Annotated in this window: 101 protein-coding genes, 4 tRNA genes and 1 riboswitch (1 of these 106 cut by a window edge); of the genes, 66 read left to right on the forward strand and 39 right to left on the reverse strand. The window is 62.5% G+C overall.

All coding sequences use genetic code 11. The features are described from left to right. Together ACN50D_RS08245 and ACN50D_RS08250 are read left to right on the forward strand one after the other, a co-directional pair. On the forward strand, positions 1-484 hold the 3' portion of the coding sequence (locus tag ACN50D_RS08245) for an alpha/beta fold hydrolase (RefSeq protein ID WP_083197583.1). The gene continues 440 nt to the left of window position 1, outside the view; the window shows 484 of its 924 coding nt (coding positions 441-924); its start codon lies off the left edge, out of view; it ends in the stop codon at positions 482-484. Further along, positions 481-912 carry a nuclear transport factor 2 family protein gene (locus ACN50D_RS08250; RefSeq protein WP_065351351.1) on the forward strand — a complete coding sequence of 144 codons (432 nt, stop codon included), beginning with the start codon at positions 481-483 and terminating at the stop codon, positions 910-912. Before ACN50D_RS08245 ends, ACN50D_RS08250 begins: the two co-directional genes overlap by 4 nt. An 18-nt stretch (positions 913-930) precedes the next feature. Here ACN50D_RS08250 and ACN50D_RS08255 read toward each other — a convergent pair whose 3' ends face one another. Continuing rightward, positions 931-1,704, reverse strand: a complete 774-nt coding sequence (locus ACN50D_RS08255; RefSeq protein WP_003940420.1) for an SDR family oxidoreductase — start codon at positions 1,702-1,704, stop codon at positions 931-933. A 209-nt stretch (positions 1,705-1,913) separates the two neighbouring features. Here ACN50D_RS08255 and ACN50D_RS08260 point away from each other — a divergent pair, with 209 nt between their 5' ends. Further along, positions 1,914-2,840: a hypothetical protein gene (locus ACN50D_RS08260; RefSeq protein ID WP_211920839.1), complete on the forward strand. Its 927-nt coding sequence runs from the start codon at positions 1,914-1,916 to the stop codon at positions 2,838-2,840. Here ACN50D_RS08260 and ACN50D_RS08265 read toward each other — a convergent pair. After that, complete coding sequence (locus tag ACN50D_RS08265; RefSeq protein WP_042451422.1) at positions 2,828-3,439, reverse strand: phosphoribosylanthranilate isomerase; 612 nt, start codon at positions 3,437-3,439, stop codon at positions 2,828-2,830. The genes ACN50D_RS08260 and ACN50D_RS08265 overlap by 13 nt on opposite strands. Before the next feature lie 69 nt (positions 3,440-3,508). On the opposite strand from ACN50D_RS08265, the gene ACN50D_RS08270 reads away from it, so the two are divergent. The 5 genes from ACN50D_RS08270 (at position 3,509) to ACN50D_RS08290 (ending at position 8,901) form a co-directional block, all read left to right on the forward strand. Further along, entirely contained in the window at positions 3,509-4,810 is a 1,302-nt protein-coding gene (locus tag ACN50D_RS08270) for an alpha/beta hydrolase (RefSeq protein WP_047271090.1), read from the forward strand. A 91-nt stretch (positions 4,811-4,901) separates the two neighbouring features. After that, positions 4,902-6,131, forward strand: coding sequence for an acyl-CoA dehydrogenase family protein (locus ACN50D_RS08275; RefSeq protein WP_007733810.1), 1,230 nt, complete (start codon positions 4,902-4,904; stop codon positions 6,129-6,131). Positions 6,132-6,257: 126 nt separating this feature from the next. Then, entirely contained in the window at positions 6,258-6,854 is a 597-nt protein-coding gene (locus tag ACN50D_RS08280; protein WP_037125853.1) for a CatB-related O-acetyltransferase, read from the forward strand. A gap of 300 nt (positions 6,855-7,154) precedes the next feature. Next, a complete protein-coding gene (locus tag ACN50D_RS08285) occupies positions 7,155-7,508 on the forward strand; it encodes a VOC family protein (protein ID WP_020970627.1) in 354 nt (117 codons plus the stop codon). Between the two features lie 73 nt (positions 7,509-7,581). Continuing rightward, positions 7,582-8,901 carry a M18 family aminopeptidase gene (locus tag ACN50D_RS08290; protein WP_064443778.1) on the forward strand — a complete coding sequence of 440 codons (1,320 nt, stop codon included), beginning with the start codon at positions 7,582-7,584 and terminating at the stop codon, positions 8,899-8,901. 10 nt (positions 8,902-8,911) lie between these two features. Here ACN50D_RS08290 and ACN50D_RS08295 read toward each other — a convergent pair whose 3' ends face one another. Then, the gene (locus ACN50D_RS08295; protein ID WP_054781588.1) at positions 8,912-9,898 is read right to left on the reverse strand and encodes a Dyp-type peroxidase; all 987 of its coding nucleotides are present in this window, start codon (positions 9,896-9,898) and stop codon (positions 8,912-8,914) included. A gap of 250 nt (positions 9,899-10,148) precedes the next feature. Between ACN50D_RS08295 and purL the strand changes: the two genes are divergently transcribed. The 9 genes from purL to purM all read left to right on the forward strand — a co-directional run bounded on the left by purL (position 10,149) and on the right by purM (position 20,496). Beyond that, positions 10,149-12,437, forward strand: coding sequence for a phosphoribosylformylglycinamidine synthase subunit PurL (purL, locus tag ACN50D_RS08300; protein ID WP_003940379.1), 2,289 nt, complete (start codon positions 10,149-10,151; stop codon positions 12,435-12,437). A gap of 3 nt (positions 12,438-12,440) precedes the next feature. After that, the gene (locus ACN50D_RS08305; protein ID WP_211920837.1) at positions 12,441-14,225 is read left to right on the forward strand and encodes an alpha/beta hydrolase; all 1,785 of its coding nucleotides are present in this window, start codon (positions 12,441-12,443) and stop codon (positions 14,223-14,225) included. Continuing rightward, entirely contained in the window at positions 14,222-14,878 is a 657-nt protein-coding gene (locus ACN50D_RS08310; protein ID WP_211920836.1) for a CPBP family intramembrane glutamic endopeptidase, read from the forward strand. Before ACN50D_RS08305 ends, ACN50D_RS08310 begins: the two co-directional genes overlap by 4 nt. Next, positions 14,878-15,267 carry a sterol carrier family protein gene (locus ACN50D_RS08315; protein WP_211920834.1) on the forward strand — a complete coding sequence of 130 codons (390 nt, stop codon included), beginning with the start codon at positions 14,878-14,880 and terminating at the stop codon, positions 15,265-15,267. The genes ACN50D_RS08310 and ACN50D_RS08315 overlap by 1 nt, the downstream gene beginning before the upstream one ends. 170 nt (positions 15,268-15,437) lie before the next feature. Next, positions 15,438-17,015, forward strand: a complete 1,578-nt coding sequence (gene purF / locus ACN50D_RS08320; RefSeq protein WP_003940541.1) for an amidophosphoribosyltransferase — start codon at positions 15,438-15,440, stop codon at positions 17,013-17,015. A 144-nt stretch (positions 17,016-17,159) separates the two neighbouring features. Next, on the forward strand, positions 17,160-17,768 hold the full coding sequence (locus ACN50D_RS08325) for an AIM24 family protein (RefSeq protein ID WP_003940441.1): 609 nt from the start codon (positions 17,160-17,162) through the stop codon (positions 17,766-17,768). 3 nt (positions 17,769-17,771) lie between these two features. Next, complete coding sequence (locus ACN50D_RS08330) at positions 17,772-18,449, forward strand: AIM24 family protein (RefSeq protein WP_211920833.1); 678 nt, start codon at positions 17,772-17,774, stop codon at positions 18,447-18,449. Between the two features lie 13 nt (positions 18,450-18,462). Next, complete coding sequence (locus ACN50D_RS08335) at positions 18,463-19,209, forward strand: AIM24 family protein (protein WP_003939813.1); 747 nt, start codon at positions 18,463-18,465, stop codon at positions 19,207-19,209. 207 nt (positions 19,210-19,416) lie between these two features. Further along, positions 19,417-20,496 (forward strand): phosphoribosylformylglycinamidine cyclo-ligase, encoded by a 1,080-nt coding sequence (gene purM / locus ACN50D_RS08340; protein ID WP_003940225.1) that lies wholly within the window; start codon positions 19,417-19,419, stop codon positions 20,494-20,496. 150 nt (positions 20,497-20,646) lie between these two features. Here the strand turns inward: purM and ACN50D_RS08345 are convergent, their stop codons facing one another. The 4 genes from ACN50D_RS08345 to ACN50D_RS08360 all read right to left on the reverse strand — a co-directional run bounded on the left by ACN50D_RS08345 (position 20,647) and on the right by ACN50D_RS08360 (position 23,789). Further along, positions 20,647-20,850, reverse strand: coding sequence for a DUF3073 domain-containing protein (locus tag ACN50D_RS08345; RefSeq protein WP_003940337.1), 204 nt, complete (start codon positions 20,848-20,850; stop codon positions 20,647-20,649). 202 nt (positions 20,851-21,052) lie between these two features. Next, complete coding sequence (locus ACN50D_RS08350; protein WP_211920831.1) at positions 21,053-22,006, reverse strand: asparaginase; 954 nt, start codon at positions 22,004-22,006, stop codon at positions 21,053-21,055. After that, positions 22,003-22,671: an MOSC domain-containing protein gene (locus ACN50D_RS08355; RefSeq protein WP_030535239.1), complete on the reverse strand. Its 669-nt coding sequence runs from the start codon at positions 22,669-22,671 to the stop codon at positions 22,003-22,005. The genes ACN50D_RS08350 and ACN50D_RS08355 overlap by 4 nt, the downstream gene beginning before the upstream one ends. Next, positions 22,668-23,789 carry a YgfZ/GcvT domain-containing protein gene (locus ACN50D_RS08360; protein WP_211920829.1) on the reverse strand — a complete coding sequence of 374 codons (1,122 nt, stop codon included), beginning with the start codon at positions 23,787-23,789 and terminating at the stop codon, positions 22,668-22,670. The genes ACN50D_RS08355 and ACN50D_RS08360 overlap by 4 nt, the downstream gene beginning before the upstream one ends. A gap of 79 nt (positions 23,790-23,868) precedes the next feature. On the opposite strand from ACN50D_RS08360, the gene ACN50D_RS08365 reads away from it, so the two are divergent. From ACN50D_RS08365 to cydC, 5 genes are all read left to right on the forward strand, one after another. Next, a complete protein-coding gene (locus ACN50D_RS08365; protein ID WP_007733829.1) occupies positions 23,869-24,732 on the forward strand; it encodes an aminodeoxychorismate lyase in 864 nt (287 codons plus the stop codon). Between the two features lie 154 nt (positions 24,733-24,886). After that, the gene (locus ACN50D_RS08370) at positions 24,887-26,386 is read left to right on the forward strand and encodes a cytochrome ubiquinol oxidase subunit I (protein WP_116057927.1); all 1,500 of its coding nucleotides are present in this window, start codon (positions 24,887-24,889) and stop codon (positions 26,384-26,386) included. A gap of 9 nt (positions 26,387-26,395) precedes the next feature. Further along, positions 26,396-27,439 carry a cytochrome d ubiquinol oxidase subunit II gene (gene cydB, locus ACN50D_RS08375; RefSeq protein ID WP_003939727.1) on the forward strand — a complete coding sequence of 348 codons (1,044 nt, stop codon included), beginning with the start codon at positions 26,396-26,398 and terminating at the stop codon, positions 27,437-27,439. 58 nt (positions 27,440-27,497) lie between these two features. Then, entirely contained in the window at positions 27,498-29,186 is a 1,689-nt protein-coding gene (cydD, locus tag ACN50D_RS08380) for a thiol reductant ABC exporter subunit CydD (protein ID WP_211920828.1), read from the forward strand. After that, positions 29,176-30,864, forward strand: coding sequence for a thiol reductant ABC exporter subunit CydC (gene cydC / locus ACN50D_RS08385; RefSeq protein ID WP_211920827.1), 1,689 nt, complete (start codon positions 29,176-29,178; stop codon positions 30,862-30,864). Before cydD ends, cydC begins: the two co-directional genes overlap by 11 nt. Before the next feature lie 233 nt (positions 30,865-31,097). Here the strand turns inward: cydC and ACN50D_RS08390 are convergent, their stop codons facing one another. The 8 genes from ACN50D_RS08390 to ACN50D_RS08425 all read right to left on the reverse strand — a co-directional run bounded on the left by ACN50D_RS08390 (position 31,098) and on the right by ACN50D_RS08425 (position 36,347). Further along, complete coding sequence (locus ACN50D_RS08390) at positions 31,098-32,138, reverse strand: type IV toxin-antitoxin system AbiEi family antitoxin domain-containing protein (protein WP_063315846.1); 1,041 nt, start codon at positions 32,136-32,138, stop codon at positions 31,098-31,100. 144 nt (positions 32,139-32,282) lie between these two features. Then, positions 32,283-32,921, reverse strand: coding sequence for an FABP family protein (locus tag ACN50D_RS08395; RefSeq protein ID WP_039973378.1), 639 nt, complete (start codon positions 32,919-32,921; stop codon positions 32,283-32,285). 258 nt (positions 32,922-33,179) lie between these two features. Beyond that, the gene (locus ACN50D_RS08400) at positions 33,180-33,485 is read right to left on the reverse strand and encodes a DUF1416 domain-containing protein (protein WP_003939797.1); all 306 of its coding nucleotides are present in this window, start codon (positions 33,483-33,485) and stop codon (positions 33,180-33,182) included. Between the two features lie 2 nt (positions 33,486-33,487). Then, positions 33,488-34,321, reverse strand: coding sequence for a sulfurtransferase (locus ACN50D_RS08405; protein WP_003939859.1), 834 nt, complete (start codon positions 34,319-34,321; stop codon positions 33,488-33,490). Between the two features lie 74 nt (positions 34,322-34,395). Beyond that, positions 34,396-34,866 (reverse strand): DUF4395 domain-containing protein, encoded by a 471-nt coding sequence (locus tag ACN50D_RS08410; RefSeq protein WP_073512792.1) that lies wholly within the window; start codon positions 34,864-34,866, stop codon positions 34,396-34,398. A 131-nt stretch (positions 34,867-34,997) separates the two neighbouring features. After that, entirely contained in the window at positions 34,998-35,084 is an 87-nt protein-coding gene (locus ACN50D_RS08415) for a putative leader peptide (protein WP_350318872.1), read from the reverse strand. Positions 35,085-35,094: 10 nt separating this feature from the next. Next, the gene (locus ACN50D_RS08420) at positions 35,095-35,571 is read right to left on the reverse strand and encodes a thioredoxin family protein (RefSeq protein WP_073512761.1); all 477 of its coding nucleotides are present in this window, start codon (positions 35,569-35,571) and stop codon (positions 35,095-35,097) included. Next, positions 35,568-36,347, reverse strand: coding sequence for an LmeA family phospholipid-binding protein (locus ACN50D_RS08425; RefSeq protein WP_003939847.1), 780 nt, complete (start codon positions 36,345-36,347; stop codon positions 35,568-35,570). Before ACN50D_RS08425 ends, ACN50D_RS08420 begins: the two co-directional genes overlap by 4 nt. Positions 36,348-36,488: 141 nt before the next feature. On the opposite strand from ACN50D_RS08425, the gene ACN50D_RS08430 reads away from it, so the two are divergent. The 13 genes from ACN50D_RS08430 to ACN50D_RS08490 all read left to right on the forward strand — a co-directional run bounded on the left by ACN50D_RS08430 (position 36,489) and on the right by ACN50D_RS08490 (position 48,115). Further along, positions 36,489-37,241 (forward strand): winged helix-turn-helix transcriptional regulator, encoded by a 753-nt coding sequence (locus ACN50D_RS08430; protein ID WP_003939728.1) that lies wholly within the window; start codon positions 36,489-36,491, stop codon positions 37,239-37,241. Position 37,242: 1 nt separating this feature from the next. After that, positions 37,243-38,142: a mycothiol synthase gene (gene mshD, locus ACN50D_RS08435; protein ID WP_007733842.1), complete on the forward strand. Its 900-nt coding sequence runs from the start codon at positions 37,243-37,245 to the stop codon at positions 38,140-38,142. Between the two features lie 193 nt (positions 38,143-38,335). Further along, complete coding sequence (gene pstS / locus ACN50D_RS08440) at positions 38,336-39,454, forward strand: phosphate ABC transporter substrate-binding protein PstS (RefSeq protein WP_211921068.1); 1,119 nt, start codon at positions 38,336-38,338, stop codon at positions 39,452-39,454. A gap of 62 nt (positions 39,455-39,516) precedes the next feature. Then, positions 39,517-40,608, forward strand: coding sequence for a phosphate ABC transporter permease subunit PstC (gene pstC, locus ACN50D_RS08445; protein WP_007733846.1), 1,092 nt, complete (start codon positions 39,517-39,519; stop codon positions 40,606-40,608). A gap of 3 nt (positions 40,609-40,611) precedes the next feature. Continuing rightward, positions 40,612-41,520 (forward strand): phosphate ABC transporter permease PstA, encoded by a 909-nt coding sequence (pstA, locus tag ACN50D_RS08450; RefSeq protein WP_003940100.1) that lies wholly within the window; start codon positions 40,612-40,614, stop codon positions 41,518-41,520. A 58-nt stretch (positions 41,521-41,578) separates the two neighbouring features. After that, positions 41,579-42,355 (forward strand): phosphate ABC transporter ATP-binding protein PstB, encoded by a 777-nt coding sequence (gene pstB, locus ACN50D_RS08455; RefSeq protein WP_211920825.1) that lies wholly within the window; start codon positions 41,579-41,581, stop codon positions 42,353-42,355. 280 nt (positions 42,356-42,635) lie between these two features. Further along, positions 42,636-42,938, forward strand: coding sequence for an urease subunit gamma (ureA, locus tag ACN50D_RS08460; protein ID WP_003939800.1), 303 nt, complete (start codon positions 42,636-42,638; stop codon positions 42,936-42,938). After that, complete coding sequence (gene ureB, locus ACN50D_RS08465; protein ID WP_007733849.1) at positions 42,935-43,405, forward strand: urease subunit beta; 471 nt, start codon at positions 42,935-42,937, stop codon at positions 43,403-43,405. Before ureA ends, ureB begins: the two co-directional genes overlap by 4 nt. Continuing rightward, entirely contained in the window at positions 43,402-45,111 is a 1,710-nt protein-coding gene (locus tag ACN50D_RS08470) for an urease subunit alpha (protein WP_030535249.1), read from the forward strand. Before ureB ends, ACN50D_RS08470 begins: the two co-directional genes overlap by 4 nt. 4 nt (positions 45,112-45,115) lie before the next feature. Then, entirely contained in the window at positions 45,116-45,805 is a 690-nt protein-coding gene (locus ACN50D_RS08475) for an urease accessory protein UreF (protein ID WP_211920823.1), read from the forward strand. After that, the gene (gene ureG / locus ACN50D_RS08480; RefSeq protein ID WP_058037757.1) at positions 45,798-46,541 is read left to right on the forward strand and encodes an urease accessory protein UreG; all 744 of its coding nucleotides are present in this window, start codon (positions 45,798-45,800) and stop codon (positions 46,539-46,541) included. Before ACN50D_RS08475 ends, ureG begins: the two co-directional genes overlap by 8 nt. Then, positions 46,541-47,278: an urease accessory protein UreD gene (locus ACN50D_RS08485; RefSeq protein WP_232329909.1), complete on the forward strand. Its 738-nt coding sequence runs from the start codon at positions 46,541-46,543 to the stop codon at positions 47,276-47,278. The genes ureG and ACN50D_RS08485 overlap by 1 nt, the downstream gene beginning before the upstream one ends. Positions 47,279-47,368: 90 nt before the next feature. Continuing rightward, a complete protein-coding gene (locus ACN50D_RS08490; protein ID WP_149357936.1) occupies positions 47,369-48,115 on the forward strand; it encodes an SDR family oxidoreductase in 747 nt (248 codons plus the stop codon). Between the two features lie 75 nt (positions 48,116-48,190). Here the strand turns inward: ACN50D_RS08490 and phoU are convergent, their stop codons facing one another. The 5 genes from phoU to ACN50D_RS08515 form a co-directional block, all read right to left on the reverse strand. Next, complete coding sequence (phoU, locus tag ACN50D_RS08495) at positions 48,191-48,886, reverse strand: phosphate signaling complex protein PhoU (protein WP_003940130.1); 696 nt, start codon at positions 48,884-48,886, stop codon at positions 48,191-48,193. Positions 48,887-48,958: 72 nt separating this feature from the next. Further along, the gene (locus tag ACN50D_RS08500; protein WP_058037760.1) at positions 48,959-50,989 is read right to left on the reverse strand and encodes an LCP family protein; all 2,031 of its coding nucleotides are present in this window, start codon (positions 50,987-50,989) and stop codon (positions 48,959-48,961) included. 150 nt (positions 50,990-51,139) lie between these two features. Then, the gene (gene dusB / locus ACN50D_RS08505) at positions 51,140-52,282 is read right to left on the reverse strand and encodes a tRNA dihydrouridine synthase DusB (protein ID WP_003939756.1); all 1,143 of its coding nucleotides are present in this window, start codon (positions 52,280-52,282) and stop codon (positions 51,140-51,142) included. An 81-nt stretch (positions 52,283-52,363) separates the two neighbouring features. Then, positions 52,364-53,323 (reverse strand): acyl-ACP desaturase, encoded by a 960-nt coding sequence (locus ACN50D_RS08510; protein ID WP_003940492.1) that lies wholly within the window; start codon positions 53,321-53,323, stop codon positions 52,364-52,366. A 131-nt stretch (positions 53,324-53,454) separates the two neighbouring features. Continuing rightward, positions 53,455-54,330: a LysR family transcriptional regulator gene (locus ACN50D_RS08515; protein ID WP_030535254.1), complete on the reverse strand. Its 876-nt coding sequence runs from the start codon at positions 54,328-54,330 to the stop codon at positions 53,455-53,457. Positions 54,331-54,477: 147 nt separating this feature from the next. On the opposite strand from ACN50D_RS08515, the gene ACN50D_RS08520 reads away from it, so the two are divergent. Further along, positions 54,478-55,662, forward strand: a complete 1,185-nt coding sequence (locus ACN50D_RS08520) for an MFS transporter (RefSeq protein WP_167349871.1) — start codon at positions 54,478-54,480, stop codon at positions 55,660-55,662. Between the two features lie 56 nt (positions 55,663-55,718). Here ACN50D_RS08520 and ACN50D_RS08525 read toward each other — a convergent pair whose 3' ends face one another. After that, a complete protein-coding gene (locus tag ACN50D_RS08525) occupies positions 55,719-56,309 on the reverse strand; it encodes a DUF937 domain-containing protein (RefSeq protein WP_003940105.1) in 591 nt (196 codons plus the stop codon). 99 nt (positions 56,310-56,408) lie between these two features. After that, a complete protein-coding gene (locus ACN50D_RS08530; RefSeq protein WP_003939955.1) occupies positions 56,409-56,855 on the reverse strand; it encodes a hypothetical protein in 447 nt (148 codons plus the stop codon). Between the two features lie 99 nt (positions 56,856-56,954). On the opposite strand from ACN50D_RS08530, the gene ACN50D_RS08535 reads away from it, so the two are divergent. Further along, the gene (locus ACN50D_RS08535; RefSeq protein ID WP_007733864.1) at positions 56,955-57,332 is read left to right on the forward strand and encodes an MmcQ/YjbR family DNA-binding protein; all 378 of its coding nucleotides are present in this window, start codon (positions 56,955-56,957) and stop codon (positions 57,330-57,332) included. A 45-nt stretch (positions 57,333-57,377) separates the two neighbouring features. Next, complete coding sequence (locus ACN50D_RS08540; RefSeq protein WP_003940111.1) at positions 57,378-57,962, forward strand: hypothetical protein; 585 nt, start codon at positions 57,378-57,380, stop codon at positions 57,960-57,962. A gap of 1 nt (position 57,963) precedes the next feature. Here the strand turns inward: ACN50D_RS08540 and ACN50D_RS08545 are convergent, their stop codons facing one another. From ACN50D_RS08545 to ACN50D_RS08555, 3 genes are all read right to left on the reverse strand, one after another. Then, the gene (locus ACN50D_RS08545) at positions 57,964-59,163 is read right to left on the reverse strand and encodes a low temperature requirement protein A (RefSeq protein WP_007733865.1); all 1,200 of its coding nucleotides are present in this window, start codon (positions 59,161-59,163) and stop codon (positions 57,964-57,966) included. An 84-nt stretch (positions 59,164-59,247) separates the two neighbouring features. Beyond that, positions 59,248-60,336, reverse strand: a complete 1,089-nt coding sequence (locus ACN50D_RS08550; RefSeq protein WP_030535257.1) for an NAD(P)-dependent alcohol dehydrogenase — start codon at positions 60,334-60,336, stop codon at positions 59,248-59,250. 29 nt (positions 60,337-60,365) lie between these two features. Continuing rightward, positions 60,366-60,839: a DUF4334 domain-containing protein gene (locus ACN50D_RS08555; protein WP_211920821.1), complete on the reverse strand. Its 474-nt coding sequence runs from the start codon at positions 60,837-60,839 to the stop codon at positions 60,366-60,368. 121 nt (positions 60,840-60,960) lie between these two features. Between ACN50D_RS08555 and ACN50D_RS08560 the strand changes: the two genes are divergently transcribed. The 3 genes from ACN50D_RS08560 to ACN50D_RS08570 all read left to right on the forward strand — a co-directional run bounded on the left by ACN50D_RS08560 (position 60,961) and on the right by ACN50D_RS08570 (position 62,945). Next, positions 60,961-61,503 carry a TetR/AcrR family transcriptional regulator gene (locus ACN50D_RS08560; protein WP_042451377.1) on the forward strand — a complete coding sequence of 181 codons (543 nt, stop codon included), beginning with the start codon at positions 60,961-60,963 and terminating at the stop codon, positions 61,501-61,503. Positions 61,504-61,722: 219 nt separating this feature from the next. After that, the gene (locus tag ACN50D_RS08565) at positions 61,723-62,031 is read left to right on the forward strand and encodes a hypothetical protein (protein ID WP_136470805.1); all 309 of its coding nucleotides are present in this window, start codon (positions 61,723-61,725) and stop codon (positions 62,029-62,031) included. 62 nt (positions 62,032-62,093) lie between these two features. Next, complete coding sequence (locus tag ACN50D_RS08570; protein ID WP_042451375.1) at positions 62,094-62,945, forward strand: alpha/beta fold hydrolase; 852 nt, start codon at positions 62,094-62,096, stop codon at positions 62,943-62,945. A gap of 88 nt (positions 62,946-63,033) precedes the next feature. Here ACN50D_RS08570 and ACN50D_RS08575 read toward each other — a convergent pair. From ACN50D_RS08575 to ACN50D_RS08585, 3 genes are all read right to left on the reverse strand, one after another. Then, positions 63,034-63,106, reverse strand: a tRNA-Lys gene (locus ACN50D_RS08575). Positions 63,107-63,118: 12 nt separating this feature from the next. Next, complete coding sequence (locus tag ACN50D_RS08580) at positions 63,119-64,510, reverse strand: MFS transporter (RefSeq protein ID WP_042451373.1); 1,392 nt, start codon at positions 64,508-64,510, stop codon at positions 63,119-63,121. Then, the gene (locus ACN50D_RS08585; protein ID WP_042451369.1) at positions 64,507-64,998 is read right to left on the reverse strand and encodes a MarR family winged helix-turn-helix transcriptional regulator; all 492 of its coding nucleotides are present in this window, start codon (positions 64,996-64,998) and stop codon (positions 64,507-64,509) included. The genes ACN50D_RS08580 and ACN50D_RS08585 overlap by 4 nt, the downstream gene beginning before the upstream one ends. A gap of 405 nt (positions 64,999-65,403) precedes the next feature. Between ACN50D_RS08585 and ACN50D_RS08590 the strand changes: the two genes are divergently transcribed. The 10 genes from ACN50D_RS08590 to ACN50D_RS08635 all read left to right on the forward strand — a co-directional run bounded on the left by ACN50D_RS08590 (position 65,404) and on the right by ACN50D_RS08635 (position 75,030). Continuing rightward, positions 65,404-66,057 carry a TetR/AcrR family transcriptional regulator gene (locus ACN50D_RS08590; protein WP_003940323.1) on the forward strand — a complete coding sequence of 218 codons (654 nt, stop codon included), beginning with the start codon at positions 65,404-65,406 and terminating at the stop codon, positions 66,055-66,057. 112 nt (positions 66,058-66,169) lie between these two features. Then, positions 66,170-66,242, forward strand: a tRNA-Glu gene (locus ACN50D_RS08595). Between the two features lie 135 nt (positions 66,243-66,377). Next, a tRNA-Asp gene (locus ACN50D_RS08600) sits at positions 66,378-66,451 on the forward strand. Between the two features lie 70 nt (positions 66,452-66,521). After that, a tRNA-Phe gene (locus ACN50D_RS08605) sits at positions 66,522-66,598 on the forward strand. Between the two features lie 241 nt (positions 66,599-66,839). After that, positions 66,840-68,468: an ABC transporter substrate-binding protein gene (locus ACN50D_RS08610; protein WP_050654777.1), complete on the forward strand. Its 1,629-nt coding sequence runs from the start codon at positions 66,840-66,842 to the stop codon at positions 68,466-68,468. 179 nt (positions 68,469-68,647) lie between these two features. Beyond that, a riboswitch (SAM riboswitch) is annotated at positions 68,648-68,743 on the forward strand. A 4-nt stretch (positions 68,744-68,747) separates the two neighbouring features. Continuing rightward, positions 68,748-69,827 carry an LLM class flavin-dependent oxidoreductase gene (locus tag ACN50D_RS08615; protein WP_050654776.1) on the forward strand — a complete coding sequence of 360 codons (1,080 nt, stop codon included), beginning with the start codon at positions 68,748-68,750 and terminating at the stop codon, positions 69,825-69,827. A 29-nt stretch (positions 69,828-69,856) separates the two neighbouring features. Further along, positions 69,857-71,251 carry an NtaA/DmoA family FMN-dependent monooxygenase gene (locus ACN50D_RS08620; RefSeq protein ID WP_007733887.1) on the forward strand — a complete coding sequence of 465 codons (1,395 nt, stop codon included), beginning with the start codon at positions 69,857-69,859 and terminating at the stop codon, positions 71,249-71,251. A 69-nt stretch (positions 71,252-71,320) separates the two neighbouring features. Further along, positions 71,321-72,682 carry an MFS transporter gene (locus ACN50D_RS08625; RefSeq protein ID WP_211921066.1) on the forward strand — a complete coding sequence of 454 codons (1,362 nt, stop codon included), beginning with the start codon at positions 71,321-71,323 and terminating at the stop codon, positions 72,680-72,682. Positions 72,683-72,906: 224 nt separating this feature from the next. Next, positions 72,907-74,283: a putative lipid II flippase FtsW gene (gene ftsW / locus ACN50D_RS08630; protein WP_064687643.1), complete on the forward strand. Its 1,377-nt coding sequence runs from the start codon at positions 72,907-72,909 to the stop codon at positions 74,281-74,283. Positions 74,284-74,397: 114 nt separating this feature from the next. Continuing rightward, entirely contained in the window at positions 74,398-75,030 is a 633-nt protein-coding gene (locus ACN50D_RS08635) for a TetR family transcriptional regulator (RefSeq protein ID WP_007733896.1), read from the forward strand. 3 nt (positions 75,031-75,033) lie between these two features. Here ACN50D_RS08635 and ACN50D_RS08640 read toward each other — a convergent pair whose 3' ends face one another. Beyond that, positions 75,034-75,792 carry an SDR family NAD(P)-dependent oxidoreductase gene (locus ACN50D_RS08640; RefSeq protein ID WP_030535265.1) on the reverse strand — a complete coding sequence of 253 codons (759 nt, stop codon included), beginning with the start codon at positions 75,790-75,792 and terminating at the stop codon, positions 75,034-75,036. 131 nt (positions 75,793-75,923) lie between these two features. On the opposite strand from ACN50D_RS08640, the gene ACN50D_RS08645 reads away from it, so the two are divergent. Beyond that, complete coding sequence (locus ACN50D_RS08645) at positions 75,924-76,664, forward strand: VIT1/CCC1 transporter family protein (RefSeq protein WP_007733901.1); 741 nt, start codon at positions 75,924-75,926, stop codon at positions 76,662-76,664. 54 nt (positions 76,665-76,718) lie between these two features. On the opposite strand, the gene ACN50D_RS08650 is transcribed toward ACN50D_RS08645, so the two are convergent. From ACN50D_RS08650 to ACN50D_RS08660, 3 genes are all read right to left on the reverse strand, one after another. Beyond that, entirely contained in the window at positions 76,719-77,609 is an 891-nt protein-coding gene (locus tag ACN50D_RS08650; protein ID WP_047271050.1) for a universal stress protein, read from the reverse strand. A gap of 49 nt (positions 77,610-77,658) precedes the next feature. Continuing rightward, positions 77,659-79,194 carry a CYTH and CHAD domain-containing protein gene (locus tag ACN50D_RS08655; protein ID WP_211920819.1) on the reverse strand — a complete coding sequence of 512 codons (1,536 nt, stop codon included), beginning with the start codon at positions 79,192-79,194 and terminating at the stop codon, positions 77,659-77,661. Positions 79,195-79,269: 75 nt separating this feature from the next. After that, the gene (locus ACN50D_RS08660) at positions 79,270-80,193 is read right to left on the reverse strand and encodes a pseudouridine synthase (RefSeq protein WP_082920604.1); all 924 of its coding nucleotides are present in this window, start codon (positions 80,191-80,193) and stop codon (positions 79,270-79,272) included. 140 nt (positions 80,194-80,333) lie between these two features. Between ACN50D_RS08660 and ACN50D_RS08665 the strand changes: the two genes are divergently transcribed. The 8 genes from ACN50D_RS08665 to ACN50D_RS08700 all read left to right on the forward strand — a co-directional run bounded on the left by ACN50D_RS08665 (position 80,334) and on the right by ACN50D_RS08700 (position 89,919). Next, positions 80,334-82,361, forward strand: coding sequence for a CocE/NonD family hydrolase (locus ACN50D_RS08665; protein ID WP_064443811.1), 2,028 nt, complete (start codon positions 80,334-80,336; stop codon positions 82,359-82,361). A 62-nt stretch (positions 82,362-82,423) separates the two neighbouring features. Further along, complete coding sequence (locus ACN50D_RS08670) at positions 82,424-83,668, forward strand: DUF6986 family protein (RefSeq protein WP_209447917.1); 1,245 nt, start codon at positions 82,424-82,426, stop codon at positions 83,666-83,668. A gap of 3 nt (positions 83,669-83,671) precedes the next feature. Beyond that, a complete protein-coding gene (gene alc, locus ACN50D_RS08675) occupies positions 83,672-84,658 on the forward strand; it encodes an allantoicase (protein WP_064443813.1) in 987 nt (328 codons plus the stop codon). Positions 84,659-84,674: 16 nt separating this feature from the next. Further along, a complete protein-coding gene (gene puuE / locus ACN50D_RS08680) occupies positions 84,675-85,604 on the forward strand; it encodes an allantoinase PuuE (protein WP_003940421.1) in 930 nt (309 codons plus the stop codon). 169 nt (positions 85,605-85,773) lie between these two features. Continuing rightward, on the forward strand, positions 85,774-86,685 hold the full coding sequence (locus tag ACN50D_RS08685; protein WP_030535273.1) for an SDR family NAD(P)-dependent oxidoreductase: 912 nt from the start codon (positions 85,774-85,776) through the stop codon (positions 86,683-86,685). Between the two features lies 1 nt (position 86,686). Next, entirely contained in the window at positions 86,687-87,607 is a 921-nt protein-coding gene (locus ACN50D_RS08690) for a hypothetical protein (RefSeq protein ID WP_030535274.1), read from the forward strand. Beyond that, positions 87,604-89,091 (forward strand): flavin-containing monooxygenase, encoded by a 1,488-nt coding sequence (locus ACN50D_RS08695; protein WP_211920817.1) that lies wholly within the window; start codon positions 87,604-87,606, stop codon positions 89,089-89,091. Before ACN50D_RS08690 ends, ACN50D_RS08695 begins: the two co-directional genes overlap by 4 nt. 75 nt (positions 89,092-89,166) lie before the next feature. Beyond that, positions 89,167-89,919 carry a MerR family transcriptional regulator gene (locus ACN50D_RS08700; RefSeq protein WP_007733922.1) on the forward strand — a complete coding sequence of 251 codons (753 nt, stop codon included), beginning with the start codon at positions 89,167-89,169 and terminating at the stop codon, positions 89,917-89,919. Positions 89,920-89,962: 43 nt separating this feature from the next. Here the strand turns inward: ACN50D_RS08700 and ACN50D_RS08705 are convergent, their stop codons facing one another. After that, positions 89,963-90,718 carry a class I SAM-dependent methyltransferase gene (locus ACN50D_RS08705; protein ID WP_007733927.1) on the reverse strand — a complete coding sequence of 252 codons (756 nt, stop codon included), beginning with the start codon at positions 90,716-90,718 and terminating at the stop codon, positions 89,963-89,965. Between the two features lie 82 nt (positions 90,719-90,800). Beyond that, positions 90,801-92,051 carry an MCE family protein gene (locus tag ACN50D_RS08710; protein WP_202425829.1) on the reverse strand — a complete coding sequence of 417 codons (1,251 nt, stop codon included), beginning with the start codon at positions 92,049-92,051 and terminating at the stop codon, positions 90,801-90,803. A 338-nt stretch (positions 92,052-92,389) separates the two neighbouring features. Between ACN50D_RS08710 and ACN50D_RS08715 the strand changes: the two genes are divergently transcribed. Further along, positions 92,390-92,701 carry an ArsR/SmtB family transcription factor gene (locus ACN50D_RS08715; protein ID WP_007733929.1) on the forward strand — a complete coding sequence of 104 codons (312 nt, stop codon included), beginning with the start codon at positions 92,390-92,392 and terminating at the stop codon, positions 92,699-92,701. A gap of 98 nt (positions 92,702-92,799) precedes the next feature. Further along, on the forward strand, positions 92,800-93,975 hold the full coding sequence (locus ACN50D_RS08720; protein ID WP_003939751.1) for an MFS transporter: 1,176 nt from the start codon (positions 92,800-92,802) through the stop codon (positions 93,973-93,975). On the opposite strand, the gene ACN50D_RS08725 is transcribed toward ACN50D_RS08720, so the two are convergent. The 3 genes from ACN50D_RS08725 to ACN50D_RS08735 all read right to left on the reverse strand — a co-directional run bounded on the left by ACN50D_RS08725 (position 93,942) and on the right by ACN50D_RS08735 (position 97,084). Then, positions 93,942-94,670, reverse strand: coding sequence for an aspartate/glutamate racemase family protein (locus ACN50D_RS08725; RefSeq protein WP_007733934.1), 729 nt, complete (start codon positions 94,668-94,670; stop codon positions 93,942-93,944). The genes ACN50D_RS08720 and ACN50D_RS08725 overlap by 34 nt on opposite strands. Positions 94,671-94,675: 5 nt before the next feature. Then, positions 94,676-96,250, reverse strand: a complete 1,575-nt coding sequence (locus tag ACN50D_RS08730; RefSeq protein ID WP_050654766.1) for an NCS1 family nucleobase:cation symporter-1 — start codon at positions 96,248-96,250, stop codon at positions 94,676-94,678. A gap of 108 nt (positions 96,251-96,358) precedes the next feature. Beyond that, entirely contained in the window at positions 96,359-97,084 is a 726-nt protein-coding gene (locus ACN50D_RS08735) for a GntR family transcriptional regulator (RefSeq protein ID WP_042451513.1), read from the reverse strand. 196 nt (positions 97,085-97,280) lie between these two features. Between ACN50D_RS08735 and ACN50D_RS08740 the strand changes: the two genes are divergently transcribed. Beyond that, positions 97,281-99,638, forward strand: a complete 2,358-nt coding sequence (locus ACN50D_RS08740) for an ATP-binding protein (RefSeq protein ID WP_058226164.1) — start codon at positions 97,281-97,283, stop codon at positions 99,636-99,638. Here the strand turns inward: ACN50D_RS08740 and ACN50D_RS08745 are convergent. Together ACN50D_RS08745 and ACN50D_RS08750 are read right to left on the reverse strand one after the other, a co-directional pair. After that, the gene (locus ACN50D_RS08745; protein WP_007733940.1) at positions 99,613-99,849 is read right to left on the reverse strand and encodes a hypothetical protein; all 237 of its coding nucleotides are present in this window, start codon (positions 99,847-99,849) and stop codon (positions 99,613-99,615) included. The genes ACN50D_RS08740 and ACN50D_RS08745 overlap by 26 nt on opposite strands. Before the next feature lie 190 nt (positions 99,850-100,039). Further along, positions 100,040-100,579 carry a C40 family peptidase gene (locus ACN50D_RS08750; RefSeq protein WP_030535282.1) on the reverse strand — a complete coding sequence of 180 codons (540 nt, stop codon included), beginning with the start codon at positions 100,577-100,579 and terminating at the stop codon, positions 100,040-100,042. A 390-nt stretch (positions 100,580-100,969) separates the two neighbouring features. Here ACN50D_RS08750 and ACN50D_RS08755 point away from each other — a divergent pair, with 390 nt between their 5' ends. The 3 genes from ACN50D_RS08755 (at position 100,970) to ACN50D_RS08765 (ending at position 103,267) form a co-directional block, all read left to right on the forward strand. After that, the gene (locus tag ACN50D_RS08755; protein WP_065455270.1) at positions 100,970-101,275 is read left to right on the forward strand and encodes a DUF6412 domain-containing protein; all 306 of its coding nucleotides are present in this window, start codon (positions 100,970-100,972) and stop codon (positions 101,273-101,275) included. A 112-nt stretch (positions 101,276-101,387) separates the two neighbouring features. Next, a complete protein-coding gene (gene yidC / locus ACN50D_RS08760; RefSeq protein WP_003939695.1) occupies positions 101,388-102,341 on the forward strand; it encodes a membrane protein insertase YidC in 954 nt (317 codons plus the stop codon). A gap of 50 nt (positions 102,342-102,391) precedes the next feature. After that, on the forward strand, positions 102,392-103,267 hold the full coding sequence (locus ACN50D_RS08765; RefSeq protein WP_161120110.1) for an oxidoreductase: 876 nt from the start codon (positions 102,392-102,394) through the stop codon (positions 103,265-103,267). Positions 103,268-103,324 lie beyond the last annotated feature (57 nt).

Raw genomic sequence — 103,324 nt, forward strand, 5'->3', positions numbered from 1 at the left:
CGAAGAGGAGGCGGCTCGACGCCAGAATGCGTTCGGCCCCAAGAAGGTTTATCCCACCAGGGAAGACGCGATGGGCCGGTTCCGCTTCGTTCCGCCGCAGGATTCGGGTCTGCCTGCGGTGCGTGACCATGTGGCGGCCACGTCGATGGAGGAAGTCGAGGGCGGTTGGTCGTGGAAGTTCGATCCGAATTTCTTTCTCCGAGTAGGCGCCGAAGATGTTCTCGACAGCGAACCACGTTGCCGCGTAGCCTATTTCCGAGCCGAGAACGGCATCGTGTCCGATCGACTCATGGAGCACATGCGCGGATTGTTCGGAACGGAGGCCATCGTGGCGGAGATTCCCGAAGCCGGACATCACGTCATGATCGATCAGCCGTTGCAACTCGTGACCGGGGTGCGAACTGTGTTGAGTGCGTGGTCCGTCGCAAGTCAAGTGCCGGTAGAACAAGCGGCAGGTAACGTCGAGGGAAGGGTAGAAGCATGAGCACGGAATTGACACTCGAACCGAAAGTCGAAGCTGCACTGAAGTTGTGGCACACCATGATCGAAACCGGCGATCTGTCGGCGCTACCGACGATCGTCGCGGCCGACGCGCAGTTCCGATCGCCCACGGGATTCAAGCCGTACCAGTCCGCGGATGCCGTTGTGCTCATCCTCAATACGGTGATCCAGGTGTTCGAGAACTTCGAGTACCACCGTCAGTTCGCCGGAGCCAACGGTCGGCAGGTCGTGCTCGAATTCAGTGCGAACATCGGCGACAAGAGTCTCAAGGGAATCGACATGGTCGAATTCGACGAGGACGGCAAGATCGTCGATTTCGAGGTCATGGTGCGTCCGGCCAGCGGGCTCGCGGCTTTGGCTGCCGAAATGGGTAAGAGGCTCGGCCAGACGCTACCGACCTACAAAGCCTGAATTGAGTCCGGCCAAGGCTCAGTTCGTACTGAATCCGCCGTTGGAGTGAAGGAGTTGTCCCGTAATCCAGCCTCCGGCGTCGGACATCAGAAACCGAACGAGGTTTGCAGTGTCGCCGGGAGTACCCAGCCGGCCGGCAGGAGTCTGGAGGGTTGTGGCCTGTCTGATCTCGGGTGTCATCCATCCTGTGTCGATAGGTCCTGGGTTGACGACGTTGGCTCGTATGCCGCGTGATCCAAGTTCGACTGCGGCGGCGATGACGATGCGGTCGAGAGCGCCCTTGCTGGCCCCGTACGGAAGATTGTGGGCCGCATGGTCGCTGGTGAGTGCGATGATCCGCCCGGCCACCTGACTGACGTCGCGCTGTTCCGGAAGCCGTTCAGCGAACGCTTTGATCAGCAGCCAGGAGGCGCGAGCGTTGACGGCGAAATGTCGTTCCCAGCTCTCGACGGTGGTGTCGAGGATCGAGCTGTCGACGCTTTCGCAATGTGAGAGCACCAGCCCACGGAGGTCGTTCCGCGCTGCGGCAGCGTCAACGAGCTGATCGGCCACGTCGGGCGAGGCCAGATCTCCGGGAACCAGGTCGACACGGCTTCCGAGTGCGCGACACTTCTCGGCAATGTCTTGCGGATCGTGCGCTCCGCGCCCGAACCCGACGCGTTCGTCGTAAGGCTCCCAGTAGCCGATAGCCAGATCCCAACCATCCTCGGCAAGGCCCAATGCGAGGCTCGCTCCGATCGACTTGCTCCGACCGACACCGGTGATCAATACGGTCCCGCGCTTGTCAGACACTGCTCGCCTCCAGAGATGTCCTGCAATTCAAATGGGGTGAGGTCACTTCAGATGGAAGCATCACTGTAGCGGGCGAGCTGTCGCCTGTATCGAGCGAGCTGTCGCCGTGCCTCGACCTGACCTGTGTCTTGACACGGCGCTGGTCACAGCGTTTGACTGAGATGCAAGCTCGAGTTGATTCGCCGGACTGTGTCCCGGGAGGTTGACCTATGCGCGGCAACGGAATTGCAGGCAAGGCTTTCTCAGGCGAGGGCTGTAGACGTGGACAAGAATCTCACCGAGCAAGGTCTCATCGCGGGACCGTCTCGGTTCTGGCTTTGGTTGGGGTGTGCGTACTTTCGTTTGCCACCACTCAGATGGCCGGCGCGCAACCCGTTGCAGACACAGTCGATACCGGGTTCGTGATCCCTTTTGCCGGGGCACCGGTCTACGAGAGCGTCGCGCCCACGCAGATGACTACTCCGGATCAACTCAACCAGCCACTCGGTCAGCAGACTGCGGAAGAGATTGCCGCGCAGATCGGACTCGAACCAGCCGACGCTTTGACCGAGGAGCAGTATCGCGATCTCATCTCCGGCGGAGGGGTCGGCGGAAATCGCGAGGACGCCGCGGTGATCGACGAATGCGCTCGGATTCTCACCAATACGAACGGGCGGCCCCTCTATTCCGGCACGACGCCGTCGGTTCTGGCCAGTTACGGGTTGTACGTGAATCCAGACGGATTGCTGGAGAGTCCGGCCAACGCGGATGCGCCGACGCGACAGGTGAATACGCTGATCGCCCCTGGCGGTTTCGTGGGCACCTGGTTGCGCAACAACGGTGCGACGCACACTCTGATTGCGCTCTATCAGTCGGCATACACGGTGCAGGCAGTCTACGGATTTGCAGCGCAACAGATTTCGGGAGCAGCGCAGCTGGTGACCAACACCAAAGGCAATGTGAGTTCGGAAGTCGGCATGTCGATGGCGCCGCCGCTCTGGATAGTGAACTTCGCACTGCTCTACATCTTGAAGCCGTCACTGGCGGCGGCCATGCCTGCGAACTGGGCTCCCATTCCGCCGGCCGTTGCCGACGCCGTGAAAGCGAGTCCCACCGGTCAAGTCGCTTTCAGTGACTACGCGTCCTATTTCGAGTGATCGGTCTGCCGGACAGCGCTGACGAACTTCTCGATCAACGTGTGGTCCTTGACGCCGCGGGAGGATTCGACGCCGCTGGAGACGTCGACGCCCCAGGCGCCGGTGGCATCGAGTGCGTCGCGAACGTTGTCCGGGGACAGTCCGCCCGCCAGGATCCACTGGCCTTGCGGGCGCGATTGCTGTTGGGCCCAGTTCCACGGCACCCCTGATCCGGCGTCTGCGCCGTCGATCAGGAGTTCGTCCTCGCCGAGGTCGAGATTGTAACCGTCGCGGACGTTGCTGGAGACGACCGCGCGGATGACGGTGAGGCCGGCATCGTGCAGCCGCTGCACTTGCTCGGCGTCGACAAGATCGTGAACCTGTACGGTGCGAAGCCCGGTGATCTTCGCGATCTCGAGGATCTGTCCGATCGGGTTGCCGAGAAAGACTCCGATTGCACGGATGTGATCGGGAACTCGCGCGAGCAGAGCGACTGCGAGTGTGGGGTCGACTTTGCGGACGCTCTCGGCGAAGACGAAACCGATGGCGTCGACGCCCAGGCCCACCGTGAGGTCGACCGTGTCAACGTCGCGTAGGCCACAGACCTTGATGAATGTCACCTGATACAGAGTACTAGCGTCGTCGTCTAGCCTCGTGCGTGCGACATTTCTACGCGCGAGAGGCTTGACGTGGACTGGCTCTACCGAATCAGTTTGATCTCGGGACCGCTGCCGGTGATCCTGACTGTCCTTGGGGTCCTGGGTGGCGTGTGGCTGCTCGGTTCGAACGTGCGCTGGTACTACCGCAGAGCGGTGCCGATCGCGGGGCTGATTGCGCTGGTGATCATGATCGCCGTGTGGATCACCGTCGAAAAGGTGATCGTGCCGTTCCCCGATCCCATCGAGATGTCGATCTACGTGTGGATCGGAATCGGTATCTACGCGTTGCTACTTCTCGGGCCGCGAATCAAGGCGGGCGGAACCGTCGCGAAAGCGCTCCTGTCCGTGATCGCGACGGTTCTGGTCGTCATCACTGCCGCGACGCAGATCAATCTGGTTTTCGCCGCGTATCCGACTGTGGGAATTGCGTTCGGACACGACGATTTCGACCGCATCTCACTCAGTGAAGTTCCCGGTCCGACCGATCCTGTTGTCACCGGCGATCCCACCGACACTGTGTGGAAAGCGCCGGAGGGCATGCCGATTCGCGGACGGGTCACGACTTTGCCTGTCCCCGGGACGATTTCAGGATTCTCCGCGCGCGACGCGCAGGTATATCTGCCGCCGTCGTACTTCACCAATCCGCGTCCGCTTCTTCCCGTGCTCGTGCTCATGGCAGGTCAGCCTGGCAAGCCCGAGGACTGGCTCCAGGGCGGAAAGCTGACCGCGACAATGGATGCCTTTGCACGAGATCACGAGGGGTTGGCTCCAGTCGTCGTGATAGCCGATGGAACAGGGTCGCAGATGGCCAATCCGCTGTGCACCGACTCGTCACAGGGCAAGGTCGGCACGTATCTGGCAAAGGACTTGCCCGCTGCGGTGGCGAATGCGTTCCAGATCGACACGAATCCGCGAGCGTGGGCAATCGGCGGGCTCTCCTACGGTGGCACCTGCTCACTGCAGATGGCGACCAATTACCCCGAGGTGTACCCGACATTCCTCGATCTGTCCGGTCAGTTGGAGCCTTCGCTCGGTGACCGACAGCGAACCGTCGACGAGATATTCGGCGGCGACGAAGCGGCGTTCGTGAAGGTGAATCCGATGGACCTGCTGGCGACTCGGAAGTTCCCGAACTCGGGCGGAGTGTTCGTCGTCGGAACAGATGACAATGAGTTCAAGCCCGGTCAGCAAAAGGTGTACGAAGCGGCCAAAGCGGCCGGAATGGACGCCAGGTATCTCGAGCTTCCCGGTGGTCACAGCTTTTCGGTGTGGTCGGCCGGCGTCGAGCAGGAGCTGACGTGGATCTCGCAGCGAATGGGACTGATCAGCTGAATCCTGTTCCGGTTTTGGAACGTGTTCTATATTCGGTGTGTGGCTGTCGTTCGGCAGTCTCTCGATCGTTCACCGACTGGAGTTCAGGCACATGTACGAGTGGTCCGACACCGACCTGATGTTCCGCGACGCCTTGCGGGGCTTTATCGACAAAGAGGTGCGACCTCACGTCGACGAGCTCGAAAGCGGTGCGCTGCCGCCGTTCGACATCATTCGCAAGCTGTACTCGACCTTTGGTCTGGCCGACATGGCACGCGAGGGCCTCGAGAAGTCGCTGGCACGCGAGCGCGGCGATGCGCCCTCCGGTGACGGTGAGAAGTCGAGCGCCTTCAGCGGCGCCGGCAGCATGGGCGTCGTGCTCAACAGCGAATTGGCCGGAGTCAGCCTCGGCCTGGTCGCATCGTTGGGTGTCAGCCTCGGATTGGCCGCCGGAACTATCCGCAGCCGCGGCACACTCGCGCAGAAGGAACGCTGGCTCCCCGGCCTGGTGACATTCGAGACCGTCGGCGCCTGGGCGATCACCGAACCGGACTCCGGCTCGGATGCCTTCGGCGGCATGAAGTCCTACGTACGCCGCGACGGCGACGACTACATTCTCAACGGCAACAAGACCTTCATCACCAACGGTCCGTACGCCGACGTGATGATCGTGTACGCAAAGCTCGACGAGGGCGATGCGTCGGTTGATCGTCGCGATCGCAAGGTGCTCGCCTTCATCCTCGACAAGGGCATGGAGGGTCTCACCCAGAGCCCGCCGTTCAAGAAGATGGGCATGAACTCCTCACCCACAGGTGAGCTGTTCTTCGACAACGTCCGCATCACCAAGGACCGTCTGCTCGGCGAGACCGAGGACAGCGGAAAGTCGGACGGCAAATCCAGCGCCAAGGAGAGCTTCGCCGCCGAACGCATCGGCATCGCGTCGCTCTCACTGGGCATCATCAACGAATGCCACCGTCTGAGCATCGAATACGCGAAGTCCCGCAAACTGTGGGGACGTGAGATCGGGCAGTTCCAGCTCATCCAGCTCAAGCTCGCCGAGATGGAGGTCGCTCGAATCAACGTGCAGAACATGGTCTTCAATGCGATCGAGCGCACCGCAGCCGGAGACAAAGTGAGCCTGGCGGAGGCGTCGGCGATGAAGCTGTACTCCTCGCGCGCAGCGACCGAGGTCGCGATGGAAGCCGTGCAGCTGTTCGGTGGAAACGGCTACATGGCCGAGTACCGAGTCGAGCAGTTGGCGCGTGATGCCAAGTCGCTCATGATCTATGCGGGCAGCAACGAAATTCAGGTCACCCATATCGCCAAGGGCCTCCTGGGCTGACACCGGTACGTTTTCGCTTGTCGGTCGATCGCAGCAGGAACCAGATAGTCTTGCTGCGGTCGGCGACACCGCGCCGACGGATCGGAGTAAGCAGTGAACGCGCCGGATCCCACAAATGTTCATCCGATGGCCGGGCAACCGCGAGTGGTGTTGCTGAGGCCGTTGATCGACAACCCGTTGATCGAGGTAGGGGAGTACACCTACTACGATGATCCGGAGTTCGCCGAAGAGTTCGAGACTCGAAACGTGTTGCATCACTACGGTCCCGACAAACTGGTGATCGGAAAGTTCTGCGCCCTGGCCACCGGTGTCACCTTCATCATGAACGGCGCGAACCATCGTATGAACGGTGTCTCCACCTACCCGTTTCCGATCATGGGCGGTGATTGGGCCAGGCACATGGATTTGGTGCAGGATCTGCCGTCACGCGGTGACACCGTCGTCGGGAACGACGTGTGGTTCGGCGGGAACGTGACAGTCATGCCCGGTGTCCGGATCGGTCACGGGTCGATCGTGTCCACTGGCGCCGTCGTAACGCGCGACGTCCCGGACTACGCAATTGTCGGCGGCAACCCGGCAACGGAGATCAAGCGCCGCTTCAGTGCCGAAGACATCGAGAAGTTGGTGCGAATTGCGTGGTGGGACTGGCCGATCGAGAAGATCACCCGCCACGTCCGGGTGATCTCGGACGGGAGTGTCGCGGAACTCGAAGCGGTCGAGTGATCTACCGATCTGCTAGTTCGATCGAGTGAGCGAGTAGTTCCGGACATAAAGCAGGGCGGCCGCGAGAAGGCCGACGGCAAGACCTGTTGCGGTGAAGGTGATCAGGTTCGGCTCGAGGTCGAAGTGGATGATGGCCAGGCGAGCACTCCGAGGATGCTCAGGAGCAAGCCGGTCGCGATGAAAACTGCGAAGAGTAGTTCTGTAACACGGTCGCGCAGCGTTGTGAGTCGCATTCGACGATCGTCTCATCTCAGCCCGAGATCGAGAGTCTTTGTCGGTGGCTTCCATTAGCGTGTGCGCATGACTCTCACACTCGGCATGATCACCTTCGACAGTCTCGATCCCGGTCCGCTCGCAACGTGGTGGGCGGCGCAGTTGGGCGGAAACATCGTCGAGGAGAACGACGGTTGGTTCTACATCGTCGCGGTCCCTGACAGCGCCACCAACTTCGCATTCCAGAAGGTCCCGGACCCCACCGCCGGCAAGAATCGCATCCATCTCGATTTGGGGAGTCCGGATCTCGACGCCGAGGTGGCGCGGCTCGTCGAGGCCGGAGCAACCGAGCACCACCGCGAGAACATGGACGGTTTCCGCTGGGTGACGCTCCTCGATCCTGATGGGAATCAGTTCTGCGTATCCGGTCCTCACGCCTGAGCTAACCGATTCTGTGCTCACCTGATTCGTGGCCACTGATATCCCGGACACCTGTTCGGGCATGATGAGAGGCATGACTTCTCAGACTTCTCGGGCGGCTCGGGCCGGGGCGGCTTCTCTGACCGGGGCCGACGCAGACGGCTTGTGCAGCTTCGTCGATTCGTCACCGTCGCCGTTCCATGTGTGCGCGACGGTGGCGACCGAGCTGACGGCCGGCGGGTTCGTCGAAGTCCACGAAACGCAGTCGTGGCCAGCCGAGCCCGGACGGTACTTCCTCGTGCGAGGCGGTTCGCTGATCGCCTGGAGCACCGAGGGCGTGGGAAACGCCACTCCGTTCCGGATTGTCGGAGGTCATACCGACAGCCCCAACCTGCGGGTCAAACAGCATCCCGACCTCACTTCGGCCGGGTGGCAGATGGTGGGCCTCGAACCGTATGGCGGTGCGTGGCTGAACTCCTGGCTCGACCGCGATCTCGGTATCTCCGGACGATTGAGTGTCCGGGTGGGAAACACTGTGGAGCAGAAGCTGGTTCGCATCGACGACCCGATTCTTCGTGTTCCGCAGCTGGCTATCCACCTGTCCGAAGATCGCAAGGGTGTGACGCTGGATCCGCAGAGGCACGTCAACGGAATCTGGGGCGTGGGTTCGAAGCCCAAGTCTTTCATCGGCTTTGTCGCCGAGCGTGCGGGTGTAGCCGCGTCGTCGGTTCTCGGCTGGGAATTGATGACACACGACCTTGCGCCCAGCGCAGTCGTGGGGGTGGACAAGGAATTGGTCAGCGCCCCCAGGCTCGACAATCAGGGCACGTGTTATGCAGGGACACAAGCACTTCTGGCCGCAGTCGAGTCGCCCGGTCAGCAGGTCCCAGTGCTTGCACTCTTCGATCATGAAGAGGTCGGCAGCATGTCCGATCGCGGAGCTTTCTCGGACCTGCTGAACACCGTGCTCGAGCGGATCGTGTTGGGACGCGGTGGTGGCCGCGAAGAATTCCTGCAGGCGATGGCCGGCTCGGTATGCGCGTCGGGCGACATGGCACACGCGACGCACCCCAATTACCCGGACCGCCACGAGCCCGCTCATCGGATCGAGATCAACGGTGGGCCGGTACTCAAGGTGAACCAGAACCTGCGCTACGCCACCGATGCGGCCGGTGCCGGCGAATTCGCGCTCGCGTGCGATCAGGCGGGAGTGCCGATGCAGCGCTACGTCCACCGCGCCGATTTGCCGTGCGGCTCCACCATCGGACCGATCACGGCATCACGCACCGGACTGTCCACCGTCGACGTCGGCGCGCCTCAGCTCGCGATGCACTCTGCCCGCGAGCTGATGGGCGCGGCAGATGTCCGCATGTATGCCGACGCGCTCGGTGCCTTCCTCACGCCGCGTAGTTAGAGGCGCGTAGTCAAAGTGCAGGGAGCCCAGTGGGCGTAGAGGGCGCAGTCGGTAGATCCTCGAAGAAGTCGGCGCTCGGAGTGAAGAACATCGAGCCCGTCACGGCCGTCGAGAAATCGAGCAGACGGTCGTAATTGCCGCGAGGGTTGCCGAGAAACATGTTCTCGAGCATCCGTTCGGTAATCGCCGGCGTGCGGCAGTAGCCGATGAAAAAGGTGCCGATCTCGTCGTCGCCGAGGCGCCCGTACGGCATGTTGGCACGCAGGATCTCGAGAGCCTTGCCGTTCTCGTCCTTGATTGCGTTGAGGGCTACGTGCGAGTTGGCCGGCTTCACTTCGGACGTCATCTCGATGTCCTCGAGCTTGCTGCGTCCGATCACACGTTCCTGCTCGTCGACGGTGATTGCTTCCCAGTCCCGCATCTTGTGGACGTAGCGCTGGATATGGACGTAGCTCCCTCCGGTGAACGCAGGATCTTCGTCTCCGACAGTCACGGCGGCGACGGCGTCGCGGCCCACCGGATTTTCGGTGCCGTCGACGAAGCCGATGAGGTCTCGGTTCTCGAAGTACTGGAAGCCGTGAACCTCGTCGACCACCGTGGCTGCGCCGTGCAGTCGCTTCGTGATCTGCCGAGCCACCTCGAAACACGCATCCATGCTCATCGCGCGGATGTGGAAGAGCAGATCGCCGGGAGTCGACGGCGCCCAGTGAACGTCGCCCTGCAAAGCGGTGAACGGGTGCAGTAGCGCGGGGCGCGGACCGGCGAACAGTCGATCCCAAACCGACGAACCGATGCTTGTCACCACATCCAAACCTGATCCGGGGACGCGCAGCCCCACGGCGCGCTGTAGGCCGGCGACGTCGGCGAGTAGTTCTCGTGTGGTGTTCTCGCCACCCGGATTCACGGTCGCGACCAGGAAAATCGCAGCCGGAGTGAGGGGAGTGGTCACCGACTGGGACTGTGCTGTGAGGTCGGACTGACGAACATCCTGGGGCATGCGAGACCTTTCGAGGGAGAGAGTGGACCGGCCCTGACTTTAGGAAAACCGACCGGATCACCCAACCAGGGCGGGTGTGACCGGCGATACTTCGCAGGCCCGGAGGTGTTGCGGGTGCTGCCGTCTGCGGAAGTCGTCGGCCCACACCGATAGACTGTCCCCCGGCACGTTCTTTCGTTGGGCACATTCGTGGTGTCCCGCTCCGCGCCGGCTTGCCTCTTGACTCCCGTAGGGAAGGGACCACTCTCCAGTGTCTGCTCACCAGGTCGATACCGTCACGCACGCATCGGCTGATCCCGATGCCGCTCAGCCGTTCAAGGAGCTCGGTCTCAAGGACGACGAATACGCACGCATCAAGGAGATCCTGGGCCGCCGTCCCACGGACGCCGAACTGGCGATGTACTCGGTGATGTGGAGCGAGCACTGCTCGTACAAGTCCTCCAAGGTCCACCTCGGATACTTCGGCAAGACCACCACCGACGAGATGCGCGCCAACATGCTGGCCGGTATCGGTGAGAACGCCGGCGTCGTCGACATCGGTGACGGCTGGGCAGTCACGTTCAAGGTCGAGAGCCACAACCACCCGTCGTACGTCGAGCCCTACCAGGGTGCGGCGACCGGTGTCGGCGGCATCGTCCGCGACATCATGGCCATGGGTGCTCGTCCGATCGCCGTCATGGATCAGCTTCGGTTCGGTGCTGCTGACGCCCCCGATACCCGTCGCGTCGTCGACGGTGTCGTGCGCGGTGTCGGTGGATACGGAAACTCCCTCGGCCTGCCGAACATCGGCGGCGAGACGGTCTTCGACGAGTCCTATGCAGGTAACCCGCTGGTCAACGCCCTCGCTGCCGGCGTCATGCGCGTCGAGGATCTGCATCTGGCCTTCGCTTCGGGCGCGGGCAACAAGATCATCCTGTTCGGCGCACGCACCGGTCTCGACGGAATCGGCGGCGTCTCGGTCCTCGCGTCGGCGACGTTCGACGACGAGGGTGGAGACACCGGCGGACGTAAGAAGCTGCCCGCGGTTCAGGTCGGCGACCCGTTCACCGAGAAGGTGCTCATCGAGTGCTGTCTCGACCTTTACAAGGCCGGCCTCGTCGTCGGCATCCAGGACCTCGGCGGCGCCGGGCTGTCCTGCGCCACCTCCGAGCTGGCCGCGGCCGGCGACGGCGGCATGCACATCAACCTCGAGAAGGTTCCGATGCGCGCCACCGGCATGACCCCGGCCGAGGTGCTCTCGAGCGAATCGCAGGAGCGCATGTGCGCCGTGGTCACGCCCGAGAACGTCGATGCGTTCATGGAGGTCTGCAAGAAGTGGGACGTCCTGGCCACCGACATCGGCGAGGTCACCGACGGTGAGCACCTCACCATCTCCTGGCACGGCGAGACCGTCGTCGACGTTCCCCCGCGCACCGTCGCGCACGAGGGCCCGGTTTACCACCGCCCCGTCGAGCGTCCGGCAACGCAGGATGCCTTGATCGCGAATACGACTGCCGGACTGAAGCGTCCCGAAACCGACGCCGAGCTCGAAGCGACCCTGCTGAAGATGATCGCCTCGCCTGCCCTGTGCAGCCGCAAGTGGATCACCGAGCAGTACGACCGCTACGTCCGCGGAAACACCGTCCTGGCCGAGAACGCCGACGGCGGTGTCATCCGCATCGACGAGAAGACCGGACGCGGAATCGCACTGTCCACCGACGCTTCGGGCCGCTACACCGCGCTCGACCCGTACACCGGTGCGCAGCTCGCGTTGGCCGAGGCTTTCCGCAACGTGGCAGTCACGGGCGCAACGCCCAAGGCCGTCTCCAACTGCCTGAACTTCGGTTCTCCCGAGGACCCGGGTGTCATGTGGCAGTTCCAGCAGGCCGTTCGCGGCCTTGCCGACGGCTGCGCCACCCTCGGCATCCCCGTCACCGGCGGCAACGTCAGCTTCTACAACCAGACCGGATCCACGGCAATCCTGCCGACGCCGGTGGTTGCCGTCCTCGGTGTGATCGACGACGTTCACCGCCGCATCCCGACGGGCCTCGGACTCGAGCCCGGCGAGACGCTGATCCTGCTCGGCGACACCCACGACGAGTTCGACGGCTCCATCTGGTCGCAGGTCGAGCACGGTCACCTCGGTGGCGTGCCGCCGAAGGTCGACCTCGCCCGTGAGCAACTGCTCGCCGACATTCTGCTCGCCTCCTCGCGTGACGGTCTCGTCACCGCAGCCCACGACCTCTCCGAGGGTGGACTGGCCCAGGCTGTCGTCGAAGCCGCGCTGGCCGGCGAAACCGGTTGCCGCATCCTGATTCCCGAGGGCGCCGATCCGTTCGTGACCCTGTTCTCGGAATCGTCGGGACGCGTCCTCGTTGCAGTTCCGCGTACCGAGGAGACTCGCTTCACCGGTATGTGCACCGCCCGCGGCTTGCCGTGGACGCGTATCGGGGTCGTCGACGAGGGCAGCGACTCCGTCGAGGTCCAGGGACACTTCTCCGTCACGATGGCCAAGCTCCGTGAGGCCTTCGAGGGAACGCTGCCCGCACTGTTCGGGTGATAGATGGTCGATTCCGGAGAACTGACTTCTTCTGACAGCCAGCCGCAGGAACACCACCTGCGGCTGGCTGTTCCCGCACACCTCGAGAAGCTCGACAACCGCTTCACCGAGTGGGCGTGGGGGCTCCTCAAACTCGACTTCACCGGCATCGCGTTTGCCGCGTTCTTCTTCTGCTGGTCGTTGACCCCTTCGCTGTTGCCGCGCGATTGGCTTTTCCAAGGTCTGATCGGCGGTATCAACTCGGCCATCGGCTACGGCGTCGGTACTGCGATCGGTTGGGCTGTCGAGCGATACCTGCTCAGCGGGCGACGGTGGTGGCCACTGCCCGAGCCGGTGCCTTCCGCGATCAAGGTCTTCGTTCCGGTCGCGTCCATCGTCGCGGCGATCATCATGCTGGTCTACGCGGCCGGGTGGCAACGTGAAATCGCGGCACTGACCGATGCCGAAGGCACGACCACTTCCGGCTACATCCGAACCCTCGGACTGAGCCTGCTCGTCGGTGGCCTGCTCATCTCGATCTGGCGGGTCCTCCACGATCTGGTGAAACTGATTGCCCGACAGCTGATGCGGCGGTTCCACTGGTCACGGTCGGTGGCAAATGGCGTCGGTGTCCTGGTTGTCACCGTCCTGTTCTTCATGCTGGTCGACGGCGTCCTGGTCCGCGGAATCTACGCCGCGACCAACTCGATCTTCAGTCTGCAGAACTCGACCACTCGCGACGGCGTCGTCGAACCGCAGGATCCGATGAAATCGGGTAGCCCCGAATCAGCCGCTCCCTGGGACACATTGGGATTCGAGGGACGAAACTTCGTCTCGCGCGGACTCGACGCGCAGGAACTCGAAGCGGCAACCGGTAAGCCTGCGATGGATCCGATTCGCGTATATGCCGGACTTGAAAGCGCCGAAGATCCCGAAGAGCGTATGGATCTGGTCATCAAGGAGCTGGAGCGAACCGGCGCCTTCCAACGCAAGGTCCTCGTGGTCATTCCGACGACGGGTACGGGGTGGGTCAATCCCACTGCGGCACAGGCAATCGAACTTGTGCATGACGGCGACACTGCTCTTGTCGCCAGCCAGTACTCGTACCTGCCGAGTTGGATCTCGTTCCTCGCCGACCAGGAGAAGGCGCAAGCTGCCGGACGCCTGTTGATCGAGCGGGTACACGAAAGATGGCTCCAGGAACCGGAAGCCACCAGGCCGAAGTTCATGGTCTACGGCGAGAGCCTCGGCGTCATGGCCGGCGCCGGAGCCTTCGACACACTGCAGGCGGCGCGCGATACCGCCGACGGAATTCTGTGGGTGGGCCCGCCGAACGCGACGCAGTTGTGGCGTTCGATCGAGAAGAGGCGCGATCCAGGCACTCCCGAAGTAGCTCCCGTCTACGCGGACGGCTTGGCCGGCGTGCGGTTCGCGGATCGCTCCGAAGACATTCCGACCGACGGGATGACGTGGCCGCAGCCGCGGGTTCTGTTTGTCCAGCACCCTTCCGATCCAGTGGTGTGGTGGTCACCCGACCTCATGTTCAATCGGCCCGAGTGGCTCAAGGAAGTGCCCGGTTTCGACCGCTCGCCGTCGATGAAATGGTTCCCGGTCGTGACGTTCTGGCAGGTGTCTGCAGACCTCGGTAACGCCGCGGGAGTTCCCGACGGTCACGGTCACAATTACGGAACCTCCGTTCTGGACGCCTGGATCAGCGTCGCCCAGCCCGAGGGGTGGACGGCCGCAGAAACCGAGCGAGTGCGGTCGGCATTGGTTGTCGCCGTGAAATCAGAGGGCCCCGAGAAGTGAGGGGAGTCGCCTCGATCGCGCTCTCCGCTACCGCGATCACCTGGAGCAACGTCGTACTTCCGGCATTCGGTCTTTCGCCCCGAGCCCGCGCCGTGGTCAACACCGCGGCCGGTCTGTCGGCCATCGGAGTCCTACTCGCACGTGGTTACACCCGCGCGGAACTCGGCTTGGCGCACACCGGCATTCGTGGTGGTTCTCAGTTCGGCGGAGCCGCGGCGGGGGCGGTCCTCACCGGCTACAGCGTCGCTTTGGCCGTTCCGTCCTTGCGCGCGACTCTCGCTGCCGACGAGCGAGCAGACGGCCGCGAAGACTTCCTCGAATGGATCATCCTGCACATCCCGTTCGGGACGGTGCTCTCCGAGGAACTGTTGTTCCGTAGCGCGATGTCGGCCGTCTGGAGCCGCGAACTGAACAGGCCGACCGCGCAGGCTGTTCACGCACTGACCTTCGGGCTGTGGCACGTCGCTCCCGCTCGCGGTGCCGGCGACAACGTTCCCGCAGCAGTGGCGTTCACCGGCGCTTCGGCATTGCTGTTCGAGTGGCTGCACCGCCGGGGCGGCAGCGTACTTGCCCCCGCCCTGCTGCACCTGGCCACGAATGCCGGTGGCGCACTTGCCGTTCGTATCGCTACTCGCAGACAGGGAGTGAACTGATGCCGCCCCGCCGCGCCGTCGACCCCGCCGAATTTCGTGCCGCCGTCCTGGCCGTCGGCCCGTGGCTTCGAGATCCGGAACTGCCGAAGCCTTCGCGCAGTGAACTCGGTGCGGCAGTGAAGATGAGTGCGCGCACTCTCGAACAGATCGCCCCCGGATCGAGCGTCGAGGTGCGGGTCCCACCGTTTGTTGCGGTGCAATGCATCGAAGGTCCGCGTCACACGCGCGGAACCCCGCCCAACGTCGTCGAGACGGACGCTCGGACGTGGTTGCAGATGGTCACCGGACTGCTCGAGTTCTCCGAGGCCTCAGATGACGGAAGAGTCGACGCCTCAGGTAGCCGCGCTCCCGAAATTGCGCACTGGCTCCCACTGCTGCGGTTGACCTAGCAACAGAGGGGTTGGCGCAGCAACAGAGTGGTTGACGCAGTAACAGTGAGAGACCATCCGGTTCGCTTCGGCGTGATCTGAGAGCCAAGGCAGCCCTCAGGGGAAGTGAGTCCCAAAATGGCCGTAGACTGTGGATGCCCCCCAACCCCTGCCCACAAAGGGAGCGCCCGGTGACTCGTGCCGATCTGTCGGTCAACAGTCCAAATCTCCTCGCTTCGAACCCGTCCGACGAGGACGAGAACGAGCCCCGCGAAGAATGCGGTGTATTCGGCGTCTGGGCGCCGGGAGAGGATGTGGCGAAGCTCACTTATTACGGCCTGTACGCACTTCAGCACCGTGGTCAAGAAGCTGCCGGCATTGCGGTAGCCGACGGCTCCCAGGTGCTGGTGTTCAAGGATCTCGGCCTGGTCAGTCAGGTATTCGACGAGCAGACCCTCGCAGCGATGCCAGGTCACGTCGCCGTCGGACATTGCCGTTACTCCACCACCGGTTCCACGACGTGGGAGAACGCGCAGCCCATCTTCCGTACGACCACTGCCGGAACCGGCATCGCGCTCGGCCACAACGGCAACCTGGTCAACACCGCTGAACTCGCGAGCCGCACCCGTGCAGCCGGCCTGGTCAACGACAAGCGCCCCAATGCCGCGACTTCCGACTCCGACCTCATCGGTGGTCTCCTGGCACACGCTGCCGGCGACAGCACCATCGAACAGGCCGCGATGGAATTGCTTCCCACGTTGGAGGGCGCGTTCTGCCTCACCTTCATGGACGAGCACACGCTGTACGCAGCGCGCGATCCGCACGGCATCCGCCCGCTCTGCCTCGGTCGACTCGACCGCGGTTGGGTAGTCGCCAGCGAGACCGCAGCCCTCGACATCGTCGGTGCGTCGTTCGTTCGCGACATCGAACCCGGTGAGCTACTTGCGATCGACGCCGACGGAGTCCGCTCCTCACGTTTCGCGAATCCGACGCCCAAGGGATGTGTCTTCGAGTACGTCTACCTCGCGCGTCCCGACAGCGTCATCGGTGGCCGTTCGGTCCACTCGACCCGCGTCGAGATCGGCCGTCTGCTCGCCAGCGAGCATCCCGCCGAAGGTGATCTGGTCATCCCTGTTCCCGAGTCCGGCACCCCCGCAGCCGTCGGGTACGCACAGGGCTCAGGCATTCCTTACGGCCAGGGTTTGATGAAGAACGCCTATGTCGGCCGCACCTTCATCCAGCCGTCGCAGACGATCCGTCAGCTCGGTATCAGGCTCAAGCTCAACCCGCTCAAGGAAGTCATCCGCGGCAAGCGCCTTGTGGTGGTGGACGATTCGATCGTCCGCGGTAACACTCAGCGTGCGCTCATCCGGATGCTCCGCGAAGCCGGCGCCCTCGAAATTCACGTCCGTATCGCCTCGCCGCCGGTCAAGTGGCCCTGCTTCTACGGTATCGACTTCGCCTCACCCGCCGAGTTGATCGCCAACGGCGCAGGCGGACAAGACGCGACGTTCGAGGAAATGCTCGACGGTGTGCGTCGTTCCATCGGAGCGGACACGCTCGGATACATCTCCACCGAAGGCATGATCGCCGCCACCGAGCAGCCGGCCAGCCGTCTGTGCGCCGCGTGCTTCGACGGGACCTACCCGATCGCGCTTCCCAAGGAAACGTCGATCGGCAAGAACGTCCTCGAGGGGATGCTCGAGAGCACCGCAGGTTCGACGGCCACTCGCGACAACGACAATGCGAGCGCGCTCAGCCGCCCCTGAACATCAGAATCGTTGAAATTCGACAGCCGAGAATCTGCCGTCCACAGCATGTGGGCGGCAGATTTTCTGTTCACGACTTTCTGTTCCACGACACGGCATACGTCGTGAGCATCTGGCATAGTGCCCTCCGTGGCGCAACTGAGAATGGATGGGCACCGGGTCCTGGTCGCAGACCTGGTGGGGGACACCATCAAAGCGATCAACGGCTCGATGGTGGCGTACGAGGGTGCGATCACCTTCAAGAACGCCGGAATGGGCGGTGGCGGTGGGTTACGTGCCGCGCTGAAACAGAAGGCGGCAGGTGAATCACTGTCCCTGATGGAAGTCAGCGGTCAAGGCACCGTCTACTTCGCGGTCGACGCCCAGGACATCACGATCATCGAGCTCAACAACGACGCTTTGCACGTCGAAGCCTCGCAATTGCTCGCATTGGTCGGCCAACTGCGAACCGACGTGAAATTTGCCGGTCTCCGCGGCGCAGGTTCCGGACAGGGCTTGTTCACGACGGTCGTCAGCGGCACCGGTCTGGTGGCGGTGCTGTCGAAGGGCGGACCGATCATCGCGCTCGAAGTCAGCCCGCAGTATCCGCTGGTTGCCGATCCCGACGCATTCGTCGCTCACCGTGGCCAGCTGAACCAGAGCTTCGTCACCGACGTCACCTGGCGCTCTGCGATCGGCGGTGGCAGCGGTGAAGCGTTCTCGCTGCGATTCGACGGATCCGGAGTCGTCTACATCCAGCCCGAGGAGCGCTGAACCATGCCGTTGGAATTGGTGAACAGCAAGGTCGTCAAGTCGACCCTCGCGCCGGGCCAGAACGTGCTCGCCCGCACCGGGTCGATGCTCTACTACACCGGTGACGTCCGCTTCATCCCGCACAGCATGGGCGGTGGGCCCGGCGCCATGCCGAACATGGGCGGTATCGCCGGGATGGCCGGCCGCATGATGTCCGGCGAGCATGCACGCATGATGGCGGCCGAGGGAAACGGTGAGGTCTTCTACGGGCATGCCGGCTTGTACGTCGAGGTCATCCACCTCGACGGGTCGTCAATGCTCACCGTCGAAGCCGACCGACTCCTCGCACACGACGGTTACCTCCAGAGTTCGATAGTCGCTCTCACGTCGCAGGGCGGTGTGCGCGGAGCAGTACGCGGCGCCATGACCGGTCAAGGGGTGTTCACGACGCAGTTGCACGGACAGGGAAGCGTCGCGGTCCTCTCGCACGGGGGCGCGATTCCGTTGCAGGTCGGTCCGAACAATCCTCAGGTCGTCGTCGACCCGCAGGCATACGTGTGCCACATCGGTCAGATCAACGTCGACATCTCCGCGAACGTCGGCTGGCGCGAGGCCGTCGGCAAGGGCTCGGGGGAGTCCATCCAGCTGAAGATGACCGGCGCCGGCACCGTTTGGGTCCAGGCGTCCGAGCAGAAGTTCTGAGAGGGCACAGAGCATGGGTATCGAAATTCACAATCCGGCAACTCTGCCCGCCAACGACAACGTCCCGGGCAACGACTACGCCTTCTGCGTCGAGATGGCCGGACAACCGTGGTTCACGTCCAAGGGCGCGATGATCGCGTACTACGGAAACATCAACTTCGAGCCGCTCGGGCGCACGAGCATGACGGCGATCGTCGCGGCCAGGTTTTCTTCACCGCTCTACGCGGACGACTGGGTGCTCGCTCAGGGACAGGGCAAGTTGATCCTCGGGGACCGCGGATTCAACATCAATTCCTACGACCTCGACGACGGCAACCTCACGATTCGCGCGGCCAATCTCCTCGCCTTCGAGACCAGCCTGGACCTCAAACAGTCCATCGTCCCAGGCTTTTTGACGCTACTGGGGACAGGCAAGTTCCTGGCGTCGTCCAATGGCCCGGTCATGTTCGCGGAGCCGCCGCTGCGCATCGACCCGCAGGCGTTGGTGGGTTGGGCCGACTGCCCGTCGCCGTCCCACCACTTCGATGCCGACTGGATGCAGAGCTTCCTGGGCGCGGTTCGCGGAAGCATGTTCGGCGCGAACACCGGCGAAGAACGCCAGTTCGATTTCACCGGAGCCGGGACGGTACTGATCCAGTCGAGCGAGAAGGTCGTCCACGACGGACACCTCCTCAAACACATCGAATCCGAGACGGTCGCACTCGGGCAGAACAGTCTGCGCGCACTGCACGCCTCGATCGGTGCGCGGCTGCAGAACTGACGTCTCGGGGTACGCGAGGTCTCACCGAGGGGGCCGGTCCGGTAGCGTATGGGCGTAATCGTCGGTATTTGTGTGCGCGCTCTGGGTCTCGAGTCGAACGATCCATCTCGCGTCACGAGGATTGCAAACACTTCACATTGCAAGACCACTTACCTGTGCACGAGCAATACGTGCTCGCGAGAAATACAAGGCTGGAGTAGTAACCCGATGACCGAGGACAGTCACCGCACCGCAGGCGCCTCCTACGCGGCAGCAGGAGTCGATATCGCCGCAGGCGACCGGGCGGTGGAACTCTTCGCCCCTCTGGCCAAGAAGGCCAGCCGCCCCGAGGTCATGGGTGGCCTCGGTGGTTTCGCCGGCTTGTTCTCCCTCAAGGGTGACTACAAGGAGCCGTTGCTCGCCGCATCGACCGACGGCGTCGGAACCAAGCTCGCTGTCGCGCAGGCGATGGACAAGCACGACACGGTCGGACTCGACCTCGTCGCCATGGTTGTCGACGACCTCGTCGTCTGTGGCGCCGAGCCGCTGTTCCTCCAGGACTACATCGCCGTCGGCCGGGTCATCCCCGAGCGCGTCGCGGAATTGGTCAGCGGAATCGCCGAGGGCTGCATCCAGGCCGGCTGCGCTCTCCTCGGCGGCGAGACCGCCGAGCACCCCGGCATCATGGCCGACGGTGACTACGACCTTTCCGCCACCGGTGTCGGCGTCGTGGAGGCAGAGAAGCTGCTCGGACCGGATCGCGTTCGCCCCGGCGACGTCGTCATCGCGATGGGTTCTTCGGGACTGCACTCCAACGGTTACTCACTGGCCCGCAAGGTCCTGCTCGAGATCGACCGCATGAACCTGAGCGCACACGTCGACGAGTTCGGCCGCACGCTCGGTGAGGAGCTGCTCGAGCCCACCAAGATCTACGCCAAGGACTGCCTGGCACTCGCTGCCGAGACCGACGTGCGCACGTTCTGCCACGTCACCGGTGGCGGCCTCGCCAACAACCTCGCGCGCGTCATGCCCAAGGGCTTGGTCGCCGAACTCGATCGCGGAACCTGGAGCCCCGCTCCGGTCTTCGCCATGATCGCGCAGCGCGGACGCGTCGAGCGCGCCGAGATGGAGCAGACGTTCAACATGGGCGTCGGCATGGTCGCCGTCGTCGCACCCGAGGACGTCGACCGCGCACTTGCCGTCCTCACCGCACGCCACATCGACTGCTGGACGCTCGGTAGCGTCAAGAAGGCGTCGGACGCCGCTGCAGAGCGTGCGTTCCTGGCCGGAGACCACCCGCGCTTCTAGACCACAACGTCAGCTGCCCCATCGGAGAGATCCGGTGGGGCAGTTTTGTGTGTCCGTACAAGCAGGCGCGAGGCGGAAAATGGAACTCAAAAATGAGGAAGAGCGATCAGCTCTTCCTCATTTCACAGTCTGCGCGGTGGCAGTGCGCGGTCAACGCCGCCAGTCGTCGTAGTCGTCCTCTCGCGCATGCCCTTCCCTATCGGAAGTCTGGTCCGATCGGACACTGCTCCGATGCGAGTTGGTCGATCCACCTGCGAGCTCTCTTTGCAGGCTGTCGAAATCCGTGGTCGGTACGCTGTATTTCAATTCGCGTGCAACCTTGGTCTGCTTTGCCTTAGCCCGGCCGCGGCCCATGGCTGACCCCCTCGCGCTTTCGCGGGGCGGCCTGGGGAATTTGGCGGCCCCGTTTGAGTGTGTAAGTTTCCTGACACACACTCTAGCGTGGAAAAGTCGCTTCCGCTTCCACGAAGGCCTCACCGCCGTGTCTGATTGCTCTCACTATGGCCGCGAGCTGCCAGGATGCTGAAAGAACTCGTCAGAACTTTGTGAGAACTGCTCAGAAGTTTCCGGGAATTGCGCGAATCGTCCCCACTCGGGCGTCGCCGCCGAAGACCGGAGCGGATGCGAGAGCCGCCAACTCCTCGGTCCACTCGGTGTTCATCCGCTTGAGCAGAGCTGCCGCCAAGGGCAGGAGCGCCCGCTCGTGACCGTCGTCGATCTTGAGGGCGAAAGCGGAACCGTCGGGAAGCGCTCCGGCGTAGATGCCGTCGTATCCGGTCTTGGAGAACAGACCCGGCACGGCGGACATCAGGCGCTGATCGTTGCGGCCGATGCCCGAGACGAGGAAGGGGTTCTCGCGGACCGCGTCGGCCACAGCTCGTTCGGGTGAGTCGGGCTCAGCCGAGGGCAGGCGTCCGAATGCCCGAGCCAGGTTCGTGAGCGAGAGCGGCACGATCGGGAGACCACAACCGTCGATGCCGAGTTCCTGCTCTTCCTCGCCGCTGAGATCGAAGATCGTCTCCTGGATCGCGAGTTGGAGGGGATGAGTCGGCTCCATGTACGTCTCGAGCGGCCAGTCGTTCACGACGCACGTGGCGAGCATCGCGGAGTGCTTGCCCGAGCAGGTCATGTAGATCGGGCTGGGAAGCTCGCCCGCTGCGATCAGTTCGGCTCGGGCCAGTTCGTTGCCCGGCAGATCGGAGGGGCACTGCAACTGGTCGACACCGAGTTGGTAGCGAGCGAGAAGCGCTGCGACCAGTTCGATGTGATCGGCCTCGCCCGCATGTGAGGACGACGCGACGGCCAGCTCTTCCGGGCTGGTGGGTGCAAAGCCGTTACGAAGCGCAGCGACGGCTTGCAGCGGCTTGTTCGCCGAGCGCGGGTAGATGGGTGTGTGAATTTCCCCGAGTCCGACAACGACCTCGCCGTCGGCGCCGAGAATGACGGCCGATCCGCGATGCACGCATTCGCGGAATCCGGAGCGGACCACTTCCACCAATTCGATACTCACGAGTGCACCTGCGCTTCTGCTTGTTCGATGAACCTCTGGACACGCGCGGTGACGTTCGGTGCAAGGTCGGTGTGTTCTGCGAGGAGCCGTCGAAGCCGCTCAGGATCCGTTCCGGCGAAGACCTCTCGAACAGTCACTCCGTGATCCGGTACGTGGACTCGGGTGACCGAATCGCCCGCGGCGATCGTGCCGGTCCGGTTGACGCGAAGGTAGGCGCCGACGTCGGTCCGCTCGGTGAATCTTTTGACCCAGCCCTTTTCCGCGGCCCAGATGCCGAAGGTGCCGCACGGGACGCGGGGCGCGGTCACCTCGAGTTCGAGAACGTCCGACGCCTCGGCTCCGGTGATGTGCCAACGCTCGCCGATCACGGCGTCCGTGACGAGCATCCCGCTGATGTGAAGATTCTCGCCGAACCATCCGGGGCCGAGAGGTCGGCCCAATTCGTCCGACCAGCGCTGCGCTTCGTCGCGCTGATACGCGTAGACAGCTTGGAAGGCGCCGCCGTGGAACTCGGTGTCGCAGACGTAGTCGCCACCCAGACCGAGTCGGCCGACCGCGACGCGGCCGTCGACGGGACGCTTGTCGATCGCGGTACGGGGGACTCGCCTGACGCCACTGTCACGTTCGGTGTGGACGACGCAGACCGCGTCGACCGTGCCCGTCACTTTCCGCGCAATCGGTTGACAGCCTCACGTCCGGCCTGGGGTGCGTCGTCCGCGACGATCGAATCCGGATCGATGGACGCAGCGCTGGGGCCGGCCATCAGTTCGGTGTCGACCGGGATGTTCCGCTTGATCAGAGCGAGTGCGATGGGGCCGAGCTCGTGATGATTGACGACGGTCCCGACGCGTCCGACGGCCCGTCCGCCCGCCGTGATCGGGTCACCCGGTTCCGGGACGGCTTCGGCGCTGCCGTCGAGGTGCAACATGACGAGATGGCGCGGGGGCTTGCCGAGATTGTGAACCCGGGCAACGGTTTCCTGACCGCGGTAGCACCCCTTGTCGAGGTGGACGGCGCCGTGCTCGGCCGGCCCACCGATCCAGCGGACCTCGTGCGGGATGGTCCGTTCGTCGGTGTCCAGTCCGAGGCGAGGCCTCGTCGCTTCGACGCGCAGTGCCTCGAAGGCCCAACTGCCGGCGGGCTTGGCGCCGGCATCGGTCAGCCTGGTCCACCACGCTGCCAGTTGCTCACGTGGGACGAGAAGATCGAAAGAGTTCTCGGTAGGCCACGGCATGCGGCGGACAAATCCGCCGTCGGCCAAGGCGTGAGCGTCGTAGGCCTCGGTGGGTGTCTGAACCTCGAGTGCGGCGAGGACAGTTGACGCTTCGGGTCCGATCAGGCTCAGGACCGCGAGTTCGTTGCCGTCTCGAGGTTCGGCCTTGGACCAGAACACCATCTTCTTCAAGAAGGAGAGAAGGTCGGGTCCGCGGTTCGCCTCGGTGTCGATCCAGGTGACACCTGCCAGGTCCGTCTGCACGAAGTGGTGCTCGACGCGTCCGTTGACGTCCAGGCTCAAGTTCTCGGCACTCTTGCCGTCGGGGAGCGCGGCGATGTGCTGGCTCGAAATCGTGTGCAGCCACGTGAGGCGTTCGTCGCCGGGAATGGCGATCACGAATCTGTGACTGCGGTCGACCACCACTGCTGCGCGCTGCGCGGTTCGCTGTTCGCCGAGAGGATCGCCGTAGTGCCACGCGACACCGATGTCGGCCGAACCGTCCGGTGCGGTGACCGCGCCGGGGGAAGTCAGAAGTGGGCTGTTGGGCACAAGAGCGTTGTCGACCACGAGACCAGTCTAGGAGTGTGGGCGGGATCGCGGTTACAGGGCGGCCCCGGCGGCTTGGCGGATCGTTAGGGTTGATGGCATGCCTGATCGCGTATTGGTGACTCTCGACCATGAGGTGCTCGATGCTGACGCACCGTTTCTGCACGCCGACGACCTGGCGGTGGTGCGCGGCGACGGAGTCTTCGAGACGCTGTTGGTACGCGACGGCCGCGCCCGGGTGGTCGAGGGACACCTGAGTCGACTGGTTCTGAGCGCGCGGGCACTCGGTCTGCCCGCTCCCGTTCTCGATGATTGGCGTCTGGCGATCGAGATGGCTGCCGAGGAGTGGGGGACCGAGAAGGAAGGCGCTCTTCGTCTTGTTCTGACCCGCGGCCGTGAGAGCGGTGACAAGCCGACAGCCTTCGTGATGGTCGGTCCGGTGGCCGATCGGGTCAGACAGGTCCGCGAATCGGGGTTGTCGGTGATGACTCTCGAGCGAGGTTTCTCTGTCGATCTCTCTGCCCGGGCACCCTGGCAGCTACTGGGCGCGAAGACGTTGTCGTACGCAACCAACATGGCAGCGCTTCGATATGCGGCGAATTTGGGTGCTGACGATGTGATCTTCGTCAGTTCCGAGGGCAATGTGTTGGAGGGGCCACGCTCGACGGTGGTGATCGTTCGGGACAGGACTTTGATCACACCGCCTCCCGCACAGGGCATTTTGATGGGCACTACGCAGCGCGCCCTGTTCGACGTTGCCGGCAGTGCTCGCTTCGATTGCCGATACGAAACCCTCCGACCTGCGGATTTGATTGCGGCCGACGGAGTGTGGATGGTTTCGAGCGTCACGCTGGCCGCACGCGTCCATACACTCGACGGGCTCACATTGCCAGAGCCGAAGGTCTCCGGGGAATTCGCGGAATTGGTTGAACGTGCAATTGATTCGGATTCAGCAGGGCGATAGGCGAATAGGAATCGCGCCAGGTCTCTACTACATTTGGTAGTAGCAAAGTCCTGCGGTCCAAACCGGACAGCAGTACCGTGTCCGCAGGGGCCGAGCGACTGCCCGCGTCTCGAACCCCGAAGCCTGTCCCAGGGCCCTACTCTCGGAGTAGCCAATGGATACTTTGGACGTCTCCAGGTGGCAGTTCGGTATCACTACCGTCTACCACTTCATCCTTGTTCCGCTGACCATCGGACTTGCGCCGATGATCGCGATCATGCAGACGATGTGGGTGGTCACCAAAAAGGACCACTGGTATCGGCTCACCAAGTTCTTCGGCAAGCTTTTCCTCATCAACTTCGCACTCGGTGTAGCCACCGGCATCGTGCAGGAGTTCCAGTTCGGCATGAACTGGAGCGAGTACTCGCGATTCGTCGGTGACGTCTTCGGAGCTCCGCTCGCATTGGAAGGCCTTGTCGCCTTCTTCATGGAGTCCGTCTTCATCGGACTCTGGATCTTCGGTTGGGGCAGGCTGCCCAAACTTGTACACCTGGCGTGCATTTGGCTCGTGGCGATCGGCGTCAACGCGTCGGCGTTCTTCATCATCGCGGCCAACTCGTTCATGCAGCATCCGGTCGGTGCGACGTACAACCCTGAAACGGGTCGTGCCGAGCTCACCAGTATCTGGGAGCTGCTGACCAACAACACCGCTCTCGCTGCCTTCCCGCACGCGGTTGCCGGCGCCTTCCTGACGGCGGCGACGTTTGTTGCCGGCATCAGTGGTTGGTGGATGGTGCGGAACATGCGCCGCGCCAAGCAGGCTGAGGCCGCCGAAGCCGAACGCCTCGAGTCCGACGCGCGCACGATGTACCGTCCGGCAACACGATTCGCGTTGCTCGTCATGATCGTGGCCGGAATCGGAATCATCTACACCGGTGACGTCCAAGGCAAGCTCATGTTCCAGCAGCAACCCATGAAGATGGCGTCGGCGGAATCGCTGTGTGAGACAGAGATGGATCCGGACTTCTCGATCCTCACTATCGGCACTCACAACAACTGTGACAGCGTGACGCACGTTCTGAAGGTGCCGTTCGTTCTGCCATGGTTGGCCGAGGGCAAGTTCACCGGCGTCGAACTGCAAGGCGTGAACCAACTGCAGGAGCAGGCGGAGCAGGACTTCGGACCGGGTAACTACCGACCGAATCTCTTTGTCACGTACTGGTCTTTCCGCGCCATGATCGGCCTCGCCGCCGGTTCGGCAGCACTGGCTCTCGCGGGGCTGTGGGTCACACGTAAGGGGCGAGTCCCGGACCAGAAGTGGTTCGGAGTCCTCAGCCTCGTCGCGATTCCCACTCCGTTCATGGCGAACAGTGCCGGTTGGATTTTCACCGAGATGGGCCGTCAGCCCTGGGTGGTGCATCCCAACCCGACCGGCGTCGACATGATCAGACTTACTGTCGACCAAGGTGTTTCGGACCACGCGTCGGCCACCGTCTGGGCTTCGCTGATCACCTTCACCCTGCTGTACGGAGCGCTGGGAGTCGTCTGGTTCAAGCTGATCGTGCGGTACGCGAAGGAAGGCCCGTTGGAGCACGACATGCATCCGCCGGGCGATACAGATCATGATGAGCCGGAAGATCCGGACAAGCCCAAACAACTGTCGTTCGCGTACTAGGAGGCGATCATGGGACTTCAAGAAGTATGGTTCGTGCTCGTCGCAGTACTGTTCATCGGTTACTTCGTCCTCGAAGGGTTCGACTTCGGTGTCGGGATGCTCATGCCGATCGTCGGCAGAGGCAGTGACCTCCCGGCCGATACGCGTCGACGGGTGGCGCTCAACACGATCGGCCCGGTGTGGGACGGCAACGAAGTGTGGCTGATCACCGCCGGTGGCGCGATGTTCGCGGCATTCCCGGAGTGGTACGCGACGTTGTTCTCCGGGTTCTATCTACCGCTGCTGATCATCCTGGTGGCCTTGATCGTTCGTATCTGTGCCATCGAATGGCGAAGCAAGATCGACGACGACAAATGGCGTCAGCGTTGCGACTGGGGCATCATCTTCGGCTCCTGGGTCCCGGCAGTTCTCTGGGGCGTGGCTTTCGCGAACATCGTTCGGGGCGTGGCGATCAACGCCGACAAGCAGGTCGAGTCGGGATTCTTCGATCTGCTCAATCCGTACGCGCTGCTCGGCGGTCTGACCACCGCGCTGGTGTTCGCTCTCCACGGTGCAGTGTTCCTGGCACTCAAGAGTGCCGACGAGGTTCGTGAAGATGCCGTGAAGATTGCTGCACGACTGGCAATTCCGGCTATTCCGGTCGCCGGCGGATTCGTTCTGTGGACGCAACTCGCCTACGGCAAGGGATGGACGTGGATTCTGGTAGCTGCCGCTGCTGCGGCACTGATCGGCGTCGTCTTCCTGACGCGGGCCGAGCGCGAAGGCTGGGCTTTCGTTCTCACCTGTGTGGCCGTCATCGCCACTGTCGTGCTGCTGTTCGCCTCGCTGTTCCCGAACGTCATGCCGTCGACGCTTGATCCGGCGTACAGCCTGACCATCGAGAACGCGTCGTCGAGTCCGTACACGCTCAAGGTGATGACGTGGGCCGCGGCATTCATGACGCCGGTGGTGATCATCTACCAGGGCTGGACGTACTGGGTGTTCCGACAGCGCATCTCCTCCAAGCAGATTCCGGCGTCGATCGGTCTGCGATTCAAGGAGAAGACGTGGTAGTCGCGAACCCTGAATCACGACACATTCGAAACACGAAAGAACTGACGGTCGAATTCACGTGACAATCGAAGTAGGTGACGCTCCCACCACTCGGGAGCGTCGCCGGGGGCCGATCGACCCGCGGCTGTGGCGACATTCCGCTTCTGCGCGCGGCTATCTGATCCTCACTGTTGCTCTGTCGATGGTGAACGTCGTGATGGTCATCGTCGCGGCGCTCATGATCGGCCGGGTGCTGGCCGGAGTGATCACCACTCGAACTGTGGATGTTTCCTCGTGGACAACCGAATTGGTTGTTCTCGCCGCAGCTGTGGCGGTCCGAGTTCTGGGGACCTGGTTGCAGACCAGGTATGCGCACCGGGCGTCGACTCGCGTCGTTGCCGAGATCAAGAACGGCGTGCTGACGTCGGCGACGGCGATGAGTCCTCGCGATCTGGATCCGCGGCGTGACGAGATCGCGACCGTGGTCACCCGAGGTGTCGACGGCCTTGGTCCGTACCTGACGGGATACCTTCCGGCCCTGGTCTTGTCGGTGACGCTGACACCCATCACCCTGATAGTCATTGCGGTGCAGGACATGACGTCTGCGGTCATCATCTTCGTGACGCTGCCGCTGATCCCCATCTTCATGATTCTGATCGGCTTGCTGACAAAGGGTAAGTCGGAGAAGACGCTGGCAGCGATGACCACGTTGTCTTCGCAACTGCTCGATCTTCTTGCCGGTTTGCCGACGCTGCGGGCGCTCGGTCGTCAGCAAGGTCCTGCCGAGCGCGTCCGTGAACTCGGTGACGCTCATCGGCGAACGACGATGTCAGCTCTCCGCGTCGCGTTCCTGTCCTCGATGGTGCTGGAACTGCTCGCAACGCTCTGCGTCGCGTTGGTGGCCGTGAGTATCGGCTTGCGACTGGTGTACGGCGACATGTCACTCGAGCCGGGGATAGTCGCGTTGATCCTCGCCCCCGAGGTGTACCTGCCACTTCGGATGGTGGGAACCCAGTTCCACGCCGCCGAGGACGGAATGGCGGCAGCCGACAAGGCATTCGAGGTTATCGAGGCGGATTCTGCCGCGCCGGAGGGTGGTAGCACGACGGTGGTCGCTCGAGGCGCCGACATCGTCTTCGACGGACTCGGTGTGGCCTCTCGTGGCGGAGTCGCACCGTCTCGACTTTCCGCCGTGGCGTCCCCAGGGGCGATCACCGTGCTCACCGGTCCCAACGGCTGCGGCAAGTCGACGGCAGTGCACGCGCTGCTCGGGTTGATCGAACCGAGCAGTGGGCGTGTGACGGTCGCCGGCGTCGATGTCCGAGACCTGGACGAGCACGCGTGGTGGAGTCAGTTGGCCTGGCTTCCCCAGCATCCGGTCCTCCTACCCGGCACCGTTCGTGAAAATCTCGATCTCACCGGGGTCGTCGATGCGCAAGCACTGACCCGCGCCGCTGCTGCGACGGGATTCGACGCGGTACTGGCCGAGCTGCCTGCGGACGTCGAGACCGTGATCGGCGTCGGCGGCACAGGTCTGTCTTTGGGGCAGCGGCAACGGCTGGCACTGACACGCGTGCTTGCCTCGGACCGCGCAGTTCTTGTCCTGGACGAACCCACCGCTCACCTCGACTCGGATTCGGAAGGGACAGTGTTGGCTTCTCTGAGAGCACGGGCGGAGCGTGGCGACACCGTTGTCGTGATCGGCCACCGTCCGAGTGTGCTTGCCGCAGCTGATCGGATCGTCGAGGTGCGCGCTCATGAGAAGTGACGCTCACGATCCGCTCCTGCGTGCTCTGCGGCTACTGGAACTTCGGCCACGACGCGTACTGACGGCGGTAGCGGCGGGTGTGGCAACACTCGGTAGCGCACTCGCCTTGGCCGCGCTGTCCGCATGGTTGATCACGCGGGCTTGGGAGATGCCTCCCGTTCTCGATCTCAGCGTCGCTGTGGTTGCCGTACGCGCGTTGGGAATCTCGCGTGGTGTCTTCCGCTACCTCGAGCGATTGACGACGCACGACGTCGCGTTGCGCGGAACCACCGCGGCGCGATCGAGGATCTACCAGCAGTTGGCCGCAGGAGATCCCGCGGCAGCAGCCGGACTACGACGCGGTGACCTGCTCTCACGTACGGGCGCCGACGTGGATGCACTGGGCGACGTCGTCGTCAAAGCACTGATCCCGATTGCGGTCTCGATTGTCCTCGCGTTTGCTGCGGTGGGAATCCTGTTGTTCATCTCGGTTCCGGCCGCGCTCATCCTGGCTGTTGCGCTGGCGGTGTCCGGGATCGCGGCACCCTGGCTTTCGGCTCGTGCTGCTCGTCTCGCCGAGGCCGACAGTTCTGCTGCCGCAGCGCGATTCAGTGAGTCCGCGGTGACCGCCCTCGACCATTCCGCCGAGCTCCGGGTATCGGGTCGCTTGGATCAGGCGGTGAGCGAGGCGGTCTCTGCCGAGAACGATGTGGTCGACGCAACCGATCGCGCGGCGGTCCCGAGTGCCTTTGCCGCCGCTGCCACGCCCCTGGCAATCGGAGTGAGCGTCCTCGGTGCCCTGCTGATCGGAATCTCGCTGTACGGAACCACCGACATGTCGCCGATGTCCATGGGAATCCTTGTACTGCTTCCGCTGTCGGCTTTCGAGGGAACCGCGATACTGCCCAGCGCGGCGGTGGCATTGACCAAGGCGCGGCTGGCGTCGGCACGCATCATGGCGGTACTCGATCGAGCCGACGCCGAACACGTTGAAGGAAATCGTGCGTGGCCGGAGGACGGGATTCTCAGCGTGCATGCATTGCAGGCGGGTTGGCCCGGGGGAAAGGTGACCGAACCGCTCTCCGTGGATCTTCCTCGCGGTGCCCGCGTTGCCGTCGTCGGCGAGAGCGGATCCGGAAAGACCACCGCGCTGATGACGATGGCGGGACTGCTGCCGCCTATCGCGGGAACAGTGCGCGTTGGCGGAGTGGATGTTTCGGAAGTCGATCCGGCCGAACTGCGCAGGCACGTCGGGTACTTCGCCGAAGACGCACACCTCTTCGAGACGTCGGTACTCGAGAACCTGCGCGTCGCGCGGGGTGACCTCACCGCCGAGGACGCGGAGAAGGCACTTGCCGCAGTCGGTCTCGGCGACTGGCTGTCGGAACTGCCTGAAGGGCTCGACACCTACCTGGTCGGCGGCATGCGAGCGGTTTCGGGCGGTGAGCGTCGTCGGTTGCTGTTGGCGCGCGCGATCGTCTCGCCTGCGGAGGTGCTGCTGCTCGACGAGCCGACCGAGCACATGGACGCGGAGGCGGGCGATCAGTTGCTCCGCGAGTTGCTCAGTCGCGACGCAACGCTGGTCGATTCTTCGCGAACGGTTGTTGTCGTTACCCATCAACTTCCGGCCGGTACTGGAGCTGACCAGGTGATATGCGTCGGAAAAGTTTCTGTGGAAAATACGTTGCCGTCATCGTGAAGTGGGCGTACTTTCTCCTGTACACAAGGAAGGAGGTGGTCTGAAATTGAAGTACAGACGGACGCGTGAGGTGGCTGCCAGCTAGCCGCAATCGCTGATGGAATTCACTTACCGCGTGAGCGGCCGGCGAATCCCAGGCAGCCACCCGACCCCCGAGCCCCCGATCAGTCCGACCGGGATCCGCGCGAAAGCGTGGGTGTGGCTCGGGGGTCGCTTCGTGCCGTGCGCCTTTATCAACCCCCGGCGGTTAATAAAGGCGCACAGCGTGGACAAGGATTAGGCCCCCACCATCCACCGCGCTCGAGGATCGCTCTGACCTCGGCTGCAGTTCGGCACGAGGCCCCCTCCACCTCCTCCCAACCGAAGACCAGTGTGGCGTTGCCTGACAGTTCGGATGCGTTTCCTCGCCGACGATCCCGCAGCGCAGTCGCCCGAGAAGAGTGGAAGGCAAATCCGTCGAGTCGAACGATCAGTGCGACACCGCAATTGCGGTAGTCGACGTCCTCGTAGAAAGTTCTCCCATCGACGAGGACCGGCGATTGCCGTCGTGCTTCCGGCAAACCGTGTGCTCGCTCGACCTCGATTGCGTAGCGATGCTCGAGTACCGACTGGACACCGCGATCCAACAGGTCCAATGTCGAGGACAGCGCTTTGACATATCGCCTCGGCCGGCGGCATTCCATTCGGGTGCGCAATTCCATCCGTGACACTTTGCACGCCGTGGCCGAGCGAACCAGAGAACGAGCGGCGTCGCGAGCCGACGGCTCTGCAACCGCCAGGTCAATTGCGGTGTCGGCCAGCGAAGTACGAGCAGGCTGAGTGGCAACGCCGATGTGGGCCTGAGCGCGTGAACGATGAACGATCACTCCGGGATGGGCAGTGGACCACCCCAACGGAACGGGGCGCGCCGGGGAGCGTTCGGGTCTGACCGTCGGACTCTGACAGCGCGAGGATCTGCCGTATCGGACCGTGATGTGGACCGGCAGTTCGGACTCGATGTGCGTGAGTCCCCACTCTTCAGCTGCCGTCCGGTGACTCAGGTAGGTCTCTCCGCCGCCGAACAGAAGGGCGGCCTCGAGAATCATTGCTCGGTTGAGCGGGCCGTTGGTGCTGGATTGAACGCCGTGGAGGACGGAAGTCCATTGACCCGATTCGACCAGATGTTGGATGCGCCGCGGTGAATAGCCGAAAGGGCGTAGTTGTTTGTTGGTCGCGAGTCCGTGTTGGAAGTCGAAGAGTCTTCGGAGATCAGGATCGATGTAGTCGCAGCTCATGCGAATACCGTCAGATCGCGGACCGACAAGAATCGGTCGAAGATGCCGCTCCGAAGCCCGCCTGTGGAATTTGTCGGTGCCTGTGGATAAATCTGCTGTGCGCCTTTATTAACCGCCGGGGGTTAATAAAGGCGCACAGCAGAGCTAGCCGATGTAGCGCGTCAGGCGGGCCGAGAGACGCGGTTCCAGGCCACCGTCAGACATGATCCGCTCTTCGACGTACGCGAGGTCGCCGCCTTCGACGATGCCGTACAGACGCTTCGCGCCGCCGTACAGTGCACCGGACTGGCTGCGGATCACCACGTCGGTGGCAAGTTCCCACGACGCCTGGGTGAGTGCGCGCCCGTAGTACATTTCGACGACACCGGAGCTGTGGCTGAGCAGGAGTTCGACCACTTCCTGGTTGACGCTGCCCGGGATGCCGTCGCCGCCCATGCGCCAGTAACCGCTCTCGCGCAGATCGGGGCTCACGTACTTGCCCTCGGCGTCGAGGCGCCAGGACCGGGACTCCCAATTGAGGTACGGGCCGCCGTCGTGCGAGATGACGATCTGCTGACCGAAGGCGTAGTCGCCGTTCTCGTCGTGTCCTTCACCTTCGCCGCGCCAGACACCGACGAGGGGGAGAAGCGCGAGGAGTTCGGGATTGATGTCCGGGCCGAGGCGCAGGTTTGCGGTGTCCTCCGGCAACGGAAGGTCCGGCAGGGTCGGAATGTTGAGCGACGCCGTCGACTTGGAGCGCTCGACGGCGATGGCGACAGCTTCGTCCCCGCTGCCGCGCCTCACGGCACCTGCAGCGGCGGAATCGTCAGCGGTCGCGTCGGACCCTGAATCCGGAGCCTGACTCACGACTCGTCGGTGACCAAGCGGTACACGACGTACACGGAGAACCAAGCGATCATGACGGATGCGAGTGCGAGGAGTACCTCGAAGAAAATGACCACGGGTACATCTTAGACCGCGGCGACCGACCGGAAAAATCGGGAGCCGGAATGCAGAAGGCCCCGCACCGGAGGGGTGCGGGGCCGCCTGACAAAGCAGGAATTACTTGCTGACGGTCACGTCCACGTTGTGCACGCCCGAGCCCTCGGGAGCGACGGTGGAGGTGCCGTTGCCCGAGCTGGACAGTGCACGCACGGTCCACTCGCCCGGAGCGGCGAAGAAGCGGAAATCGCCGGTTCCCGATGCCACGACCTCGGCCGTGAACTCTCCGGAGCCGTCGAGCAGACGCACGAATGCGCCGCCGATGGGCTGGCCGTCAGCTGCGAGAACGCGGCCGGTGATGACCGTTTCCTTCTCGACGTCGACGCCGGCAGGCAGGGTCTGGCCCTGGGTAGGTGCTCCACACATGATCAGGCTCCCAATTCGATCGGTGCGCCGACGAGTGAGCCGTATTCGACCCAGCTGCCGTCGTAGTTCTTGACGTTGTTCTTGCCGAGGATCTCCTGCAGGACGAACCAGGTGTGGCTCGAACGCTCGCCGATGCGGCAGTAGGCGATCGTTTCCTTGGTGTCGTCGAAGCCCTTTTCCGCGTACAGCTTGGCGAGGTCGTCGTCCGACTTGAAGGTGCCGTCCTCGTTGGCGGTGGTGCTCCACGGGATGTTGATGGCTCCGGGGACGTGGCCACGCTGCTGCGCCTGCTCCTGCGGAAGGTGGGCGGGAGCGAGGATCTTGCCCGAGAACTCGTCAGGGCTACGAACGTCGACGAGGTTCTTGCTGCCGATGGCGTCGATGACCTCGTCGCGGAAAGCGCGGATCGAGAAGTCGGGGGTCTCGGCCTTGTACTGCGTGGCTTCGCGGTTGACTGCGTCCTTGGAGAGCGGGCGTCCGTCGAGTTCCCACTTCTTGCGGCCGCCGTCGATCAGCTTGATGTCCTGGTGGCCGTACAGCTTGAAGTACCAGTAAGCGTAAGCGGCGAACCAGTTGTTGTTGCCACCGTAGAGAACGACGGTGTCGTCGTTCGCAATGCCTTTGGCGGAGAGCAGATCCGAGAACTGCTCCTGGTTCAGGAAGTCGCGTCGGACGCCGTCCTGGAGGTCCTTGCGCCAGTCGAGCTTGACTGCACCCTCGATGTGGCCGCCGTCGTATGCGCTGGTGTCCTCGTCCACCTCGACAAAAACGGTCTTGGGGGTGTTGAGGTTCTGCTCAGCCCAGTCAGCGGAGACTAGGACGTCGGAGCGAGCCATGGTGTTCCTTTCGATATGGTCTTGCATCGGTCGTTATCTAGCAGGGGTTCAGCAGGGTTGTGGGGCAAGCGTTTTCACGCGGTGGTAGCGCGGCCGGTATTTCGCAGCCTTGCGACGAGTGGATAGATCTGGCAGCCGAGGCAGATACCGAACGCGGCGTTGAGCAGGGCCGCGAACAAGGCGAAGCCGGTGGCAACGGTGCCGACGATCGTCGACCCGGCCAGGAAACCGACCGTGCCTGCCAATGCGAAGACGAGGCCGACGAACTGCGCGAAGCGCAGCGGTGCCACGGGTTCGCGTTCGCTGACCGGCGAGAGTCGCGGGGCGACGAGCTTGCCGAAGATCTGGCCGTACGGGCTGCGCTTGGGGCCGAGTACCGCTCCGACCGCGAAGACTATGGCCTGCAGTGCGAGAACGACGGTGGCGGCGGGCAGTGAGAAGGTCGAGAGGATGAGCGTGAGTACGAGAACGCCGGTGGTGACCCACGCGGCGAATCGAGGTCCGCGGACGTCGACCTGCTCGAGCTGGGGTGTGGTTGTGGACATCGGGAGTGCTCCTGCGCTGGATTGCATGATGCTGTGCCTGGACCGAGAAAACGGGACGTCAAAGTCCCACTCGGTGGATTGATCACGTGAGCGAAAGCTCGAAGGTCAGAGAGATCTGACGGATGTGGTGATCAGCAACAGGTACAGCAACAGCCCCCGAGGCGGCACAGGTCTACTGCGCGGCGTCGGGTGAGCATCAGCTCGTGGCGGGTTTGCACGTCGGCGAGTTTACCCCGAATTCTCGGATTTTGGCTCGTGGGGTCCGGATAGTGGTACGAGTGCAGCTTTCAGATCGGCTGCGGATGGCACTCCGGACACCCGGAACTGTTCCTCCAGGCCACCGTCGAGGATGAAGGTGGTGGGCAGCGAGAGGACACTCATCTCGCGTGCCAGAGCCGGTTCCTGGTCGATGTCGAGCTCGATCTCCACCGGCGGACGGGGAGCGTCGGCCATCGAGATCACGACCTGACCGACGACGCGGCGTACTGCCGCGCACGGTCCGCACCAGTCGGCAGAGAAATGCAGTACGACGGGTCCGCCGTTCGGCGAAGAGACTCCAGCGGCGCGGAGCAGTTCGAGGCGACTGTCCGCCGCGCCGGTCGCGGCCGGCGTGGTGACTCGGACCTTTCCGTTGCGCGACTTGAGAAAGAGCCCGACCGCGACGACGGCGACCAGCGCGACCAGCAGAATTGTGATCCCGGTCATCGGTTCTGCAGCTCTGCGAGATCGATCGTCGTGTTTTCGGCGCTGCCTTCGATCACGATTCTTCCGCCTTCCGCGTAGACCAGGCTCGGCTGAATTCCGTAGGGGAGTGCCTGCGGATCGATCGTGTAGCTGAACAGTCCGAGGACGACGGGTTCGAGTGCTGCGGGGATCGAGAAATCGGCTTTGCCCTCCGGACCGAAATACAGATTGCTGGCGACGATCTTGACCTGCCCACCTTCCAGAACCAGGTTGGCCTGCACGCTCACTGCAGTCTCGACCGGGCCGACGGCAACCGTTCCCGTCAGCACGACGGCGCCCGCGGTGCTCGCTCCGGTTCCGCCGCTGCCCCCGGTGCCATCCGACTTGTTGGCAGGCGGCGAAGATACCTGCAGGTCAGGGATATTGAGCAGCTTTCCGAGGTCGGTGGCGTTGATTCCCATCCGGCCGTCGAGTTTGTCGACGGGGAGTTGGGTGACATTGCCGTTCACGATGTCGGAGAAGGGAACGGTGACCCCGCGCAGATCGGCCTCGACGGTCACTTCGCCCACCACGTCGCTCTGGACGCCGGTAGCTCTGACGTAGACGTCCTTGTATTTCCCGCCGAGTGCCTGGGTGAGGAAGGGGAACCCGTTGAAGGTGACCTCCGGATCCGACTCGAGTGATGCGCCGGTTCGGAGCTCGCGGGAAACCCGGTACTCGGCGTACGCGGCCGCGCCGAAATCGGCCACCAGTCCGAGGCCGAGGAGAAAGACGATGCCGATGATCAGTTTGCGCACCGCACCATTGTGACGGACTCCGGTCGGGGTTCGATGCGACGGCCCCGGTACCAGGCACGCTAATGTAGGGACCGACCAAAAGCGTCGAACTACTCGAGCGTTGCCCTCACGGGTTGCGCGGGCTACTAGATAGGAGGCCGTGTGGAACTGCTCCTCCTCACCTCCGACCCCAACCCGGAAGCTGTACTACCGGCGTTGGCGTTGCTGGCGCACTCGGTTCGGCCTGCCCCCACAGAGGTTTCCTCGCTACTCGAGGCAAGTTCCGCGGACGTGGCATTGGTGGATGCGCGCACCGATCTGGCTGCCGCACGCGGGTTGTGTCGATTGCTCGGAAGCACAGGATCCGCAGTACCTGTGGTCGCCGTCCTCACCGAAGGCGGACTCGTTGCCGTCAACGCCGACTGGGGGTTGGACGACATCCTGCTTCCCGGTACCGGTCCGGCTGAGGTGGACGCCCGATTGCGGTTGTTGGTCGCCCGCAGCGGCGGTGTGGCCAGTCCGGAAGCGTCGGGAAAGATCACGCTGGGCGAACTGGTTATCGACGAGGGGACGTACACGGCACGACTGCGTGGACGGCCCCTTGATTTGACTTACAAGGAATTCGAGCTGCTCAAGTACCTCGCGCAGCACGCCGGACGGGTATTCACCCGGGCGCAGCTGCTGCAGGAAGTGTGGGGCTACGACTTCTTCGGCGGCACCAGGACGGTCGACGTCCACGTGCGTCGTCTGCGGGCGAAACTCGGCACCGAATACGAGTCCTTGATCGGTACAGTCCGAAATGTCGGATATAAGGCAGTGCGTCCGACCAGGGCCAAGGGTGGCGCAGCTGCTCCCGTTCAGTTCGAGGACGACGAGGACGTCGACTACGACGCGGCCGACGGATCGGTGGTCTGACGTGGGTTGGACAGATTCACTGCCGGCTGGATTCGCCGAGCAGGTTTCCGCGCTTCTCGATCGCGCAACCGAGTTCGACGGCAAGGCGCCCGTGTCGGAACAGGGGCGCCATGCCGTTGCCGGGCGCGGCGGCGCGCGACACTTCCTCGAACTCGACGGCGATGCGGTCGTCGGTTATGCGCAGCTGCAAGCCGGTTCGGACGAGCATCCCGACATGGCGGAGTTGGTGGTCGACCCGCAGGCGCGGCGCCGCGGCATCGGAACCAGGCTTGCCGCAGCGGTATTCGACGAGGGCCGGCCGGGCACGCGTGTCTGGGCGCACGGAAACGTCGACGCCGCAGTCGAATTCGCCAAGAGCCTCGATCTGGTCAGCGTTCGTGAACTCCTGCAGCTGCGTCGACCACTCGATGCTCCGCAGCTTCCGGAAATCGTTGTGCCCGAAGGTGTGACGATTCGGACGTATGGTGGACCCGAAGACGATTCCGAGATCCTTCGCGTCAACAATGCGGCCTTCTCCTGGCATCCCGAGCAGGGTGGCTGGACCCAGGCGGAGATCGACGAGAGAACGGCCGAAGGTTGGTTCGACCCTGCTGGTCTGTTCATGGCGTTCGCGGACACCGATCCCGATACTCTTCTCGGCTTTCACTGGACCAAGGTGCACGCACCCGAAGGTGACGATCCGGAGCTGGGGGAGGTGTACGTCGTGGGGATCGATCCCGCGGCGCAGGGACGAGGTCTCGGCCGAGTGCTGACTCTCGCGGGCATGCATTACCTGCGTGATCGCGGCCTCGGAACCGTCCTTCTGTACGTCGAAGGCGACAACACGGCCGCCCTCCACACGTACGAACGACTCGGCTTCGATCGGTTCCACGTGGACATGGCTTACGCCCGCGCGCTCTGACGTCACAGTCGGACACGCAGAAATGTCCAGTCTGTTCATTCTCCGTTAACCATGTGTGGTCCAGCCGGACACCGCGCCCGCCTACTTTTCTCTGTGGGCAGCGCCGTGTTGCCTGATGCAGATTTCAATCATTCTGCGTCTCATGTCGCCGCCCGATCGTGGGCGTGGCGGTAGCGATTTCCGGAGGATCTTGGTGAATCTCAAGCGCAGTGGTGCCCTGCTCGGTGTAGTGGCCGTGGGCGCCATGACCTTGGCCGCATGTGGCAGCGACAACAACTCGTCGTCGACGGGTGTGGACGCGTCCGCATCGAACGCAACGTGCGAAGGCAAGAGCAACCTCTCTGCCGCTGGTTCCTCGGCACAGAAGAACGCCATGGACCAGTTCGTCGCCACTTACATCTCCGTGTGCCAGGAAAAGGGCAAGACGGTCAACGTCGCGTACAACCCCAGCGGTTCGGGCGACGGTCGTACACAGTTCATCGCCGGCCAGATCGACTTCGCCGGCTCCGACTCGGCCATCAAGGACGAGCAGGCCGACAAGGCCAAGGAGCGTTGCGTCGGCGGCGAAGCCTGGAACCTTCCCCTCGTCTTCGGCCCGATCGCAGTTGCATACAACCTCGACGGCGTCGACAAGCTCGTTCTCAACGCAGAGGTTCTCGCGAAGATCTTCAACGGCGGCATCACCAAGTGGAACGATCCGGCAATCGCCGCGCTCAACTCCGGTGCATCGCTTCCCGACGAGAAGATCACCACCGTGATCCGCTCCGATTCCTCGGGTACCACCGACAACTTCCAGAAGTACCTCGACGCGGCATCGAACGGTGCTTGGACGTCGGGCGCAGGGTCCGACTTCACCGGTGGCGTCGGTGAGGGCGCCAAGGGTTCGGCGGGCGTTGCACAGGCAGTTGCCACGGCACCGGGTTCGATCACCTACGTCGAGAAGTCGTTCGCCGATCAGAACAAGCTCTCGGTTGCCGAAATCAACATCGGCTCCGAGGCAGTCGCACTGACCAACGACACGGCCGCGAAGTCGATCGCAGGCGCGAAGTTCAAGTCCGACGCAACCGGCGACCTGACGCTCGACCTCGCGTCGATCTTCAAGACCAACGAAGCCGGCGCCTACCCGCTGGTTCTCGCCACGTACTCGATCGTCTGCTCCAAGGGCTACGACGCGGACACCTCCGCAGCAGTGAAGTCGTTCCTGACGAGCGCGGCCAACGAGGGTCAGGCCAACCTGGCCGAGCAGGGTTACGTCCCGCTGCCGTCCAACGTCCAGGATCGCCTCAACGCGTCCATCACGGCAATCAGCTGACCTAGAGACTCGTGCGGACAAGCTCATGGATCTACATTCAGACGTGAAGGAAGTGAGCGCGCATGAGTGACGCGCCCATCACCTCGACATCTCGTTCTCCCGGCCCCGCAACCAGCGGGGCCGGGGTGGGCGGTCCGAACGGCACCACGGAGGACACGATTACTTCCACCAAGGCTCCAGAAACCGAGCATCCTCCGAAGGGTGACGGTCCGGGTAGCGGCAACAGCAAGACGGTGACCCGTCCGGGTGACCGCATCTTCAGCTCGCTCGCCTCCGGTTCGGCAATCTTCATCACGGTTGTCATCGCGGCGATCGGCGCGTTCCTGATCTGGCGTGCTGTTCCTGCTTTGAGCCGGAACCAGGTCAACTTCCTGACCAGCCGTGAATGGGTCACGCAGAACATCAACGCGATGGCGTTCGGTGTCCTCGATCTTTTCCAGGTCACGGTGTTGGTCTCGCTGTTCGCACTGGTGCTCGCGATGCCGATCGCACTGGGCATTGCGATCTTCCTGACTTCGTACTCACCCAAGTGGCTCACGCGGCCACTGTCGTACACGATCGACCTTCTGGCAGCTGTGCCGTCCATCGTCTACGGCCTGTGGGGACTTCTCGTCTTCGCTCCGGCGATCACCCCGGTCGCGGTGTGGCTCAACGACACTCTCGGCTGGTTCCCGCTCTTCGCCGACGGCAGCGGATCGATCACCGGCGGCGGCACCATCTTCACCGCAGGCATCGTCCTCGCCGTGATGATCCTTCCGGTCATCACCGCAGTGACCCGCGAGGTGTTCATCCAGACCCCGCGATCACAGATCGAAGCCGCACTCGCCCTCGGCGCCACGCGCTGGGAAGTTGTGCGCACCACGGTCATCCCGTTCGGTAAGTCCGGCTACATCAGCGGCTCGATGCTCGGTCTCGGACGCGCACTCGGTGAGACGATGGCGCTCTACCTGATCCTGCGCACCACCTCTCAGGCCTTCGGCTGGTCGCTGTTCGACGGCGGCTCGACCATCGCCTCCAAGATCGCCCTCGGCTACGCGGAGTTCAACAACGACATCCAGGCAGGCGCGTACATCGCGGCCGGACTGGTGCTGTTCGTACTGACCTTCGTCGTCAACGCGGCTGCCCGCGCAGTGATCGCCGGAAAGAAGGACTGACCCATGACCTCCACTCTGGACCGGCCGGTCAAGGCCCCCACTTTCCAAGGCGTCGGCGCTCGTCGTCGTGCCAAGGACGTCATCGCGACCATCCTGGTGAGCCTGGCAGTCGTCATCGCGCTCATCCCGTTGGTCTGGGTGCTCTTCACGGTCATCGCCAAGGGCCTGCCCGCTCTGACGTCGCCTACCTGGTTCACCAACTCGCTGAGCGGATTGACGGCGTCGGCCGACGGCGGCGGTATCTATCACGCATTGATCGGCACCCTGCTGCAAGGCATCGTGTGCGCGGTCTTCTCCATCCCGCTCGGTATCTTCGTCGCGATCTACCTGGTGGAGTACGCCGACCGGAAGTCGAAGCTGGGCAAGCTGACCACGTTCATGGTCGACATCCTCAGCGGTGTTCCGTCGATCGTGGCTGCGCTGTTCATCTACGCCCTGTGGATCGCGACCTTCGGCTTCCCCAAGTCCGCGTTTGCGGTGTCACTGGCTCTGGTCCTTCTGATGGTCCCGGTCGTCATCCGCTCCACCGAGGAAATGCTGCGCATCGTCCCGATGGATCTGCGAGAGGCGTCGTACGCGCTCGGTGTGCCGAAGTGGAAGACCATCTCGAAAATCGTTCTGCCGACGGCACTTCCCGGCATCATCACCGGCGTCATGCTGGCCCTGGCCCGCGTGCTCGGTGAGACCGCACCGCTGCTGATCCTCGTCGGCTACGCACCGTTCATCAACTTCGACCTGTTCAACGGCGAAATGGGCACACTGCCTTCCGTCATGGTCGCCGAGATGAACAACCCCACCGACGCCGGCACCAACCGCATCTGGGGCGCAGCACTGACCCTGATCCTGCTGATCGCGATCCTCAACATCGTCGCGAAGCTGATCGGTCACTTCTCCCAGGTCAGAAGTAAGTGATGCGGCCTCGGAACATGTTCGTACTCAACAGCGTCAACAACTCAGTAGGGAGCCGGTAATGGCCAAGCGTCTGGATCTCAAGGACGTCAACATCTACTACGGCAAGTTCCACGCCGTCGCCGATGTGGGCCTGTCCGTCCCGCCCCGGAGCGTCACCGCCTTCATCGGCCCGTCCGGTTGCGGCAAGTCCACCGTTCTCCGTTCACTCAATCGCATGCACGAAGTGATTCCCGGTGCGCGCGTCGAGGGTTCGGTGCTGCTCGACGGCGAGGACATCTACGGCTCGAACGTCGATCCGGTCGGTGTTCGCAAGACCATCGGCATGGTGTTCCAGCGACCCAACCCCTTCCCGACCATGTCCATCAAGGACAACGTCGTCGCGGGCTTGAAGTTGCAGGGCGAGCGCAACAAGAAGAAGCTCGACGAGGTGGCCGAGCGTTCGCTGCGCGGTGCCAACCTGTGGAACGAGGTCAAGGATCGCCTCGACAAGCCCGGTGGCGGCCTCTCAGGCGGTCAGCAGCAGCGTCTGTGCATCGCGCGTGCCATCGCGGTCTCGCCCGACGTCCTGCTCATGGACGAGCCGTGCTCCGCGCTCGACCCGATCTCGACTCTCGCGATCGAAGACCTGATCACCGAGCTGAAGAAGGACTTCACGATCGTCATCGTCACGCACAACATGCAGCAGGCTGCGCGTGTGAGTGACCAGACGGCATTCTTCAACCTCGAGGCAACCGGCAAGCCCGGTCAGCTCGTCGAGATCGACGACACCGAGAAGATCTTCTCGAACCCGACGCAGAAGGCCACCGAGGACTACATCTCCGGCCGCTTCGGATAGGTCCCGGGATCAACCCTGCACGATCATGTTTCACCCCCGTTTCCAACAGGAGACGGGGGTGAAACTTTTTGGTTGTGGTGATAGTTCCCACTCCGGTGCGCAGAGCTGAGCGTCGTTGGGCGCCCGAATAATTCGATGAGCAGCGCAAGTGCGCCGAGTTGGCGCTGAAGTAGCCGACGACGTGAATCTCGTGGATACTGACGACGCTTCGGACAATGCTAATCTCGGCCCGACAGCACGCTGTCGATCGATGTCGTTTCACAACCGGAAGGGCTTGTCAGTGCACCTCACCCCTTCAGATACCGAAAAGCTGCTCCTGAGCGTCGCGGGCATGGTCGCCCGTGACCGCCGCGAGCGCGGGGTACTGCTGAACTACCCCGAAGCGATGGCACTGATCTCGTGCTGGATTCTCGAGCGCGCGCGTGACGGAATGACGGTTGCGGAACTGATGAACGCCGGTCGGCAAGTGCTCACCCGCGACGACGTGATGGAAGGGGTACCCGAGATGATTGCAAACGTCCAGGTGGAGGCCACTTTCCCGGACGGTCGCAAACTGGTCACCGTGACGGAGCCCATTCGATGATTCCCGGCGAAGTACGTGTGTCCACCGAACCGCTCGAGTTCGGCACGGACGCGGAGAAGATCACGATGGTCGTCGTCAACGACGGCGATCGCCCCATTCAGATCGGTTCACATCTCCACCTTCCCGCGGCCAACCCGGCGTTGACCTTCGATCGCGAAGCGGCAGACGGCTTCCGGCTCGACATCCCCTCGGGAACGTCGGTTCGGTTCGAACCCGGGGTCAGCAGAACGGTGACACTGATCGCGCTCGGCGGACTCAAAAGGGTTCCGGGCCTGCAGATCGTGCCGGACGAAGACCTACCGACACATGCGCGCGAGCCCAAGACCGTCATGCCGTTCGGCACGCCCGGCGTCGAGGTCGAAGAACCTTTGCGAGCGTCCTCGGTGAACGTGCGTGTGAGTGATGTTCCAGTCGAGGCGGATTCACCGGACGACGCCGCGACGACAGTTGAGAGGACAGCCGAATGAGCAGGATCGATCGACGCGGCTACGCCTCCCTGTACGGCCCGACCGCAGGTGACCAGATCCGTTTGGCCGACACCGATCTGTGGATCGAGATCGAGCACGACTACACCGCGACCGGCGACGAGATGGTCTTCGGCGGCGGTAAGAGCATCCGAGAGTCGATGGGCCAGGGCCTGACCACTCGCGACCAGGGTGCTCTCGACGTCGTCATCACCAACACGGTGATTCTCGATCACTGGGGAATCGTCCGGGCAGACGTCGGAATTCGCGACGGACGCATCGTTGCGATCGGCAAGTCCGGTAACCCCGACATCATGGATGGCGTGCACCCCAAGTTGCTCATCGGGCCGAGCACCGACGTGATCGCCGGTGAGGGAAAGATCCTCACCGCGGGTGCGATCGACACTCACGTGCACTTCCTCAGTGAAATCGAGATGATGGAGGCGCTCGCGACCGGTACGACGACGGTGGCGGGCGGCGGAACGGGCCCCACCGAGGGAAGCAAGGCAACCACCGTCACACCCGGCGCCTGGTCCTTGACGATGATGCACCGCGCCCTCGACCACATCCCGCTCAACGTTCTTCTCCTCGGCAAGGGCAGCACCGTCAGTCATGAGGCCATGCGTCAGGAAGCTCTCGCCGGCGCAGGCGGATTCAAGGTCCACGAGGACTGGGGTTCCACTCCGGCTGCGATCGACGCAGCTCTGCGCGCAGCCGACGAGTTCGGCCTCCAGGTAGCGCTGCACGCCGACAGCCTCAACGAAACCGGTTACGTACAGCACACTTTGGATGCGATCGCCGGACGCGGGATCCACGTGTTCCATGCGGAAGGCGCCGGCGGCGGGCACGCACCGGACATCATCGTGACGGCAGGTGAGCCGAACGTTCTTCCGGCATCGACCAATCCGACGTTGCCGCATACCGTCAACACGGTTGCCGAGCACCTCGACATGCTCATCGTGTGTCATGCGCTCAATCCCCGGGTTCCGGAGGATCTTGCCTTTGCCGAGTCCCGGATCCGGCCGACAACGATTGCAGCAGAAGACTTTCTGCACGACATCGGAGCCATCTCGATCACCTCGTCCGATGCCCAGGCGATGGGCCGTATCGGTGAGGTGACCCTGCGGACATGGCAGGTGGCTCACGTCATGAAGGCCCAGTACGGCAAGCTGGGCACCAGCATGCCGGCCGACAACGAGCGTGCGCGGCGTTACGTCGCCAAGTACACGATCTGCCCCGCGGTGGCGCACGGTATCGATCACGAGATCGGCTCGGTCGAGGCCGGGAAGATGGCGGACCTGGTGCTGTGGGATCCCGCGTTCTTCGGAGTCCGTCCTTCTGCCGTGATCAAGGGCGGGGCGATAGTTGCTGCGCCGCTTGGTGATCCGAATGCTGCTATCCCGACCCCGCAGCCGGTGTTCGTTCGCCCGGCCATCGCGGCGACTCCGGGATCGGCCCCACACCTGTCCACGACGTTCGTCTCTCCGATGGCCATCGAGGACGGTCTGGCCGACCGTCTCGGTCTCACGCGCACCCTTACCGGTGTTCGTCCGACGAGGCACCTCACCAAGGCGGATATGCCGAACAACACGGCGCTGCCGTCCATCGACGTCGATCCGGAGACGTTTGCCATCAAGGTCAACGGCGACCTGATCGCGCCCAACCCCGTTGACGTGGTGCCGATGGCTCAGCGCTACATGCTGTTCTGAAACCATGTCGATCGAGACGGCGTCTGCCGAGATAGCATCGATGCTCTTGGCAGACGGGCGTCTGCCTACCGGCGGTCACGCGCACTCGTCGGGGTTGGAACCGGCACTGGCGGGCGGACTCCTGCAGAGTCAGGTCCCTGACTTCATTCGCGGTCGACTCGAAACAGTCGGACTTGTCGAGGCCGCTTCAACGGTGGTCACGCGCCGCTGGGCCGTAAGTGAGGGTAGTGCAGGCGAACTCGAGGACATCTCGAGGGAACTGCTCGCTCGGACTCCCAGCGCACCGCTGCGTGAGGCGTCGATTCAGCTCGGCCGTGGGCTGGCGAGACTGGCGTCGCGATTGTGGCCGCAGCACCCCGGGGTGCAGATGCTCATGGCGCTGCCTGGGCATCCGATGCGTCCGCTCGCGTTGGGCGTCTTCACGGCGGCCTCCGGGATGGACGACCTACAGGCAGCCAGATCTTGTTTGTACGACGACGCCCAAACGGTGGCGTCGGCGGCATTGAAGCTACTGCCGGTGGATCCGGCAGAACCGGTCGAATGGTTGCTCCGAGCAGCCCCGACCATCGAAACCGTCGCCGCGGCTGCCGTAGCAGTCGAGGGCGTCACAGATATACCCGCAACAACAGGACCGTTGGTCGAACAATGGTCACTCGAACACCACGCTCGATCCAGGAGGATTTTCCGTGCTTGACAACCTGAACAACACCACCACTGCTGCAAGAGGTTTGAGGCTCGGCGTTGCCGGCCCCGTCGGCACAGGCAAAAGTACCCTCATCGCCACCATCTGCCGCGAGCTCGCGTCGGAGTACGAGATCGCGGTGGTCACCAACGACATCTACACCGACGAGGACGCGCGACTGTTGCGCGCGGCCAACGTTCTGCCGATCGAGCGCATCGTCGCAGTCGAGACCGGTGCGTGCCCGCACACGGCTATTCGTGACGACGTCACGCCGAACCTCATTGCGGTCGAAGACCTCGAGCGTCAGTTCCATCCCCTCGACATGGTGATCGTGGAAAGCGGCGGTGACAACCTGACCGCCACGTTCAGTCCGGCACTGGTCGACGCCCAGATCTTCTGCATCGACGTCGCGGGCGGCGGAGACGTCGCACGCAAGGGCGGTCCCGGAATCGAGCGGGCAGATCTGTTGGTGGTCAACAAGATCGACCTGGCCCCGTACGTCGACGTCGACGCGGTCCAGATGGTTGCCGATGCCACGGCCGCGCGTGACGGACTTCCCGTTCTCGCGCTCAGCCAGAAGGATCACTCAACGATCGACCAGCTCAGTGCGTGGCTCCGCCAGGTCATCGCATCTCATCGCGCGGGTAGTCACACCCCGCAGGATCCGGGGCCGATGGCGCCGCACTTCCATGCCGATGAAGAAGACCACGGTCACGGTCACGGGCACAGCCACTCTCACGCTCACTGATGCGCACTGGAGCTACGCGGGTCGTCGTCGAGAGAGTGGGTGACACCGCTGTTGCGCGAGAGCTGATCTCGGGCGACTTCCTGGCCCCGCGGTTCGTCGACGCTCGCGGGCTCACCGTGCGAATTGCCCTGGTAGGGCACAGCGCAACGCTGTTGGCCGGCGACGACCTGCGTATCGAGTTCGTGGTCGCACCCGGTACGTGTCTCGAGGTGATCGAGCCGTCCGGGACCGTCGCGTACAACGCACGCGGTGGCCGGGCGTCGTGGTCGGCTTCGGCGAGCGTCGGTGCCGGTGCGGCGCTGATCTGGCGTGCGGCACCGTTTGTCGTCGCCGGCGGCGCGGATGTGACCAGGCGCGTGGATATTTCACTGGAATCCGATGCCGTTGCGCTGCTCGACGAGATGATCGTATTCGGCCGGACCGGCGAAACCGGCGGTGCGCTTCGCTCGGATCAGCGCATTACCGTCGACGGTGACGCGCTGCTCGTGGAAACTCTCGACCTGCGTAGCGTTCCTGGCCGTTCGCTGCCGGGAATTCTCGGTGGCCATCGCGTGCTCGGTACGACCATGCTGTTGGGGATGAAGACTACCGACGACGTCGAAGGGCACGTGACGCCGCTGGCGGGAGCAGGGATGCTGGCACGGGCCGTTGCCGATCACGCACATGAGGCGAGCGCAGCGTTGGATCCGATCTGGTCGCAGTGGCGTGGGCGAGTTTCGCAGGAGTACACCGACTGATTCGCCCTACCGTCACACTTCGGGAGGCTGCGTCGTCCAGTATGTGACCAGGCCGAAGAGAGCCGGGCGCACAGGTTTGACGGAGGCATCATGCGAATTGTTGTTCTGGGCGGAACCGGCCAGATGGGAAAGCTGGTCGTCGAGCAGGCAAAGGCAGGGGGCCACGACGTGGTCGCTGCCGCTCGATCGACGGGAGTCGACATCTCCACGGGTGCGGGGTTGGACGAAGCATTTGTCGGTGCCGACGTGGTCGTCGACGTGAGTGATCACGTCACCAACAGTGCCAAGAAGGCAATCGAGTTCTTCGAGACGGCAGCGAAGAACATCGCCGCGGCCGAAGCCAGGGCCGGCGTGAAGCACCACGTGTTGCTCTCGATCGTGAACTGCGACGATCCGCAATTGAAGTCCTTCGGTTACTACCAGGGGAAGGCTGCGCAGGAACGCGCGGTGGAAGCGTCGAGTATTCCCTTCACGATCCTGCGATCCACTCAGTGGTTCGAGTTCGGCGAGAAGACGATCGCGCTGTTCGGACTGGGGCCGATCGCTATGGTTCCTCGGATGCGGTCACAACCGGTGGCAGCGAAGACCGTTGCCGAGGCGCTCGTGACCTGCGCTCAGAACGGTCCGACCGGGAGGGCTCCGGACCTGGCCGGGCCCGAGCTCCTCGAGATCCCGGCCATGACGCGCGAGATCTTGAAATACCGTGGCCGACGTAAGTGGCTGATCCCGATCTCGATGCCGGGAGCGGGTAAGGCGATGAAGGGTGGGGCGCTGCTGCCCGGGCCGGGATCCACAACTGCAGGACCCACGTTGGAAACCTGGTTGCACGAGAACTGAATAGGAAAGGCGGCCGCGCAAGTGCGCGGCCGCCTTTTACTCACGTGGACGGTTGGGTTCAGAGATCCGGGTAGTTCAGAGATCCGGGTACGAGGTGAGGTTGTCGACCTTCTCGGTGGTTTCGGGCTCTTCGGGCAGCTTGCCGGTCACCAGGAAGATGACACGTCGGCCGACCTCGACGGCGTGGTCGGCGAATCGCTCGTAGAAGCGGCCGAGCAGCGTGACGTCGACTGCGGCGGCAACGCCGTGCTTCCACTCACGGTCCATGAGGACGGTGAAGAGGTGGCGGTGGAGGTCGTCCATCGCTTCGTCTTCTTCGCGCAGACGGGCAGCGCGCTCGGGGTCGCGGGTCTCGAGGACGACCTTGGCGGCCGCACCGATGGAGACAGCGATGCGTCCCATCTCGGCGAAGTAGCCGTTGACCTCTTCGGGAAGCACGTGGTTGGGATGTCGGCGGCGCGCGATCTTGGCGACGTGCAGGGCGAGTGCGCCCATGCGGTCGATGTCGGCGACGATCTGGATTCCGCTGACCACCGAGCGCAGATCTCCGGCAACGGGAGCCTGCAGGGCGAGCAACGCAAACGCGCGCTCCTCGCAGATGGTGCTGAGTTCGGTGATCTTGTCGTGTTCGCCGATTACTTGTTCTGCCAGGGACAGGTCTGCCTGGAGCAGGGACTGGGTGGCGCGCTCCATAGCGGCACCTGCCAGTCCTGCCATCTCGCCGAGCGTGTCTGCAAGCTCGGTCATCTGTTCGTTGTAAGCCACGCGCATGAGGTCAGAGCCTACGTGCCGTGAAAGACCAAGTCACAAGCACCAGGTGAACGCAAGGTGAATGAACGCGTGTCAGTCGCAGGTGGTGTCGCCGGCGTTGACGCTGGCGATGTCGGCGGGCAGAGCCGTCGAGGTGCTGGTGTCGACCGACGTCGGATTTGCCGCCAGGATGGTTCCCGGGTCCGCGGGGGCGACGACGGTGCCGGCGAAATTGCTTCCGACGACGACCTCGATCATGTCTCCCATGCTCGGAGCGAGAACCAGAACCGCGCCGGGAATCGAGGACGCGACGGTCACCGCTTCAGCCTCGTAACCTGCGGCGTAGCGCACGACGGTGGTCGACGCTTGAGCATTCGCCAGGCCGGTGGCTGCGCTGAAGTTACCGACCGTGGAGATCTGGAAACCGTAAGCCGCGAGGCTGTCGGCGATCGTCGCGGCCTGCCCGGCGATTCCCGACGCGTTGGAGACGTCGACCGAGATGTTGTAGGCGCTCATTGCCTCGACGGAAGTGGCGGCCGGCGGCGTGCTGGACGTAGGAGCGGTTGTCGTGGAACTGGTCGACGACGGTGTGGTGTCCTCGCGCTCTTCGCCCGGAAGCGGATCGTCGTCGATGATCGCCTGGAAGAGGGACTTGATCTCGTCCGTGCGAGGAATCTCGTTGCCCCAGTCGTTGGTGCCGTCCGTGGGGACCGTCAAGAACGTGACCGCGCCTGCGTCGACGTTCTGGAGCGAGCGACCGAGGGTGACCAGTGACTTGGTGTCGATGTTTTCGACGAACGTGTCGCTGGTGAAGGCGTTGATGAATCCGTTGAGCTTGCTCGGATTCAGGAGGACCTGGTTGGACAGGGCCGAGCGGAGCAGCGCCGACAGGAACTTCTGCTGACGGGTGATGCGCCCGTAGTCGCCGTTGCCCTCGGCTTCGACGTGGCGAGCACGCACGTAGTTGAGGGCGGTACGGCCGTCGAGCATCTGCGTGCCGCCGGAGGCGAGGACGGTTCCGAGGATGCCGTCTTCGATCGGTCCGGGGGAGCAGACGTTCACACCGCCGACGGTGTCGACCATGCGCTCGAAACCGGCGAAGTCCATTCCGACGAAGTGCCCGATTTTCAGGCCGGACATCTTCTGGATGACCTTGACCAGGCATTTGGGGCCACCGAGTGCGTATGTCGCATTGAGTTTGTCGCCGCTCGCTGCCGGGAAGGTTTCGCTGGTGTACTTGCCGGCGTCGTTGTCCCATCCCTGACAGATCGGACGTTCGACGTCGAGGTCACGCGGGAAGGAGACGGCGACGACGCGGCTTCGGTCGGCGGGAATGTTCACCAGCATGACCGTGTCGGCTCGGGCGCCTTCGGCGTCTTCGACGGTTCCGGCGCCGATCTCACCGCTCGCACCGGCGCGGGTATCGGTGCCGATGATCAGGTACGTCTCGTCGCCGAGTTGACCACCGGCGTCGATGATGTCGTCGGACTCGGTGTCGAGTGCCGCAATCTGATCGAATCCGCCTTCTACCGAGCGCAGATAGCCCCACACGACGCCGGTCAATGCGAGAGACATGACGGCCAGGAACGCTACTGCCGATCGGCCGATCACTTTTGCGCGATGGCGGCGGCGAATCTTGCTTTGCGCCAGACGAGTGGCGCCGGTGTCACCGACTACCCGCGGCACTGCGGAGGTGACGGGATGTTCTTCGGTGATCCAGTCCGCAGCGGCGGGCGGAACGGACGGACGGGCGGGAATCGGCCGGGCGGGGGGCGGCGACGACGCTGCTGAAGATTGAGTCTTGGGTGGTACGGATTTGTTCGGCGCCGGCTTGGGCGGCGTAGCCGGGGCTGGTGGCGGCTTCTTGTCGCCTACCCGACGGACCAACTCGGCGACCGAAACAGAGTCGTCGGTCGGAGGCGAGTCCCGTCGCCCGGTACGTCCACTGCTGCGACGCTCCGGGGGACTGGGTGGTTGCGGTGTTGGTCGCTGGGGTGTGGCAGGGCGCTGGGGCGTTGCCGGTTGGTCCGGTCGGGCGTTGCGGAAGCGCTTGTCTGCGAGCGGACGTTCCCAGGGGGCGCGGCTCTCGGGCGGAGGTGGGCCCGAATCGTGATCATCACCCACCGATGCAACCTGTCCCGTCGTCGACTGTCAGTAACTCGTCATTCAGATGCCGGCGTCAACCGGTTGTCGACGAAGCTGGAGCCATATTACTGGTGAATCCTGAGTGCTTCACTCAGAAAGTGATGTGAGTAATCCGACGGCGTGTTTTCGCTAGCCACCCGAGTGCATCATGTCAGCTCCCACCGGCACAAGGTCGTCTTCGGGATCGTCGAGCCAACCTTCCGGGAGTGCTACCTGACCGGGTGAGCCTTGGCGTCCGCGCGGGCCTTCGGCGTCCTTGGGGAACGGGACGTCGTGGTCGAGCTGTCCGAGCAGATCGTCCAGTTCGGACAACGTGCTGACCAGAGCCATCGAGACCCGCAGATCCGATCCGACCGGGAACCCACGCATGTACCAGGAGACGTGCTTGCGAAGTTCGCGCAGACCCTTCATTTCACCGTGATGTGCGGCGAGCAGTTGGGCGTGACGGGCGATGATCTTGGTGACTTCGCCGAGCGTCGGCGGCGTGGCGATCTGTTGTCCGTTGAGAGCTGCGCTGAGTTCCGCGAACAGCCATGGCCGTCCGAGGCAGCCGCGTCCGACGACGACGCCGTCGCAGCCGGTCTCGTTCATCATGCGGGCAGCATCCGAGGCGTCGAAGATGTCGCCGTTGCCGAGGATCGGCACGTCGGTGACGTGTTCCTTGAGGCGCGTGATCTCGTTCCAGTCAGCAGTGCCGGAGTAGCGCTGCGACGCGGTACGTGCGTGAAGTGCGACGGCAGCGGCGCCTTCAGCTGCGGCGATCCGGCCTGCGTCGAGGTGCGTGTGATGTTCGGGGTCGATGCCGACGCGCATCTTGACGGTGACCGGAATGTCGGTGCCTTCGGTGGCGCGCACGGCTGCCGCGACGATCTGACCGAACAGTCGACGCTTGTACGGTAGCGCCGATCCGCCGCCCTTGCGGGTCACCTTGGGTACCGGGCAGCCGAAGTTCATGTCGATGTGATCGGCCATGTTCTCGTCGACGATCATCTTGGCCGCGGCGTAAGTCGTATCCGGGTCGACGGTGTACAGCTGCAGCGACCTGGGCGTTTCGGTCGGACCGAACGTGGTCATGTGCATCGTGGCGGGTTGGCGTTCGACGAGCGCGCGGGCGGTGACCATCTCGCAGACGTAGAGCCCGGACGTGCTGCCTGCACGTTCGAGTTCGAGTTCACGGCACAGCGTGCGGAAGGCGACGTTGGTGACGCCCGCCATGGGTGCGAGGACCACGGGGCTGTGCAGCTCGAGTGAACCGATACGAAGGGATGACATGTCTACCTCTGAACAAATACTTGTGACAATTGGAAGTGCCCGGTACCGAATCCGGTACCGGGCACAGAATAGCTGGTGAAACTAAGAAGCCTGCTGTTCGCGCTTGGCGGCTTCGCGTGCGAGCATGCGATCGCGCTGTTCCTCGAACTTCGTCGCGTTGGCGGCGAGTGTCTCGAGGAAGGCCGCCAACTCTTCGCGCGTGTTCTCGCCTTCGGCGCTGAAATCGTTGCGCTCGAAGATGTTCCACTTACGCAGGACAGGCCAGACGACCTCGTCGAGGTGCTGGCGAAGGTCGTAGATGCCGTGCTTGGCCATGAGGGCGCCGTTGCGGCGGAAGTTCGGCATGCCGGCACCGGGCATCTGGAAGTTCTGGACGATGTTCGCCACAGCCTTGAGCGCCTGATCGGGAGCAAGATCGAGCGCGGCGGCGCAGATGTTGCGGTAGAAAATCATGTGCAGGTTCTCGTCGGCGGCGATGCGCTGAAGCATCTTGTCGGCAATCGGCTCGTCGCAGGCCTTGCCGGTGTTGCGGTGGCTGACGCGCGTCGCGAGTTCCTGGAAGGTCACGTAGGCGACCGAGTGCAGCAGGCCGGCGTCGCCCTCGTCGATGGGTGCGCTGTAACCGTTTGTCATGTGTTCCATGCGGAAGCGCTCGAGCTCGACGGGGTCGACTGCGCGCGTGACGACGAGGTAGTCACGCATCACGATGCCGTGGCGGTTCTCCTCGGCGGTCCACCGGCCGACCCACGTTCCCCAGGCACCGTCCTGCGAAAAGTTCTCGGCGATCTCACGGTGGTACGACGGCAGGTTGTCCTCGGTGAGCAGGTTGGTGATCATCGCGGCGCGAGCTACCTCGCCGAGTTGTGACTGTTCGAGACTCCAGTCTTCGCCACCCATGGCTGCGAAGTTACGGCCCTCGTCCCACGGAACGTAGTCGTGTGGATGCCATTCCTTGGCCATGGAGATGTGGCGGTTGACGTTCTCCTCGGCAACCGGCTGCAGCTCTTGTAGCAGCTCCAGCTGCGTCAGAATCCTCGTCATTTCTTGCCTCCATGTTGAGTGAATGCGCGACTTCGCCCCAGCCTACGGCACCGTAGGTTTGAAAAGAATGGCATGAAAATTGCTCCCCTCGAGGGATGTTACCGATCCGTAGTTATCCGGGGGCACTTTCACTACCAAGTCGTTCTTTCGACGTAGTCGCGGAAAGTCCGGGCGGGATCGGACAGCTCGCGGCTCTTCGACCAGATCAGCCCTATTTTTCGCTGTGCTCCTTCGATCGGTACGTAGACGACTCCTTCGGCCCAGATCGGTGGATCCTGAACCGGCATGATGGAGACACCGAAGGACGCGGAGACCAGTCCGCCGACCGTTGCCAGCTCGCTGCTCTCGAAGACGAAATTCGGAGTGAATCCTGCGGCCGCGCACAGTTCATCGAGAATTCTTCGCATCCCGAAGTTCGGATGCATACCGATGAACGGTTCGTCGGCCGCGTCCGCAAGCTCGACCGAATGCAACTTCGCAAAGCGATGATCAGCCGGAACAGCCAATGCCAGTGACTGCTGGGCGATCTGCATCCACGCCACCTGCGGATCGCGCGGCTGAGGCGAGACGACGGCCAGGTCGGACGTGCCGGCGGCGATTCTGTCGACCAGGAACTGCGCGCTGTCCTGATGCAGTTCGAATCGCACTCCGGGATGCTCGACGCGGTATCCGCGCAGCATGTGCGGCACCAACCAGGTGCCGAACGAGTGGAGGAAGTCGAGCCGGACCGTGCCGCTCTCGGGGCTCGCCAGCGACTGGATTTCGGTCTGCGCGGCGTCGAGGGCACGCAGTGCGATGCGAGCATGTCGATAGAGGATCTCGCCGTACCGGTTCAGTTCGAGTCGGCGTCCCTGACGGTCGAAGAGTGTCACGCCGATCTGTCGTTCGAGGCGTGCGAGTTTGCGCGAAAGGGTCGGTTGCGACAGGTGAGTCAGATCCGCGGTAGCGGTCACCTGTTGGGTTTCGGCGAGCACGACAAACCATTCGAGGTCTTCGGTCAGCATCACGAACCCAATCTATATACCTCTGGAGCATATAGAACACCAAGTTTATGCATTTTCTTTTGCCGAGTCTGGGCGGGAGGATTCTTACCGGAGGTAAGTGATGCCTGGAGGTACGTGGTGACTGTCGAGAATGTGATCGAATCCGAAGTGATGCCGCTTCGCCGCGGAACATCGGGATATCGAACCGTGACCGTTGCGTTGTTCGCGGCCGGGCTGTCGACGTTCATCTCGATGTACGCGGCACAGGCGTTGCTGCCTGCGTTCGCCGAAGACTTCCACGTCTCGCCTGCGGTGTCTGCGCTGTCCGTCTCGGCGACGACGGGCATGTTGGCGTTGGCAATCATTCCGGCCAGTGCGCTCTCCGAGCGGTTCGGTCGCACACGGGTGATGATCGCGTCGGCGTCGGCGTCCTGTGTGATCGGTTTACTTCTACCGCTGAGTCCGACGATCGAGGTTCTGCTGGTCGGACGCGCAGCACAAGGATTGGCTCTGGCCGGTGTCCCGGCGGTGGCGATGGCCTATCTGGCCGAGGAGGTCGATCGGAAGGACCTCGGTGCAGCGATGGGAAGGTACGTCGCCGGCACGACGATCGGTGGGCTGATCGGACGGCTCGTGCCGTCGGCCGTCGTCGATTTCAGTACGTGGCGTTGGGCGCTGTTGACTGCGTCCGCGCTGTCGGCATTGTTCGCGCTCAACATGATCCGGCGGCTTCCCGCGTCGAAGTTCTTTCGCCCGCAACCGATATCGGCGCGCACGATCGCGTCGAATCTACGACGCCACCTTGCGAACCCGTCGCTGCGAACACTCTTCGCTTTGGGATTCATCCTGATGGGCGGCTTCGTGTCGATTTACAACTTCCTCGGGTTTCGGCTCACGGCAGCACCTTTCGGCCTTCCTGAAGCGCTTGTGGGCCTGGTGTTCCTTTTCTACCTTGCCGGAACTTTCACCTCGGCGGTAGCCGGCGGGGCCTCTGACCGACTGGGTAGGCGCAGCGTGCTGCTCGGGTCGGTTGTCGTCATCGGTATCGGCCTGGCACTGACCGTTCCGGACAATCTGGCGTTGACGCTCGTGGGGATGCTGCTCTTCACCGGAGGATTCTTCGCCGCACATTCGGTGGCCAGCGGTTGGGTGGGGCTGATCGCTACCGATCACCGGGCCGAGGCGTCGGCGTTGTATCTGTTTGCCTACTACGCGGGTTCGTCCGTGGCGGGCGCCCTCGCGGGTCTTGCATACGCGGGTGGCGGTTGGGTCGGGGTCAGTACTTTTGTGGGCGCGCTGCTGTTGGTTGCGTTTGCCTTGTCACTGAGGATGTTTCGATCTTCGACGATTGACTGAACAGAGCACTGCGGCGACCCCGAACGGGATCGCCGCAGTGCGTTCTGTCGAGCGTCTTACTTCTTGCCTCCGCCGAGGAGGCCGCCGAGCAGGTCTCCGAGGCCGCCGCCACCGGATCCACCCAGGATGCCGCCGAGTGCGCCGCCGATGCCGCCGCCGGAATTGCCGCCGCCGCCGAGAATTCCGCCGAGGAGATCCCCGAGCCCGCCGCCACCGGAGGCCTGAGTCTGCGCGCCGGCACCGCCACCGGTGAACTGCTTGGCGAGGTAGGCCAGGACGATGGGAGCGAGGATCGGCAGCAACTGCTTCACCAGATCGTTTCCACCGCCGCCACCGACACCGCCCAGTGCGCTGGCGACCTGATCGGTGTTGCCGCCGAAGATGTTCGAGACGATCTTCTGACCGTCAGCGGTGTCGACTTTGCTGATGTCGACGCCGTCGTCGAGAAGGCTGGTGTCGGCGTGAGACTGCAACGCGCTTTCCAGCGAGGCTGCACCGGCGGGATCCTGCGCGTTGGCGCCGAGGCCACCGACGAGGGTCGGAAGTGCAGTCTTGACCGCCGATTCGGCAGTTGCCTGGTCGACGCCGAGTTGCTGCGCGATCTGGTCGATGGGGATCTGGGATAGAAGGTCGTCAAGCGATGCCATTGATGCCCTACCTCTTCTGGGGTACTACTCGTCAGTACCCGGCTGTTGCAGACACTAGTGAATGTCGGCGTCGACGGTAACCCTCCGGTTGCCGAGCGGTCAGGCTCGGGTCTTCTCGCGGGGGACCAGGCACGCTAGGAGAGCGAGAATCAGTCCGCCGGCCGTCAGAATGAATCCTGTCTGATTTGTCAGGATCGTGGAGTAGTTTTCCCTGATGACATTGTCGAACTGATCGTTGACGCGGTAGTAGAACGTGCCAAGAGTCCCCAATCCCACGATAATTCCGATCCATGCTGCGATGCGAGAACCGAACAATGCGGCGATCAGAATCAATACGGCGGCGGCGAGCAGAAGTATCGCCATCGACCGGTAGAAGGTCACGGACTGATCGCCGAGTTGCTCGATTGCCCACCCTGCCGGAAAGCCGTCCCGCAGGTCCTCGAGGCGAACATTGTCGGGTTTGACCCCGGCCAGTACGTACATGAACGAGCCGACGGCAACGGCGATTCCACAAATGAGCAGAACGAGATGAACTAACGTGCGCATGCCAGTCTCCCTGTGTTCGGAGTTCGGTGACGCGGTCGTCGCCGAGCCTAGCTGTGTCGCGGGTGTCAAGCTCGGTATCGAGCGTGCAGAATCGTCTCCATGCCCGACAACATGCGTCGACTCGAAGAGATCTCGCTGTCGCTGCCGGAAGCGGAGCGCGTCGACATCGAAGCGTGGGACGGCCACCCGACGTTCCGGGTCCGCGGCAAGAACTTCGTGTTCTGCAACGTCGAAGCCACCTCCTTGACCGTCAAGCTGAGCAAGGAGGAAGCCGAAGCGGTGGTGGCCACCGAACCAGGCGCAAGTGCTGCGGGCTATGGACTCGGTCGACACGGGTGGGTTGCACTCGACATCGGCACCGACGTTTCCGAGGAGAAATGGTCGCAACTGGAGGAGTGGATCTACACCTCGTTCACCCTCGTTGCGCCGAAGCGGCTTGCCCGGATCGTTCTCGATGCGGATGAGGAACGCCCGTAACGGATAGATTCGTCAGTACAGACGCCGACTAGACGAGGAATTGTCATGACGACACCGGAAACTTCACCGGCCACCGCAAAACCGGGCATGCCGCCGTGGGCGAAGAAGGCCATCGGGATCGCAGTGATGGCGGTGGTCCTGGTCATCGCTTACTTCATCCTTGCCGCCTTCCTTCCGCGTTGGTGGGCGCAGCGCATTGCGTCGTTGGCGAACGGCAGTTTCAGCGCCGGAATCGCGTGGGGGCTGCTGTTCGGTCTCGTGTGCACCCTGGTCCCGCTCATCTTCTTCCGGGCGGTCTGGCAGGTGCGCAAGCGCAAGCATGCTCGAATCATGCAGATCACGGCTCTCGCGTTGGGTGTGATCTTCGCGCTGCCGAATCTGCTCTCTCTGACAGTTGTTCTCGGCAACAACAACGCTGCGCATGCGGGCGAGCGGATCCTCGACGTCGACGGCCCCGGATTCCGCGGAGCATCCGTTGTCGGTGCCGTCCTGGGCGTTGCGTTGTTCCTTGGACTTGTCGCGCTCGGCTACATGTACAAAAAGCGTGGAAAGGATCTCGACAAGATGCGCGGTGAGCTCAAGCAGCACGAGCCGCAGAGCAAGGGCGAGGCTCCGGCTCCGGAAATCTGAGTCAGCTCTTCGACCGAGTACTCAGGCCGACACCGACTCCGACGGTTCCCGCCGCCACCAGTCCGGCGAGCGGGACCGCCCAGTGTCCGGCAAATGTGCAGGCGAGAACCAGGATTGCGCTCACCGGTAGAACAGCCTGCTCGATCCTGTCACGCTTGAAGTGTCGTGAGTGCATGAGCCACACGAAGATCAGGAACATCGCGGCGGGGATCGTGACCGCGGCAGATGCTGCGAACGTCGAAATGTGCGCTTCGCCAACTGCTTCCTCGACGGCTACTTCGATGCCGGCGCCGATGGCCGCAGCGGATCCGAATACGAAGTAGTGCCCGTATCCCCACAACAGGACGGCGCGATTGCCTTGGTCTGCGAGGTACTCGTGGATCGGGACGGCGAAGTAGATCCACAACGCGGAGAACACGATCAGAACTCCGCCGACGGCAATCGGAATCAGTAGATCGGCGGCGTCGAAATCCCGGATGCCGGATTGGACCGCGATGGTCGCGGCAGCGATGGTTTCGCCGAGCATGATGATGGTGAAGAGGCCGTAGCGTTCGGCGATGTGATGCGGGTGCCACGGCGTCTGGTGGTTGCGTTCGGCGATCGCCGGCACCGCGAGTTCGGCGATCATGAGAACGAAGAAGCCCGGAATCCACGCCGACGCCGGCATCAGGAGCAGCACGATCCAGCCGGCCTGGACGATCACGAGCCCGGCGGCATATTGCAGAGCAGTCGTTCGCGCTGCACCGGATTCACCGCTGGCGGCTCGAAGCCATTGGCAGGTGAGCGCAATTCGCATGATGAGGTAGCCGACGATGGCCGTCGTACGGTCGGTTCCGTCGAATGCGTCGGGGATTCCGGCGGCGAAGACGAGCACGCCACAAATCTGTACGAAGGTCGCGACCCGGTAGGGGACGTCGTCCGTGTCGTAGGCAGACGCGAACCAGGTGAAGTTCACCCACGCCCACCACAGCGCGAAGAAGACGAACATATAGCCGGCGATGCCGTCGGCGTAGTGGCCCTCGGCAACAGCATGCACCAGTTGAACTCCGGCCTGTGCGGCTGCAACCACGAAACACAGGTCGAAGAACAGTTCGAGTGGTGTCGATGCGCGATGGTTCTCGTCGCGGCTGCGTGCGCGCATCCGGATGATCGGCATAACGGCCCGGCCGTGGCCCGCGCCCGTACTGGTGTGTTCTGTCATCGTCCCCACCTTGCTCCGACGTCTAGTGCAGGAGCGCAGTCTAGGGCGAATTCCGTCGGGTCGACGAATGAGACATTTCGCCCCTCACCACACGAGAACGGGTTTGATGACGCGCCCCGACGCTTGATCTTCGACGGCTTTGTTGATGTCGGAGAAGGCGTAGCGCGTCACCAAGCGGTCGATCGGAAACCGGCCACCAGTGAAGAGCTCGACGAGTTCGGGGATGAACGTCGAGACTTCCGACTCTCCTTCGATGCATCCTCGAATTGTCTTTCCGCTCAGCATGATGTCGGCCATGTTCATCTCGACCGTGGACGCTCCGAGTCCGACTACCGCCAGTGTTCCCCGTGCTCGAAGTGATGTGACGGCTTGATTGATCACGGAGCCGATTCCGGTCGTGTCGAGGGAATGTGTCGAACCTCCGTCGGTGGCGGCGCGTACTGCTTCGACCGCGTCCTCGGTGGTCGGATCGACAGTGACGGCGCCGAATTCCTCGGCGAGTTCGCGCCGCTGCGCAACGGGGTCCACGGCGACCAGGGTGGAAACGCCGGCAGCCCTCGCCGCCAGCAGCGCTGCGAGTCCGACGCTGCCTGCCCCGAAAACGGCAAACGTCGAGTCGGGCTCGGGGCGAAGTAGATTCAGCACTGCACCCGCGCCGGTTTGAAATCCGCAGCCGAGGGGAGCCGCGACGGTCAGGTCCACCGCAGGATCGACGACGACGGTGTTGTCGGCAGAGGCGATGACGTATTCCGCGAAGCTGGACTGGCCGAAGAAGGCGGACCGTAGCGGGGTTCCGTCTCGCCGGATCGGCGTCGAGCCGTCGGTGCGTGCGCCAGAGCTGTTGAGCGCGTGTGAGCTTTCGCAGTACGCCCGATGACCGCTGAGACATTGCCTGCACGCACCGCAACTGCGATAGCTCAACAACACGTGATCGCCGGGCACGACCTTGTCGATCGCCGAGCCGACGGCCTCGACCACCCCCGCCCCTTCGTGCCCGAACACGCAGGGGCCGAGTCTTTCCGGTAGCACCGACTTCGTGAACAGATCTGTGTGGCACAGGCCGGTCGCGACGATGCGAACCAGGATCTCGTCTGCGCGGGGTTCGTCGATCTCGACGGTGTCGAGTGTGAAGGGGGAGTGCGGGCCGTGTGAGAGCGCCGCTGTCATCTGCATGGCGGACGTCGAATTCTGTTCGGCGCGAATCACGCTCGCTCGAGCAGGAAGTAGTAGTGCTGTCCGCCGTCGAGAACCAACGCCGATTTTCCGTTCATGATGCCCATGAGCGTCGAATCGTCGACTTTCTTGAAATGGTCGAAGATCGGCGCGCCGTCGTAGACCATCGTCGCCGTGACTTCGCCACGAAACTCGATGTTCCACAGACTTGCCTCGCCATTGCCGCTCTTGACGTCGGAGTAGAGGTTGCCGTCTTCGTCTCGGCAGATCAACGGCTTGGCGTCCTCGACCGAGTTGAAGGTCTTGCCGTACCAACGGCTCGCGAACAGCTTTTCGTGAAGACGGTGACCGGTGGCGAAGTCGTCACCCTTCCACTCGCCGAGGATTTCTTCAGCGGCGACGGTTTCCAGCGCGGCCCACACTTCGTCGAGTTCTGCTGGTGATAAACCATTTTCCGCTGCACGGAGCCGGGCGAAAGCAGTTCGGGCTTCGTTGAGATTCATGTCTCTCCTCGAGTTGACGGTAAGTGGCACGACTTGTTCGCGAACCAAATTGTTCGTCAACTCTGCACGCTACGCCGAACCGGATGGTTCGGCAACGGTCGATTCGTTCTAGGCTGTGAACATGCGCTCAGCAGGGGAAGCTACGAGGGACCGCATTCTGGCGGCCGCAAAGGACGAATTTGCCACGTACGGGCTGGCCGGCGCGCGGATCAATCGGATCGCCGCGCAAGCGCGTGCCAGCAAAGACCGTCTCTATGCGTACTTCGCAAGCAAGGAAGAGTTGTTCGCTGCCGTGACCGAACAGTGGACGTCCGAAACAACAGCGGAGACAGCACTTCGAGGTGACGACTTGCCGGGCTATGCAGGTCGCCTCTTCGACAACTACGTTGCCCATCCCGAGAACGCCCGATTGCAGCAATGGGCGGATCTCGAAGCGCCGGACGTCATGAGCGAGGACGACATACGAAGCAAGACCTTCCGGCCTAAAGTTGCGGAAATCCGCAAGGGGCAGCTCGAGGGACACATCGACCCCGCGTGGAATCCCACGGAGTTGATCCTGCTGATCACGGATATCGCCCGGATGCTCGCGCTCAAGTCGACTCGTTCCATCCCTCGACGTCGGGAGGCGGCAGTCGAGGCGGTTCGGCGTTTGATTGTGGCGTAGCGAGTCCAAACGCGAACGTCCACGCCCGTCGCTGTGTGGTTGCCCGGATTTACGGATTTCTCAGTAACGGTGCGTACGTTGGGCGTCGGCTCGTTGACGCCCTCGGGATGTTGACGTGCCGCCAAAACTTTTGTCGTCGACTGTTCAGATGCTGGTGAGCAAAAGGATCGCGGCCGGCCACCCTGACTGAATATCGTCGACGCCGAGCGTGTTCCTTCGGTGCGCGCACCTGTTCAGCATCTGGAGTGGACCCGTGTCGAAGTGGCCGTGCATATGAAGATCTCGAAGAAGGTAGCGCTGGTCGTTGTGGCTGCTTGCGCCCTGACGTTGGGATCGGCGCAAGTCGGAACCGCCCGCGCGGATGCGCCGGTCAAGGTCAGCGTGGCCGGTCATGTGGTGAGCGCCGGGCACTTCGAGCAGGTGCGGCGCCCCAACCGGTGTGTGAAGGCCGGGACGGGGAAGTCGAAACCGAGCGAGCAGAAGTCCACGAATCGCAGTGGGCGTCGAGGCAGCGGGGGATGCTTCTGACAGTGATTGCGAAGTTCCGCAATCAGCCGTCGCAAATCTGTAACACGTTCTAATCTTGCAGTATGGACGTGACTTACGAAGGGACCAAACGCGAAGTCGCTACCGACAGGGGGACTTTGCGCTATCACGAGGCGGGCGATGGTCCGCCGTTGATCCTGTTGCACGGCTCCGGGATCGGCGTGAGTGGATGGCGGAATTACCGGGGGAACCTCGAGGTGTTCGCAAAGCACTTCCACTGCTACCTCCTCGAGTTCCCGGGGTTCGGCGTGAGCGATCCCGTCGACGGTCATCCAGTTCTCACGGCAACCTCGGCGGTGGTTCGATTCATGGATGCGCTGGGAATCGAATCCGCTGCGATGATCGGCAATTCGATGGGCGGAGTTGTCGGGGTCAACGTCGCGATGAGGTTCCCTGACCGCGTCCGCAGATTGGTCACCATCGGAGGCGTGGGCCCGAACATCTTCAGTCAGAACCCGAGCGAAGGTACGCGTCTCCTCCAGGAATTCGCCGACGCTCCCAGCCGTGAGAAGTTGGTTCGCTGGCTCGAGTGCATGGTTTACGACAGATCCGTGATCACCGAGGAGCGGATCGAGGAACGATGGCAAACGGCCAACGATCCGGCCTCGCACCAGGCATTGACCGCGATGTACGGATCCAAAGCCTTTGCCGCTCAGCAGCAGATGATGTCCAACTCGGATGTGCCGCCGTACTGGTCGATGATGCACAAGGTGCAATGCCCGACCTTGCTGACATGGGGGCTCGATGATCGGCAGTGTCCACCGGACATGCCGATGATTCCGATGCGACTGATTCCGAACGCCGAACTGCACGTATTCCCGAACTGCGGGCACTGGGTGATGATCGAAGCCAAGGAGGCATTCGAGCGCGTGACCCTCGAGTTCCTGCTTCGATGACCTGCTGATGCATTGATGTGGCACGAATTGATGTGGCATGAACGCACAAGACCCGGCGCCTCTGAATGAGGCGCCGGGTCTGTGTTTGTGCCCCCAGTAGGACTCGAACCTACGACCTGCGGATTAAAAGTCCGTAGCTCTACCAACTGAGCTATAGGGGCGCGGCGCAGAGTCTAACGGGACCGCAGAGTCCGTGAAAACACCACCCCCACCAGAAGGGCGATTCCGATGACGGCGATGGTCCCGCCCGTGCGATGCAGACCCGCGTCGTCGATGGTTCCGCGCATGGTCAACTCGATGACGACGGCAGCAAGGTTGGCGCCGATGTACTGGATTGTTCGGTACAGACCGATCGCAGTTCCGACGTCGGCGGAGGTGGTCACCGAGTTGATCAGGTTCTGGTTTCCCATGTTGTTGAAGCCGTTGGGAATGCCCAGGATCGCCGCAATCAGCAGGAGTGCCACAAGGGGAGTCGAACTCGATTCGACAAAGGCGATCAGAATCCCGCCGACAGCCAACGCGGCGGTGCCGATCAGGAGGGTGATCCGTGCGCCGAATTTCCCGTACACCCTGGACGCGGACATGGTCGCGAAGATCCCGACCGCAGCGACGGGCAGCATGAAGAGCCCGGCGCTGATCGGTGACATTCCGCGGGCTACCTGTAGCCACTGGGGGAGTCCGAAGAAGATGCAGTAGAACGCTGTGTAAGTCAGCAGGGTCCGGCCGAGAGTCATGCTCAGTGCGCGGTTTCGGACGACGGCGCGGACGTCGATGAACGCCGAGGCCGTTCGACGTTCCCACCAGACGAACAGGAACGCGAAGAGGGCCGTCGACGGGACGAGGTACCACTTCGCGTGCTCGGCGAGAGAGAGGAGAAAGAGCATCGTCGATGTCGTCAGAGCCAGAAACAGGGTGATACCGAGTGGGTCGAGAGACTTGAACAACGCAGCGGCGCCGGCCCGGTCGGGCAGGGCGGAGTCGCTCGGGGCGGCGAAGAAGACCCATACGGCAGTGACGACGACAAGTGGGAGGTTCACCCACATGATCGATTGCCAACCGAGTGTGCCGACCAACAACCCGCCGAGAGTGGGCCCCAGCGCGACGACCGATTGAGCGCAAATGGTGAGTGTTGCTATAGCTGAACGGGTTTGAGTCCGGTGGCGGTCAGCGTATTCGCGGATGACGGTCATCGCGTTCGGATACTGTGTCGCCGTGCCGATTCCGAGCAGGATTCGTGCGGCGATCAGCCAGCCCAGCGACGGGGCGAGCGAGCCGAGGATCGATCCGGCAGCGATCAGGCCCAATCCGGCGAGGTAGACGCGTTTGGCGCCGAGGATCGATCCGAGTCGACCAGCCGCCGGTGCCGTGACCGCAGTCGCGATGTAGAGGGCCGAGATGACCCACGCTGTGCCTGAACTGGAACCGAAGTATGTGGCGATCGGGACGATTGCCACCGCAATCATCGACGAGTTCAGCGCTTGAAGAACGGTTCCGGAGCCGAGAGCAAGACTCAGTTTCAGTGGAACGGGAGTTTGGGGGGTCGGCGTTTCGATGACGGTGGTCACGAGTTCATCAGTGACTCCTCTGATATCGATGTCGATGCTGGGGACTCGCCCTGGCCGAGTCTTCGCAGGATTCGGCCGGCGATCAGAAGCAAGTCACGCTCGGCTTCGGTGCACTCGGCGTCGATGACCTCGGCCAGCCACTCTGTTCGTTTCGTTCGGTCTTCGTGAAGGGTCGATGTGCCGAGTTCGGTCATCGTGACCAAGACCGCGCGGCCGTCCGATGGATCCGCCCTTCGCGTCACCATGCCCTGCTCTTCGAGCGCGGCCACGGTCTTTGCGATTGATTGCGGCGTGACGCGCTCGAATTTTGCCAATTCTTTGGCGGTCGACGGACCTTGTCGGTCGAGGTGGCCGAGGGCCTGGATCTGGCTCGGCGTGAGCTTGTGGTCGTTGCGTTTGGTGCGTAGACGTCGGACGAAGGCACCCAGATCGTCCCAAAGTACGTCGATCTCGTCTCGAGCCTTGCTGCGACCCTCTCCATCGTTCATTTAGACAGTCTAACTGTGTTGTTTCGATGCTGCCAGTACGGTTTCGACGGAAAAGGGGGAATAAACAATTGCACTAGTTGTTTAAAACCTTGGAACTGCTGTCCATCGGTCGGCGAAGCAGTTCCGTCTGCGAGGTCGAATTATCAGAATCTCGGGCACGAAAAAGCTCGGATGCGCACCCCCTGCGGCGCACCCGAGCGGCCAAAACCATACCACTTGGTGTCTTTTGGGCATAAAGTCGGTTCTTGTCCCCTGAACAGCCGATTGCGTCTAGTACTTTTGGCGGGTATGGCTCTAGTCCTTACGTAGGGTGTGTTGGAGGGGATATTGTGAAGTTTCGGGGGATGACAGGCGCCGATCACGGCGGCTCTGCGTACCAACTCTGCGAGAGGCACAACACCGTAAATGGCACGTCAACAAGAGCGTGCGCGGCGTACCCGCGCCGCCCTGGTCGAAGCGGCTGCAGTCGAATTCGCCAAGCGCGGCTATGCAGCTGCGTCGGTGAACACGATCCTCGAGGGCTCCCGCGCCACCAAAGGCGCCATGTATTTCCATTTCCAGTCCAAGGAAGAGTTGGCGCGAGCGGTTCTGACCTCGGCTATCGAAACCTTCACTGGAATTACTGATCGTTGGGCCAAGAGAACAGACCTCGATCCATTCGTCGCTTTGCACGGTCTCGTGCTCGACATTGCCGAGGTCTTCCGTGCCGAGGTGATCGTGCAGGCGGAATTCCGGCTGATCATCGAGCCCGAGTTCTACAAGGATGTGCAGTCCGGTGGTGGGCAGGTCTGGGGAAAGACCGCCTATGAGTTGGCATTGCGTGCCAAGGACGACGGTTTGCTCCGAGAAGACGCCGACCCGGACAAATTCACGCGTGTACTGGCAGCGAGCCTTGCCGGCCAGCGGTACATGGCAGACCTGATTGCCTCCAGTGGAGATCTGGGCGAGTGGTTCGAGGAGTCTCTCGAAGTAGTCCTCGAAGCCATGGCTACGCCGCAGTGGTTGGAGACGTTCCATCGTGACGGGTGGCCCCAAGTCGAGTTCCCTGACACTGAATAGTGCACTTTTCTGCCCGTGAACAGGCGATTTGTGATTTCCGAATGCCGTGCCATAAGCTATCCAAGCTCCCAACGGAACGCCGTTGGGGTACTAGTTCGGAGAGATCCGGCGGGCCCCCTTCGTCTAGCGGCCTAGGACGCCGCCCTTTCAAGGCGGTAGCGCGGGTTCGAATCCCGTAGGGGGTACGTTTTGCGAAAGCGAAACGATGCAGTATGGTTTGACCCGCACGACACGCTTTGAGATGCACAAATGCCAGGCCAGGACAGTGGTTTGGGAGCGGCTCGAAGATGTAGTACGGTTTCACAGCAAGGAAAAAGCAAGGCCCTGTGGCGCAGTTGGTTAGCGCGCCGCCCTGTCACGGCGGAGGTCGCGGGTTCGAGTCCCGTCAGGGTCGCAAAGCTTTGTTCTCAATCAATCGGTTGAGAACAAAGCAATGCGATAGGCATTCGGTTCGGGTGCCGTCCGGCCAGGTAGCTCAGTTGGTACGAGCGTCCGCCTGAAAAGCGGAAGGTCGCCGGTTCGATCCCGGCCCTGGCCACCATAATTCTTATCGAAAAGCTCCAATCTCATGTTCTTCGAACATAAGGTTGGAGCTTTTTCGTGTTCGGATGTCAGTCGCCGTCAACCACTCGGCCCGATCATCTCAGTTATGCGCATCCTTTGTCTCCGTGAATGTTTCCGGTCACCGGGAACGTGCTGGGCGTCACTCCACAGAGGACATCACTATTAGCCGATTGCGGCCGATCCGTGGCTGCGTCTACTGAAAGTGAGGTGGAATCTCCGTGTCGCACTCGAGATCTTGGCGCATCGGGAAAGTCAGCCGGGTCGCCGTCGCATTGTTCGGCACCGGGGTTCTGTTGGTGGGCTGCGCGAGCAACGGTGACGACAGCGGGACCGATACGACGACCGCGTCGGCGGACGTCGTGACCGGCATGGTCAACGAGCAGCCCGATCCGGGAACTGCGGTGGCCGGCGGGACCATGACGTACGGCGTACAGGTGCTCGTTCCCTCACTCGACCCGACGAAGACGGCCGCGCGCGGCGGTTCCGGCGGTGAGGCCTTCGCTGCTGTGTACGACGTCCTGATGAGTTACAACACTGCGAGCGGCGAGTTCGAGCCCAAGTTGGCTCAATCGCTCGAGACAGCTGACGACGGAGCCACCTGGACGCTGAAACTTCGCGACGGTGTGAAGTTCAGTGACGGCACCACCCTCGACGCCAACGCCGTGATCGCGAGCATCGATCGGTACAACGCGGGCAAGGGCAATGGCGCCGAACTGTGGCTGGCTTCGGTGGAATCGGCGCAGGCAAGCGGTCCGACGACAGTGGAATTCAAGCTGAAGACGCCGTGGATGCGTTTTCCGTCGATGCTCGCTCTCGGGCACGGGATGATCGTCGCCCCGAGTTCGCAGCAGGGCGACAAGTTCACCGCCGTCGGAGCCGGACCCTTCACCGAAGATGTCTTCACACCGAGCGTCGAGCGAATCTTCAAGGCCAACCCGTCCTACTACGGCGGCGCCCCCAAGCTGGACAAGTTGCGGATGGTTGCGCTCAACGGTCCGCAGGCCAATCTCGAATCATTGAACAGCGGTCAGCTCGATGTCGCCTACATTCGCGGCCTCACGTCGGCGATCAATTCCGCCAAGTCCGCTGGCTACCCCGGCTACATCGACGTGCTCAATGCCGGTAGTGCCGAGATTATCAACAACCGTGAGGGCCGACCGGGCTCGGATGTTCGCGTCCGTCAGGCTATCGGCTACGCGCTCGACACCACGTTGATCGATCAGCGAGTGGAAAACGGTGAGGGACTGCCGGGCTCGGAGTTGTTCGGTCCGACGTCTCAATGGCATGTAGACACACCGGGTATTGCCTACGACCCCGAAAAGTCGAAGGAACTTCTGAATCAGGCGAAGGCAGACGGGTACGACGGCAGCCTCGACTACGTCGTTCTCAGTGAGCCGAAGGACCACGCGATCGGCCTCGCCGTGCAGTCACTGTTGCAGGCCGTCGGGTTCGAGGTGAACTTGATCTTGGCCAACAACGCCGGCGACATCGTGCAGAACGTCTACGTCAAGCACGATTTCGACCTCGCGCACGCGGGCATCGGAATGTACGAGTCGATTCTCGATCTCGGATTGTTCTCCACGACCAACAGCACCTCGATGGCGAATACTGCTGGATATGCGAACCCGGCGATGGATCAGCTGATCGCAGATCTACAACAGGCCAAGGACAATTCGTCGACTCTTGCGATCATCGGCAAAATTCAGACGCTGTGGAACGAGACGGTTCCGTCGGCGCCGATCGGCGGGCTCACGTCGTTCTGGGCTTGGCAGAAGAACGTGCACGGTGTGGTTCCGACTGCAACCGGCATCATGCTGTTCGATCAGGCATGGATGGGCGCGAAGTAGCGTTCCAGCGCACACCGAGAGCTCCGTCCGACGCGAGTCGGGCGGGGCTCTTTCGTGTCTACGTCGGCTAGCGTTGCGCAACCCTTTCGATCAGGATGATTGTATTGAAATATGTTGTAGGTCAATATGATTCGACAAGCGCGATTTGACTTGCCCAGCGTGGCCCGCATAGATTGCATCCACCATCCAGAGTGGCTGAGAGACCTGGCTCGATGATGCCGCAGCAACCCGCTACCTAACCGCAGTGTGGGTGCTACCGCCAGGACCGATGGAGGACACATGACTGTATTTGCCGTGGGTATCGAACTGGACGGCGAGGGCACTCACCCCGCTGCCTGGCGCCGAAGCTCACACCGCCCGGACCAGCTGCTCACGGGCAAAGCCGTGCGCGATCGCGTCGCGGCTGCCGAGAATGCCGGCTTCACGTTCGCGACGTTCGACGATTCCATCCTCCCCCCGAGTGGTGACGTCGTCGGCCGCATCGATGCCGTCTCGAGGGCGTCGTACGTGGCGGCGACAACCAGCACGATCGGGCTGGTCCCCGTCGTCGGGACCACGTACGCCGAACCGTTTCATACGTCCTCGCAATTGGCGACGTTGGACTACTCCTCGCGTGGGCGTGGCGGCTGGCTTGCTGTTCCGGTCGAAGACGATGCCGCGGCGAGGGCGTGGGGGAGGGCTCCGGTAACAACGGAGTCGGCGCGTCAGCAAGAGCAGCGGGATTCGGTCACCGTTGTGACCGATCTCTGGGACTCGTGGGAGGACGACGCCGTCGTTCGTGACTATCTCAGTGGGCGTTTCCTCGAGCGTGATCGTCTGCATTACGTCAATTTCGAGGGCGACACGTTCTCGGTGAAGGGGCCCGCAATCGTTCCGCGGCCGCCTCAAGGCCAGTTGGTGGTGTTCGGCCGCTACGGCGAAATCGATCCACGCCAGCCGGATGTTGTTCTCGTTTCCGGTGATTCGGTGGAGACCATTGCACAGTCGGCTGCCAAGGCGCGCGATGAGGGCGCGTCATTGGTGGTCGCCGAGCTCGATGTGGCATTCGATACGCCGAATCTGTCTGCGGCGCAGCGGAGGACCGAGCTGAACTCGTACGGGAATGCCGTCGTCACCGGCCGACTGCTCCTGGCTGCAGATCCGGGGGAAGCGGCCGTGGTTCTGAAGGAATTGGCCGGACACCTCGACGGTGTTCATTTCCATGCTCTCGTGATCGACGAGGACCTTCCGGTGCTGGCCAAATTCGTGCTTCCGACGCTGTCCAAGGCCGGGTTGACGCGACGCCCGGTTCCGGGATCGACCCTGAGGGGCAACCTCGGTCTGCAGCGGCCCTCAAATCGATTCGCCCACTCCTCCTGACTTGACTTCGCGCTAAGGATATTTCGGCCATGACTGCATCACGCTCCGCCGTACCTCGACCCGACGCTCACGTTCACCTCGGTGTCTTCTTCCAGGGGGTCAACCACACCACCATCTGGTCCGATTCCGCGAGCGGATCCCAGATCGACTTCGAGACGTTTCGGCGGTTGGTACTCACCGCCGAGCGAGGTCTGTTCGACGCCTTCTTCCTCGGTGAAGGCCTGCGGCTTCGTGAACAGAACGGCAAGATTCTCGATCTGGATATCGCCGGCCGCCCCGACGCCATTGCGCAGTTGGCCGCCCTCGCCGGTATCACCGACAAGATCGGGTTGGTCGCGACACAGAACACCACGTACAACGAACCGGCCGACCTTGCGCGTCGACTCTCCGGCCTCGACCTACTTTCCGACGGACGGGCCGGCTGGAATGCGGTGACCACCGACAACGCGTGGACGGGAGAGAACTTCCGTCGCGGTGGTTTCCTCGACCACTCCCTGCGCTACGAGCGTGCCGGGCAGTTCATCGAAACCGCGCGGGCACTGTGGGATTCGTGGGCCGACGACGCGATCTCGGATTCTCGCACGTCCGAGAACTGGTCTACTCCGGGTGCCGTCGGCGACGTGCGCAGGCAGACTTCACAGTTCGACATCTCCGTGACGCCGACGCTTCCCCGAAGCCGCCAGGGGCATCCGGTCATCTTCCAAGCGGGTGATTCCCCGAGTGGACGCGATTTCGCGGCGACCCATGCCGACGTCATCTTCTCGCGACACGGGACTCATTTCGACGGCGCGCTCGACTTCGCCGACGACATTCGGGCTCGGTTGCGTAAAGCCGGGCGACCGGAGGACGACGTCAAGATCTTGCCCAGCACGCAGATCGTGTTGGCGGAGAACGAGTCCGAAGTCGAGGAGAAGGCACGGTGGGTCCTCGAAGGCCAGTTCACCGGTCAGACTGCCCTCTCTCTCGTCGGACTGGTGTGGGGTAAGGACCTTTCCGATCGAGACCCCGACGGTCCACTCCCCGAGGAAGATCCGGTTGCCCGCCCGGTTTCGGAGACGCGCGGTTCCGCGCGGGACGGCAACGACCCCATTGCGATCGCACGTGAATGGCGTGCTCTTGCCGAGGCAAAGAATCTGTCCCTACGTCAGGTCGCTATCGAGACCTCGCAGCGTTCGGGTTTTGCGGGCACTCCGGGGCAGGTCGCAGATCAGTTGGTCCATTGGGTGCGCAACGGAGCTTCGGACGGCTTCAACATCTCGCCGTACCTGGTGCCGACCGGGCTCGACGAGATCGTCGACTGGTTGATCCCGGAACTGCAGGAGCGTGGGGCGTACCGCACCGAGTACTCCACGTCGACGCTGCGAGAGCACTTGGGGTTGCGACCGCCGCTCACGCGTCGGGCCACGTCTGAAGCTGCGGGGTAACGGGTCCTGTCCCACACAGTCACAGCGACGGCCGAATCCACCAAGCTCGGTTCGGCCGTCCGCTGGGAAATCGTCGTCTGCGTAGCTGCGGGTTTCACCACCCTTCTCGATTCGGCGGTGCTCGGAATCGGGGTTCCGTCGATCCGGGCGTCGCTGGACGCGTCGACCTCGGAGGTGCAGTGGATCCTTGCGAGCTATTCGCTGACTTTCGGCTTGGCCCTGGTGCCGGCGGGCCGACTCGGTGACGTCGTCGGGCGTCGACGCTTGTTCTTGGCGGGGCTGAGCATTTTCGCTGTGATGGGAATCCTCGGGGCATGTGCGTCGGATCCGTCGATGATCGTGTTGGCTCGTCTTGGGCAGGGGATCGGCGCAGGCACCATCAGTTCGCAGGTGCTCGGCATCATCACCGACCGGGTGTCCGGAAAGGCTCGGGCGAAGGCGTTGGGCGCGTACAGCACCGCGGGTGGTCTGGCCGGCGTTTCCGGACCGATCCTCGGTGGCGTACTGCTGAAGTATTCCGACGCCGACTTCGGATGGCGGTTGCTTCTCGTTCTCAACGTGCCGTTTGCCGTGATCACTCTGATTTTGGCGTTTCGCTTTCTGCGCCGTGATCGAACTACCCGATCGGGCGCATCGATCGATCCGGTTGGGCTGTGTCTGCTGGCGACTACGACCGGGCTCCTGTTGTGGCCCATCGTGACCCGAACCAGTGTCACTGTGGCTGCGGCTTTCCTGATCGGTGCGTTCGGCGCTGCCGTTGCCTTCTGGTTCTGGGAACGTCGGTACGCCGAGCGCGGCGGGACGCCGGTACTGCTTCCGTCGTTGATCGCCTCGAGGGGCTTCCGGTTGGGTACAACGGTTGCACTCTTCTGGTTCGGATCCATCCTCGCCGTCAACGCGGTGCTCAGCCTCTATCTGATCGAGGGTTTGGGCTTCGCCCCGCTGAGTGCGGCGTTGATCATGACCGGTAGCTCACTCGCGATGGCATTGACGTCGGCTTTCGGATGGCGGCTGGTTGCCAGGTTCGGCCGAAGTGCGGTGGTTTTTGCCATCGTCGGCGAGATCCTTGTCATCCTCGGCTACATCGCAGCGGTCAATCTGATTCCTCGGGAACATCTGATCCCGGTGCTGGTGGTCCTGGCGGTGTTGTCGGGAGTTGCCAGCGGTTTGGTCGACGCGCCCAATCGGGTGCTGACTCTCGAATATGCACCGCCGGGCGCGAACGGTGTTGCGGCGGGTTTCCTTCAACTGTCTCAGCGCCTGTCAGCGACCATCTCGCTGGCCGCGGTATCGGGATTGTATCTCGGTGTGCTCGGATCGTCGCCCGACGGATACGGACGTGCGTTCGGGATCGCGCTTGCCGTCTGCGTGGTCATGTTGACGCTCTCGTTGGCGGGAGCGGTGGCAGACCGACGCCGGCGAAGGACGTGACCTGGTATTTCGTGGGTCTACATGGACCTCGGGAGGCCGAGCCCGTGTGACTCATGGGACTTGTGTTACCCATGGGTTAGGAGTCGTGGGACGATACTTGTGTGGTGACCGGTCGCAGTGAAGACAAGCCCAACGGTCGCGGGAGTGGAGAGCCAGTTAACTCACCCCGTGGAGCGTCGGACAAACGTGACCGCACATCGACACCCTTCCGCGCTCGAACGGCGATGTGGACGAATCGGCCACTGTTCGATTTCCATATGATCGTCGGTCTGGTCGTGCTGATCGTCGCGTTCGGACTGCTGATGGTGCTGTCGTCTTCGGGCGTCGAATCCTATGTTCTGTCCGGGACGTCCTACGCCCGCTTCTGGCCGCAGTGCATGTTCGCAGCGATCGGTTTGGTGATGTTCGTGGCGGTCGTGCGGTTGCCGACCGAAACGATGCGTAGAGCCTCACCATGGCTGCTGATCCTGTGTCTTGTTCTGCTTGTCCTGGTGCTGATTCCAGGTATCGGCTCGGAACAGATGGGTGCTCGCAGCTGGTTCGTGATCGCGGGCATTTCCTTCCAGCCGTCGGAGCTGGCCAAACTTGCTCTGGCGATCTGGTCCGCAGCGACGGTTGCGTCGTTCATGAAGGCGCGGATGGACGTCAACCGCGCGCTGCCGGTGATCGGCGGTACGACGTTGCTGGTTCTGGTTCTGGTGGTGTTGGAGAAGGACCTCGGAACCACCATCACCATCGGCATCATCTTCATGTCGGTGCTGTGGTTCGGGCTGTTCCGGATGAAGACATTCATCAGCCTCACACTCGGTTCCGCAGTCGCATTTCTCGTGCTCGGGCTTACTGCTGGTTACCGCTCGGATCGCATCAAGGCTTTCCTCAATCCTGATCTCGACCCGCAGGGTTTGAACTTCCAGAGCACTCAGGCCAAGTACGCACTGGCGAACGGAGGCATCTTCGGGCGCGGTCTAGGACAGTCCGACGCCAAATGGAGCTATCTCCCGCAGGCGCACAACGACTTCATTTTTGCCGTGATCGGTGAAGAGTTGGGTCTGGTCGGCGCGCTGATCGTCGTCGCTCTCTTTGCCGCGGTTCTGATCGTCGGGCTGCGGATCGCGAAACGGTCCACTGATCCGTTCCTCAAAGTCATGACAGCGACGGCAACGACGTTGATCGTCGTGCAGGCGTTCATCAACATCGCCTACGTCGTCGGCCTGATTCCGGTGACCGGTCTGCAACTACCGCTCATCTCGGCGGGCGGAACGTCGATGATCACCACCCTGCTGATGTTCGGGCTCATCGCGCACGCAGCCTTCCGTGAGCCCGAGGCTGTCGCCTCGGCCGAGAGCAGCGGTCGCGGTTGGATACCGCTGGTCTTCGGCAAGCCTCGGTTCGGCATTGCCAAGAAGCCACAGACCGATCGACGGAGGCCGCCAGCTCGCCGCGCCCAGCCTGCTCCAACTGGGCAACGCCGACCGGAACGACGGGCACCACAACCCGACAGACGCCGGACTCCAGCTCCGGGCCGACGCGCACCCTCTCGCGACTGGTCGGAAGATCCACGTAGACGCGGCCGATCCGATCGGCCGCGGCGCGCTTCCTGATCTGGGCCAGTTCCACTGGCGGGCAGTTCGGAAGCGGGCAGTCATGCACCCGACAATTGCGTTGGGCGGCTACATTGGGAGTCGGCAAAACGACGTCTAAAAAGGGTTGTGGACATGGCAGGTGGCGACAAGGCAGACCAGTCGGTGGTCGAACGTAGCTCGGTGACCGGACGTCGTACGACGCCGTCGCAGCGAGCGCGTTTTCGCCGGATTGTCGACGCCGCAATGGAATCCGCCTCCGAAGGCGGCTACGACGCGGTGCAGATGCGATCGGTGGCCGATCGCGCCGGCGTCGCGATCGGCACTGTTTACCGGTATTTCCCGTCCAAGAACCACATGCTTGTCGTCGCATTGTTGTGGATGTTCGAGGGTTTGCGTGACAGATTCCAAGACTTTGTAATCCCGGGCGAGACTCCGTCGGACCGGATTCTGTTTGTGCTGCGCAAGAATACGGAGGTCCTCGAGACCGATCACCTCCGTTACGAAGCGTTGGTTCGGGCGTACATGTTCGCGGACGCGTCGGCGACCCCGGAACTCAACGCGCTCGGTGGGGTCGTGACCGAGATGTTCGCGAAGGCGATCGGTGTCGAGGAAGTCTCGCAGCAGCAGTTGGACGCGGTGAAGGTGATCGACGACGTCTGGATGTCGAGTCTCGTCTCGTGGGTTGCGGGCCGGATGACGACGGACGAGGTGATGGCGCACCTGGAACTTGCCGTGCGACTGGTCTTTCGCAAGTTGGGCGGATAGCGCTCAGACGGTGTAGCCACCGTCGACGTTGAGCTTCTGACCGCTGATGAATCCGGCCGCGTCGCTTGCGAGGAAACATACTGCTTCGGCGATGTCGGCAGCTGATCCGAAGCGCTTCAACGGGATTCGGCTCATCGTCACGTCGAGCGCGCCTTGGTCGAGTTCGGCGGAGCTGATCAGGCGCTCCGCCATTCCGTCCGTCAACATGCCTGGTCCTACAGCGTTGAACCGGACGCCGTAGCGTCCTTCCTCTGCGGCGAATCCGCGAACAAGTTGTTCGACAGCCCCTTTGGTGCCAGCGGAGAGTCCGTCGCGCACGGGAAAGCGATCCGTTGCCGCGGTTGTTACCGCCACCACCGAACCCGAGGATGCACGCAGCGCAGGCAGGGCGGTGTGGACGAGGGTGAAGAACGCCGCGGCCTCCTGGTTGAGTTGTTCGGTGAAGAACGCCGGCGTCACACGTGAGAGGTGCGTCATCGGGACGTGCGGTCCCGCAGCGTGGACCAGCGTCGTCAATGTGCCCAGATCATCGACCGCATCGTTGACGGCGGCGCTGATCGACAACTCGTCGGTCAAGTCGAGAGCGTACGAGTGGGCGCGCACGCCATGCGCTCGAATCTGCTCGCTCAGTTGCTCGGCAGCGCCCTTGTTGTTTCGGTAGGTGAAGGCGACGTCGTGTCCGCGTTCGGCAAGGGTCAGGGCGATCGCCGACCCGATTCCACCGGTTCCGCCGCTGACAAAAGCGGTGCGTACTGCGCTCACAATGCCTCCAGATGTCTGCCGATTTCAAACCTAACAAATGCTTGGTTGGGGTGCCAATCGGAATATATCAGTGCGCGAAGGACAGGCTCAGATTGCTATCGCAACCGGACTGATCGTCCTAATCTGTTGCCATGTCCGGAGACAGTGTGCAGTTGACCGACGGGGCGCCCGGTGGGGAATCGGAACCTCACGCACCGAGTTTGAACAATCGCCTCAACTGGCTGCGTGCAGGTGTTCTGGGTGCAAACGACGGAATCGTCTCGACCGCAGGTCTCGTGGTCGGTGTTGCGGCAGCCACGACCGAGCGCTCCGCGATCTTCACAGCAGGTTTTGCTGGACTGGTTGCCGGCGCTGTGTCCATGGCGTTGGGCGAGTACGTCTCGGTCAGCGCTCAGCGGGATACCGAACGCGCACTCCTGCAGAAGGAGAAGAAGGAACTCCTCGAGACCCCGGAGGCTGAACTTCAGGAACTGACCGAGATCTACGAGAACAAGGGATTGAGTCCGGAGACGGCCCGCCGCGTCGCCGAAGAATTAACCGAGCACGACGCCTTCGCGGCGCACGTAGAAGTCGAATTGGGTATCGATCCAGACGATCTCACCAATCCGTGGCATGCAGCGATTTCGTCGGCAATCTCGTTCACGATCGGCGCGGCGATCCCGTTGGTCGCAATTCTGGTGCCGCCGACAGGCATCCGCGTCCCTATCGCATTTTTCGCGGTGCTGATCGCACTTGCGCTGACCGGGACGATCAGCGCGACGCTCGGCGGAGCTCGCAAGACCAGAGCGGTGCTACGCGTGGTGATCGGCGGCGCGCTGGCGATGGCCGTGACGTACGGAGTAGGTCAGTTGGTGGGCACGGGTCTCGCCTGACCCCTGCTGTGCGCCTTTATTAACCGCGGGGGGTTAATAAAGGCGCACAGCAATTCAGGCGCGACAGATCATGACCGGCCCTGGCGCATGGTGCAGCAGATTCTGGCTGGTGGAGCCCATCACGGCGCCCGCCATCGCACTGCGGCCGTGACTTCCGACAACTATCAACTGTGCGTCGTCGGCGTATTTGAGCATGACGGGAGCAGCGGCACCGGGTTCACTGATGCGGGTGACCGGCACGTCCGGGTACTGGTCGGCCATACCGGCTAGATTTTCCGCCAGTAGCGCCGATTCCTCCTGCTCGACAGCCTCCCAGTCGATCAGGATTCCCGCTCCGCCTTCGCGGAAGGTGGACGAGCCCTGCCAGGTGTGGACCGCGATGAGCGGCGCGTCGAACTGATCGGCATAACGAAACGCGTACTCGACGGCCTTCTTGCTCAACGCGCTTCCGTCCACTCCGACGATGACGGGACGCTGATCCGGACCGGGATTCTCCGCCGAACCACGCCACACGGTAACCGGACAGGTTGCATGATTGGCCACCTTCAGTGCGGTCGATCCGAGCAGCCGTGAGCGCAGTGCGCCCGATCCGGTCGACCCCATCACGATCAGGCGTGCGGTACCCGAGGATTCGAGGATATGCGTCGACGCCGGCCCTGGCGCGATCTCGGATTCGATGGTCAGTTCGGGGAATTCGGCCGAAATCACCGTGGCGGCGGCATCGACGATCGCTTCGCCGTCTTCGCGGATCTGACTGAGGAACTGTGACTGCAACATCACTGCAGCGGGACTGTAGATCGGGCCCTCTTGCGGCAGGGCGTGCGCCAGAATCAGTCGTGAGTTCACCGCGTTCGCGACGGAGGCCGCCCACCGGGCCGCCGCCGTCGAGGCCTCGGATCCGTCGATACCGGCGACGACATCCTGGTGTCCTGCAAGTGTGTTCATGTCTACTCCCTCTGAAATGATCGAGATCGGTCGACTGGTTACAGCGACGTCACCAGAGTGACGATGCTGACTTCACGGCTTCCTTCCACGTCTTGCGTAGCAGGGTCGATTGCCCGTCGGCTATTTCCAGTTCTCGTCGGTAGGCCATGCCCAATCCGAAACTGGTGAGCGAGGTATGCTCCTGCTCGGCTGCCATTGCAAGTAGATGATGTTGGGCGACAACGGAATCCTGGTGCTCGCCGAGAACATCCTGGAAGTGGCTGAAATGCTTCAGTGCACGCTTCGCTCGGCTCTTCGACACGGGTTCCATGACCTCGATCGCGTACTTCATCCGCTTGGCTCGCTTGCGGGCGCGGTGCATTCGCTCGTCACGCTCGGTGCGGCTATCGGCATCGAAGACGTGATCGACCCGCTTACCGACCTTGTGTGCCAGGTGCCGCAGGGTATGGGCCAACTCTCGTGCCGATGCCTTCTTTCCGACGCGGTGGGTGGCGGTGTCGAATTCGAGGTCGCCGACGTACTCGTCGAGGCGATCGAGCAGCGTGGTGTATCGCTCGGAATCGAGCGCCTCGAGGGCTGTTTCCTGGGCGGTTTCACCACGTGCAGAGAAGAACTCGTCGATTCGAGCTCGCACAGCTTCTCGCTCGGGCATCTCGTCGATTTCGCCGAGGCGTTCCACAAGACGCTCCCACTGGACCTCGACGTCGCGGGCGTCACCGAACTTTCCACCGATCCACCGCAGATCCGTGATGAGATCGTCGGTCTTGGGGGAGTGGCCGGCGTACGACTGCAGAGCGCTGCGGATGCGACGTGCCGCAACCCGGAAGTCGTGAACGGCTTCGTCGTCGGCCCGACGCGTGCCGAGATCCGCGGCGACCAGTGCGCGCAATTGTTCGATGAGGTAATTACGCAACAAGATCCGCGGATTCGACGCCTTGCCCGAGGTGACCTCGTGACCGGCGTACGGTGTGACCGACGTGCCCAGTGCTCGTTTGAGTTTGGACGGACTCGCAGAGCGCTCCAGCCCGGCGTCCAGTAGAACCGACTCGATTGCATCGGCCAGCTCTTGCCCGCCTGCGCCTTGTTCGACCTCGACTTCCTGCCACGTCGACTCTCCGGAACCGTCTGCCTTGCAGGCGATGACGGTGTCGGAGACCACTTCGGCAAGCAGCACACCGTTTTCGCCGTTGAGCCTGGTGCGCTCCCGATCGGTGATGATCAGGGCGACCGGCACCAGATCGTGACCGCGAATGATCGCCCGGATCAGACTCGACAGCGGCGAGGGCACATCGGTGCTCTCGTCCGGGGGAAGTTGGATTTCGGTTCGAGTGTCCTGGCCTGCGGGAAGTTTCATGTGCCACCCCGCGTCGTCGCCACCCTCACGCTTGCGCAGCGTGATCTTCTCGGCCAGCAACCGGTAGTCCGCGGTGTCGAAGTAGGTGGCAGAGAGCTGTATCGAGTCGTGGACCGGTTCGCCGACAACACCGGGAAGTCCGCCCAAGGCGGGAACTTCCTGCTCGGCCGACGCCTCGTACTTGCGCTCGATCTCCCGTACGGCTTCGGGTACGACGGCGGTCTTGCTCATCTGGTCTCCTCTTGCGGTGCGGTCTGCGCTTCCATCCTCCCGGTATCGGAGGCGCAGTGGAAGGGTCCGGGGTCCCTACGGCGAGTCGCCACGGCCTGATTCGTCCGGCCAGGACAGGGTCCGCCGACTTTCGAACCGTTGCAGCCGGCCGGTCTTCGGATCCTCGAACTCGAGAACCTTCGACAGCAGGCGCAGCGGGTTCGAATAATCTTCTGCGGCAACGTCGTAGAAGTCGGGATAGAAGTTGTCGCCGTGGATCGGGAGCCCGAGCGAGTTCATGTGCAGCCGAAGTTGATGGGTCTTGCCGGTATGGGGAGTCAACCGGTACCGCGCGAAGCCGTCTCGCGTTTCGATCAGTTCGATCCGCGACTCGCTGTTGGGTTCGCCCTCGATCTCCGCGGCCTTGAGCACGCCGCGTTCTTTCACGATGCGACTACGCACGACCACGGGGGTGCTCACCTGAGCGTCGTGACGCGCGATGGCCTCGTACTCCTTGGCGACGCGGCGCTCGGCGAACATGGTCTGGTAGTCGCGCCGGGCCGCCTGATGCACGGTGAACAGCAGCAGTCCCGCCGTGACGCGGTCGAGGCGATGAGCTGGACTCAGCTCCGGTAGTTCGAGGTCCCGACGCAAGCGGACCAACGCCGATTCGGCGATGTATCGCCCGCGCGGGGTGCTCGCCAGGAAATGCGGTTTGTCCACGACCAAGATGTTCTCGTCCCGGTAGAGGATGTCGATCTCGAACGGCACCCGCGTTTCGACGGGAGGGTCGCGGTACAGGTAGACGAACCGCCGGGGAGCAAAAGCGCTCGTCTCGGTGATTCCGACACCCTTCTCGTCGACGACCTCCCCGGCTGCGACCTTCTCCCGCAATCGGACGGCGTCCTGGGGGAACCGTTCGAGCAGGTAGTCAAGCGTCGTCGTCCACATGCCGTCGTCGGGCTGACGGATGCGACTCGGGTTCAGGCCGTCGCGGACGGGAAGCGGTGATCGTGACACATCTTCAAAGCTAGCCGTCCGGTCGGCATTCAGACCTATTGACGACATATGGGACGGAAGTTACTATCCGGTAAGTTCGTGACACCGGTCACTGTCGTGGGGGCAGGGCTGGGTCATCACAACAGAAAATTGGAGTTTTCGTGAGGACACGACTTCTACGTCGAAGGTCGACAACGATTGCGGTGGGGCTGTGCGTCGTGGGATTGGCGGTGCCGAGCGCCGTCGCTTCTGCGGATCCGACGGGAGGGTCGGACGGGCAGGCCTGGCTCGCGGCAACGGAGGCGACGCCGCAGTATCCGGGGGTCTCGATCGAGTGGGACGTGCCCATCACGATGAGTGACGGCACAGTTCTGCAAGCGAATGTGTACCGACCGGCGGATGCATCCGGGCGGGCCGTGGAATCGAAGACGCCATCGGTCCTCAACATCACGCCGTACACGAAACTGCTGGACACACTGGTGGATTCAGCTCTGTCGATCCCGCAGGTCGGTGAGACGCTGATGGACGTTGCGAACTCGCTCGACCTCGCGGCGCCGTTCGACGGAGTGTCGGAGTTGACGGGCGTCATCGCCGGCGGAGGCGCCAGGGTTCTCGGCGTCAACCGTGATCTGGTCCAGAACGGATACACGCAGGTAGTGGTCGATGCACGTGGAACCGGCTTCTCCCAAGGTAATTGGGACGTGCTCGGTAAGCGCGAGCAACAGGATTCGGTCGAGGTCATCGACTGGATGAGCAAGCAGGGGTGGTCCGACGGGAAAGTAGGGATGGCGGGCATCTCGTACTCCGCGATCAACTCGGTGCAGGCGGCGAGCAACAATCCACCTGCACTGAAGGCGATCTTCCCGGTCGAACCTGGCAACGATCTGCTGCGCGACATCGTCGGAACCGGTGGCGGCCTCGGAGTCGGGTTCATGCCGTTGTGGTTGACCGCGGTCAACGGGCTCAAACTCATCCCGAACGTTCAGGACATCCTGCAAGGAAACTTCGATCCCCTGTGGTTGGCGAGCCGCCTCGAGGATCCGGGAACGCTGATTCCCGAACTGGTGCAAGCGATGACGGCTCAGAGAATCGAGGACGTGTCACCGTCGACTCTGCAAGTCGCGCAAGACGGGCAGTTCTATCAGGACCGAGCCGCTGACGTCGGCAACATCGCCGTTCCGACGATGGTTTACGGCGGTTGGCACGACATCTTCGCCAACAGTGAGCCGCGGATCTACAACGGAATCGATCTGCCGCCCGGGCAGAAGCAGTTGATCATGGGGAACGGCTATCACGTCACTCCCGGTGGAGGATTCGGCAAGGACGGTGCGCCGCCGCGCCTCGACGTGCTCGAACGTGCGTGGTTCGACAAGTGGCTCAAGGGCATCGACAACGGAATCGATCGTTACGGTCCGGTGACGATGTTCCAGCAAGGCGGCGGATGGATCACGGACGATCAGTTCCCGCGAGCCGGTGCGAGCTACGAACGTATGTATCTGAACTCTGCGCCCAGCGGTACTGCCGCCCACGCATCGTATGACGGTTCGCTGACGAATGACCCGCCCAGTGCCGCAGCGCGATTGACAGTCGCACCAGGACTGCGAGGCTTCTGCTCCGGTGACGGAACTCAGGGAACTGCCGGGATCTCCGTGGTGCTCGGTGCGACGTGTTCCAAGGATTCCCGATTCCAGGAAGCGGAGGGCCTGACGTTCACCGATGAGGCAGTGACGGAGCCGACCTCACTCTCGGGCCCGATCAACGTCCACCTCGAGACCGTCCTGGACGCGACGGACGGATTCTGGGCAGCGACGGTCAACGACGTAGCACCGGACGGAACATCGACACCGATCACGAACGGCGCTCTGACTGCGTCGCTGCGGGCAGTCGACGATTCGAAGAGCACTCGCTCGGCCAACGGTGACTACAGTGAACCGCACCACTATCTGACGATCGACACGCGTCAGCCGGTGGTTCCCGGTGAGGTCACCACCGTCGACATCAACATGCTCCCGACGGACGCAGTGCTGCAACCGGGGCACCGGCTCCGCGTCGACGTCTACGCTGCCAGCGTGCCGCGATACCTGGCGCTCGGCCCGATGCTCGCCGACAGCCAACTCAAACCGCAGCACATCGAGTTGGCTGCAGACCGGCCGAGCTTCGTCAACGTTCCGTTCGTCGGGGGCCGCTGACTCGGATTGGATCGGCGGCGTGAGAACCTGCGGGCTCGCGGACGTTCTGAGAAGATCGTCCGATGACAGAATCCCGACTCTCCGCCGCCGTCCACGATCGTCTGGACGGACTTCTGGATCCGGTGGACGAGCGGCTCGCGGCGCAGTACCCGGGAAACCGTGACGAGATCCAACCCGTGCACACGATTTACGTCAGTGCCGCGGATGCAACCGTCGACACCCCTCGACTCTGGGGTGAGCAGGCGATCGCGCTTCTCGATTCCCATGCTCATGTGTTCGCCGATCTCGACACGGAGAATGCGCTCGCTGATGTGCGAGTTCAACTCGGCCGCAAGCCGGTCCAAGACTTTCGGATCGATTTCGAGGACGGGTACGGACGCCGCAGCGACGAAGAAGAAGACGATGCAGCGACGTCGGCCGGACAAACGCTTGCCGCGCTCAGCGCTGATCCTGCCGGGCCGAACTGGAGTGGCATCAGGTTCAAGGGGTTGCCGGCCGGTGAGCGTCGGCGCTCGATCAGGACGCTCGAGCTTGTGCTCGACGCGGCCGGCGGAGTGCCGGACGGATTTGTCTTCACCGTTCCCAAACTGCGCGCGGTGGAGCAGGTCACGGCGACGGTGTTGCTCTGCGAAGAGCTGGAGAAGGCGCACGGACTCGAGCTCGGTTCGCTTCGGTTCGAGTTGCAGATCGAGAGCCCGCAGGCGGTCATCGCGGCCGACGGAACGGTGGCAGTTGCTCAGGCCATCCATCGTGGTGCCGGTCGTCTGACCGGTTTGCATTACGGCACTTACGATTACAGTGCAGCTTGCGGAATTGCATCGCGTCATCAGTCGCTCGAACATCCGGTGGCAGACCACGCAAAGGCTGTCATGTTGGCTGCTGCCGCGCAGACCGGCGTCTGGGTGTGCGACGGGTCGACTCAGGTCGCGCCTATCGGGAGCGCCACGGCGATCCGCGACGCGATCACTCGGCACCATCGCCTCGTCACGCGGTCCCTGGAACGCGGTTACTACCAGGGGTGGGACATGCACCCTGGGCATCTGGTCACCCGCTGGCTCGCCACGTTCGGCTTCTATCGCAACGCGCTCGGCGCCGCTGCCCCGCGCATCCAGTCGTACTTGGGGCGCCAAGGTGGCGACGTGATGGACGAACCTGCAACCGCCCAGGCGCTCGCAGCGGTGGTACTGCGCGGGCTCGACGCGGGGGCTTATCCGGAATCCGAAGTTCTCCGACTCGCCCCGAGCGCCGACACCAACGCACTCCGTCACCTCGTAGGACGCACCACACCGATCACAGGAGAACACTGACCGATGAGCACCACCGAATTCACCTTGCTGCCCGATCTCGCACTGCGCACCCTCGGCGGAGCCGTCATCTGGGCGAACGACGAGGCGTTTGCCGAGCGTGAGGCCCTGATCCGCCCAGGCAAGGCCGGGTACCAGCCGGCGACGTTCGGTCACAAGGGGCAGGTGTACGACGGTTGGGAGACGCGTCGCCGCCGGGTGGCAGGCCATGACGAGGCGATCGTCCGACTCGGTGTTCCCGGAGTGGTGCGAGGCGTCGTGGTCGACACCGCGTGGTTCAAGGGCAATTACCCGCCCGAGATCTCGGTGGAAGCAATCTCGGTCGACGGGTATCCGGATCCCGCCGACCTGGCCGGATCCGGCGAGTGGACAACCATCGTCGAGCGCTCGACCGTGCGCGGTGACTCGGAGAACCCGTTCTCGGTGGCGTCGGAGCAGCGGTGGACGCACGTCAAGCTGACCATTTACCCGGACGGCGGCGTGGCAAGATTCCGTGTTCACGGCGAAGCGCGGCCGGACCCGCGTTTCCTCGATGCCGGGCCGTTGGACCTCGCAGCACTCGAAAACGGTGGCCGCGTGACCGATTGCTCCAACATGTTCTACAGCTCACCGCAGAACATCCTGTTTCCCGGACGTGCTGCTTCGATGGGTGACGGGTGGGAGACCGCCAGGCGCCGCGACAACGGAAACGACTGGGTGCAAGTACAACTCGCGGGTGAAGGCGTGCTGAGTTTCGTCGAGATCGACACCTCGTACTTCCTCGGAAACAGTCCAGGTGAGGGTGCTCTGACCGGGCGGACGTCGGAGGGGGAGTGGATCGAACTGTTGCCGCGCACGACGCTGCGTCCGGATACGCGCCATCGCTTTCCGATCGATTCCGAAGTCCAGGTCACCGATGTTCGTCTGGACATCTTCCCGGACGGTGGCCTGGCGCGGCTGAGAGTCTTCGGCGTACTCACCGACGCTGCTCGCGCTGTGATCTCCGGGCGCTGACGGTAAAGTTGTTGGCATGAGCGACTATCCGCGCGACGACTATCCCCGGGACATGGTGGGGTACGGCCCTCATCCGCCGCATCCGCACTGGCCCGGCGACGCGCGGATAGCGGTTCAGTTCGTGCTCAACTACGAAGAGGGAGCCGAGAACAACGTCCTGGACGGGGACGCGGCTTCGGAAACATTTCTGTCGGAAATGACTCCGGCAGAGGCATTTCCGAATCGACACATGAGCATGGAATCGCTGTACGAGTACGGCTCACGGGCCGGGTTGTGGCGTGTACTGCGAACCTTCGAGCGGCGAAACCTGCCTCTCACGGTCTTTGCGGTGGCGCGGGCGATGCAGCGTAACCCCGAAGCAGTCAGTGCTTTTCAGGAGTTGGGCCACGAGATCGCGTGCCACGGATTACGTTGGAAGTCTTACCAATCCGTGGACATCGAGCGCGAACGCGCTGACATGGCCGAGGCAGTGCAGATTCTGCGAGATCTGACGGGTTCGGCGCCTCTCGGTTGGTACACCGGACGCGATTCACCGAACACCCGCGAATTGGTCGTCGAGCACGGCGGCTTCGTCTACGACTCCGATTCGTACGCCGACGATCTGCCGTACTGGGTCGACGTTCCGCGTGGCGCAGAATCGGTGAAGCACCTGGTCGTCCCGTACACCCTTGACACCAACGACATGCGTTTCGCCTCTCCCGCAGGATTTCCCAGCGGTGATCAGTTCTTTGCGCACCTACGCGATGCCTTCGACGTGCTGTATGCGGAGGGGACGGCCGGATCGCCCAAGATGCTCTCGATCGGGTTGCACTGCCGCATAGTCGGCCGCCCTGCCCGTGCGGCCGCTCTCGAGCGATTTCTGGACCACGTGCAGTCACACGAGAAGGTCTGGATCGCGCGGCGCATCGACATCGCCGAGCACTGGAAGACCGCGCACCCCGTTTAGATCACGGTCGGTCGACAAAAGACTTCATTCGAGCAGTCCGGGTACTGGTTCGACTGCCGCGTATTCCGCCATCGAATTCTAGGCCATTGACAACTGGCACGGTTGTGGATGACTCTTTGGAGATGGAGAAACACACAGCAGTCGAAGCGTCTTCAAGGTGAGCCGACCGGTGCCGACCAAGAAACCGACCAAGAACCGCGGATCGAAGGTGTCCCACAATGCCCGCGCAGTGGTGACCGGCGCCGGCAGCGGAATCGGCCGTGCCTTTTCATTGGAGTTGGCGCGCAGAGGCGGTGAGGTGATCTGCGCGGATATCTCGCTGGAACGGGCCAAGGAAACAGTGGCACTCATCGATGAGATTGGTGGTACCGCGCACGCCGTCAAATGCGATGTGTCAATTCGTGAGCAGGTTCAGGACCTGGCGTTGTTCGCGGAACTCGAACTTGCGGGTCCGCTTTCGTTGGTGATCAACAATGCCGGGGTGGGTATCGGTGGAAAACCGGTGGGCGAGATCGGTTTCGACGATTGGGAGTGGGCACTCGGGATCAATCTGTGGGGTGTCGTGCACGGCTGTGAGATATTTGCTCCACAACTGCGTGCGAGCGGCGCCGGGGGATTCATCAACGTGGCCTCGGCTGCTGGGTTTGCGGCTGCGCCGCTGATGGCGCCCTACAACGTCGGTAAAGCCGCCGTGATGTCGCTCTCGGAGACCTTGTCCGCTGAACTTGCCGGTACGGGAGTGCGGGTGACGGTGCTGTGTCCGACCTTCGTCAAGACAAATGTTGCTCTCGACGGCCGAATCACCGCGGAAGCAACACAATTGGCGCAAGCGTTGATGCGGCGAACCGGCTTTTCGCCGGAGCGCATCGCCGTCACCACTCTCGACGCCTACGACAAGGGTCGACTCTACGTGGTGCCGCAGTTCGATGCGAAGGTGATCTGGCGACTCAAACGGTATCTACCCGTTGCATACACGTGGGGCTGTGGAGTTCTCAATCGCTTTGCACCGAAACAGAAGTCGGGATCATCTGGAACTTCGGCGGCGCCGGAGACGAACTCGCCGAGCACGAAAGGAGCGTGACATGTCCTTCGATTTCGACGGCATGCTGCACAAGATCAAGGACCGCCAATGGGCTCTGGTGGACATCGACTGGGATGCTCCGGGCGCCGAGACGATCAGTCCAGAGCTTCATGCGAAGCTGAAACCGTTCATGTCGGACCTGATGTGGATCGAGAACGTCGGTGCCCGTGGCTTCGCTGCGATGGCTCTCAAGGCGCCGACTGAAACTCTCCGAGACATCTATCGGCATTTCCACGCCGAGGAACAGAAGCACGCCAACGCCGAACTCGCGCTGATGCGTCGGTGGGGAATGCTGGACGGCGACGAGATGCCCGAGCCCAACATCAACGTCAAGCTCGTCATCGACTGGCTGGACAAGCATTCCGACGGTTTGTCGCTCTCGATTCTCGGGACCGTCATACCGATGCTCGAGGTGGCGCTCGACGGAGCCCTGGTCAAGTTCATCATGGACGAGATCGAGGATCCGGTCTGTCAGGCTGTGTTCAAGAAGATCAATGCAGACGAGTCCAGGCATCTGGCGGTCGATTTTGCGGTGATCGAGATGCTCGGGCACTCGACGACGCGCAAGCTCGTTGTCGAAACCGTCGGCGCCTGGTTGAATCCGGCGTTGATCATCGGGACACTTCGCTACATCCCGCTGCTGAACAAGATGCGCGACAACATCGTCGACATGGGAGTGAACGAGGAACGGCTCTACACCGCGATGAAGCGATTCAGGAACGTAGGCGAACGGAGTCCGGCCGCGCTCCGCGTCCCGATGTATCGGGTGGTGAAGTGGCACGGCAACATGGTCATCAATCGCAACCATCCCTACCATCTGCTTGCCGATCGGATGGTCAAGGTCACTGGCCGACTTTCCGGCAGCAGGCTCAATTCCGAGCCGACCTGGGCCAAGGAACTTACGTACGAGCCACTCGCATGAGTACTGCCGAGCCACTGTCAGTGGCGATCATCGGTGGAGGTTTCGCAGGAATCGGAGCGGCGATTCGGTTGAAGCAGAACGGTATCGAGGACTTCGTCGTTCTCGAACGCGGCACGGAGGTCGGCGGGACGTGGCGCGACAACACGTATCCGGGAGCTGCGTGCGACATTCCGTCCCGTCTGTACTCGTACAGTTTCGCCCCGAACCCGGACTGGTCGCACACCTACTCGGCCAGCGCGGAGATCCTCGGCTACATCCGAACGATGGTGAAAGAGTTCGGCCTCGAGCCGAAGATTCGGTTTCGGTGCAACGTCACGGGCGTCGAGTGGGACGAGCAGACAGGTGTCTGGGCGATCGCGCTCGAGGGCCGTGAAGCGGTCATTGCCCGGACCGTCGTCATGGCGTCCGGTCCGCTGGCGAACGTCAGCTTTCCTGCTGTTCCGGGTTTGGAGAGCTACGAAGGACACAAGATTCACAGTGCTCGCTGGGACCATGACTACGACTTCACCGACAAGCGGGTCGCAGTGATCGGAACCGGGGCCAGTGGCGTCCAGATCGTCCCTGAACTCGTGAAAACTGCACGATCAGTGAAGGTTTTCCAACGAACACCGGGATGGGCATTGCCGCGAGCAAACCTACGCACCCGATCTCGCACGAAGGATCTGTACCGTCGTCATCCGGTCGTCCAGACTCTGGCGCGTCGGGCTTGGTACTGGGGACACGAATCGGTAGCTCTCGGGGTGGTGTGGGAATCCCCGTTGACGAGGGTGGTGGAAACAGTCGGGCGTCTTCATCTGCGCATGCAGGTGAAGGACCCGTGGTTGCGGCGACAACTCACTCCCGACTTTCGGGCAGGGTGCAAGCGGTTGCTGATGACCAGCGAGTATTACCCGGCTCTCCAGCAAGACAATTGCACACTCGTGACCTGGCCGATCGCGAGATTGGCGCCACATGGCATTCGCACGGTCGAAGGGATCGAGCATCAATTCGACTGCATCGTCTTCGCCACCGGCTTCGACGTTTGCAAGACCGGAACACCGGTCCCGATCATCGGCCGGGACGGACGTGTGCTCGCTCAGGAGTGGAAATCCGGGGCGCGTGCGTACAAGAGCATTGCGGTATCCGGTTATCCCAACCTGTATTTCACCTTCGGACCCAACTTGGGTCCGGGGCACAGCTCCGCCCTTGTGTACATGGAAGCGCAACTCGACTATCTCGCCCAAGCGATCAAGATCGTTCTCGAGCGCGACCTCAAGGCACTCGATGTTCGTCAAGATGTCGAAGATGCGTACAACGTCGAGTTGCAGCGTCGGCTGTCGAAGACCACGTGGAACTCGGGATGTTCGAGTTGGTATCTCACCGACGAAGGATTCAATGCCACTATGTTTCCCGGTTTCGCGACCCAGTACGTGAACCAATTGAAATCGGTGGATCTTCGGGACTACACGAGCACGGTGCGCGAGAAAGACACCGCGCAGACCTGATCCCGGGTTCTGATCGGCCTGGTGTTGCCACTAAGTTGGAATCGTGACGACCGACGCGGCAGAGGAGACGAGGCGGTGACCGAGTACCGCATCGACGATCTAGCGCGCGCTGCGGGCACCACCTCGCGGAATGTACGGGCATATCAGGAACGTGGATTGCTTCCTCCGCCGGAGAAGCGTGGGCGGGTAGGCATCTACGGCGACGCGCACCTCGAACGCCTCAAGCTGATCGACACGCTTCTTCAACGAGGTTTCACCACTGCGCATATCGACGACTTCATCACCGGGTGGGAAAGCGGGAAAGACCTGACAGAGGTGCTGGGTCTGCAGCACGCGGTCACCGAACCATGGTCCCGCAGCGACACCGTGAGTATCGAGATGGCCGTCGTACGCGAGTTTCTCGGGGGAGATGCAGATGGTCAACTGCATCGTCTCGTAGATCTCGGACTGGTACAGATCGAAGGAGAGAACTGCGTTTTCACCGATCCTGCTTTGCTCAGCGGATTTTCGAGTCTCCTCGACTACGGTTTCACTCTCGATCAACTGGTCGATGTGCACGAAAAGCTTCACAACGCTGTGGACGGGATCGCCAAAGACCTGATTCAGGCGGCAAAGGATCGCATCGTCGATCAGCACGGGGTCGGTTGGCTCCCGGAGGGCGACGAGGTTGCCGGAACAGCCGAGATGCTCCAGACGATGCGTGAACTCGGTGTGGCGTCGGTACATTCGGCACTGGCCCGGGCACTCGACGCGAACCTTCAGCGTGAACTCGGCGACTATCTTGCCGCTGCGATCGGCTCGCGGAGCGACGCCGACGAGTCCGACTAGCAGCATCGATCACGTTCGGGATGTGCGGCCCGTCGCGGTGCGCTCAGCTCTTGCGTGCCTCGATCAGGAATCGACTCGAGTGCGCGACAAAAGATCCGTCGCGACGGATCTGCTGATCGAGTTCGCGGAGCCGGTCCCGATACTGCGCGACGGTGAATCCCGGAACCATCCAGATCACCTTGCGTAAGAAGTAGACAACGGCGCCGATGTCGAAGAATTCCATGCGCAGACGCTCGAAACGAAGGTCGACGACGGTGAGCCCGGCCGCAATCGCGTCGGCAGTTTCGTCCTCGTGGTGCCGTCCGCGACGAGCCTGCGGCTGAGGACCGAGAAAGTACTCGACCAGTTCGAACACGCTGGCGTGACCCACATGTTGAGCGAAGTACGTTCCTCCCGGTTCGAGTACCCGCGCGATTTCGGTCCACCACACCGTCGCTGGGTGTCGGCTGGTCACCAGGTCGAAAGCCGAATCGGCGAACGGTAGCGGCGGCTCGTCCTGATCCGCGACCACCACCACACCTCGGGGACGCAGAAGGGCGGTGGCCTTGGCGATGTTCGGTGGCCAGGATTCGGTTGCTGCCATCACCGGCGGGAGTGACGGTGCAGCGGCGAGGACTTCGCCGCCGCCGGTCTGGATGTCCAATGCGGCGCCGGCGCGGCCGAGACGTTCACCCATCAGCCTCTGGTACCCCCACGACGGACGCTGCTCCGTGGCGCGTCCGTCGAGCCACGAGAAATCCCACCCGTCGACGGAGGCGGATTCCGCTTCGGCGACAAGTTCGTCGAAACCTCGTGACATGCTCTGTGACTCGCCTTCAGGCGTTCCTTCCGACATCACATCATCATCGTCGCGGAGGGTCGATGGTGCCAGTTGTTTACGGCTACTTCGGGGTGGCGCCGAGCATCGGTGCGAGTTGAGTGGCAATCGGGTTCAGGTTGAGCTTGTCCGGGTCCACCTTGGGCTTGCCGTCCCACGGTTGCGAGGTGTTCGGGTCGGCGAACGCGATGCGGTTGGCGCTACGAACTCCCGTTTCGCTGCCCTGAGGTGCCTGGCAGTTGGCGGCAGTGTTCAACGGGAAGTTCTGCGTCGTGTCGTCGAAGTTCGGGTCCTTGCGCTTCATCTCGTCGAGGATTGCCATGGTCCCTTCGTAACCGACGGTGCACGAGAGCGGGTTGTTGGTCTCGAGTACCAAGCCCAGATGTACTGTGCCGTCTCCCGGTGCAACGGTGGGCGCCGCCCCGGCGAGCGCAGGCAGGAAGAGCAGGAATGGCTGCAGCGAGGGCAGTGTCGGTGCGGCTGCCGCTGCAACGGCGGAGAGGTTGGAGAGGTTGGTCGTGAGCGCGGGGCCGGCTTCGGTGACGAGAGAGCCGACTTGTTCGCTGGCCGGTATGCCGTTGTCGATCACGCGTCGGATGTCGGGGTCGCTGGTGCGCAATTGCGCCGTCAGTGCGTCGAGGTCGGTGCTGAACTGCTTGATCGCCGACGATTGATCGGACTGGGTCGTGAGCACCGTCTGGCTGTCGCGGATCAGTCCGAGGGTCTGGGGAAGGGTGTCGAGGCCCGACTGGGAGATCCCCGACAGCGAGTCGGCAAGTACCTGCAGATCTTCGCCCTTGCCGTTGAATGCCGCGCCGAGTTCTTTCGCGACGGTGTGGAGTGCGTCGACCGGAACGGAGTGCACCAGACCGTTGGCGCTGGTCAAGACATTCTCGATCGGGATCGGCGTGGTTGTGTCGCCCACGGCGATCACCGAGCCGTCTTCGAGGAACGGGCCCTGGTCGGTATCGGGCTGAAGGTCGACGTACTGCTCGCCGATGGCTGAGCGATTGGCCACCACGGCCCGCGCGGATGCGGGAATCTGCGGAGCACTGCTGTCGATCAACAGGTCGACTTCGATTCCGTCGGACGTGAGCGACATGTCACCGACGCGTCCGACGGGTACACCGCGATAGGTCACTTCGGCGTTGGTGAAGATGCCACCGGACGTCGCCAGTTCGGTTTTGACCGTGTATTGGCCGAATCCCAGAAGATTGTCCAGCCGTACGTATTTCGCTCCGACATAGATCAAGCCCAGGAGTGCAACCACGACGAGGGCGACCAGCTGCCATTTGGCGAGCTTCGACATCACCATGAGGTGACGACCCTGAACTGATGCGGTGTGTTCATGGTTCGACTCCCGAATGACAAGCCGGGTACGGCTGGTGTTGAGCGAATTGTGTTCACCCACGGACGTTCTGAGGTGAACCGGAAACTTCCGGCAATTCGTTGTTGGCGATAACTATAAACAAGTCGTCACAGATAGAAAGTCGACGCTGAGATTTCCGCAGGTCGTCGAAACGTAAGTGTCGCAGCTCACTTCGAATGCTTCGATGTGATGCAGACGGCTTTCGGTCCGAATCGGGCTTGACTTCGCCAAACATATCCATAAAAGTAGATGCGTTCCGGTTGTCGTGCAGAGGGGTGTGGTCCATGGATGCTTTGGCGATCTTCAAGGCGCTGTCCAACCCGACTCGCCTGCAGATCATGGAGTGGCTCGCGCACCCGGCGAAGTATTTCGACGAGGACTCGTATACGCAGCAGGATCTCGGGTTTCACATCGGAGTCTGTGTCGGTGACATCCAGGGGCGATCGGGACTTGCCCAGTCGGTGATCTCGGGGTATCTGCAGGGCATGAAAGACGTGGGTCTGCTCGAGTCCGAGCGCATCGGGAAGTGGACGTATTACCGACGAAACGAATCCGTGATCGGCGAGTTCAGGGAATTCGTTCGCGAAAAGCTGTAGCGGCCGAATTGCCCTCGTCGGTCGGGTTGTTCAACCAAATATATCTACATATATAGATATGTAACTGTCTTGTGTGGCGAAGTAGTGAGGAGTGTGTCGTGAAGTCGAAATTGTTGATACCGGTTCTGGCGTTGGGTGTATTCGGAATCATCACTACGGAGATGGGCATTATCGGGGTTCTGCCTCAGATCAGCGAAAAGTTCGGTATCACCGCGTCGACTGCCGGATGGTTGGTCGGTGTGTTTGCACTCGTCGTGGCGGTGACCGGTCCGTTCACAACGCTGATCACCTCGGGAATCAACAGGAGAACCGTTCTGTTGGTAGCGATTGCAGTCTTTGCGGTCTCCAATGTGGTGTATGCGACCACATCGAGTTTCGAGGTGATGTTTGCATTTCGGATCATCCCCGCCGTGGTTCATCCGGTCTTCTTCGCTGTCGCGCTTGCAAGTGCGGTTCGTCTGGTATCGCCGGAACAGGCGACCGCCGCGGTGACCAAGGTATTTGCAGGCGTCACAGTCGGATTCGCGTTCGGCGTGCCCTTGACGTCCTATTTGGCCGAGAACTTTTCGGTGTCGACAGCATTCGTGTTCGGCGCCGTGGTCAACGTTCTCGCGTTTCTCGGGATTGTCGTACTTCTGCCCTCGGCTCCTGTGACACAACGCCTGTCGTACGGTGCACAGGTCGGGATACTTCGCCGGCCGCGCGTGTGGTTGACCATTCTTTCCGTCACCTTCGTCTTCGCAGCCATGTTCTCGGTGTACGGATACTTTGCCGAATACCTCGGCGAAGTGACCGGCATGAGCGGATCGTGGATCAGCGCGATGCTATTGGCTTTCGGTGTCGTGATGATCTTCGGCAACTTCGTCTTCGGGGCTCTGCTCGCCAAGGGGGTGGTGCGCACGGTTGTGGCTTTTCCCTTGCTGTACATCGTCGTCTACGTGATGCTCTATCTGGCGGGCCCGTACTTCGGCGCGATGGTTGTAGCCGTGTTGGTTTGGGGTGTAGTGCATTCCGGTGGACTGGTGGTTTCGCAGAGCTGGATGGGGCGAGATGCAGTCGACGCGCCTGAATTCGGCAACAGCCTTTTCATCTCGTTCTCCAACCTGGGGATCACGCTCGGCACTGCGGTCGGTGGACTGTTTCTCGCGCATTTCGAAACCCGCCAATTAGTCTGGGCTGGAGTATTGTTCGCGATCCTGGCGCTGCTGGTGACAGGTGTTCGACTCTCGCTCAGGCACGCTCACAGCGAGAACGGTGTCAGTGTACCGGTGTAGTTCTTGGGAAGTGGGCGTGCGAACTCGCCGCGCGAACTGGTCGACAGTCCGAGGGTGACCAACGACTGAACCATCGTGACCCCAGCGGCAACGCCGTCGACTACCGGGACACCCAGTTCGTCGGACAAGTCCTGGCACAGGTCCGCCATGCCGGCGCAACCCAGCACGAGGACGTCCGAGTCGTCTTGCTCCAATGCGTCGAAACAGGCTTCCAAGATCACCTTTCGCGCGTCGGGATCACGATCGAGTTCCAGAACCGGAATCTCGCAGGAGTGGATACCCCGGCACCGAGCCTGCATGCCGTACCGGTCCACCAGATCGGCTGCGCGGCCGCGGGTTCGACCGAGAGTGGTCACGATGCTGAATCCGCGACCCAGGAAACTTGCGTAGTTCATGGCCGCTTCGGCAACAGCTACGACGGGGCCCTTGGCCAACTCTCGGGCTGCATCAAGACCTGGGTCACCGAAGCAAGCGATGACGTAGCCGTCGACTTCGTTCTTTTCTCCGGCGGCGATCTCGGTCAGGATTCCGGGGACGCTGAGAGCTTCGTCGTAGTGGCTTTCGATCGACGCGGGACCCATGGCAGGGCTGACAGCCTCGACGAATGTGCCCGAGCCTGCGACGGTCCGGGCACATTCCTCGATCTTGGCGGTCATCGCCCACGTGGTGTTGGGGTTGATCACCTTGATTCTCATGACGATCAGTCGACCGTCACAGTGTCGGGAGAGGAAGCATTCCGGACAGCTGAGGAAGAGCGCGCGGCGAGTAGGTAATAGACGGTGAATCCGAGCCCACAACCGATGAACCAGCTGTACTGCGCTGCGGTGTACATCCCGGTGAGGTCCTTGCCCAGGACCGGGACCATCGCGACGACGGCTCCCACCACGGTGGCGGTCACTGCAGCAGGGTTGTATCCCTTGCTGTACCAGTAGGTTCCGGTCGGCGACATGCTGAACAGTTCGTCGACGATCACCTTCTGCTTGCGCACGAGGTAGTAGTCGGCAATCAGAATTCCGAACAGCGGACCGATGAAGGCTCCGAGGGTTTCGAGTGTGTAGTGAATGACGTCCGGATTGTTGTACAAGTTCCACGGCGTGATGAGGATCGAGCCGATCGCTGCGATCATTCCGCCGGCGCGCCAGCTGATCTTCTGAGGACTCACGTTAGAGAAGTCGAAGGCCGGGGAAATGAAGTTGGCCACGATGTTGATGCCGATCGTGGCGATGGTGAAGGTGAGTGCGCCGAGAACGATGGCGAAGGTGCTGTCGATTCGTGCAACGGTCGCAACGGGATCGGTGATCAGTTCGCCGTACACCGGCAGCGTCAACGATGCAGTGACGACGACCAACACCGAGAATACGAGGAAGTTCAACGGCAAACCGAGGAAGTTGCCCTTCTTGACGGCAGCGAACGACTTTCCGTAGCGGGAGAAGTCGCCGAAGTTGAGCATCGGTCCGGAGAAGTACGAGACAACCAGAGCGATCGCACCGAGCATGACCGGCACGGCGTCGAAACCCGAGTACTTGACGTCGCCGAGCGTGAGATCGATGGCGCTCCAGCCTGCCTTGTAGATCAGGTAGCCGCACAGCATGAACATCACGACATACACAGCCGGCCCGCAGAAGTCGATGAAGCGGCGGATCGATTCCATGCCTCGCCAGAAGACACAGGCCTGAAGTACCCACAGGAGCATGAAACTTCCCCAGCCCAGTGCGGAGAGTCCGGCGAATCCGTAGTCTTCGACGACGGCATAGGGCGCGAGTGACGGAAAGAGTTTGATCAGTACGACATCGAGGGCTGCTGAAGCGAGGAAGGTTTGAATTCCATACCAAGCCACGGCAATCAGGCCACGAATGATTGCCGGGATGTTCGCGCCGAGGACGCCGAACACGCTGCGGCAGATCACCGGATACGGCACGCCGGTAACTTGGCTGGGCTTGGCGACGAGATTGCAGAAGAAGTAGACGATCGTGATACCGACCAGCAGGGCGACGAGTACTTGCCAACTGGCCAATCCCAGTGCGAAAAGACTACCGGCAGTGACATATCCGCCGACGCTGTGTACGTCGGACATCCAGAAGGCGAAGATGTTGTACGACGACCAGGTCTGCTTGCGAAGCGGCGCCAAGTCCTCGTTGGTCAAACGAGGGTCGTAGCCCGGCTTGATCAGGCCGCTTCCGACAGGGTGACCCGCGGCTTCGACAAGGTCACCCGATCCGGTTTCCTTTGGGGGAGTGGGGGTAGTGGTCGTTCGGGACGGAAGAATGTCGGTCATGACAGCTCCTGTGCATCAGTGCAGGAAATCAGCGGACGGTGCCACGAGCTCTCAGCGTCAGTGATGAAAACTGTGTTGAGAGAAAGGTATCGATGCTGTGTTGCACGACTATTGCGTGATCGGTATATCTTTTTCGGCCAATAGACCGGTGTCTGTCGGTAGAGTCGCGATCACGGTATCGAGTCGGCGATGATGGATTTCGGAAGCGCTCAGAAGTGCGGATGCGTCCCGACGCAGGAATGCGTCCAGCATCGCGGTGTGATCCGAGTGCAGAACCCGGCGATCGACGCCGGCAACATGGACCATCGGCTGTACTGGTTCGGTGATGTTCCAGGCAGCTTCGAACATGTGCAGCAGTCGAAGCATCTGAGACGGTCGGGTCAGTGCGAGATGAAAGTTTCGGCTCTCGCAGTGATAGGACTGAGAGTCGTCGTAGCGCAACGCGATCTCCAAACGGGAGTTCACCTCGACGGCGTGTTCGTGATCCTCTTCGGTTGCCTGCTCGACGGCGACGGCCAATGCAGCTGATTCGAGAGTTTCGCGGACGATGTACATCTCTCGCAGTTCTGCCGGCGTCAGCTGAGCAACGGTGTAGCCGAATTGATGTCGATGGTCGACCAAGGACTCTCCGACCAGTGTTTTCAGTGATTCCCGCACAGGTATTCGACTGACACCGAACACATCAGCCACGTCGCCGAGAGGAATCGGGGTACCCGGAGGCGCCGAACCCGACAGAATCACTCGCCGCAGTTCGTCGAGGATCGTTTGTTGTGGACTTCCGGGAGCATCGATTACCAGTTGCGTCAGCAGTACCGATCTACGGCGCGGCGGCATGTCGCTCTCCCTTCGTCTGTCTGCCAGAGTAGGAATACGTTGTTTCGTCTGCGTGACACCGGTGTGGCCGTCGTGCATCTCGCACTCGGGGGAGAACAAGTGGGCTCCGATCACATGCTCGCGTGAGTGCTGCTCGGGAGGCCGATCGTGGGGGTAGCGTTGTTGTGTAGTGGTATGGCAGAAAGCGAGTCGGTCGATGGCATCCGCTGTGCGCTCAGAAGCCGACCAGCGAGTTGTCGGCAACCTGCCCTTGGAGCTGACGAGTTTCGTCGGTCGTCGGCGTGAGTTGGCCGACGCCAGGAGATTGTTCGAGACGTCCCGTTTGTTGACACTCACCGGGATCGGTGGCGTGGGCAAGACACGGCTCGCGATCCGACTTGCGGGCGCGTTGCAAAGGGTGTTTCGAGACGGTGCCTGGTTGGTGGAACTGGGGGAGCAGACAGATTCGGATCTCCTCGAAGATCATGTCGCCGTGACCCTTGGTGTCCGGTCGGTCTCGTCGGCGGACCCGCTGCAGGCATTGATCGACTACTGCGCCGATCGGAGTCTGCTGTTGGTGCTCGACAACTGTGAACATCTGGTCGATGCCGTCGCTGTGTTCGTAGGCGCGATCCTACGGCGATGTGCCGGCGTCAAGATCCTGGCGACGAGCCGCGAATCGCTGGGCCTGGGCGGTGAGGTGACGATGCGCGTTCCCTCACTCACCACGCCGCAGCAACAGCCGCCCGAATTCGAGGGAATTGCCCAGTACGAATCGGTGTCGTTGTTCACCGAGCGTGCGGCTTCCGTCGTACCTGGTTTCACCCTCACCGAGGAGAACAAGCGCGCCGTTGCGCATATCTGTCACGACTTGGATGGACTCCCACTTCCGATCGAACTGGCGGCAGCTCGCCTGCGTGGTATGTCTGCTGAGCAGATCATGAACAGGCTCTCGGATCGATACCGACTTCTTACAACGGGTGGACGCGACGTTCCGAGTCGTCAACAGACGCTGCGATTGTCGATCGATTGGAGTTACGACCTCTGCTCGCCAACCGAACAGCAGTTGTGGGGGCGGTTGTCGGTGTTCTCGGGTGGGTTCGATCTCGATGCCGCTGAGGGCGTGTGTGGGCAGGACATGAATTCGACCGAAGTGCTCGATCTCGTCACCGCGTTGGTCGAGAAGTCCATCCTGATTCGTGAGGAAACCGACGGGGATGTTCGGTACCACCTACTCGACCTACTCCGGGAGTACGGACATGAAAAGTTGGAGTCCGCCGGTGAGTATTCCGCTCTGCGTCGAAGCCATCGTGATTGGTTCGAGGCACTGGTCGTTCATGCGGAAGCCGAGTGGATCAGTGGCCGGCAAGCTGCCTGGATCGCAAGGCTCGGTCGTGAACAGCGCAACGTCAACGATGCGTTGGAGTACTCGATTTCCACTGCCGGAGAGGCGCGATCTGCAACGCGAATGGTCGGTGCGTTGTACAGATTCTGGCTTGCAGGTGGATTACTTGTGCAGGCGCGTTACTGGACGGATCGAGCCTTGAATGCAGAGGATCGAGAGCTGGATCCGTTCCGAGTGGATGTCTTGGCCATCGACGCCGTGAATCACGCGATGCAGGGGGAACTCGAACGGGCAGAAGAGTTGGTCGACGAGAGTTGGCGCCTGGCAAACGACTTGGCGGATGTGCGCTCGCGCGGCTTGGCGACGTGGGGAGACGGATACGTCGATACCTTCAGAGGTAACTTCGATACCGCTACAGCCAAGCTGGAATCCGCGTTGACGCTGTTTCGACTCGACAAGAATCTGCTGCATGTTGTGATCGGCCTGGACACCTTGGGAGTCGCGTACTTCCTGTCCGGCGCTCTTGATCGCTCTGTGGAGTGCAACGAAGAGATTCTCGCGATCACCGTGCCCGCCGACGAGATGATGTTCCAGGCATTTGCGCTGGGAACTCTCGGGCTCGTGAGCTGGCTCCGAGGTGAATTGGATGCCGCAAGTGACTATTTGACTCGAAGTCTGAGAATTCTCGATGCCCCGATGAACTCGGCGTGGTGTATCGAGCCGTTGGCGTGGATTGCTGCAGCGCAACGTGATTGGAAGCATGCAGCGGTTCTGCTCGGCGCGGCAGCCATGTATTGGCAGAAGGTCGGGGGACGGCTGGCGGGCCTGCCGGGTTTGTCAGCTCATCACGACACTGCTGCAGAGACTGCTCGCAAAGCCATGGGTGACGATGCTTTCGACAAGTCGTTTCGCAGCGGGTTTGCGATGTCCGAGGGTGAAGCTGTCGCATATGCGCTCGACAAGCGCTCCAGTGTCACGACTGCGTCGTCGGCTGAAGGGCCTCACCTCACTCCTCGTGAGCAGCAAGTTGCGGAACTGGTTGCCCAAGGGTTGACCAATCGCGCGATTGCGGAGCACTTGGTAATCTCGCTGCGCACCGCTCAGGGACACGTGGAACACGTACTGACAAAACTGGGATTCAGTTCCAGAGCGCAGATCGCAGCGTGGTACGTCTCGACCGCGCAGGAGCGTGACTCGCGTGAGGTCAATGGCTCAGCAGGCCGGAGTTGACGTCCGATAGCAGTTCACCACGGTCGTCGCCGCACAAGCAGAACACCGGGTAGCGCTTACCTTCTTCACGCCCCTGAAACGACACTCGTAGCGGTCCAGGCGCATCCGCGCGAGGGGATTCGGTGAGGAAAGTGTACAGCCACGGCCCCTCGTCCAATTCCACGATGGCGAGAACGGTCGAGGGGTCGCCGTGAACCGTTCGCCAGGACACGACAGTGCCGTCTCCGCAACACCGCGTCACGTCCAACCGCGCCCCACGGCACCTGGCGCAGACCGCGCTCGCGGGCGAGAGGATGACATCACATTCCGCGCAATGGGGGAGTGTCAATCGTTCGGCTCGCGACGAGCGATTCGAATATCGCCGCGATACACGCTGTTTCATCGAGCTTGCGGGATTCATGTCAGTAACGTCGGGCGAGGTAGTACGGCATCGAGTCCACGGGTGCGCGTTCGACCGACTCCCCGGACGTCGGGGCGTGAACGATCTCACCGCCTCCGGTGTAGATCCCCACATGCTCCCCGCCGTAGTACAGGACCACGTCACCCGGCTGTAGATCGTCCCGGGAAACTGGAGTGCCGCCAACCGCCTGGTCGTAGCTGGTTCGCGGAATCGAAACGCCCGCTTGTGCATAGGCCCATTGAACGAGACCGGAGCAGTCGAACGAGTCCGGCCCGGTCGCGCCCCAGACGTACGGAGCGCCGATCTTGGACTCTGCGGCTGCCAATACGCGGCCTGTATCCGAGGAAGCGAAAGCTGACACCTTCGCCGGATTCGTGTCGACGGAAACTGCGGCGATGTTCCAGTCCCGAAGCACGGGGGCCTGAGCGTTCGCGGTGTCGATACTCACGGCAAGGGTTGTCAGGGAAAGAACGCCGACGACAAGCGCTCTTCCGAGTGCATGCTTCCTCGTGCGGGGGTCGGTGAATCGGTGGTGCGACATTTCTCGTGTTGCCTTTGCGTCGATGCGTCCCGAAGCAGGTGTCCAGCTGGGTGTGATCGGGCTTCGGCTTGCGACACTCAGCCTGGTTGCGCCTCGACGTGTTCGCATCGGTCAGTTGGACGGGGTGCATACCTGTTTCGAGCGGCATTGTGGGTGCAAGGCCTGTTGATCGATCGCGAGAACTTCGACGGACTTTCGTGATCCGAATCAAGGAGGGCACGGCGGCCGGCCTCACCCCGGCTCCGGTCAGGCGATTCGCAGCGGGAGCGCCGAACGCTCAACAGTGGCACGGTCGGATGGACCACGATCCTGCGCACAAATGGCTGCGCGAACAAGTACGTGAGGCAAGCGTCTGGCTGGATTCGGCGGACGTTCTGTACTCTCGCAGTCATGCAACAGCGGAGCACAGGAACGGTGACACGGTCACTGTTGCTGCTTCTGCTGCCGTTCATCGCTCTTCTCGCAGTGCCTCCGCTTGGTTCCTCGGGTAGCGCCGCGGTGCTGGGAACTGCGATTGCCGTCTTCGTGGTCGCTGCGCTCGCAACTTCCTCGAAGTACGAACTTCTGCAACTGTGCGCGGTTTCGACCACTGGCCCGTCTGATGACGAACGCTGCCTGCGTGGTGCTTTCCGCAGGCAGAGCAGCCCGGACGCGCCCGGTCGTCCGCAACCTCGAGCTCCGGGAATCGGTCTGTAGATCGGCAGTCGGCGGGTGTGAACTCGTCGTAGGTCGGTCAGACGTCTTGCGTCCACGACCATTCCCGCGCTCTCGTCTCTCTGAGCGTGCCTTTCGGTGAGGTTCATTCGTCATGCTCGATTTTGTCTACTACCCCGTGTCCGGAATCCTCTGGTTCTGGCACAAGGTCTTCTCACTGGTCTCCGGATCACCCGACAACGGCGTCGTGTGGGCGTTGTCGGTCGTATTTCTCGTCTTCACGCTCAAAGCCCTGCTGTTCAAACCCTTCGTCAAGCAGGTCCGCACTCAACTGGTGATGCAGAAGCTGCAACCTCAGATCAAGGCGTTGCAGAAGAAGTATTCGGGTGACCGGCAGAAACTCACTGTAGAGATGGCCAAGCTGCAGAAAGAACATAATTACAGTCCGTTGCTCGGCTGTCTGCCGATGCTGGTTCAGGCACCGGTGTTCATTGGTCTCTATCACGTCCTGCGATCGTTCAATCGGACCGGAGCGGCATCGCACGTCCCGTTTCTGAGCCCGACCGAACCGATGTCGGTGGCGGACAACGCGAACACGGCCAACTACTTCTTCAGTGCCTCGGACGTGCAGTCTTTTCTCGACGCCAAACTGTTCGGCGCACCGTTGTCCGCCATGATTTCGAGCCCGGCAGCACAACTGGAAGCATTCGGCGACGTAAGCCGTATCTCCATCATTCTGGTAGCGGTACCGCTGATGATATTTGCCGCCGTCGCTACACATTTCACATCGCGGGCATCCATCGCGCGCCAAGTGGACACCGGAACCGTCAACCCTCAAACAGCGATCATGAACAAGCTCGCATTGTGGGTGTTTCCGGTGGGGGTGATCGCTTTCGGTGCATTCGCGCCCGTGGCGATCCTGCTGTATTTCGTGAGTAACAACTGCTGGACGCTGGGACAACAGCATTTTGTGTACGGACGCATCGCTGCGGAGCAGAAGGAAGCCGAATCGTCGCCGACTCCCGGAATGACCGCGCCCCCGTCGCCCAGAGTGGCTGCACCGCCGCTGCCGGGCGCCAAGCCCATCCGCGCCAAGCGCAGGCGATGACGGAAGGCGACCCCTCCCTACCGGCGAGTAAGGCACGTACGCTGGAAAGCATGACCAAATGGACCGCAGAAGACGTAGTCGATCAGACCGGCCGCACATTTGTCGTCACGGGGGCGAACAGCGGACTGGGTGAGGTAGTCGCACGAGCGCTGGGCAAAGCCGGGGCCGACGTCGTCCTCGCCTGTCGTGACACCACGAAGGCCGACGCCGTAGCCGCCGAGATCGGGCCCAACGCGGTTGTCCGCAAATTGGACCTCTCGGATCTGTCGTCGGTACGAGCCTTTGCCGACGCAACGGAGAAGGTCGACGTCCTGGTGAACAACGCCGGCGTGATGGCGGTTCCGTTCCGCCGGACGGTCGACGGATTCGAAATGCAGATCGGCACAAATCATCTCGGACACTTCGCGTTGACCGGATTGCTGAAGGACAAGCTCACCGATCGTGTCGTGACGATGTCCAGTGCCCTGCATCAGCTCGGAACTGTCGATCTGGACGATCTCAATTTCGAGCGTCGGAAGTACAACCGCTGGTTGGCCTACGGGCAGTCGAAGCTTGCCAATCTGTTGTTCACGTACGAACTTCAACGCAGGCTCGCGGCGTCGGGATCTTCGCTCAAAGCGCTCGCTTCGCATCCGGGGTACGCGTCGACGAACCTGCAGGGGCACACCGAGTCGATCCAGGACAAGCTGATGGGAATCGGCAATTCGATCTTCGCGCAGTCCGCGGAGATGGGCGCCCTTCCCGAACTGTGGGCGGCAACCGCGCCGGATGCCTTCGGCGGCAGTTACATCGGACCGGACGGTCCGTTCGAGCAGCGAGGGTATCCGAAGGTCGTGGGGTCGAACAAGAAGTCACACGATACGAAGACAGCCTCGGGTTTGTGGACACTGTCGGAGACGTTGACCGGAGTCTCGTTCGGGATTTGATTCAGATATGAAGGTGGGGGGGGGGGGGGGGGGGGGGGGGGGGGGGGGGGGGGGGGG

Source organism: Rhodococcus sp. SB1D (genome assembly GCF_048573875.1).
Lineage (GTDB): Bacteria > Actinomycetota > Actinomycetes > Mycobacteriales > Mycobacteriaceae > Rhodococcus_F > Rhodococcus_F qingshengii.

Coding starts and splice junctions, on each gene's coding strand:
- ACN50D_RS08250 (WP_065351351.1), top strand. CDS start 481: ATGAGCACGGAATTGACACTCGAACCGAAAGTCGAAGCTGCACTGAAG.
- ACN50D_RS08260 (WP_211920839.1), top strand. CDS start 1,914: ATGCGCGGCAACGGAATTGCAGGCAAGGCTTTCTCAGGCGAGGGCTGT.
- ACN50D_RS08275 (WP_007733810.1), top strand. CDS start 4,902: ATGTACGAGTGGTCCGACACCGACCTGATGTTCCGCGACGCCTTGCGG.
- ACN50D_RS08280 (WP_037125853.1), top strand. CDS start 6,258: ATGGCCGGGCAACCGCGAGTGGTGTTGCTGAGGCCGTTGATCGACAAC.
- ACN50D_RS08285 (WP_020970627.1), top strand. CDS start 7,155: ATGACTCTCACACTCGGCATGATCACCTTCGACAGTCTCGATCCCGGT.
- ACN50D_RS08290 (WP_064443778.1), top strand. CDS start 7,582: ATGACTTCTCAGACTTCTCGGGCGGCTCGGGCCGGGGCGGCTTCTCTG.
- ACN50D_RS08295 (WP_054781588.1), bottom strand. CDS start 9,898: ATGCCCCAGGATGTTCGTCAGTCCGACCTCACAGCACAGTCCCAGTCG.
- ACN50D_RS08305 (WP_211920837.1), top strand. CDS start 12,441: ATGGTCGATTCCGGAGAACTGACTTCTTCTGACAGCCAGCCGCAGGAA.
- ACN50D_RS08315 (WP_211920834.1), top strand. CDS start 14,878: ATGCCGCCCCGCCGCGCCGTCGACCCCGCCGAATTTCGTGCCGCCGTC.
- ACN50D_RS08325 (WP_003940441.1), top strand. CDS start 17,160: ATGGATGGGCACCGGGTCCTGGTCGCAGACCTGGTGGGGGACACCATC.
- ACN50D_RS08330 (WP_211920833.1), top strand. CDS start 17,772: ATGCCGTTGGAATTGGTGAACAGCAAGGTCGTCAAGTCGACCCTCGCG.
- ACN50D_RS08335 (WP_003939813.1), top strand. CDS start 18,463: ATGGGTATCGAAATTCACAATCCGGCAACTCTGCCCGCCAACGACAAC.
- purM (WP_003940225.1), top strand. CDS start 19,417: ATGACCGAGGACAGTCACCGCACCGCAGGCGCCTCCTACGCGGCAGCA.
- ACN50D_RS08345 (WP_003940337.1), bottom strand. CDS start 20,850: ATGGGCCGCGGCCGGGCTAAGGCAAAGCAGACCAAGGTTGCACGCGAA.
- ACN50D_RS08365 (WP_007733829.1), top strand. CDS start 23,869: ATGCCTGATCGCGTATTGGTGACTCTCGACCATGAGGTGCTCGATGCT.
- ACN50D_RS08370 (WP_116057927.1), top strand. CDS start 24,887: ATGGATACTTTGGACGTCTCCAGGTGGCAGTTCGGTATCACTACCGTC.
- cydB (WP_003939727.1), top strand. CDS start 26,396: ATGGGACTTCAAGAAGTATGGTTCGTGCTCGTCGCAGTACTGTTCATC.
- cydC (WP_211920827.1), top strand. CDS start 29,176: ATGAGAAGTGACGCTCACGATCCGCTCCTGCGTGCTCTGCGGCTACTG.
- ACN50D_RS08390 (WP_063315846.1), bottom strand. CDS start 32,138: ATGAGCTGCGACTACATCGATCCTGATCTCCGAAGACTCTTCGACTTC.
- ACN50D_RS08400 (WP_003939797.1), bottom strand. CDS start 33,485: ATGTGTGGAGCACCTACCCAGGGCCAGACCCTGCCTGCCGGCGTCGAC.
- ACN50D_RS08405 (WP_003939859.1), bottom strand. CDS start 34,321: ATGGCTCGCTCCGACGTCCTAGTCTCCGCTGACTGGGCTGAGCAGAAC.
- ACN50D_RS08410 (WP_073512792.1), bottom strand. CDS start 34,866: ATGTCCACAACCACACCCCAGCTCGAGCAGGTCGACGTCCGCGGACCT.
- ACN50D_RS08420 (WP_073512761.1), bottom strand. CDS start 35,571: ATGACCGGGATCACAATTCTGCTGGTCGCGCTGGTCGCCGTCGTCGCG.
- pstC (WP_007733846.1), top strand. CDS start 39,517: ATGAGTGACGCGCCCATCACCTCGACATCTCGTTCTCCCGGCCCCGCA.
- pstA (WP_003940100.1), top strand. CDS start 40,612: ATGACCTCCACTCTGGACCGGCCGGTCAAGGCCCCCACTTTCCAAGGC.
- pstB (WP_211920825.1), top strand. CDS start 41,579: ATGGCCAAGCGTCTGGATCTCAAGGACGTCAACATCTACTACGGCAAG.
- ureB (WP_007733849.1), top strand. CDS start 42,935: ATGATTCCCGGCGAAGTACGTGTGTCCACCGAACCGCTCGAGTTCGGC.
- ACN50D_RS08470 (WP_030535249.1), top strand. CDS start 43,402: ATGAGCAGGATCGATCGACGCGGCTACGCCTCCCTGTACGGCCCGACC.
- ACN50D_RS08475 (WP_211920823.1), top strand. CDS start 45,116: ATGTCGATCGAGACGGCGTCTGCCGAGATAGCATCGATGCTCTTGGCA.
- ACN50D_RS08485 (WP_232329909.1), top strand. CDS start 46,541: ATGCGCACTGGAGCTACGCGGGTCGTCGTCGAGAGAGTGGGTGACACC.
- ACN50D_RS08490 (WP_149357936.1), top strand. CDS start 47,369: ATGCGAATTGTTGTTCTGGGCGGAACCGGCCAGATGGGAAAGCTGGTC.
- phoU (WP_003940130.1), bottom strand. CDS start 48,886: ATGCGCGTGGCTTACAACGAACAGATGACCGAGCTTGCAGACACGCTC.
- dusB (WP_003939756.1), bottom strand. CDS start 52,282: ATGTCATCCCTTCGTATCGGTTCACTCGAGCTGCACAGCCCCGTGGTC.
- ACN50D_RS08510 (WP_003940492.1), bottom strand. CDS start 53,323: ATGACGAGGATTCTGACGCAGCTGGAGCTGCTACAAGAGCTGCAGCCG.
- ACN50D_RS08520 (WP_167349871.1), top strand. CDS start 54,478: ATGCCGCTTCGCCGCGGAACATCGGGATATCGAACCGTGACCGTTGCG.
- ACN50D_RS08525 (WP_003940105.1), bottom strand. CDS start 56,309: ATGGCATCGCTTGACGACCTTCTATCCCAGATCCCCATCGACCAGATC.
- ACN50D_RS08530 (WP_003939955.1), bottom strand. CDS start 56,855: ATGCGCACGTTAGTTCATCTCGTTCTGCTCATTTGTGGAATCGCCGTT.
- ACN50D_RS08535 (WP_007733864.1), top strand. CDS start 56,955: ATGCCCGACAACATGCGTCGACTCGAAGAGATCTCGCTGTCGCTGCCG.
- ACN50D_RS08540 (WP_003940111.1), top strand. CDS start 57,378: ATGACGACACCGGAAACTTCACCGGCCACCGCAAAACCGGGCATGCCG.
- ACN50D_RS08545 (WP_007733865.1), bottom strand. CDS start 59,163: ATGACAGAACACACCAGTACGGGCGCGGGCCACGGCCGGGCCGTTATG.
- ACN50D_RS08550 (WP_030535257.1), bottom strand. CDS start 60,336: ATGCAGATGACAGCGGCGCTCTCACACGGCCCGCACTCCCCCTTCACA.
- ACN50D_RS08555 (WP_211920821.1), bottom strand. CDS start 60,839: ATGAATCTCAACGAAGCCCGAACTGCTTTCGCCCGGCTCCGTGCAGCG.
- ACN50D_RS08560 (WP_042451377.1), top strand. CDS start 60,961: ATGCGCTCAGCAGGGGAAGCTACGAGGGACCGCATTCTGGCGGCCGCA.
- ACN50D_RS08570 (WP_042451375.1), top strand. CDS start 62,094: ATGGACGTGACTTACGAAGGGACCAAACGCGAAGTCGCTACCGACAGG.
- ACN50D_RS08585 (WP_042451369.1), bottom strand. CDS start 64,998: ATGAACGATGGAGAGGGTCGCAGCAAGGCTCGAGACGAGATCGACGTA.
- ACN50D_RS08590 (WP_003940323.1), top strand. CDS start 65,404: ATGGCACGTCAACAAGAGCGTGCGCGGCGTACCCGCGCCGCCCTGGTC.
- ACN50D_RS08615 (WP_050654776.1), top strand. CDS start 68,748: ATGACTGTATTTGCCGTGGGTATCGAACTGGACGGCGAGGGCACTCAC.
- ACN50D_RS08620 (WP_007733887.1), top strand. CDS start 69,857: ATGACTGCATCACGCTCCGCCGTACCTCGACCCGACGCTCACGTTCAC.
- ftsW (WP_064687643.1), top strand. CDS start 72,907: ATGTGGACGAATCGGCCACTGTTCGATTTCCATATGATCGTCGGTCTG.
- ACN50D_RS08635 (WP_007733896.1), top strand. CDS start 74,398: ATGGCAGGTGGCGACAAGGCAGACCAGTCGGTGGTCGAACGTAGCTCG.
- ACN50D_RS08645 (WP_007733901.1), top strand. CDS start 75,924: ATGTCCGGAGACAGTGTGCAGTTGACCGACGGGGCGCCCGGTGGGGAA.
- ACN50D_RS08650 (WP_047271050.1), bottom strand. CDS start 77,609: ATGAACACACTTGCAGGACACCAGGATGTCGTCGCCGGTATCGACGGA.
- ACN50D_RS08655 (WP_211920819.1), bottom strand. CDS start 79,194: ATGAGCAAGACCGCCGTCGTACCCGAAGCCGTACGGGAGATCGAGCGC.
- ACN50D_RS08670 (WP_209447917.1), top strand. CDS start 82,424: ATGACAGAATCCCGACTCTCCGCCGCCGTCCACGATCGTCTGGACGGA.
- alc (WP_064443813.1), top strand. CDS start 83,672: ATGAGCACCACCGAATTCACCTTGCTGCCCGATCTCGCACTGCGCACC.
- puuE (WP_003940421.1), top strand. CDS start 84,675: ATGAGCGACTATCCGCGCGACGACTATCCCCGGGACATGGTGGGGTAC.
- ACN50D_RS08690 (WP_030535274.1), top strand. CDS start 86,687: ATGTCCTTCGATTTCGACGGCATGCTGCACAAGATCAAGGACCGCCAA.
- ACN50D_RS08695 (WP_211920817.1), top strand. CDS start 87,604: ATGAGTACTGCCGAGCCACTGTCAGTGGCGATCATCGGTGGAGGTTTC.
- ACN50D_RS08705 (WP_007733927.1), bottom strand. CDS start 90,718: ATGTCACGAGGTTTCGACGAACTTGTCGCCGAAGCGGAATCCGCCTCC.
- ACN50D_RS08710 (WP_202425829.1), bottom strand. CDS start 92,051: ATGGTGATGTCGAAGCTCGCCAAATGGCAGCTGGTCGCCCTCGTCGTG.
- ACN50D_RS08715 (WP_007733929.1), top strand. CDS start 92,390: ATGGATGCTTTGGCGATCTTCAAGGCGCTGTCCAACCCGACTCGCCTG.
- ACN50D_RS08725 (WP_007733934.1), bottom strand. CDS start 94,670: ATGAGAATCAAGGTGATCAACCCCAACACCACGTGGGCGATGACCGCC.
- ACN50D_RS08730 (WP_050654766.1), bottom strand. CDS start 96,250: ATGACCGACATTCTTCCGTCCCGAACGACCACTACCCCCACTCCCCCA.
- ACN50D_RS08735 (WP_042451513.1), bottom strand. CDS start 97,084: ATGCCGCCGCGCCGTAGATCGGTACTGCTGACGCAACTGGTAATCGAT.
- ACN50D_RS08740 (WP_058226164.1), top strand. CDS start 97,281: ATGGCATCCGCTGTGCGCTCAGAAGCCGACCAGCGAGTTGTCGGCAAC.
- ACN50D_RS08750 (WP_030535282.1), bottom strand. CDS start 100,579: ATGTCGCACCACCGATTCACCGACCCCCGCACGAGGAAGCATGCACTC.
- ACN50D_RS08755 (WP_065455270.1), top strand. CDS start 100,970: ATGCAACAGCGGAGCACAGGAACGGTGACACGGTCACTGTTGCTGCTT.
- yidC (WP_003939695.1), top strand. CDS start 101,388: ATGCTCGATTTTGTCTACTACCCCGTGTCCGGAATCCTCTGGTTCTGG.
- ACN50D_RS08765 (WP_161120110.1), top strand. CDS start 102,392: ATGACCAAATGGACCGCAGAAGACGTAGTCGATCAGACCGGCCGCACA.